The 115,343-nt window shown below is 56.9% G+C and carries 102 protein-coding genes and 1 other annotated feature (1 of these 103 running past the window's edge); of the genes, 81 read left to right on the forward strand and 21 right to left on the reverse strand.

Annotation, left to right across the window (positions count from 1 at the left end):
- Window positions 1-95 precede the first annotated feature (95 nt).
- The 12 genes from mntA (at window position 96) to RBQ93_RS00060 (ending at window position 21,359) form a co-directional block, all read left to right on the forward strand.
- Window positions 96-563 (forward strand): type VII toxin-antitoxin system MntA family adenylyltransferase antitoxin, encoded by a 468-nt coding sequence (mntA, locus tag RBQ93_RS00005; protein WP_320369942.1) that lies wholly within the window; start codon window positions 96-98, stop codon window positions 561-563.
- The gene (locus tag RBQ93_RS00010) at window positions 563-718 is read left to right on the forward strand and encodes a hypothetical protein (RefSeq protein ID WP_320369943.1); all 156 of its coding nucleotides are present in this window, start codon (window positions 563-565) and stop codon (window positions 716-718) included. The genes mntA and RBQ93_RS00010 overlap by 1 nt, the downstream gene beginning before the upstream one ends.
- A gap of 736 nt (window positions 719-1,454) precedes the next feature.
- Window positions 1,455-4,499 carry a glycosyltransferase gene (locus RBQ93_RS00015; RefSeq protein WP_320369944.1) on the forward strand — a complete coding sequence of 1,015 codons (3,045 nt, stop codon included), beginning with the start codon at window positions 1,455-1,457 and terminating at the stop codon, window positions 4,497-4,499.
- Entirely contained in the window at window positions 4,496-4,915 is a 420-nt protein-coding gene (locus RBQ93_RS00020; RefSeq protein WP_320369945.1) for a hypothetical protein, read from the forward strand. Before RBQ93_RS00015 ends, RBQ93_RS00020 begins: the two co-directional genes overlap by 4 nt.
- A gap of 38 nt (window positions 4,916-4,953) precedes the next feature.
- A complete protein-coding gene (locus RBQ93_RS00025) occupies window positions 4,954-6,021 on the forward strand; it encodes a DegT/DnrJ/EryC1/StrS family aminotransferase (RefSeq protein ID WP_320369946.1) in 1,068 nt (355 codons plus the stop codon).
- Window positions 6,018-6,779: a class I SAM-dependent methyltransferase gene (locus RBQ93_RS00030; RefSeq protein WP_320369947.1), complete on the forward strand. Its 762-nt coding sequence runs from the start codon at window positions 6,018-6,020 to the stop codon at window positions 6,777-6,779. Before RBQ93_RS00025 ends, RBQ93_RS00030 begins: the two co-directional genes overlap by 4 nt.
- A 52-nt stretch (window positions 6,780-6,831) precedes the next feature.
- Complete coding sequence (locus RBQ93_RS00035) at window positions 6,832-7,770, forward strand: NAD-dependent epimerase/dehydratase family protein (protein WP_320369948.1); 939 nt, start codon at window positions 6,832-6,834, stop codon at window positions 7,768-7,770.
- The gene (locus tag RBQ93_RS00040; RefSeq protein ID WP_320369949.1) at window positions 7,770-9,617 is read left to right on the forward strand and encodes a methyltransferase domain-containing protein; all 1,848 of its coding nucleotides are present in this window, start codon (window positions 7,770-7,772) and stop codon (window positions 9,615-9,617) included. The genes RBQ93_RS00035 and RBQ93_RS00040 overlap by 1 nt, the downstream gene beginning before the upstream one ends.
- Window positions 9,618-9,662: 45 nt before the next feature.
- On the forward strand, window positions 9,663-15,902 hold the full coding sequence (locus RBQ93_RS00045) for a glycosyltransferase (protein WP_320369950.1): 6,240 nt from the start codon (window positions 9,663-9,665) through the stop codon (window positions 15,900-15,902).
- 23 nt (window positions 15,903-15,925) lie between these two features.
- A complete protein-coding gene (locus RBQ93_RS00050) occupies window positions 15,926-16,486 on the forward strand; it encodes a tetratricopeptide repeat protein (protein WP_320369951.1) in 561 nt (186 codons plus the stop codon).
- A 65-nt stretch (window positions 16,487-16,551) separates the two neighbouring features.
- On the forward strand, window positions 16,552-17,559 hold the full coding sequence (locus RBQ93_RS00055) for a tetratricopeptide repeat protein (protein ID WP_320369952.1): 1,008 nt from the start codon (window positions 16,552-16,554) through the stop codon (window positions 17,557-17,559).
- A 32-nt stretch (window positions 17,560-17,591) separates the two neighbouring features.
- Window positions 17,592-21,359 (forward strand): glycosyltransferase, encoded by a 3,768-nt coding sequence (locus RBQ93_RS00060; protein WP_320369953.1) that lies wholly within the window; start codon window positions 17,592-17,594, stop codon window positions 21,357-21,359.
- Here RBQ93_RS00060 and RBQ93_RS00065 read toward each other — a convergent pair.
- The 4 genes from RBQ93_RS00065 to RBQ93_RS00080 all read right to left on the reverse strand — a co-directional run bounded on the left by RBQ93_RS00065 (window position 21,356) and on the right by RBQ93_RS00080 (window position 26,672).
- Window positions 21,356-21,766, reverse strand: a complete 411-nt coding sequence (locus tag RBQ93_RS00065) for a flagellar biosynthesis repressor FlbT (protein WP_320369954.1) — start codon at window positions 21,764-21,766, stop codon at window positions 21,356-21,358. The genes RBQ93_RS00060 and RBQ93_RS00065 overlap by 4 nt on opposite strands.
- A gap of 2 nt (window positions 21,767-21,768) precedes the next feature.
- A complete protein-coding gene (locus tag RBQ93_RS00070; RefSeq protein WP_320369955.1) occupies window positions 21,769-22,395 on the reverse strand; it encodes a hypothetical protein in 627 nt (208 codons plus the stop codon).
- Between the two features lie 117 nt (window positions 22,396-22,512).
- Entirely contained in the window at window positions 22,513-23,325 is an 813-nt protein-coding gene (locus RBQ93_RS00075) for a flagellin (protein WP_320369956.1), read from the reverse strand.
- A gap of 149 nt (window positions 23,326-23,474) precedes the next feature.
- Window positions 23,475-26,672, reverse strand: coding sequence for a tetratricopeptide repeat protein (locus tag RBQ93_RS00080; protein WP_320369957.1), 3,198 nt, complete (start codon window positions 26,670-26,672; stop codon window positions 23,475-23,477).
- A 231-nt stretch (window positions 26,673-26,903) separates the two neighbouring features.
- On the opposite strand from RBQ93_RS00080, the gene RBQ93_RS00085 reads away from it, so the two are divergent.
- From RBQ93_RS00085 to RBQ93_RS00100, 4 genes are all read left to right on the forward strand, one after another.
- Complete coding sequence (locus tag RBQ93_RS00085) at window positions 26,904-28,097, forward strand: tetratricopeptide repeat protein (protein WP_320369958.1); 1,194 nt, start codon at window positions 26,904-26,906, stop codon at window positions 28,095-28,097.
- 101 nt (window positions 28,098-28,198) lie between these two features.
- Window positions 28,199-28,573 carry a flagellar biosynthesis regulator FlaF gene (flaF, locus tag RBQ93_RS00090; RefSeq protein ID WP_320369959.1) on the forward strand — a complete coding sequence of 125 codons (375 nt, stop codon included), beginning with the start codon at window positions 28,199-28,201 and terminating at the stop codon, window positions 28,571-28,573.
- Window positions 28,574-28,652: 79 nt separating this feature from the next.
- Window positions 28,653-29,627, forward strand: a complete 975-nt coding sequence (gene trxB / locus RBQ93_RS00095) for a thioredoxin-disulfide reductase (RefSeq protein WP_320369960.1) — start codon at window positions 28,653-28,655, stop codon at window positions 29,625-29,627.
- A gap of 113 nt (window positions 29,628-29,740) precedes the next feature.
- Entirely contained in the window at window positions 29,741-29,917 is a 177-nt protein-coding gene (locus RBQ93_RS00100; protein WP_320369961.1) for a hypothetical protein, read from the forward strand.
- Window positions 29,918-30,001: 84 nt separating this feature from the next.
- Here RBQ93_RS00100 and RBQ93_RS00105 read toward each other — a convergent pair whose 3' ends face one another.
- From RBQ93_RS00105 to nrfD, 3 genes are read right to left on the reverse strand one after another with little or no spacing between them, the layout of a single operon-like run.
- Window positions 30,002-30,379, reverse strand: a complete 378-nt coding sequence (locus RBQ93_RS00105; RefSeq protein WP_320369962.1) for a cytochrome c3 family protein — start codon at window positions 30,377-30,379, stop codon at window positions 30,002-30,004.
- A gap of 28 nt (window positions 30,380-30,407) precedes the next feature.
- Entirely contained in the window at window positions 30,408-31,160 is a 753-nt protein-coding gene (locus RBQ93_RS00110; protein ID WP_320369963.1) for a 4Fe-4S dicluster domain-containing protein, read from the reverse strand.
- Window positions 31,161-31,198: 38 nt separating this feature from the next.
- Window positions 31,199-32,404, reverse strand: coding sequence for an NrfD/PsrC family molybdoenzyme membrane anchor subunit (gene nrfD, locus RBQ93_RS00115; RefSeq protein ID WP_320369964.1), 1,206 nt, complete (start codon window positions 32,402-32,404; stop codon window positions 31,199-31,201).
- A 299-nt stretch (window positions 32,405-32,703) separates the two neighbouring features.
- On the opposite strand from nrfD, the gene RBQ93_RS00120 reads away from it, so the two are divergent.
- A complete protein-coding gene (locus RBQ93_RS00120; protein ID WP_320369965.1) occupies window positions 32,704-33,771 on the forward strand; it encodes an alanine--glyoxylate aminotransferase family protein in 1,068 nt (355 codons plus the stop codon).
- Between the two features lie 61 nt (window positions 33,772-33,832).
- Here the strand turns inward: RBQ93_RS00120 and rd are convergent, their stop codons facing one another.
- Together rd and RBQ93_RS00130 are read right to left on the reverse strand one after the other, a co-directional pair.
- Window positions 33,833-33,991, reverse strand: coding sequence for a rubredoxin (rd, locus tag RBQ93_RS00125; protein ID WP_320369966.1), 159 nt, complete (start codon window positions 33,989-33,991; stop codon window positions 33,833-33,835).
- A 32-nt stretch (window positions 33,992-34,023) separates the two neighbouring features.
- Window positions 34,024-34,212 carry a ferredoxin gene (locus RBQ93_RS00130; RefSeq protein ID WP_320369967.1) on the reverse strand — a complete coding sequence of 63 codons (189 nt, stop codon included), beginning with the start codon at window positions 34,210-34,212 and terminating at the stop codon, window positions 34,024-34,026.
- Window positions 34,213-34,307: 95 nt separating this feature from the next.
- On the opposite strand from RBQ93_RS00130, the gene RBQ93_RS00135 reads away from it, so the two are divergent.
- Both RBQ93_RS00135 and coaBC read left to right on the forward strand, forming a co-directional pair.
- Window positions 34,308-34,934, forward strand: a complete 627-nt coding sequence (locus RBQ93_RS00135) for an MBL fold metallo-hydrolase (RefSeq protein WP_320369968.1) — start codon at window positions 34,308-34,310, stop codon at window positions 34,932-34,934.
- Window positions 34,935-34,939: 5 nt separating this feature from the next.
- The gene (coaBC, locus tag RBQ93_RS00140; protein WP_320369969.1) at window positions 34,940-36,142 is read left to right on the forward strand and encodes a bifunctional phosphopantothenoylcysteine decarboxylase/phosphopantothenate--cysteine ligase CoaBC; all 1,203 of its coding nucleotides are present in this window, start codon (window positions 34,940-34,942) and stop codon (window positions 36,140-36,142) included.
- A gap of 1 nt (window position 36,143) precedes the next feature.
- Here coaBC and RBQ93_RS00145 read toward each other — a convergent pair whose 3' ends face one another.
- Window positions 36,144-37,100, reverse strand: coding sequence for a zinc dependent phospholipase C family protein (locus RBQ93_RS00145; protein ID WP_320369970.1), 957 nt, complete (start codon window positions 37,098-37,100; stop codon window positions 36,144-36,146).
- Between the two features lie 51 nt (window positions 37,101-37,151).
- Here RBQ93_RS00145 and RBQ93_RS00150 point away from each other — a divergent pair, with 51 nt between their 5' ends.
- Window positions 37,152-37,889 carry a uracil-DNA glycosylase gene (locus tag RBQ93_RS00150; protein WP_320369971.1) on the forward strand — a complete coding sequence of 246 codons (738 nt, stop codon included), beginning with the start codon at window positions 37,152-37,154 and terminating at the stop codon, window positions 37,887-37,889.
- 2 nt (window positions 37,890-37,891) lie between these two features.
- On the opposite strand, the gene RBQ93_RS00155 is transcribed toward RBQ93_RS00150, so the two are convergent.
- Genes RBQ93_RS00155 through RBQ93_RS00165 form a run of 3 tightly spaced genes read right to left on the reverse strand, consistent with a single transcriptional unit; the run spans window position 37,892 to window position 40,581 of the window.
- Window positions 37,892-38,722 (reverse strand): glycoside hydrolase, encoded by an 831-nt coding sequence (locus RBQ93_RS00155; RefSeq protein ID WP_320369972.1) that lies wholly within the window; start codon window positions 38,720-38,722, stop codon window positions 37,892-37,894.
- Window positions 38,722-39,507 carry a hypothetical protein gene (locus tag RBQ93_RS00160; protein WP_320369973.1) on the reverse strand — a complete coding sequence of 262 codons (786 nt, stop codon included), beginning with the start codon at window positions 39,505-39,507 and terminating at the stop codon, window positions 38,722-38,724. Before RBQ93_RS00160 ends, RBQ93_RS00155 begins: the two co-directional genes overlap by 1 nt.
- 15 nt (window positions 39,508-39,522) lie before the next feature.
- Window positions 39,523-40,581, reverse strand: coding sequence for a low specificity L-threonine aldolase (locus RBQ93_RS00165; protein ID WP_320369974.1), 1,059 nt, complete (start codon window positions 40,579-40,581; stop codon window positions 39,523-39,525).
- A gap of 254 nt (window positions 40,582-40,835) precedes the next feature.
- Here RBQ93_RS00165 and RBQ93_RS00170 point away from each other — a divergent pair, with 254 nt between their 5' ends.
- Window positions 40,836-41,582: a hypothetical protein gene (locus RBQ93_RS00170; RefSeq protein WP_320369975.1), complete on the forward strand. Its 747-nt coding sequence runs from the start codon at window positions 40,836-40,838 to the stop codon at window positions 41,580-41,582.
- An 89-nt stretch (window positions 41,583-41,671) separates the two neighbouring features.
- Here RBQ93_RS00170 and RBQ93_RS00175 read toward each other — a convergent pair whose 3' ends face one another.
- Window positions 41,672-42,838, reverse strand: coding sequence for a cytochrome-c peroxidase (locus RBQ93_RS00175; protein WP_320369976.1), 1,167 nt, complete (start codon window positions 42,836-42,838; stop codon window positions 41,672-41,674).
- Between the two features lie 129 nt (window positions 42,839-42,967).
- Window positions 42,968-43,996 carry a glycosyltransferase gene (locus RBQ93_RS00180; protein WP_320369977.1) on the reverse strand — a complete coding sequence of 343 codons (1,029 nt, stop codon included), beginning with the start codon at window positions 43,994-43,996 and terminating at the stop codon, window positions 42,968-42,970.
- Between the two features lie 95 nt (window positions 43,997-44,091).
- Here RBQ93_RS00180 and RBQ93_RS00185 point away from each other — a divergent pair, with 95 nt between their 5' ends.
- The 3 genes from RBQ93_RS00185 to RBQ93_RS00195 all read left to right on the forward strand — a co-directional run bounded on the left by RBQ93_RS00185 (window position 44,092) and on the right by RBQ93_RS00195 (window position 49,662).
- Window positions 44,092-44,856: a GPMC system MBL fold metallohydrolase gene (locus tag RBQ93_RS00185; RefSeq protein WP_320369978.1), complete on the forward strand. Its 765-nt coding sequence runs from the start codon at window positions 44,092-44,094 to the stop codon at window positions 44,854-44,856.
- Window positions 44,856-46,700, forward strand: coding sequence for a TIGR04442 family protein (locus RBQ93_RS00190; RefSeq protein ID WP_320369979.1), 1,845 nt, complete (start codon window positions 44,856-44,858; stop codon window positions 46,698-46,700). Before RBQ93_RS00185 ends, RBQ93_RS00190 begins: the two co-directional genes overlap by 1 nt.
- Before the next feature lie 145 nt (window positions 46,701-46,845).
- Window positions 46,846-49,662, forward strand: coding sequence for a GPMC system transcriptional regulator (locus RBQ93_RS00195; RefSeq protein ID WP_320369980.1), 2,817 nt, complete (start codon window positions 46,846-46,848; stop codon window positions 49,660-49,662).
- Window positions 49,663-49,720: 58 nt separating this feature from the next.
- Here the strand turns inward: RBQ93_RS00195 and RBQ93_RS00200 are convergent, their stop codons facing one another.
- The 4 genes from RBQ93_RS00200 to RBQ93_RS00215 all read right to left on the reverse strand — a co-directional run bounded on the left by RBQ93_RS00200 (window position 49,721) and on the right by RBQ93_RS00215 (window position 52,988).
- The gene (locus RBQ93_RS00200; RefSeq protein ID WP_320369981.1) at window positions 49,721-51,280 is read right to left on the reverse strand and encodes a 2-isopropylmalate synthase; all 1,560 of its coding nucleotides are present in this window, start codon (window positions 51,278-51,280) and stop codon (window positions 49,721-49,723) included.
- Between the two features lie 50 nt (window positions 51,281-51,330).
- Window positions 51,331-51,554: a binding site (T-box leader), on the reverse strand.
- 77 nt (window positions 51,555-51,631) lie between these two features.
- Window positions 51,632-52,072 (reverse strand): type II toxin-antitoxin system VapC family toxin, encoded by a 441-nt coding sequence (locus RBQ93_RS00205; RefSeq protein ID WP_320369982.1) that lies wholly within the window; start codon window positions 52,070-52,072, stop codon window positions 51,632-51,634.
- Entirely contained in the window at window positions 52,069-52,362 is a 294-nt protein-coding gene (locus RBQ93_RS00210) for a type II toxin-antitoxin system prevent-host-death family antitoxin (RefSeq protein WP_320369983.1), read from the reverse strand. The genes RBQ93_RS00205 and RBQ93_RS00210 overlap by 4 nt, the downstream gene beginning before the upstream one ends.
- A 77-nt stretch (window positions 52,363-52,439) precedes the next feature.
- A complete protein-coding gene (locus RBQ93_RS00215) occupies window positions 52,440-52,988 on the reverse strand; it encodes a gamma carbonic anhydrase family protein (RefSeq protein ID WP_320369984.1) in 549 nt (182 codons plus the stop codon).
- Between the two features lie 141 nt (window positions 52,989-53,129).
- On the opposite strand from RBQ93_RS00215, the gene dapF reads away from it, so the two are divergent.
- The 44 genes from dapF (at window position 53,130) to flgL (ending at window position 94,075) form a co-directional block, all read left to right on the forward strand.
- Window positions 53,130-53,966: a diaminopimelate epimerase gene (gene dapF, locus RBQ93_RS00220; RefSeq protein ID WP_320369985.1), complete on the forward strand. Its 837-nt coding sequence runs from the start codon at window positions 53,130-53,132 to the stop codon at window positions 53,964-53,966.
- A gap of 76 nt (window positions 53,967-54,042) precedes the next feature.
- A complete protein-coding gene (locus RBQ93_RS00225; RefSeq protein ID WP_320369986.1) occupies window positions 54,043-56,607 on the forward strand; it encodes a glycosyltransferase family 1 protein in 2,565 nt (854 codons plus the stop codon).
- A 183-nt stretch (window positions 56,608-56,790) separates the two neighbouring features.
- The gene (locus RBQ93_RS00230) at window positions 56,791-58,944 is read left to right on the forward strand and encodes a flagellar hook-length control protein FliK (RefSeq protein WP_320369987.1); all 2,154 of its coding nucleotides are present in this window, start codon (window positions 56,791-56,793) and stop codon (window positions 58,942-58,944) included.
- Window positions 58,934-59,215: an EscU/YscU/HrcU family type III secretion system export apparatus switch protein gene (locus RBQ93_RS00235; RefSeq protein WP_320369988.1), complete on the forward strand. Its 282-nt coding sequence runs from the start codon at window positions 58,934-58,936 to the stop codon at window positions 59,213-59,215. Before RBQ93_RS00230 ends, RBQ93_RS00235 begins: the two co-directional genes overlap by 11 nt.
- Window positions 59,215-60,621, forward strand: a complete 1,407-nt coding sequence (locus RBQ93_RS00240; protein ID WP_320369989.1) for a phosphoglucomutase/phosphomannomutase family protein — start codon at window positions 59,215-59,217, stop codon at window positions 60,619-60,621. The genes RBQ93_RS00235 and RBQ93_RS00240 overlap by 1 nt, the downstream gene beginning before the upstream one ends.
- A 2-nt stretch (window positions 60,622-60,623) precedes the next feature.
- Entirely contained in the window at window positions 60,624-60,794 is a 171-nt protein-coding gene (locus RBQ93_RS00245) for a hypothetical protein (protein WP_320369990.1), read from the forward strand.
- 182 nt (window positions 60,795-60,976) lie between these two features.
- Window positions 60,977-61,345 carry a response regulator gene (locus RBQ93_RS00250; protein ID WP_320369991.1) on the forward strand — a complete coding sequence of 123 codons (369 nt, stop codon included), beginning with the start codon at window positions 60,977-60,979 and terminating at the stop codon, window positions 61,343-61,345.
- On the forward strand, window positions 61,342-61,857 hold the full coding sequence (locus tag RBQ93_RS00255; protein ID WP_320369992.1) for a chemotaxis protein CheX: 516 nt from the start codon (window positions 61,342-61,344) through the stop codon (window positions 61,855-61,857). The genes RBQ93_RS00250 and RBQ93_RS00255 overlap by 4 nt, the downstream gene beginning before the upstream one ends.
- 76 nt (window positions 61,858-61,933) lie before the next feature.
- The gene (locus RBQ93_RS00260; RefSeq protein WP_320369993.1) at window positions 61,934-63,046 is read left to right on the forward strand and encodes a response regulator; all 1,113 of its coding nucleotides are present in this window, start codon (window positions 61,934-61,936) and stop codon (window positions 63,044-63,046) included.
- Window positions 63,025-65,172, forward strand: coding sequence for a tetratricopeptide repeat protein (locus RBQ93_RS00265; protein WP_320369994.1), 2,148 nt, complete (start codon window positions 63,025-63,027; stop codon window positions 65,170-65,172). The genes RBQ93_RS00260 and RBQ93_RS00265 overlap by 22 nt, the downstream gene beginning before the upstream one ends.
- Before the next feature lie 162 nt (window positions 65,173-65,334).
- Window positions 65,335-65,772 (forward strand): flagellar basal body rod protein FlgB, encoded by a 438-nt coding sequence (gene flgB / locus RBQ93_RS00270; protein ID WP_320369995.1) that lies wholly within the window; start codon window positions 65,335-65,337, stop codon window positions 65,770-65,772.
- Window positions 65,772-66,209: a flagellar basal body rod protein FlgC gene (gene flgC / locus RBQ93_RS00275; protein WP_320369996.1), complete on the forward strand. Its 438-nt coding sequence runs from the start codon at window positions 65,772-65,774 to the stop codon at window positions 66,207-66,209. Before flgB ends, flgC begins: the two co-directional genes overlap by 1 nt.
- A 10-nt stretch (window positions 66,210-66,219) precedes the next feature.
- Window positions 66,220-66,522, forward strand: coding sequence for a flagellar hook-basal body complex protein FliE (gene fliE, locus RBQ93_RS00280; RefSeq protein ID WP_413818341.1), 303 nt, complete (start codon window positions 66,220-66,222; stop codon window positions 66,520-66,522).
- Window positions 66,523-66,567: 45 nt separating this feature from the next.
- Complete coding sequence (fliF, locus tag RBQ93_RS00285; RefSeq protein WP_320369997.1) at window positions 66,568-68,160, forward strand: flagellar basal-body MS-ring/collar protein FliF; 1,593 nt, start codon at window positions 66,568-66,570, stop codon at window positions 68,158-68,160.
- A gap of 58 nt (window positions 68,161-68,218) precedes the next feature.
- Entirely contained in the window at window positions 68,219-69,211 is a 993-nt protein-coding gene (fliG, locus tag RBQ93_RS00290) for a flagellar motor switch protein FliG (RefSeq protein WP_320369998.1), read from the forward strand.
- Window positions 69,198-69,980 (forward strand): FliH/SctL family protein, encoded by a 783-nt coding sequence (locus RBQ93_RS00295; protein WP_320369999.1) that lies wholly within the window; start codon window positions 69,198-69,200, stop codon window positions 69,978-69,980. Before fliG ends, RBQ93_RS00295 begins: the two co-directional genes overlap by 14 nt.
- Window positions 69,977-71,296, forward strand: coding sequence for a FliI/YscN family ATPase (locus tag RBQ93_RS00300; RefSeq protein ID WP_320370000.1), 1,320 nt, complete (start codon window positions 69,977-69,979; stop codon window positions 71,294-71,296). The genes RBQ93_RS00295 and RBQ93_RS00300 overlap by 4 nt, the downstream gene beginning before the upstream one ends.
- A 12-nt stretch (window positions 71,297-71,308) precedes the next feature.
- On the forward strand, window positions 71,309-71,752 hold the full coding sequence (gene fliJ / locus RBQ93_RS00305) for a flagellar export protein FliJ (protein ID WP_320370001.1): 444 nt from the start codon (window positions 71,309-71,311) through the stop codon (window positions 71,750-71,752).
- A 3-nt stretch (window positions 71,753-71,755) separates the two neighbouring features.
- Entirely contained in the window at window positions 71,756-72,301 is a 546-nt protein-coding gene (locus RBQ93_RS00310) for a hypothetical protein (protein ID WP_320370002.1), read from the forward strand.
- Window positions 72,302-72,400: 99 nt separating this feature from the next.
- Window positions 72,401-73,966 carry a flagellar hook-length control protein FliK gene (locus RBQ93_RS00315; RefSeq protein ID WP_320370003.1) on the forward strand — a complete coding sequence of 522 codons (1,566 nt, stop codon included), beginning with the start codon at window positions 72,401-72,403 and terminating at the stop codon, window positions 73,964-73,966.
- 19 nt (window positions 73,967-73,985) lie between these two features.
- Entirely contained in the window at window positions 73,986-74,654 is a 669-nt protein-coding gene (locus tag RBQ93_RS00320; protein ID WP_320370004.1) for a flagellar hook assembly protein FlgD, read from the forward strand.
- The gene (locus RBQ93_RS00325; RefSeq protein ID WP_320370005.1) at window positions 74,651-75,031 is read left to right on the forward strand and encodes a TIGR02530 family flagellar biosynthesis protein; all 381 of its coding nucleotides are present in this window, start codon (window positions 74,651-74,653) and stop codon (window positions 75,029-75,031) included. The genes RBQ93_RS00320 and RBQ93_RS00325 overlap by 4 nt, the downstream gene beginning before the upstream one ends.
- Window positions 75,032-75,117: 86 nt before the next feature.
- Window positions 75,118-75,990, forward strand: a complete 873-nt coding sequence (locus RBQ93_RS00330) for a flagellar hook basal-body protein (RefSeq protein WP_320370006.1) — start codon at window positions 75,118-75,120, stop codon at window positions 75,988-75,990.
- Between the two features lie 190 nt (window positions 75,991-76,180).
- The gene (gene fliL, locus RBQ93_RS00335) at window positions 76,181-76,717 is read left to right on the forward strand and encodes a flagellar basal body-associated protein FliL (protein WP_320370007.1); all 537 of its coding nucleotides are present in this window, start codon (window positions 76,181-76,183) and stop codon (window positions 76,715-76,717) included.
- An 8-nt stretch (window positions 76,718-76,725) separates the two neighbouring features.
- On the forward strand, window positions 76,726-77,721 hold the full coding sequence (fliM, locus tag RBQ93_RS00340; protein ID WP_320370008.1) for a flagellar motor switch protein FliM: 996 nt from the start codon (window positions 76,726-76,728) through the stop codon (window positions 77,719-77,721).
- A complete protein-coding gene (fliN, locus tag RBQ93_RS00345; protein WP_320370009.1) occupies window positions 77,705-78,004 on the forward strand; it encodes a flagellar motor switch protein FliN in 300 nt (99 codons plus the stop codon). Before fliM ends, fliN begins: the two co-directional genes overlap by 17 nt.
- A gap of 104 nt (window positions 78,005-78,108) precedes the next feature.
- Window positions 78,109-78,432 (forward strand): flagellar biosynthetic protein FliO, encoded by a 324-nt coding sequence (gene fliO, locus RBQ93_RS00350; protein ID WP_320370010.1) that lies wholly within the window; start codon window positions 78,109-78,111, stop codon window positions 78,430-78,432.
- Window positions 78,433-78,458: 26 nt separating this feature from the next.
- Window positions 78,459-79,229, forward strand: coding sequence for a flagellar type III secretion system pore protein FliP (gene fliP, locus RBQ93_RS00355; protein ID WP_320370011.1), 771 nt, complete (start codon window positions 78,459-78,461; stop codon window positions 79,227-79,229).
- 12 nt (window positions 79,230-79,241) lie between these two features.
- Window positions 79,242-79,511 (forward strand): flagellar biosynthesis protein FliQ, encoded by a 270-nt coding sequence (fliQ, locus tag RBQ93_RS00360; RefSeq protein ID WP_320370012.1) that lies wholly within the window; start codon window positions 79,242-79,244, stop codon window positions 79,509-79,511.
- Between the two features lie 4 nt (window positions 79,512-79,515).
- A complete protein-coding gene (fliR, locus tag RBQ93_RS00365) occupies window positions 79,516-80,313 on the forward strand; it encodes a flagellar biosynthetic protein FliR (RefSeq protein WP_320370013.1) in 798 nt (265 codons plus the stop codon).
- Window positions 80,314-80,316: 3 nt separating this feature from the next.
- Window positions 80,317-81,387: a flagellar biosynthesis protein FlhB gene (gene flhB / locus RBQ93_RS00370; RefSeq protein ID WP_320370238.1), complete on the forward strand. Its 1,071-nt coding sequence runs from the start codon at window positions 80,317-80,319 to the stop codon at window positions 81,385-81,387.
- A 214-nt stretch (window positions 81,388-81,601) separates the two neighbouring features.
- Window positions 81,602-83,692: a flagellar biosynthesis protein FlhA gene (flhA, locus tag RBQ93_RS00375; RefSeq protein WP_320370014.1), complete on the forward strand. Its 2,091-nt coding sequence runs from the start codon at window positions 81,602-81,604 to the stop codon at window positions 83,690-83,692.
- A complete protein-coding gene (gene flhF / locus RBQ93_RS00380) occupies window positions 83,682-85,019 on the forward strand; it encodes a flagellar biosynthesis protein FlhF (protein WP_320370015.1) in 1,338 nt (445 codons plus the stop codon). The genes flhA and flhF overlap by 11 nt, the downstream gene beginning before the upstream one ends.
- The gene (locus RBQ93_RS00385) at window positions 85,016-85,948 is read left to right on the forward strand and encodes a MinD/ParA family protein (protein WP_320370016.1); all 933 of its coding nucleotides are present in this window, start codon (window positions 85,016-85,018) and stop codon (window positions 85,946-85,948) included. Before flhF ends, RBQ93_RS00385 begins: the two co-directional genes overlap by 4 nt.
- Window positions 85,945-86,697: a FliA/WhiG family RNA polymerase sigma factor gene (locus RBQ93_RS00390; RefSeq protein ID WP_320370017.1), complete on the forward strand. Its 753-nt coding sequence runs from the start codon at window positions 85,945-85,947 to the stop codon at window positions 86,695-86,697. The genes RBQ93_RS00385 and RBQ93_RS00390 overlap by 4 nt, the downstream gene beginning before the upstream one ends.
- Window positions 86,698-86,709: 12 nt before the next feature.
- A complete protein-coding gene (gene flgF, locus RBQ93_RS00395; RefSeq protein WP_320370018.1) occupies window positions 86,710-87,477 on the forward strand; it encodes a flagellar basal-body rod protein FlgF in 768 nt (255 codons plus the stop codon).
- A gap of 42 nt (window positions 87,478-87,519) precedes the next feature.
- Window positions 87,520-88,308 carry a flagellar basal-body rod protein FlgG gene (gene flgG / locus RBQ93_RS00400; protein WP_320370019.1) on the forward strand — a complete coding sequence of 263 codons (789 nt, stop codon included), beginning with the start codon at window positions 87,520-87,522 and terminating at the stop codon, window positions 88,306-88,308.
- 5 nt (window positions 88,309-88,313) lie between these two features.
- Window positions 88,314-89,036, forward strand: a complete 723-nt coding sequence (flgA, locus tag RBQ93_RS00405) for a flagellar basal body P-ring formation chaperone FlgA (protein ID WP_320370020.1) — start codon at window positions 88,314-88,316, stop codon at window positions 89,034-89,036.
- Window positions 89,037-89,053: 17 nt separating this feature from the next.
- On the forward strand, window positions 89,054-89,731 hold the full coding sequence (locus RBQ93_RS00410; protein WP_320370021.1) for a flagellar basal body L-ring protein FlgH: 678 nt from the start codon (window positions 89,054-89,056) through the stop codon (window positions 89,729-89,731).
- Window positions 89,732-89,748: 17 nt separating this feature from the next.
- On the forward strand, window positions 89,749-90,837 hold the full coding sequence (locus tag RBQ93_RS00415) for a flagellar basal body P-ring protein FlgI (protein ID WP_320370022.1): 1,089 nt from the start codon (window positions 89,749-89,751) through the stop codon (window positions 90,835-90,837).
- A gap of 51 nt (window positions 90,838-90,888) precedes the next feature.
- A complete protein-coding gene (locus RBQ93_RS00420) occupies window positions 90,889-91,272 on the forward strand; it encodes a rod-binding protein (protein WP_320370023.1) in 384 nt (127 codons plus the stop codon).
- Entirely contained in the window at window positions 91,265-91,765 is a 501-nt protein-coding gene (locus RBQ93_RS00425) for a flagellar protein FlgN (protein ID WP_320370024.1), read from the forward strand. Before RBQ93_RS00420 ends, RBQ93_RS00425 begins: the two co-directional genes overlap by 8 nt.
- A gap of 1 nt (window position 91,766) precedes the next feature.
- Window positions 91,767-93,161 (forward strand): flagellar hook-associated protein FlgK, encoded by a 1,395-nt coding sequence (gene flgK, locus RBQ93_RS00430; RefSeq protein WP_320370025.1) that lies wholly within the window; start codon window positions 91,767-91,769, stop codon window positions 93,159-93,161.
- Between the two features lie 11 nt (window positions 93,162-93,172).
- Window positions 93,173-94,075 (forward strand): flagellar hook-associated protein FlgL, encoded by a 903-nt coding sequence (flgL, locus tag RBQ93_RS00435; protein WP_320370026.1) that lies wholly within the window; start codon window positions 93,173-93,175, stop codon window positions 94,073-94,075.
- A 69-nt stretch (window positions 94,076-94,144) separates the two neighbouring features.
- Here the strand turns inward: flgL and dnaB are convergent, their stop codons facing one another.
- Window positions 94,145-95,506 carry a replicative DNA helicase gene (dnaB, locus tag RBQ93_RS00440; protein WP_320370027.1) on the reverse strand — a complete coding sequence of 454 codons (1,362 nt, stop codon included), beginning with the start codon at window positions 95,504-95,506 and terminating at the stop codon, window positions 94,145-94,147.
- Window positions 95,499-96,764, reverse strand: a complete 1,266-nt coding sequence (locus RBQ93_RS00445) for a peptidase U32 family protein (protein WP_413818342.1) — start codon at window positions 96,762-96,764, stop codon at window positions 95,499-95,501. Before RBQ93_RS00445 ends, dnaB begins: the two co-directional genes overlap by 8 nt.
- Before the next feature lie 160 nt (window positions 96,765-96,924).
- On the opposite strand from RBQ93_RS00445, the gene ybgF reads away from it, so the two are divergent.
- The 13 genes from ybgF to RBQ93_RS00510 form a co-directional block, all read left to right on the forward strand.
- Entirely contained in the window at window positions 96,925-97,662 is a 738-nt protein-coding gene (gene ybgF / locus RBQ93_RS00450; protein WP_320370029.1) for a tol-pal system protein YbgF, read from the forward strand.
- Between the two features lie 21 nt (window positions 97,663-97,683).
- Window positions 97,684-98,697: a LysM peptidoglycan-binding domain-containing protein gene (locus RBQ93_RS00455; protein WP_320370030.1), complete on the forward strand. Its 1,014-nt coding sequence runs from the start codon at window positions 97,684-97,686 to the stop codon at window positions 98,695-98,697.
- 59 nt (window positions 98,698-98,756) lie between these two features.
- The gene (gene dprA / locus RBQ93_RS00460; RefSeq protein ID WP_320370031.1) at window positions 98,757-99,854 is read left to right on the forward strand and encodes a DNA-processing protein DprA; all 1,098 of its coding nucleotides are present in this window, start codon (window positions 98,757-98,759) and stop codon (window positions 99,852-99,854) included.
- 10 nt (window positions 99,855-99,864) lie between these two features.
- Entirely contained in the window at window positions 99,865-102,135 is a 2,271-nt protein-coding gene (topA, locus tag RBQ93_RS00465; protein ID WP_320370032.1) for a type I DNA topoisomerase, read from the forward strand.
- A 71-nt stretch (window positions 102,136-102,206) separates the two neighbouring features.
- Window positions 102,207-103,577 (forward strand): HD domain-containing protein, encoded by a 1,371-nt coding sequence (locus RBQ93_RS00470; RefSeq protein ID WP_320370033.1) that lies wholly within the window; start codon window positions 102,207-102,209, stop codon window positions 103,575-103,577.
- Window positions 103,574-104,125, forward strand: a complete 552-nt coding sequence (locus RBQ93_RS00475) for a hypothetical protein (protein WP_320370034.1) — start codon at window positions 103,574-103,576, stop codon at window positions 104,123-104,125. Before RBQ93_RS00470 ends, RBQ93_RS00475 begins: the two co-directional genes overlap by 4 nt.
- A gap of 87 nt (window positions 104,126-104,212) precedes the next feature.
- Window positions 104,213-105,865: a site-specific DNA-methyltransferase gene (locus tag RBQ93_RS00480; RefSeq protein WP_320370035.1), complete on the forward strand. Its 1,653-nt coding sequence runs from the start codon at window positions 104,213-104,215 to the stop codon at window positions 105,863-105,865.
- 2 nt (window positions 105,866-105,867) lie between these two features.
- Complete coding sequence (locus RBQ93_RS00485; RefSeq protein ID WP_320370036.1) at window positions 105,868-108,351, forward strand: DEAD/DEAH box helicase; 2,484 nt, start codon at window positions 105,868-105,870, stop codon at window positions 108,349-108,351.
- A complete protein-coding gene (gene trmFO / locus RBQ93_RS00490; RefSeq protein WP_320370037.1) occupies window positions 108,348-109,667 on the forward strand; it encodes a methylenetetrahydrofolate--tRNA-(uracil(54)-C(5))-methyltransferase (FADH(2)-oxidizing) TrmFO in 1,320 nt (439 codons plus the stop codon). The genes RBQ93_RS00485 and trmFO overlap by 4 nt, the downstream gene beginning before the upstream one ends.
- Window positions 109,668-109,892: 225 nt before the next feature.
- A complete protein-coding gene (locus RBQ93_RS00495; RefSeq protein WP_320370038.1) occupies window positions 109,893-111,176 on the forward strand; it encodes a (Fe-S)-binding protein in 1,284 nt (427 codons plus the stop codon).
- 147 nt (window positions 111,177-111,323) lie between these two features.
- The gene (locus RBQ93_RS00500) at window positions 111,324-111,890 is read left to right on the forward strand and encodes an XRE family transcriptional regulator (RefSeq protein ID WP_320370039.1); all 567 of its coding nucleotides are present in this window, start codon (window positions 111,324-111,326) and stop codon (window positions 111,888-111,890) included.
- 90 nt (window positions 111,891-111,980) lie between these two features.
- On the forward strand, window positions 111,981-113,705 hold the full coding sequence (locus RBQ93_RS00505; RefSeq protein ID WP_320370040.1) for a carboxyl transferase domain-containing protein: 1,725 nt from the start codon (window positions 111,981-111,983) through the stop codon (window positions 113,703-113,705).
- 36 nt (window positions 113,706-113,741) lie between these two features.
- A protein-coding gene (locus tag RBQ93_RS00510; RefSeq protein ID WP_320370041.1) for a biotin/lipoyl-containing protein crosses the window boundary here: on the forward strand, window positions 113,742-115,343 show its 5' portion. 1,299 nt of this gene lie beyond the right edge of the window; 1,602 of the gene's 2,901 nt are visible here — the first part of the coding sequence; the start codon lies at window positions 113,742-113,744; its stop codon lies beyond the right edge, outside the window.

Raw genomic sequence — 115,343 nt, forward strand, 5'->3', positions numbered from 1 at the left:
GTCTTCGGGCTTCTTGTAGTCTTTCATCAAGGCATCGAGCAGTTCGTCGGTAGTGGCCATCGGTTCCTCCTGTGAGGTCAGATTTCAACCGATTTTTGCCACTTACACAATCTATTTTACAGGCTCTGGGTAACCAGGCGTCAGGTATAGCCGATCTGCAGCTTCACGATACCATCCGGCTCTATTGTGAGAACAAGCCCGAGATCAGCGCCTGTTACCTGTTCGGGTCCTATGCGTCAGGTAAGAATCGGCCGGGCAGTGATCTGGACCTTGCCTTTCTCGTACACCCGGAACTTGATGAAGGCCAGATTGATCAGCTCCGTTCAGCCGTCATCATTGAGCTTGGGCGGCTTACGCGGCTGGATATCCACCCGCTTATCATGAACACCGCAGGTGAACTGGTGCTCGGGCAGATCTTTGCCAAGGGGGTCTGTCTGTACCAGCGCAGTGATAACGAGCTCAAGCGTTTCCGCCGTCAAAAACTGCCGATGATCGCCGAGTTCGGTTATTATGTTGCCGATATGAGGGCGAAGCTTGCCGGCCGTTATGGAGGACACCGTTAATGGTTGATCGTCAGATTGTGGTTGCAAAGACGGCTCTGATTGAGAAATCAGTGGCCCGTATCCGTGCCAAGCGACCAGCTAACCTGGAGCAGTTCATGGCGGAGCCTGACCTGCAAGACATCGTGATGTTCAATATCATCCAGGCCTTACGGTGACGGATGGGGCAGTATGGTATCGAAAAATATGAAAGAAAAGGACAGTAGGCGTTATGAGTGTTCATGAGGTCATCAAGCAGGTAGTCGCTATCATTCTTGCCTATCCAAGCCTGAATGGATATGGCTTTACGGCTCCTGAGTCACGGGCGAGGCCAGCGAGATGAGAAGCGTGCCACAGTTTACGGATATACCCGTCTGAACAGGTGCATCCAGTTTATCCAGGGTTTAGTTCAGTGGTTCAATTGCCGATATATTTAATAAGTAGACATCGAAAAGAGCGGTGTTTCGTCCGAGCAGATGGCAACGGTCGATGATCCATGGTTAAGAAGGAAAGGCAAAGGCGAGTAATGGCGAGCAGTGCAGAACGAGTCTTTTAAGAGCGTTTGTCACATGCATGCGTCGGGTAGATTCTGACAAGCCCTGGAAGCTACTGGGGTAGCTGGCGTGTACCAAGATGCGGAAAGACCATGTGACGAGGTATTGAAAAAATTACCTGGCAGCTTGATGCTTCATTAAGCAGCCTACAGTCTGGTACGGATAAAACCTGGGCCTTGATTCGCCTGACAGGGCAAAACAGGGGCTGTGGCGCATTGGACACAGGCAAACAAAGTTAAAAGAGCATCAAAGCCGAAAACAGTAGCATCTGAACAACAAAACAAACTCAAGAACCAACCGGCTGGTTGAAATGGACTCAAATCGAGTCGATTTTAAACGGCATGTTAAAACAGGGAAAATGATGGGAAATATAGACATTTATAAAATTGAAACGCATCTAACGTTAGACGAAAAGCATAAGCTGCAAGAGCTTGCTATGGCAACTGCAGGTGATACGTATGTTGAGCTAGGCTCTTACCTCGGATCATCTTCTTGTTTTATAGCATCAGCAATCAGGAGCTCTGGCAAGAAAGCAAAATTATACTGTGTCGACACTTGGTGTAATGAGGGGATGGCGGAAGGGCTTAGGGATACTTTCGAAGAGTTTACTGAGAACACGTGCTCATATGCGGATATAATAGTGCCATTGCGAGGCAAAAGCGGGGATATCGCTGAAAGTTTTAATGAAAAAATAGATTTTCTATTTGTTGATGCTGGACATGACTATGAAAATGTTAAAAATGATGTGTTGGTGTGGTTTCCAAAGCTTAGGCGGAATGCGCGAGTTGTTTTTCATGATATTGGTTGGGCGGAGGGTGTGCAACAGGTCGTTAGGGATTGCGTCCGACAATTTGCCCATGATGAGGGGGCGCTTCCTAATATGTATTGGGCATGTATTTCGCCATGCGCTGATCGCTTGTCTAAGGAAACCTTTTCTGCATTAAAAAATCAGCAAGACCAGTTACGTCTAATTCAAAGATTGGCCTCAGTAAACATTCCTGTTAATGAAATTGACTTAGACGTTGATGTCTTTATCTCGTGGTTGCAGCATTTTCATGAAATCTATGGCCGTTATGCCAAATTGAATGACGTTGCGATTGAAAAGTGCCTGGAACACTATATTGCTTACAGGCTTTCAGGGTTAACGCCTGGACAGTTCTATATAGATGTCGCAGCAGCCGGCAGCAACTGGGCCGATTGTCTTCAGAAGCAAGGGGTAAATGCATATAGCCTCGACCTGTCTTTCCCGAAGGGGATTCATGGGAACAAGATAGGTGCCAACGCTACGGCAAGCTGTTTGCCAAGCGATTCCGTTGATGCAATGTCTCTGCAGTGCGCTTTTGAAGCCTTTCGAGGTGATGACGACAAGCTGTTTGTTAAGGAATCCAAGCGTGTCCTTAAGGATGGGGGCAAAGTAGTCATTTCTCCGTTATACCTTGATGACAGTCATTTTATATTGTCCAGCAAAAACAGTGACCTTTCGGAAGTGCCTCTGGATGAGGGTGCCATAAGGGCCTGGCGAGAAGATGAATATGACGAGGCGTTCAGTCGTCATTATTCACCTGAGGCCTTGGCAGAAAGAATATTTTCAAATCTGGGTGGCCTCTCTGCAAAAGTTGTCTATATCAAGAATCTGGAAGAATTCAGGCGCCGCTTCCCAGGCCAGCGTATCTATTGTGATTTTAATTTGTATATTACGAAGAGTGCAGATTCAAGTGACGTTGTTGAGGTGGATAAATTGGGCAACATTTACAATGAACATTTTTATAACGAACAAAAAGATGCATCTTACCGATCGGCTGAAGCTGTCGTCCCTATTCTCACGGATGTCTTTCAGCCACGGTCAGTAGTCGATATTGGCTGTGGTGTCGGTGGCTGGCTACGAGTGTTTCAAAAAAATGGTGTAACCTTCGTCTGCGGTTATGATGTTAACGAACTCAGCTCAGACAATTATTTTATCGACAAGAGGCATATTAAGACCAATGTGAATCTTGTGGACAGCAATTTCAGGATACTAGAAAAAGTTGATCTGCTGATCTGCCTTGAGGTGGCGGAACACCTGCCTGCTGAGGTTGCGGACCAGTTTGTTGCCAACCTGGTCAACGCCTCACCGGTGGTGATCTTTTCAGCAGCTTTGCCCGGACAAACCGGTGTGAACCACATTAACGAGCAACCACCCTGGTACTGGCGCGAAAAATTCAACCGGTTCGGCTATGTGGAAATTGACTTTATCCGGCCTCAGATTCTGAGAAACGATACTGTTTGCTGGCGGTACCGGCAGAATATTACCTGTTTTGTCCGGTCGGATGCATTGGCGGCCCATCCTCTGCTTATTGCCTTAGCAAAGGAGCACGGTCAGAGAAGTGACGCACATAAGTTGACCATAGTTAACGAGTGGGTGCTCAAGCATATCCTGAACGGTGAGCATATGACCGGAGCCCCGACGGCTTATGCACAGCCTGATCAGCCTTTAGTCTCGGTCATAATTCCTACCTTCAATCGTTCCGCACTACTCTACGACGCACTTGCGTCGCTAACCTCGCAAACCTATCCAGCAGAACGTTTTGAGGTACTTGTTATTGACAACGGGTCGACTGATAGCACTGCCGAGGTCTGTCAGCACTTTGCGCGTAGAATCCGTTGGCTCAAACGGATTTGTGATCCTCGCCCAGGACTGCATAACGGCAGACATACCGGTCTAGAGGCGGCCAGTAGTGATATTCTTGTCTTTGCCGATGATGATATTGAGGCGCTACCAACTTGGCTTGAAGGCGTAGCAGAATCGTTTGCCGACCCAGGCGTTGCGCTTGTTGGCGGAAAGATCCTTCCGAAGTTTGAGATTACACCACCGGACTGGGTGGCTCAATTAAGCCGTAAAACTGGTCGTGGCTGGGCTCTCGGCTGGTACAGTATCCTTGATTTTGGCGATACGGTGCATGAAATTCCGCCGGAATATGTTTGGGGGTGTAATTTTGCAATACGTAAGGATGTCCTGAAAAAAACGGGTGGATTTCATCCTGATTCGCTGCCGCATGAGCTCATAAAGTACAGGGGTGATGGTGAAACCGCGGTGTCGGTTGCTGTCCGGGATTTGGGATACAAAGCAGTTTATAATCCGAAAGCTTCAGTGTACCATGTCGTATCGAGCAGGAGATTGACGGTCGATTATATTTACCAGCGGGCTTTCAACCAGGGCATTTCCAACTCATACACCTCGATTCGCAAAAATAGAGCCCTGTCGTCGCCGATGCAGTATGCGCCGTCGTCGAATACAATTCATGAAACTGTAGATCGCGGTCTTGTGGATGGCTTCAACTATCATCAACAGGTGGTACAAAAAGAAACCAAACTACTGGAGTGGGTTATGCGTGACAACTACTTTGGGGAAATGGGGCAGCCGCAATGATACAGACGAATGCTGCCAAATTGATAGACCACATCACCTGGAACGACCAGCACATCGCCACTATCATCCGTCGTGATTTCATGCCTTCGGAAACGACCTTTATTTCACCGGATAGCTATTACCAGCAGCTTGGCTTCGTCGTCTATCTTAAGGATGGCGTTGTGGCCCGTCACTCACATCTGCCGTTGCAGCGACATCTGGTTGGTACACCGGAGACCCTCTTGATCAGGAAGGGACGGACCGAAGTGGAGCTCTACGCCATGGACAAAAGCCCCCTCGGCAGTTGGGTGCTGGAGGAGGGTGACATGATCCAGTTGGTGGCGGGCGGGCATTGTTTCAAATGCCTGGAAGACACTATTTTTCTTGAGATCAAGCAAGGACCGTATACCGGCCTGGTGGAGAAGGAACGCTTCTGATGATCCCTGTCTGTGAACCATTGGTAACGGCGCGGGATATGGAACTGGTCAATGATGCCCTCGCTTCTGGCTGGATTTCGTCTGCAGGGAAATACCTTGATCTGTTTGAGGAGCGCTGGGCCGCCTACTGCGGCATGCCGTTCGGCATTGCTGTCTCCAACGGATCCACTGCGCTGGATATTGCGGTTAATTTGCTGGGCCTTGAAGCCGGCGATGAAGTCATTATGCCAACTTTCACCATCATCTCGCCAGCACAATCGGTTGTCAGGGGGGGGGGCAAGCCGGTACTGGTGGATAGTGACCCGATTACCTGGCAGATGGACACGAGCCAGATCGAGTCAAAGATAACCTCACGAACACGTGCCATAGTGGTAGTTCATATCTATGGTCATCCGGCTGACATGGACCCTATCATGGCGCTGGCTGAAAAATATTCCCTGACGGTGATTGAGGATGCTGCCGAGGTGCATGGTGCCACATACAAGGGGCGACCATGCGGCAGTATCGGTCATATCAGCACATTCAGCTTCTACGCCAATAAGCTGGTAACAACCGGTGAAGGCGGAATGGTTCTGGTCAAATCCAGGGAGCATGCTGAGCGGGCCCGTTCACTGCGGAATCTCTGCTTTCAGTTGAGCCGGCGTTTTTACCATGAGTCATTAGGGTACAATTACCGGATGACCAATCTTCAGGCAGCAATGGGAGTCGGCCAACTGGAGCGGCTGCATGATACCATAGACCGCAAGCGTGACATTGCCCATGCATACAATGCATCGTTTGCCGAAATACCGGCGGTTCAGCTCCCGGTAGAGATGCCTTGGGCACATGCTGTCTATTGGGTGTACGGCATTGTGTTGACTGATGAACGCTCCGAGGATGCCGTAAGAGTAATGGCGCTTATGCGCGAGCGGGGAGTGGAGACACGGCCCTTTTTTCTGGGTATGCACGAGCAACCGGTGTTCAACCGGATGGGACTGTTCTGCGACGAACGGTATCCTGTGGCAGAGCGGCTGGCACGCAGGGGGGTTTACATCCCTAATGGGTTGACCATGACAGCCGGACAACTGTCCTTGGTTGCAGATGCTGTCAAGGAATGTCTGTCATGAGTGTTTTTGTCGAGTATGCCCGCTACTATGACCTGCTATACCGTGACAAGGACTACGCAGGTGAGGCGGCGTATGTGCATACCATTATTCAATCATGTGCCTCCGGCGCACGCAGTGTCCTTAATCTGGGGTGTGGCTCGGGACGCCATGATCGATGTCTCGCTGAATTGGGTTATGAGGTCACCGGTGTAGACATCTCGGAGGAAATGCTGACAGCTGCCAGGAATGCGGCTGCGGTAAATCCAGGATTGAAATATGTTCATGGTGATGTCCGTACGGTCCAGCTGGAAAAGAAATTCGATGTTGTTATCTCTTTATTTCATGTGATGAGCTACCAGACGACCAATGCTGATCTGATGGCTGCTGTTGCCACTGCAGCCGACCATATGCATTCCAAGAGCATCTTTATCTTTGACTGCTGGTACGGCCCGGGCGTTCTTACGGACAGGCCGACCGTACGTGTTAAGGAGCTTGAAGATGAAGCGCTGGCGGTGACGCGCATAGCCCAGCCCGTCATGCACCCCTCCGAAAACGTAGTTGACGTTAATTATCGGATGTTTATCAAGTCCAAAGTGAACAGCGAGATACATGAGATTTGTGAGACACACAAGATGCGGTACCTGTTTGTCCCGGAAATCCAGCTATTGCTCACCGGTGCTGGTCTTGAACTCAGTCGTTCAGAAGAGTGGCTTACAGGTGCTCGTCTGGGTTGTGCCAGCTGGAATGCCGTCTTTGTCTGCCGAAAGCGCCCTGCTTGATTCGTCTGCCTATATTCCTGCCTCAATCATCCGAAGATCCGGGGGGACATCCTTGAACGTTATTGTTTTTGGCGGCTGCGGATTTATCGGTTCACACCTTGTGGATGCACTACGGTCACAGGGGCATAACGTTTGCGTCTTCGACAGAAACTACGAGCTTTTTCGGTTGCCGCTTCCTGACGTAGAGTATGTGATTGGCGATTTCGGCAACAGGGGTCTGGTCTCGTCAGCAGTCAAAGACATCGATGTCGTCTTTCATCTCATAAGCACCACGGTCCCCAAGACGTCGAATGACGACCCGGCCTTTGACGTGTCATCAAATGTCATAGAGACATTGTGCCTCCTTGATGTATGCGTAAGGGAAAAGGTTAAAAAGGTGGTTTTCGTTTCATCCGGCGGAACAGTGTACGGTATTCCAAATACACTGCCGATCAATGAAGACCACCCTACCAATCCGATCTGTTCATACGGAATATCCAAGCTGGCCATTGAAAAATATCTGTTTCTTTTCCGCAGGCTACATGATCTGGATTTCACGGTAATAAGGCCGTCCAATCCATACGGTCCCCGTCAGAATCCCAAAAATATCCAAGGCTCAGTCTCAGTTTTTTTGGGCAACATACTGGAAGGGCACCCTATAACCATTTGGGGCGATGGATCGGTTTCACGGGATTTTGTCTACATACGCGACCTGATAGATGGGATTGTCAAGGCAGCATTTTTGAAAACTGAACACCGTGTTTTCAATATCGGGAGCGGTGTGGGGACCACGCTTACCAACGTGCTTGAATTAATCCGCGTAGTGACCAAGTCTGATCCTGCGGTTATACATACTGGTAACAGATCGTTCGACGTATCAGAGCTTGTTCTTGATACAAGGCTAGCACAGAGAGAGCTTGGCTGGGCACCACAAACTCCTTTTCTGCAGGGTTTGTATGAGACGTGGAATGCGATGCTTGATCACGAACAGTATAAGAAGGTTGGTGTTTGATGACTGTGGGTAAAAAAAAGGCTGCCGTATTTCTATGCTACTATTCTATCGGCAAATCATCTCCGGTGATCTGCCTGTTAGAGATGCTGTGTGATTATTATTGCGTCGACCTGCACCTTTGCAGTGTGGGTCATCTGAATGCAAGTGTCATGCAGCGAGTGCATCAGGTTGTGCAGTATCCGCCAGATATCGATATAACCATGCTTCAGGAAAACAGGTCGCTTTTTTACGATTATTTTATCGCACTTGATGCCAATGGATTCGTACTCAGCAAGACGCTATTTCCGGCAAGCCGTCCCGTTTACTACAGTCTGGAGCTGTATTTTAGAAATAATGCCTTCAACCTGCATTATCCTGAGCGGATTATGGAGCATGAGAGGCGACAGATAAATTCCATCAAGGGGCTGATCATCCAATCCGAAGAACGGGAGTCCCTGTTCAGAAATGAATATGGCCTTTCTCCTGAAATACCCACCCTGCTGCTCCCCATTACCTATATGCAGCCATCAAGCCGGGAACGCTCTGATTACCTCAGACGCAAATTCAATATCCCGCATAACCAGAAGATCGCCATTCATCTTGGAGGGATCCAGGAACAGCACTGCCTATTGGAGATTGCTGCGGCCTTTCATGATGTTCAGGACTGGGCGTTGGTTATGCACGGCAACGCCTATGGAGATTACAAAAAATATCTCGAACTGTTTGTACGGCGGCACAGCATTTCCAATGTCCATATTTCAGATGATTATGTCGAACAGATCGAAGATCTTGATGTAATCGTCAAGTCTGCCGATGTGGGTATTGCCTGGTACAAAAATGTCTCGCCGAATTTCACTTCCGCTGGAAAGTCGTCCGGCAAGATCTCGGCTTACCTCCGTTTTGGGCTGCCCGTACTGGCAAACCGCTACAGAAGTACTGTTGAGGCGATTGAAGGCAGGGGGTGCGGGGTTTGTGTCGACAATTTTGAGCAGATTCCGACCGCCCTAAGAAACTTGTCTGCAAGTTATCGCTATTATTCTAATAATTCATTCAGGGAATACGATAATGTTTATTGGTTTGAAAATCACCGGACAGCACTGCGCAGCTTTATTGAATTAGAGCAAGCGGCGAGACCAGGACTGCAGGAAAGCAACCCTGATTTTGTGGACCCTGTCTTGTCAGCTGATACAATTGATATCTACTGGATCAGAAAAAGCATCGTTACGGCGCTGAAAGGTTACCTGGAGAGGGCAAGCGGCCTAGTGTTGGATGTCGGTTGTGGCCGGATGCCCTATAAAACTCTGATCTCTAGTTACGATGGTATTACCGGCTATATCGGCCTTGATATTGAAAACCCAGGCTATCAGACCCACAGCAAGCCGGATCTTTTTTGGGACGGTGTCCGGATCCCTCTTGCAGATAATTCCGTTGATTGCGTCATTGCAACGGAACTGTTTGAACATGTTCCGGATCTTGAAGCAATGCTGCGGGAGATAAAAAGGGTCCTCAGGCCCGGCGGGAGCATATTCTTTACTGTGCCGTTCCTCTGGCCGTTGCATGACATGCCACAGGATGAGTGCCGTTACACGCCGTTTTCCTTAAGGAAGATCTTTGAACGGGCTGGCTACTCTGATACTACCATTTCCGCGCTGGGGGGCTGGGATGCCAGCCTTGCCCAGATGCTTGGACTGTGGATCAAGAGAAGGCCCATGGAAGATAATCAACGTAGTAGGTTCATCGAGCTATGGTTTCCATTTTATCAAGAGTTGCTGCGGGCTGAACAGAACATTCCTGTCTTGGATTATGATGGCATGTCCAGGCAAAGCGTCATGATTACAGGGCTGTATGGCGTAGCTGTCAGTGGGTGACATTTCGCAGGCGAGTCGTTTATCTATGATCGGAGTTGCCGGTATATGCATTTAAACCAAGGCATGTCACTTGCTTGCCATCAGCAAAATGATCAGCAGGCGACCGATAAAGCGCGGATAGTCGTTATTGAAGATAGTTTTCCCGTAATATCAGAAACATTTGTTCTGGATCAAATCTCAGGGCTTATTGACCGTGGTCTTGATGTTGAGAACTGGTCATTGCGCCGTTTGGATCAGGGGGTCAGTCACTCTAAAGTTATTCAATATCGTCTCATTGAAAAAACGCGCTATCTGGCGCTACCTACTCCTGAGTTGCGTCATACACCACAAGCATGGGTTAACGAGCTGACTCGCCTGAATGGTCTTGGCGACTTGAGCCGCATTGGCGCATTCCACATACATTTTGGCACCAATTTCATTACCTTCGAACCGCTCTTCCAGGTACTCGACACCTTTCTCATTGTCTCGTTTTACGGTTATGACGCTTCAAAGTATTTAGTGGAACATGGTGACCGTTGTTATGATGCCCTGTTCCGGCGGGCAGACCTGATCACCACACCCACTAAATATATGATGGACGAGTTGGTACGGAAAGGGTGCCCTGCAGACAAAATTACCGTGCATCGTTGTGGTGTAGCGATCCCGGCGCTCCCTCTCAGTCGAGCTGCATGCGGTAATCGGGTGACTATGTTGAGCGTTGCCAGACTAGTGGAAAAAAAGGGGATTGAATATGCCCTAAGGGCATTTGCCCTGATTGCCGTGAGTAATGATGTCAAATACCGCATCATAGGTGACGGGCCGCTTAAATATGAGCTGATGGAGCTTGCCAAGCAACTAGGCCTTGCGGGTGTTGTTGAATTTATCGGTTTTATTCCCATCGAAACACTCCTGCATGAGATGGAGCAGGCTGACATTATCGTACTCCCCAGTGTGACAGCAGACAATGGTGACCAAGAAGGGCTGCCTGTTACATTGGTTACGGCTCAGGCGTTGGGATTGCCGGTGATCAGTACATTCCATGCAGGCATCCCAGAGCTTGTGATAGACGGGGTTACAGGGTTTCTCTCGATAGAGAGGGATGTGCAGCAGATTGCGCAGCATATGGAGCGGCTGACAAATGATCCCGGATTACGGCAGAGCTTTGGTGCAAAAGGGCGTGAACGTGTTCAGGACGAATTCGATATTGAAACACTAAATGATAAACTGGCATCCTACCTGTTAAAGGGTATTCAACAAGGCTGGCAAGGACCTGCGACTGGTGTAGAGTGCCCAATATGTGGTGAATGTTTTGAGTCGTTTCTTCCTTTTGGTGTAGTACAACGGGAAAATGCTCTTTGCCCCGAGTGCAATTCATTGGAGCGCCACCGTCTCCTTTGGCTGTTCTTGCAACAAAAAACGAACTTCTTCACCGCGCCTCACCTGAAAGTGTTGGATGTAGCTCCAGTTCCATTTCTCTCCAAACGATTTATAAAGATGCCGTCTCTTCAGTATCTAAGCATCGATATCCATTCGCCACATGCCATGCTAAACATGGATCTTACCGACATGTCATTACCTGATGATCATTTCGACTGTGTTTTTTGCTACCATGTCCTGGAACATATCCCTGACGACAGGAAGGCGATGAGAGAACTATACCGGGTAATGAAGCCGGGAGGCTGGGGAATCTTGCAGGTGCCCCTTAGGCCGGGTCTGGAGAAAACTATAGAGAATCTTACTATTACTGACCCACAGGAACGCTTACGTCTCTATGGCAATGTAGATCATGTCCGTTATTATGGTCTTGATTATAAAGAACGTCTTGAATCAGCCGGATTTAAGGTTAAAGTAGATTGCTTTTCAAGACGGTTTTCAGGCGCTGCGATGAACCATTATGGGCTTCCGGAAGGTGAAAATATATATTTCTGCATGAAGCCAATCCCGGAGCAGGAAGAACGCCCTCCTTCAGCAAGTCAGTGCTTTGTGCCCCATATATCTATTTTGATCCCCACCTATAATCGCTCCCGCTATATCTCGGATGCAATTGCCAGCGCCATTGCCCAATCATACGAAAATTTCGAAATAGTTGTCGTGGATGACGGTTCTACCGACGATACGGCACAAGATGTTCGATCTTTTAATGACCCTCGGCTCCGTTATGTGCTCAAGGAACACTCCGGCGCACCGGCAACCCGTAACCGCTGTGTCGAAGAAGCGCGGGGTGAGTTCGTTCTGTGGCTTGATTCTGATGATGTCCTGTTGCCGGGTGTTTTGACTCTCTATTCAGAAGTGGTCAGGAAACTCCCTGACGCCGACGTGATCTACGGTGATTTGATAGTTGTCGATGATACCCTGACGCCGTTGAAAGAGGAGACATTTCCTGACTGGTATGGGCGTCGTGATGAGTTGCTAGCCGAAATGTTCCGACACAATGCCGTTCCCAATCCCGGCACCATGGTCAGGCGGTCCCTTTATGAAAGCATTGGCGGCTATAACACGCAGTTTCGTCGTGCTCATGATTACGAGTGGTGGGTGCGGGCAATCCCGCATGCAAAGTTTAAGCACGCAGGCTTGCAGGTTGTTAAATGGCGCTGGCATGACAGCAACATGTCTTCCGGAACGGTGAAAATCGATACAAGTTTTGAGGCTCGTATTGTTCGCGACATGATTGAAAACTATGATTTGAAGGGGCTGTTCCCTCACATTGACTGGGCCAGAGTACCTGAAATGCAGGCTGAGGCATTGGCGTATGCAGAAATAGCAAGTCGGTTTATCACATTGAAAGATGCTGAAGCTGCGAGCCACTATGCTAAAGAGGCGGTACGCCTGTTTCCCCACAAAGATATCGTCAGGTTTGCGGAAGAACTGGAAACTGTAGTCCGTGGTTTTGATCCGCGCAGCACGTTGAATTGTGTTAGTACCAGCGCTGTAACATCAAATAAGGCAGCCGATCCGATAAGAATTCTCCTTGTGGCCCATAACTTCCCACCTCACTGGTTTGCGGGAGTAGAAAACTACACCTATCAATTGGCACAGCACCTCAAGAAAACCGGATGCGAGGTGTCGGTGCTGTACCCGCAGGATGATCCATCTGCTGTACAACCGACTATTGTTGAAGGCGAGTATCAGGGGCTCAGGATATTCACGCTGCGTAGCAACCACAGGTTAGATGAACATAGTGCACTGACCTCGCAAGTGTCTAACAAGGCAGAAGAAAAGGCCTTTATTAATCTTCTGGCGACTAAGAACTTCGACGTTGTTCATTTTCATCATACCTTGAACCTCTCCTTTTCCTATCCGTTGATCGCCAAGCAAATGGGGCTCAAGACATGTATGACGCTCCATGATTACTGGCCGTTATGTCTCAGTATTCATTTGTACGATCAGGAAGCTGATAAGCTGTGCAGTGGCCCAGAAAATACGCTGAAGTGTGTTGACTGCTACTTGCGGCGTACTGGTGTGACGCTTGCTCACGCCAAGGTGATGGAGATGTTTGCACAACAGGTATCCTTCAGGAACGATTATGCCCTGAAGATGCTTAACATGATTGATGTACTGGCAGCACCCTCAAGATACCTGGCTGATCTGTATCATCATTATGGTGTCAAGCGAGAGATTGAGGTTTCGCCTTTAGGGCTTGTGCCCGTAGCACACATACAGCACCAAACGAGCTCTGACGTGGTCTTTGGTTTTTTAGGCAATATCCATGATCTGAAAAATGTTTACCTGCTAGCAGATGCTTTCAAGGGGGTTGAGGGAAGAGCGGTTCTTGAGTATTGGGGGTATGGCGTCAATCAGTACATCGAACGGCTCATGCACGAAATCAGTGATGACTCCCGTATCCGCTACCGTGGGCGTTACACACCGGAGCAGTTGCCTGAAATTTTGAGCACCATAGACATGGTTGTGGTGCCGTCATTGTCTGAAAACTATCCATTGGTAGTCAGGGAGGCATTGAGTGCCGGAGTGCCTGTGATCGCATCCAACGTAGGGGGCATCCCAGAAATTGTTACTGCAAATGTGAACGGTGTGCTGATCGATCCGACTGACAAGGAAGGGTTGCAGCGTTGTTTGCAATCATTTGTAAATAATCCTCAACGAATAGCTCAATTGGCAGCAGGTATCGGCCCAATTAAAGCTATGGGGCAGGACGCACAGGAATGGAAACAACGCTATCAGTCTCTTGTCGGACAGGCTTCAGTCGAAAAAAAATTGAACACGCAGCGTAAGCGGGTTGTTGCGGTATTCTCACTGGATAGGCAGGCATTTGCCTGTCCACAGCTGAGGTTGCTTGGTCCCTTGGAGCGTCTAGCTGATGAATATGACGTTCGATGGGGAGCGCAGGTCGCTGACGCTAATTGCACTACCGACCTGGATGCTATACAAACAGCTGATATCATTCTTGTGCAACGTTTTTACCCGCGTCAGGGGACCCTGCAATTTTTAGAACAGATGCTTGCAACGGGCAAGCCGGTCATTTACGAGCTTGATGATCTGATTACGGATGTACCAAATGACAATCATCTAAAGCCGTGGATTAAGGAAACAGCAGACCTGTTGCCAACCATGCTGCCACGTTTCAGCGCCATCACCGTTTCAACAGCGGCGTTGGCAGATGTTTGCAGGGCGTACAACCCAAATGTGTATCTGCTACCTAACCTGATTAATGAGCAATTGTGGCAGGCTTCAGCTAGATCTGCAGCAGGTAGTCCTGTTATCATCGGTTTTGCCGGTACGGCAACCCATCGTGCCGACCTGCAGGCTATTGAACATGCTCTGTTTAGAGTGGCAGAAAAGTACGGCGATCGCGTAGCTTTTAGGTTTATGGGTGATTATAGCCCGGCTTGCAAGGAGTTGCCCGGTTTCGGGTATATACCTTTTGCTGAATCTTACCGGGAGTACGCTGCCCAGTTGCCCACTGCCGGCTTCGATATTGCCGTTATTCCGTTGCTAGACAATCCATTTAATCGGGCCAAAAGTAACATCAAATGGCTTGAATATTCATCCTGCGGCATTGCTGGCGTCTATGCCGATCTTCCGCCGTATAACAGCAGCGTGAAGCACGGTGAGACCGGACTTTTGACCGGCAGGGACCCGGAACAGTGGTTTCAGGCTATTTGTTTACTGATAGATCAACCTGCTCTCCGTAGAAAGATTGCTGAACAGTCCAGAAACGAGGTGCTGACGAATTACACTCTTGAGAAAAATGCCGGGCTCTGGCTTGAGGCCTATCAGGAAATAATGGAAAAGTTTCATAACAAAAGCCTGGTGCCGCCATCAATGGCCGTTCCGCAACAACAGGACTGCAACGTTCAGGTAGTAAGCATTGTTATCCCTGTCTTTAATCAGCTCCATTTCACGCAACAATGTCTGCAGGCGCTTTTTGAAACGTTATCGTCTGACATCACCTGTGAAATCATTGTTGTCAACAACGCCTCCAGCGACGGGACCGACGCTTACCTGCGCGGCCTTGGCGAACGCGTGCGTGTTATCAGCAATGCAACGAATCTCGGTTTTGCCAAGGCCTGCAACCAGGGTGCGCGGGCTGCCCGCGGCGAATATCTACTGTTCCTGAATAACGATACGGTGGTTCAGCATGGCTGGCTTGAACCTCTGCTTGAGGTGCTTGAACAGGACGCCTCGGTTGCAGCGGTCGGCAGCAAGCTGCTGTATCCGGATGGCACTATTCAGCATGCCGGTGTGTTGCTGGTGGATGATCAACAGCAAGGTGACCCGCTGGTGGCACGGCATCTCTACCAGCGGATGCCGGGGGATCATCCGGCAGCCAATATGTTGCGCAGCATGCAGGCGCTGACAGCCGCCTGTCTGCTGGTACGCCGCACTGATTTCGAAACGGTTGGCGGCTTTGACGAGGGATACTGGAACGGCTATGAGGATGTGGACCTCTGCCTGAAACTGGCAGCAGCCGGCAAGCGACTGGTATACCAGCCAGCCAGCGTGGTGGTGCACCACGAATCGCAGTCCGGGCCTGAGCGCTTCCGCCAGGCGGGCCCCAATATTCAGCGGCTGCATCAGCGTTGGCTGGGCAAGGTGCAGGTGGACGCCATCATCCAGGCCGATGGGACGATCCAGCATGGTCCGGGGATGCTGAGCGGCACCACGGCCATCTACCAGCCTCCTGCTGCGCCAGCGACAGTTCAGGCTAAGCAGCCGACTGCCTCGGCCAGACCACGTCAGTACCAACTGGTGCCGTTGGTGGCCGGTTCCGCCTCTTCGTTGCTGCAACGACTGTCGAGCTCCCGCACGACAAGGGACGTGCTGCAGCGCTACACTACGGATGTCTGAAAACCTTGAAAGGATTAAACGATATGAAGAACCATGAACTGCAGGATTGGCTGAAGGCCGGAGCCTATTACCGCGGCAAGGGTAATTTTGAAAAGGCCCTGGAGGCCTATGCCCAGGCCCGTCTGGCCCTGTTGTGCGAAATGGGAGAGTGCCTGGTGAGCGCCGGTCAGCTGGATGAAGGCAGGGTGTTGTTTGAGGAGGCGCTGGAGGCCAATCCGGCAACCCTGAAGGCAAATGCAGGCATGGGTATCATTCATCTGCTGGCTGGCGACCCACAGAAGGCGGAACAGGCCTTCGGCAATGTTCTGCATTGTGATCCAGATAACAGCAAGGCGTTGTGCGGTCTGGCCTTGGCCCTTAAGGGGCAGGGCCGGTTGGGCCCTGCGTATGAGTTGCTGCAACAGGCTTTGGTCCATGATCCGTATGAAAAAACAGCGGTCCAGACCGTGGCGGAGGTGAGTCTGGCGCTGGGCCGTCCAGCAGAGGCGCTGACCGTTGTGCAGCGCTACCTGAAGCGCTACCCTGATGATGTTGAGCTTTCTGCAGATCTGGCAGTGTTGGAGCAGGCAGCCCGCGCGGTGTAAGGTTGCAATCGGTGGCGACAATCTGGTAGTGTGACGGCACTCTTGGGCAGAGGGGAGCAGCGCGTATGAACGGAATAGGGCAACACCAGGCAGCGCAACAGTATGCACAGGTAACAGCGAGGCTGGCATCGATGTCGGATGCAGAGGCGTTGGCCACTCTTGAATCGTTTGTACGTGAGTTCCCGGAGTATGGTCAGGCCCAGAATGACGTGGGGGTGCTCCAACAACAAGCTGGTAATGCAGTGCAGGCCCTGGGCCGTTATGAGCGAGCGGTACGACTCGAACCTGATAATACGGTCTTCCTGAAGAACCTGGCCGGATTTTATTATGTTGAGCTTGGCTGGGATGACGACGCCATCGCCATCTATACCCGGCTGTTGCAGCAGTACCCGACCGACACGGAGTTGCTCGGCGCGCTGGCCATCATCAGCAAGGACCAGGGGCTGGAGGAACAGGCCCGCATATTCCTGCAGCGAATCGTTGAGCTGGAACCGTGGAACCGCGAGGCCCGTGAAGGTCTGCAGGCGCTCACCGTCGCCCCTGCGGGGGGACCACAACAGCCAGAACTTGATGATCTGTTGTCGGGCCTGCGTCAGGCAGCAGCGCCACCAGTAGCGCCTCCGGTTGTCGAGGCTGCAGCTGCAGGTGACCAACGGATTGTAACTCTGGAGCGGCAGTTGGCTGACGCCCCCACCAACCCTCTGTTGAATAATGACCTGGGGGTGCTGTACGCCCAGGCCGGTAACCTTGAAAAAGCCCTGGCCCACCACGAGCTGGCCTGCCGTTTCGCCCCGGATAATCTCCTGTTTCTCAAAAACTATGCCGGTATCTGCGCCTGTCGCGAGGACAGGATTGATAAGGCAATAGAGCTGCTGACCGGCGCGCTGGTAAAATACCCGCAGGATACTGAACTGCTGGCGGCGCTGGCCACAATCTGCCTGCAGGTTGGCCGGCCAGATGAGGCACTGATCTTCCTGCGGCGCATCCTAGATTTTGAGCCGTGGAATCAGGAAGCGCGCGACCTGGTGCTGCAGCTGCAGAATGCGCCGGCTGATTTTTTTTTGACCCGCTGACCCACGCCCCAGATACAGCTCGGACGGGTGGCATGCCGCCCCCCGAGCTGTCGATTGTCATTCCCGCCTATGGTCAGGCTGAACTGACCTCCCGCTGTATCGACTCACTGCTTAAGCTGCCCCCCGATCTGCCGTTTGAGATTATCGTGGTTGATGATGCCTCAGAGCCTCCCCTGGTTGATCTGCTGCAGTCGAATCCTCACCTGAGAGTGCTGCGCAACAGGCAAAACAGCGGTTTTGCCTGTTCGTGCAATGCCGGTGCTCGGGCTGCTCAAGGCCGGTTGGTGTTGCTGTTGAACAATGATACCGAGGTGTTGCCGGGATGGTGGCAGCCGTTGCAGGCGGCCATCGAACAGCATGCCGACTACGGCATTGTGGTACCCAAGCTGATTTTCCCGGACCGTACCATTCAGCATTGCGGCAAGGTCTGGAAGGATACCGAGGTGCCTAACGGATCGGCACAGCATATCTATTACAATCTCCCGGCTGATGCGCCCTGCGTTAACCGCAGTCGTGTCTATGGCATCGTAACCGGCGCTGCCCTGCTGGTGCGGCGTGATGAGTTTCTGGCGCTGGGCGGCTTTGACGAACAGTACCACAACGGCTGGGAGGACGACGACCTCTGCTATGCCTACCGCGCCCAGGGCCTTGGCTCTTACTACTGTGCCGAAAGTGAAATTGTTCATCATCAGAGCCAGACCCTGAACCGTGAACTGCGCAACCTTGAACACTCTGTTGCCGACAGCGGTGAGCTTACACGGCTGAACGAACGTTTGCAGCAGGGTACGGCTACACCTGAGGAGCGGCAAGTCGCTGGGCGGAAGCTGGCCGCCATGGAACAGCTTGAGGCAACCATGGATCGTTTCAGGCAACAGTACCTGCATAACCGCCAGCATTTTTTTAGCAAGTGGGGCGATCTGGTGCAGCGGGACGACTGGCGCTACTACCAGGCCGACGGCCTCACAACCGATCCGGACATACCCCGTTATCCCGCTCACCTGCAACAGCGGCTGGGACGCCCCTTTGAACAGGACCCGGCCTGTGGTGGTACGGCAGAACTGTGTCGGCAGCAGGGGTTGGTGTCGATCATCATCCTGACCTGGAACCAGCTGGATTACACCCGGCAGTGTCTGCACAGTATTCAGCAGTTCACAGCAGAGCCGCACGAGATCATTTTTGTGGATAACGGCTCCACTGATGGAACGGTAGCCTGGCTCCAGCAGCAGGTGGCGGTGCACGATAACTACCGTTTGATCAGTAACCGTCAGAATCTGGGGTTTGCCAAAGGCTGCAACCAGGGTATCGAGGCAGCAACCGGCGCGTACCTGCTGCTATTGAATAATGACGTGGTGGTCACTGAAGGCTGGCTAGCTGGACTGCTGGAATGTCTTTGTTCGTCGGCAAGCATCGGCATCGTCGGGCCGATGACCAACAACATCAGCGGCCTGCAGCGGGTGGCGCAGGTGGGCTACCAACGGTTGGAAGAACTTCAGGAGTACGCCACTGCCTACCGGCGGCGTTATCGGTACCGGCGGATTCCACAGCGCAGGATCGTCGGATTCTGCATGCTGTTCCGTAGCGAACTGGTGAGCAAGATCGGCCTGCTGGATGAACAGTTCGGCTCCGGCAATTTTGAAGACGATGACTACTGCATCCGCGCAGCCCTGGCAGGTTATCGAAACATGATCGCCGCTGATGTGTTTATCCACCACTACGGCAGTGTCAGTTTTCAGGGCAACCAGTGCAATTATGCGGCGACCATGCAGGGCAACAACGCCCTGTTCCGTACAAAATGGAGCCGGCCATTGCAGGGTGATCAGGCCGTGGCGGCGCAGGTGCTTAAGGTGCTTGAAAAGGCCGAGCTGCTGTACCAGCGTCAAGAGTATGAGCAGCTGATCGAGACGGTGCTACAGGAGGGGATTCGCTATGCTCACGATGAATCCCGCCTCTACTACACCCTGGCAAGTTATCTGCTGGATGCAGGCCGACCTGCGGAGGCAGAGGAGTTGTTGCTAGCCTACAGTCCGGGGCTCTATGATGCCAAAGGCTTGACGCTCTTGGGAAGGTGCAAAATCGATAACGGTGAGCTTGCAGCAGCTGCTGATCTGGCCAGCAGGGCGCTACAGATTGAGCCCGGTTATGCTCCGGCCCTGTGCCTGCGCGGGATGCTTGCCACTGCCAGTGGCGACCAGCAGCAGGGGCTACGGGATGTTCAGGCCGCACTGGCTACCGATCCCGGCTTTGGAGAGGCGGCTACCCACTGGGGGCAATTACTCTGGGAGCAAGGAGACCACGTTCAGGGATTAGAACGGATGGCCCAAGGTTTTATGCTGTGCCCGTTGTCAGCTGTGGCCAGTGGGGCCTATCATCAAGCGGTCTGTGACACTGGCCAGTATGAGCAGGCCGTGGAACTGTTTCGTGAGGCGCTGCACTTTTATCCGCAGGCCAAGGCTGTTGCCTACCTGCTGATTGACCTGCTCTTGAAGATAGGGCAGCTTGAGCAGGCCATGGCCAGGATCGAGGCCGTGCTGGTAGACTTCGGGGCAAGCGATGAGCTGTTGTCGGCCGCCTTGCCGGTACGTCACCAGTTGGGGCCTTACCAGCCCGCAGCCGATACTGGTCCGAGAGTGAGCCTCTGTATGATCGTGAAGGATGAGGAGGCCAATCTGCCCCGTTGCCTGCAGAGCTTAAAGCCGATTGTGGACGAACTGGTGATCGTTGATACCGGTTCGACTGATAGAACCGGCCAGCTTGCAGAGATTTTCGGGGCCAGGTTGTTTGAGCGGCCCTGGGATGGTGACTTTGCTGCTGCCCGCAATGCTGCCCTGGAGCAGGCCAGTGGTGACTGGATCCTGGTGATGGATGCCGATGAGGTGATCGCCCCGCAGGATTATGAACGTTTCAGACACTGCCTGCGTTCGGACAGTACTCCGGCTGGCTACATCATGCAGACCCGTAATTATCGTAACTCGGTAAGTATTGAGGGCTGGCAGGCCAATGACGGTAGCTACCCGCTACAGGAGCAGGGCGGCGGCTGGGTAGCCAGCAGCAAGATCCGCCTGTTTCCCAATCAGGCTACAATCCGGTTTGAAAAGCCGGTGCATGAACTGGTTGACTACAGTATTGACCGCCTGCAGTTGCCGGTGCGGTCGTTCGACATCCCGATTCATCACTACGGCTACCTGGATGCCGACAGGCAGCGTTGTAAGCAGGAACAGTACTACCGATTGGGCTGTGAAAAACTACGCCAGGATGGAGGCACTGACCTGAAGAGCCTGTCGGAGCTGGCGGTGCAGGCTGCGGAGCTTGGCTATTACCAGCAGGCGATCGAGTTGTGGCAACGGGTGCTGACAATTGATGCCAACTTTGTGCTGGCCTGGTTCAACCTGGGCTATTGCCATCTACAGCTTGGAGATATCACCCAGGCCTTTGATCGTTCGCAAAGGGCCCTGGCCCTGGCACCTAACCATCGTGAGGCAGCCCTGAACGCTGCCATCGCTGCCTTTTGCCTCGCTAATGACCAGATAACGGGCGAGTTGCTGCAGGCCTTTGATCACGATACTAACCTTACCGCGGCGCTGCTACGGGCCTGTCTGCTCGTCTGCAGCCAAGAGAAGCGATCATTTGACGAGGGTATGACCGTTTTGAACGACTTGCAGGCCCAAGGTGTGGTGATGGGGCCCTTTATGGAGGGGATGTTGGAGAAGCTGCAACAGGCAGGCAACGGTGCACGGGCGGAGCAGTTGACAGCTGCCCTGCAGCAACTGGGCATACAGACCCAACAGGGCGGGCAGCGTTAGTCGCTTTGCTGTGGCAGTCCTGTGGTCTGGGCCAGCAGGCTTTCTTCGTACTCGATCAGGGAACGGGCCGTTTTTAGCGCCTTGTAATAATCGCCGGCCAGGATCAGGTCGCTGAGTTGGGTGATCAGCAGCGTGGTGCTGGGGGCAGCAGCCACGATCTCCTTGACCAGATTCCAGTAGGCGTGGTGATAGCTGGCCAGATTCGGCTCATCGACATACATTAACTGCACCAGGAAATAGAGACGCCGCACCGGGGTGGTGGCGGCGTCTTCCTTCATGATGTCCTTTTCACGCAGCACCGGTGCCGTGTTTTCGATGTAAAATTCCGACGCCTTGGGGCCGTTGGTGACAACCGCCCGGCCAATCAGGATCTTTTCATCTGGCTTGAGCCGAATCTTGAGCGCCATGATCAGGGAGCGATCAGGGCCTGGGTTACGCCCGAACTGAGTGCACCGAGGTTGTCGGTAGTGGCTGCCAGTTGTGAAGCTGCTGATTGGACCATGCTGTCAGGGCTGCTGGTTTCCAGCGCAGGTACTGCGCTGGCCAGCATTTGGCCATTTTGCCCAACCGTAGTATTCCAGAGGTGTTGCACCTGTTCGTAAATCGGCGGCGGTGGCGGCGGCACCATCATCTTGATCAGTTCTTGCCTGATCGAGGCATAACTCATCAGCAGATCCTGGCGATCTTTACTGTCGAGGTTGAAAGGCGGGTAGTTTTTGATGATCGCGTTCAGGTTGGCCTGCATGGCGCTGACCTGTTCGGCGGCCTTGGCCAACTGCTCGTTGGTTTCCCGTACGCCGCTGATCAGCTGGTTCATCTTGGTGTGCATCTGCTCAATCGCCTTGACCGTGTCCAGATTTTTCAGGGCCACCGACGACGTCTGCACCTGGTCGCTGACCTGCCTGGCGGGCGCTGCCTTAATGGCGGCAGCCGAGGCGGCCTGATCGGCCTGGGCCTGCTGTGCTGCCGGTGTTGGCTGCTGGTAGCTTTGTGCGCCGGCCAGAGCGGCAGTGCTGGTAATAGGGTTAAGTTCCATGGGGTACCTCCACGGATGCTGATGTTAGTGAACAAAGAAGGGGGGCCATGGGCCCCCCTTCCTGGTTACTGCATCTGCATCTCGGGTTGACCTTTGTTTTGCTTGGTCAACTCGTTGTTAGAACAGTCTCAGAACTGCCTGGGCTGCCTGGGATGCCATGGAGAGGGAGGTGATGCCCAGGTTCTGACGGGTCTGCAGCATCAGCATGTTGGCGCCTTCCTCGTTGGTGTCGGCCAAGGTCAGGTTGTCAGCACCAACGGTCAGGGTGTTGATCATGCTGTTGGTGAAGTCCTGACGGGTGGTGACAACGCTCAGGTTAGCGGACAGTTTGGAGGACTCGGAGCGCAGCGTGTCAAGAGCGCCTTCCAGCTGGCTTGAAGCACTTGCGATGTTTGCATTAGTATCAAGAGCGGTAGCCTCAATCCCCAAACCTGTGGCAGTTGCGTCAAAGCCGTTGATGCCCAGAGTGGAGGCGCCGGTGGTCTGGCCGAATTCAACGGTCAGGTCACCTGCGGTCAGCAGGTTGGTGCCACGGTAGCCAGAGTCGCTGGCCAACTGGGAAACCTGGGTCATCAGGGTGTTGAAGGTGGCGGTGTAGTTGGTGCGGTCGGTGGCGTTGGAGGTAGCCAGGGCAGCACCGGCAACACCTTTGGCGGACTCGATCAGGGCAGTGATGCCCTTGATGCCGTTGTCAGCAGCCTTTACCAACTGCACGGCCTCGGCCATACCGTCTTTACGGACCGAAAGGTCGGCAGCACGGGAGGTGTGACCCTGTGCAGCAAAGAAGTTGGTCGGGTTGTCCAGGGCGGTGTTAACCTTTTTGCCGGTTGCCAGACGGTCCTGGGTGCGGTTGATCAGGGAGTTGGTGCTCTGCAGGGAGAGCAGGTTGTTTCTCATGCCGGTGGTGAGGGAGATGTCGTTGATAGCCATGGTGAAGCTCCTTTCTAGGGTTTGTCGCGGCATTCTTGCCGCTGTGGTGGACTGCGTTAGTTTGTTTATCGGTAGTGGTTTGCAAGACTTGAGAAAAAAATAGCAGCTCAAATCATTTTGTCAAATTACTTTGTCAAGACCTATGCAGATCACGGCTCATCTCGCAGTAGCACCTCACTATCCCAGGGTTCAAACGGAATCAGGCGCTGGGTGGGCAGGTGCGGGCGCATGAAGGTTGTGCCAGTCTCGTTGAGCATGCAGGCGGCAAAGGAAAAGGTGCTGTTTGAGATCGCCACCATGTCGCAGATGCTGAGCAGATAGAAATCAATATAGTAACTGGCACAGAAAACCTCAGGCGTGAGTGTCGGATCTAGGTCCAGATAGCTGACGGGATTAAAGTCGGCAAAGTCCGGCAAGATGTTTTCCGGCTCATCGCTGGCAATAAAGAGAACCGGGTTGTCGAGGGTGCCCCATATCTCTTGCAGCCATGTCCGGTACCAGGCCGTTGGCGCCATAAAGAGGAAGCGGTGGTTGACATAGGCGTAATCGCCGCGGCGGATGTGTACACCGATCACTGTTTTGCCTATGCTGCGCAATCGTTCGACAGCCGGCGCGATTCGTTTCGCGATGGCTGGCAGAGGTCTGTACAGTGTTTGGAAGTAAGTCTTGTGAGGAAGATAAAAGCTGGTGTGAAACTGAAAAAAACCCTGCAGGTCGACGTTGCGCAGGGTTGTGTCCAAGCTTGGCAGGTCAGCTTTGTTGTGGGTGTTGGCATCAATGCAGATCTGCGGAAAGTGATGGGTGATCGGTGAGTCGGTGTGGCCGAAAAGGAAGGTGCCCAGCCAGACCGGGGTTTCGGTCTGAATCTGGTGGAGCCTGGCGTATAGTTTGAGAAAGGCGTATTGGAACAGCTGGTTGCCCAGGCCATACTGCCCGAGTGAGGAGATGGTGATGGTTCGTTGACGGTCAGTAGCTGTATCCGCAGGCGTAAGGCAGAATGCTGTAGGTGTTCCAGGTGCTGCCACTGCCTCGAGCTGGTGCGCAACGCTTGCAACCACCGCCTCCCAGTCCCGCGACGCCTCCTGACGAAACAGGCGCATGGATGGATACCAGGGGGAGCTGCTCCCATCGACTCCCCAGCGCCAGTCAGGAGCAAAGGGTAGCAGCAGCCATACAGGCCGGCCAAGTGCCCCAGCCAGGTGGGCGACCGAGGTGTCGACCGTGATCAGCAGGTCGAGATGGGCCAGCAGGGCGGCGGTGTCGTCTAGCTGCTGCAAGTCGCTGGTCAGATCGATGATGCCATGTTGTTGCAGTACTACTGCCTCTGTCTGCGTAGGTTGCCACTGCAGGTTAACAAAGGTGATGTCGGGGCGTTCGACGGTAATCTGAAGCAGCAACTCAAGCGAACAGGAGCGATTGGCATCATTGATGTGGGTTGGATTGCTGCGCCAGACCAGGCCGACCAGCGGCTTGCCGGTGGGTAGCCGTTCCCGCCAGGCCCGGCACTTGTCGTTAGCGGCCAGCAGATAGGGGATATGATCCGGGATGGTGTGCAGCGTGGTGCCCAACAGCCGGGGCAGGTCCAGTAGGGCTGCCTGGAAGTCGACCGCCGCCGGCTGATCTCCCCGCAGGATGACCTGGTGGACTCCTGTCAGTGTGCGGCAGAGCTCAAGGAGGGTGCGATCCTGGACTTCAAGTGTGATGACGATTCCTCGTGCTGCCAGCAAAGGGATGTATCTGGCAAACTGGATGGTGTCGCCGAGCCCCTGCTCTGCCCAGATGAGCAGCCTGCAATGGTCGGTAGCGCCATCCCAGGCGGGAAGATTGGTGTGGCGGCGGGGAATCGGATCGGTTTTACAAAAGCGGGCATCGAAATCAGTAAAGCCACGCTGATAGTCGCCCCGTAGCAGTCTTAGTAAGGCCAGGTTCCAGCGGGCAGTGCCATAGTCTGGTTTCAGGACCAGTGCGCGGACGAAAAGGCGCTCGGCTTCATCAAGACGACCCAGGGCCTGGCAGACGGTTGCGGCATTTTGTGGTGGCCGGGGATCGGCAGGTGACAACGCTTCGGCCCGTCGAAAACAGGCGAGTGCCTCCTCCAGCTGATGCTGGCTATGGAGGGTGATGCCAAGATTTAGCCAGGCGATGCTGTTGGTGGGATCGTTTTTAAGCACGTGGCGCAGCAGTTGCTCAGCTTGCTGATGATCTCCGTTTTTCTGGTGTGCTATGGCCAGGTGGGTAGCATATTCGGCCTTGTCCGGCGAACTGCTGACGGCCCGTTCCAGCCAGGCGATCGCCTCGGGGTACTGGCCAAGCTGGAGGGCAGCGGTGCCACGCAGGTAGCAGAGCTGGGGATCGTTGGGGTGCTGTTGCAGTAGACGTTCATAGATGTGTGCGGCAGTGACACAGTCTCCCTGCTCGTGAAGGGCGATGGCCTGGTCAAGCTCAGTGTGATGATCTGCGGCGTGAGCCGCTTGATGAGGAGCGCTGGTCTGCTTACGGTGGTGATCACGCAACTGCTGTAGGCGGGCGAGTGTGTGCCGGATAACGCCTTGCTCGCTAAAGTACTGTTCCCATACCGCTCTGGCCTGGCGACACATTGCAAAAAGCCGGTCTTGCCCGGTGGCAACGATCCAGTCGGCCAATATCCGGCCAGCTGCTGCTATATCCGGTTCGGCAATCTTGAGACAGCAGCTGCTGTACTCTAGCTGGTCTTCATAGGGCAGGAGACAACAGTCGGAAACCAGTATCGGTATCCGTCCGGCCGCCAGGGTTTCGAAAAATCGGATGCTGTTGGTGCCTTCACCTCGGGGACAAAGCACGGTGAGTGAGTCGGCCAGGGTTGTGAGATAGCGTTTGCGACGTTGTTGCTGCTCGTGCGGAGACTTGATGTGGCAATGGAAGCCGGCGGTCGGATCAACAAACACGGACAGGCGCTGTTCCAGCTGCGCCGCCAGGACCAGCTCGCCACGGACCGGTGCTGAGGCGATGTTGCCGGTAAAAGAGGTCAGGTAGCGCAGGCGGGCAAAGTTGAAATCCGGGGTGATATCCCGAATCCATTGGGCTGGATAGGGTATGGCAAAGGCCCCCGGATCTCGCTTGAAGCGATTGATGCTGACTTGAAAAAAGATCGAGGGCAGGTCGAACGGCGTGTTGTTGTCATGATTGGAGTAAAAGATGTGGCGGTCGGCGTAACCACCGAAAAAAGGCAGGGTCGCCAGGAAATGGCGCGTACCATCAACACCGACGTTATCGAGCAGGCCGTCTAGATACTCGGGAAGCAGGAAAAAGTCGGCTTGCTCGGGGGCGTCAGTCTGTTCAAGTGCAGGTTCATTGTTGCTCAGCGCCATAGCTAAGGGTACCTGCTGCAGGTTCCGATAGCGGTTTGCCTCGGTGAGCAGATAGTCTCTGCCGGGTTGGTAGCAGTATATGCGAACGGTTTTCTCTTTCGTAGCGGACTCCTGGCTTACTCTTGATGCCTGGTGCGGATGGTGATCTGCCTGGCGATCTTTTTCAAGAATTTTTTCAAAAAACCGATATACTATTTACACACGAACCGCAAGCGGTGCGGGGGGTATATCATGGATCTTACGAGCGCTACTGAAAAAATGTTTTCAGCCCTGCTGGGGCAGCAGGATACCCGATCAGGCGTGTCGAATGCAGTGCTGTCAAGCGGTATTGGGCTGCTGGAAAAGGGCAAATATAAAGAGGCTGCAGCGGCCTTCAGGCAGGCATCAGCCTTAAGCCCCGATAACGTCGGCGCCTATAATATGATGGCCCAGGCCCAGATCAAGCTGGGTAACAATAAGGAAGCCATCAAGGCCTATACCCTCTCACTCAAGATAGACAAGAGCCAGTCAGATGTGCACACCAATCTGGCAAATATCTATATCGACGAAAAGAATTACGCCGAAGCCGAAAAGTCGCTGAAGGCAGCCAGTCTCGCCGATCCCACCAGTCCGTTGCCACATTATACCCGTGGCCATCTGTTGCTTCAGCAGCAGCGATTCAGTGAAGCTGAGGCTGCATTTAACCAGACCATCAGGCTTGCCCCCCGTGATGGCAATGCCTATTATGGTTTGGGTGCAGCGCTCAATGCACAGGGGCGCCACAGTGAGGCCATTATTCAGTTGCAGCGGGCTCTGGAGCTTAAGCGTGATTCTGCACCGAGCTTTAAGGAGTTGGGTGTTGCCTATGCTGCACTGGGGGATTCGTACAAGGTGGATGAGCAGATCAGCGCCTTGAAGGCGTTGGAGACAGCGCAGGCAGATAGTTTTGTCGAAGATCTGGAAGAGCTTGTTCGCCAACCGAAGATTATCGGTGTCGATACAGAACGTAGTACGTTCAATACGGTCTTTGGGCCGGCTCCGTTGTTGGTGCTCGATCCTGTTACCTTTAGCCAGCCTGGCGCTGTTAAGGAGTTTTCAATTACCTTCCGTTTTGACAGCGATATGGATATGACTTCGGTGTCCAATATCACCAACTGGAAGATAGGTAAGCCGACCGGCGTCAGCGGTGGCCTGTATGACAACGGCTTGTATAAACCAACGGACCGGTCAAGCTTTACGACCATGCCCAACCGGGTGACCTATGACCCCACCCAGAAATCTGCAACCGTGTATTTCTCTCTCTATCAGAACGATACTCCCTTTAGTGAGGGAGGTACAATTGATACCAAGCACCTGACCTTCACGTTTATGGGCAAGGACGCAACCGGCAAGCAGATCGATAGTTCTGGCGACCAATATAACGGATTTGCGGACAAGGCGTTCTGATGGCTTGGCTAGACGGATGCTTGCTTTAGAGCCATAATCCGATTATGTTCACTGCACGTTGAAAAGCCTTCCTTGTTGAGTACTTTTAAAAGGGGTGAAGAATGAACCAAGTTTCAGCTTACACGAATATGCAGAAGGAGCATCTCACCGGTCGTGAACTTGAGGCCTCGGTGCTGACCCGGGCTGGTCTGATGCTGAAGTCTGTGCAGGAGAACTGGCAGGCGCCTGACCATGAGCAGAAACTGCTGGAGGCGATCAAATTCAACCAGAAGGTTTGGAGTTTCTTTCAGGCCGAACTGTCCGATCCTGATAATCCGCTGCCCAAGAACCTGCGGGAGGATATACTCAACCTGAGCATATTTATCGACAAGCGGTTATTTGAAGTGATGGCCAACCCGGATAAGGACAAACTGCAGATCGTGATTGATATCGATTTTAACATCGCCGCCGGCTTAAGGACCACGCCCCAGCCGTAACAGGGTGATGACATCCGCGGTAACTCCTGCTATCCTCTACAACCACTGTAGAGGATAGTTTCGTTTGAGGAGGTTTTTCATGGCAGCTGCAGTACAGCACCATCGTTTGATTATTCTTGGCTCCGGACCTGCCGGCTATACCGCTGCAGTCTATGCCGCACGGGCCAACCTGAACCCTGTTTTGATTGCCGGTCTGCAGCCGGGTGGCCAGCTGACCACCACCACCGAGGTGGACAACTGGCCCGGCGACCATGCCGGGGTGGAAGGCCCCGACCTGATGGAGCGGATGCGGCAGCATGCCGAACGATTCAACACCCAGATTATCTACGACCAGATCGCAGCAACCGACCTGCAACAGCGTCCTTTTGTCCTGAAAGGTGACAGTGCAACCTATACCTGCGATGCCCTGATCATCGCCACCGGCGCCTCGGCCCGCTATCTGGGGCTGCCGTCGGAAGAGGCCTTCAAGGGCAAGGGCGTCTCAGCCTGCGCCACCTGTGACGGCTTTTTCTACCGCAACAAACCGGTGGCCGTGATCGGCGGCGGCAACACCGCCGTTGAAGAGGCGCTCTACCTGGCTAACATCGCCTCCCATGTTACCGTGGTGCACCGTCGTGACCAGTTCCGCTCCGAGAAGATTCTGGCCGATAAGCTGCAGGCCAGGGCAGCTGAAGGCAAGGTGACTATCGAGTGGCTCCATGTGCTGGATGAGGTGCTGGGGGATACCAGCGGTGTCACCGGCATGCGGATCAAGGATGTGCGCGATGGATCCACCAAAGAGATCGCCCTGGACGGTGTCTTCATCGCCATCGGGCACTCGCCCAATACGGCAATCTTTGAGGGTCAGCTGGAGATGCAGGACGGTTACCTGAAGACCAAGGGTGGCTCAGAGGGCTTTGCCACCCAGACCAGTATCCCCGGTGTCTTTGCCGCTGGTGATGTACAAGACCACATCTATCGCCAGGCGATCACCTCGGCCGGTACCGGCTGTATGGCGGCTTTGGATGCGGAGCGGTTTCTGGATGGAGTAGCGCCGGATTCTTCAGCCGCATAAGTTCGTTGGCTGCGCCGGGTGCTGGTCGACGTAGTGCTGCTACGCCTCCGTGCACCCTCCTTGCCGCCTGCTTCTGCGACTGAAGCTCTGCGGCTTTGTATGGGGAACACACGATGATTATTGATCCGCCCAAGGATGATAGTATTCATAAGCTGCTGCAGGAGGTGGGAAGGACCCTGCAGGAGAACCAGCGCTTTCTGGAGGCGCTGAAACAGGACCAGGCGGTCGAGGATGAAGGTGATGCAGGGCCGGATGACGCGGCTGCTGACGAGGAGTTCGAAGAGTTATAGCGGTTAGTGCCTCGCATGCGTAAAAAAAGGCGTCCCCGGTTTTGGGGACGCCTTTTTTGATCTAAGGCTTTTCTGAAATAAGGCTTAGTGCCCCTTCTTCTCCTGTTTGCCGCCGTTCTTCAGCCGCTCCTCACCTTTGACGCCGATATGGCAGGTGGCGCAGCGGGTGTTGGAGGCAAAGGCCAGCGAGCCGTTGTGGCAAGCGCCGCAGTACTTGCCCTGATAGAGCGACTCCATCACAAAATCGCTGTTTTCCTGGGCCTTCTTGGCCTGCATCTCGAACAGGCGGTTGTGGCACATCTCGCAAGACAGGCCCTTTTCCATGTGGGCCTTGTGGGAGAAGATCACGCCGCGCACCGGCTTATCATAGACGATCGGCGCTTCGGGGTAGGCGTTGGCAAAGGCCAGGCCGGCGGCCAGGGCCAGCAGGGCGATTACAGTGGAGAGCATACGTATGGTCATCGGTGAGTACCTCGTCGCGTAAAGTTAATTAGCCTTTGGTGTAGAACACGTTGGGACGGGTGCCGGATTCGGGGCGCAGAATCCAGACCGGCTTTTCGATCTGATGGACGATCTTGAATACACGGTCTTCCTGGTTGGAAAGGTCGCCGAAGATCCGGACATCAGCCGGGCAGGCATGGGCACAGGCGGTGTCCTTCTCGCCTTTGGAGATGCGGGTGTCCCAGCAGAAGTTACATTTGTCAACAGCATGACGGGTCTCGTCAAAGTAGCGGGCATTGTAGGGGCAGCCCAGCTGGCAGGTTAGACAGCCGATGCACTTCTTGATGTTCATCATCACGATGCCGTTGCTCTTGTCCTTATAGGTGGCCTTGGTGGGGCAGACACGAACGCATTGCGGCAGGTTGCACTGGTTGCAGAGTACCGGGATAAATTCACGCTTGCCGCCAATGGCGTCAGGAGTCTCCTTTTCAAGGATGGTGGTGCGGTAGTTGCCATGGCGTCTGGGCACGTTGTTGGTAACCACGCAGGCCTCCATACAGCGCTCACAGTCGATGCAGCGATCCTGCTGCATGACCATGCTGTAATGGGGCTTGTAGGGGTACTTTTTAGCGAAATCAGAGGCATGGGCGCGGTTGAAGGTGGAGATGGCCGAAAAAAGGGTGCCTCCGGCAAACACGCCGGTGATGGCCAGGCCCATCTTGAAAAAATCCCGTCGCTCCTGGTTCGAAACGTTCTCGAGCCCTTCGTTCTTCAGATTGTTCAGATCTATATGCTTGTTCATGTGTTGGTATCCTCGTTATCGGTTGCTATGTCAGTGGATTAGTGGTGTTCAACCTTGTGGCCGTCGAATACTTTTTCGCCAACCAGAAAGAGTAGTGCGGTCAGACCAAAGCCGCCAGCGGCGATGATCCATTCATAGACCGAGGGGAAATAGCTGAGCATATCCTTGAACTCATTCACGCCCAGGCTGTAATAGACCGGCAGCGATTGGCCGAGGAAGACCAGGTTGTAGCGCATCACGAAGATGCCGATGATCATCGAGAGCGAGGCGACCAACATCATCTTCAGGTTGCGGCCCTTGGAGAGGATAAACAGTACCAGCGGACCAACCATGCCCAGCAGGATTTCAAAGAACCAGAAGATGAAGGCGTGGTGGCCGACAACCTCGGAATGGACGATCGGATAGGCGCCGCCGGGTTGACCGGCTGCACCGGCAATCAACTTCCAGGTGGTGAAGAACAGGATCACGGTGATCAGCAGGATGCCGATCTTGGTGGTGACCTCCAGGGCACGCTCCATGTCGGGGGCCATCTGTTCACGGTTAACCTTGTAGCCCAGGATATGGAACAGGATGATCACCGCGCAACCGGTCATCATGGCTGAGGCGATGAAGTAGATCGGCATGTAGGGGCCTTGCCAGTATTCACGGCCCATCAGCAGACCGAACACGGCGCCCAGGTTGGAGTGGGCGGCGATGCCGGCCACAGAGCCGCTGAAGCCACAGATCACCGCCAGGTTATGCTTGTTGATCAACAGAAAGATATACTCGGCGAACATGAAAGCCAGGTAGACGCCATAGAGGGTGCCCATCCACCAGATGTTGGAGGTCAGGTTGGGGGAGATCACGTTATAGATTGCCATCCGCCAGGGGATCTTGATCTCGAAGGCGATTACGAAGAAACCGGACAGGATGGTGGCAATGGACAGGAAGACCGAACGTTTGGCGATCGGCATGAAATCCTGCACACCAAAGACGTGGCCGATGGAGGAGACCAGGCACAGTCCGGTTGAGGTCACCACGAAAAAGACGTAGGCCGCAATCAGGATGCCCCACGGTACCTCGCGGTAGACATTGTAGTAGGCTTCATGGCCCTTGAACATGGTCATCAGGCCGAGCCCTGTGGCGGCCAGTACCAGGCACAGAGAGATAAAAACCATCAGGTAGAAGCCGGTCCCGGCTGTCTTGAGCCGGTTTGCGACGCCGCTTACCAGCTCGTTCAGTGTTGGTGCGCTGTGATTGGTCATACGTGCTAGGTCCCCTTTACTCTGGTGTGTGATGGCAAATCGATGCATAGAACAATTGTTGCATTTGCAACGCTTTGGTTTCTAAACGCTTTTTTCTAGCATAGGCGATGGTGAAATGCAATCCCATAAAAATACAGCACTAATCAATGAGTCGCGGTGTTGCTTTGTTGCAAAATGGGGTGTTGCAATCTGCCGGGGCGTGCAACGTGATCGGCGCAGGCGGTTGCCTTGACTTCGACGGGGGCATCTGCTAGGCTGCGATTTCTTGTTAACTTATCTAATTGACGGAGATTTTTCTGATGGCTAAGAAGCTGTTCATCCCTGGTCCGGTAAATGTGGCCCCTGAAATTTTCGCTGCCATGTCGCAGCCGATGATTGGCCACCGTATGAAGGAATATGCCGAGCTGCACGCGAGGGTCACCGCCAATCTGAAGCGGATGATGGAGACCGACGATCGCACCTTCCTGGCCACCAGCAGCGCCTTCGGTGTAATGGAGGGGGCAGTGCGCAATCTGGTCAAGGGGCGCTGCGTCAACTTCTGTAATGGTGCCTTTTCAGACAAGTGGCACGAGGTGACCCTGCGTTGCGGCAAGCAAGCCGATGCGGTCAAGGTGCCCTGGGGCCAGCCAATCACCGCCGAGCTGGTGGATCAGGCCCTGGCCACCGGCACGTACGACAGCTTTACGCTGATCAACAACGAGAGCTCTACAGGTGTCTTCTCGCCGCTGGAGGAGATTGCCCAGGTGCTGAAGAAGTACCCCGACGTGGTCAGCATTGTTGATACGGTTTCCTCGATGAGCGCCTCGCGGCTGCCGGTCAAGGAACTGGGGATCGATTGCTGTATCTTTGGGGTGCAGAAGGCGCTGGCCCTGCCGCCGGGACTGGCGATCTTTACCGCTAGCGAGAAGGCGATTCAGCGGGCCAAGACGGTGGAAAACCGTGGTTACTACTTTGATTTCATGGAATTTGTGACCAATGACGACAAGCACAACACGCCGTCCACCCCGTGTATTTCGCTGATCTACGGTCTGGATTGCCAGTTGCAGCGGATCTTTAACGAAGGGCTTGAAGTGCGCTGGGGCCGCCACCTGCAGATGGCGGAGCGGACCCGGGCCTGGGCCGTGGAGCGAGGTTTTGAGCTGTTTGCGCCGCAGGGGGCCCGTTCGGTGACCCTGACCTGTGTGGCCAACAACCGTGGTGTTGATCTGGCCGGGGTCAAGCAGCGGCTGGGTGAGCGTGGCTACGCCTTTGACGACGGTTATGGCAAGATCAAGGGGCAGACCTTCCGGGTGGCGCACATGGGGGATATGCAGCCGGCTGAACTGGAGGAGTTTCTGGGACTGCTGGATGAGGAGTTAGCGAGATAGAAACAAGACGGGGCGACCCTGCGGCCGCCCCGTTTTTGTAGCGCTTGAAATGGAAACGGAACTATTCTTCTTCGAAGACGTCTTTGCCGGCGCCGCACAGCGGGCAGCACCAATCGTCCGGCAGGTCTTCAAAGGCGGTGCCGGGGGCGATGCCGTGGTCCGGATCACCCACAGCAGGGTCGTAGACGTACTGGCAGAGCGAACAGACATACTTTGACATGGCAGTGGTTCCTTTCGTGGAAGATGCTGGCGCTACTGCCAGCTGATGGCCTGCACCGGACAGCCGTCAATGGCGGCCTGGATGGCTGCCTCGTCGGCGCCGGTCGGGTCGTAGCACTCGGATTTGCCGGCGCTGTTGAAACGAAAGACAGCAGGGCAGGAGCTGACGCACAGTCCGCAACTGATGCAGGCGTCCTGGTCAACAACCGGTTGTTTCGTCATGGGTGTCTCCTTACTGGGTGATCATGTGGGCAAACCATACCACCAATCCCTGTGAGGGGCAAGCAGGCTGCCGCAATACTGCCTAAGGAGTTGATATGACATTCGATGTTGTGGTGGTTGGTCCCTTGGGGGTCAATTGTTTCGTGTTGGGCTGCGAGGCCACCGGCCAAGGGGTGGTGGTGGACCCGGGCGGCGATGTTGAGCAGATTCTGGCGACGATACAGAAACGGGGGCTGGCGGTGGTCAGCATCATCAACACCCATGGCCACTTCGACCACGTGGGGGGCAATCGACAACTGAAGTCGGCCACCGGGGCAGAGTTGCTGATCCACCCGGCCGATGAGCCGATGCTGGACAGGGTTGCCAGCGTAGCTGGCATGTACGGCCTGCAGGCGGAAAATTCGCCGTGTCCGGACCGGCTGCTGGAGGATGGCATGCTGCTCTCTTTTGGCAACCAGCAGTTGCGGGTGATCCACACCCCCGGTCACACGCCGGGTGGCTGTTGCCTGTATCTGGAGTCTGAGCAGAAGCTGATCAGCGGTGACACCCTGTTTGCCGACGGTGTCGGCCGTACCGACCTGCCGGGTGGCTCCCACGCTCAACTGGTAGACTCCATTCGCACCCGCCTTTTCGCACTGCCGCCGCAGGTGCAGGTCTGGCCCGGACATGGCCCGGCCACCACCATCGGCCACGAACAGCAGCATAACCCGTATCTGGATTAACGCCTATGAACCTGCAAGGAAAAACCATTGTGTTGGGGGTGACCGGTGGGATTGCCGTCTACAAGGCGGTGGAACTGCTGCGTTTGCTGACCAAGGCCGGCGCCACGGTGCACGTGATCATGACCAGGGCCGCCACCGAATTCGTCACGCCGCTCACCTTTCAGACCCTGTCTGGCAACCCGGTGCACACCGAGTTGTTTAACCTGATCCAGGAACAGGAGATCGGCCATATCTCCCTGGCGGACCGGGCCGATGCTTTGGTGATCGCCCCGGCCACTGCCAACTGCATCGGCAAACTGGCCAACGGCATCGCTGACGACCTGCTGACCACCACCGCCATGGCCACTAAGGCACCACTGCTGGTGGCGCCGGCCATGAACGTCAATATGTATGAGCATCCGGCCTATCAGGAAAATGAACAGAAACTGCGGCGGCTGGGCTGCCGGCTGGTTGATCCGGAGCCGGGTTTCTTGGCCTGTGGCTGGCAGGGCAAGGGACGGCTGGCCCCGCCTGAGCAGATCTTTGCTGAACTCTGCCGCTTGCTAACCCCCCAGGATCTGGCTGGACAGACGGTGCTGGTGACTGCCGGTCCGACCCGCGAAGAGCTGGACCCGATCCGTTTTATCAGTAACCATTCCTCCGGCCGGATGGGCTATGCCTTGGCGCAGGCCGCACGTCAGCGTGGCGCGCGGGTGATCCTGATCAGCGGCCCGGTGGCCCTGCCGGCACCGGTTGGCGTTGAACTTGTTGCGGTGGAGAGTGCCTGTCAAATGCGTCAGGCGGTGATGGAGCGGGTCACTGATAGTACGGTGGTGATCAAGGCTGCTGCCGTGGCCGATTACCGTCCTGTGCTGCGCAACGATCAGAAGATCAAGAAGCAGGGTGAGCGGCTGACGATCGAACTGGAGCGCAACCCGGACATCCTGGCTGAACTGGGCCGGTTGGAAAAACGTCCGCTCTTGGTGGGCTTTGCCGCTGAGACTACGGAGCTGCAGGCCCACGCCGCCACCAAGTTGGCCGCCAAGAATCTGGACATGATTGTGGCCAACGATGTGACCCAGGAAGGGGCCGGCTTCAATGTCAGCACTAACGTCTGTCAGCTGTTGTTCCGTGATGGCCGCGTTGAGCCGCTAGCGCTGATGGACAAGCAGGAACTGGCCCACCTGATTCTGGACAGGGTGTTGACCCTGCTACAGCACAGGGGCTGATTCAACCACCGGTTGGCAGCACAAACGGCGAGCTCTGCTCGTGGCTGGCGGTGCGCAGGATCTCCAGTAATTCCGGCTGGTGCATGGCCCGCCGCAGGGTTGGTTTGATGAATTCGGCCCGCTCAATCCCCCCCGAACGGGAAATAAGTCCTGATTTGTAGAGAAAACGCAGGTGGCGTCGCAGTTCCTGGGCGGCAGTCAGGGCGGTTTCGCCGGTGGGGTCGGTCATCCAGCAGAAACTGTCATCACCATGCTGCAAGAGATCCATCACGGCATCCATGGTGATGGCCAGATATTCCTGATAATCTTCCTCACTCAGCAGGTGGTCCGAGCGTTGCGACAGGGTGCACATCAACAGCTGCCAACGCTCCAGCCTCGAAAGCAGCAAGATCGAGTTGAAGATCCGTTTGCTGTTGCCGAAGGAGAACAGGGTGGGGGCCATCACCCGCCGCAGCAGGCTGTCGTCCAGACTGCGGCCGTTCTGACAGACTGAGCGTGCCCGCTCCCAGGTGGCCGGTTTTACAAAGGCCTCAAAACGCATCTCCCAGTAGGTATGGCGTAGCGCAATGGTGGAGAAGGAACGAATGATCTTGTAGGGCACGAAATAGTTGTGGGCCACCATGTCAGCTGCCAGGTGGCAGAGGTAGCCCCAGGCGCAGGCCCGCTGCGAATCAGTGCTGGACGCCTGCAGCAGCCGGCTACCCACCCGCCAGCGGTGGCAGTTCAGCAGGTAGTGGGTGTATTTTTTGCCCACGATGATGTCGGCTGCCATGCAGCCATAGAGAAAATCGTCGCTGGCGCCGGCCAGCAGGGCGGCCAGGTTGGGCGGCAGCTGCGGGAGTCGTTGCAGCACCTCCAGGCCGATGGTCAGGTGGGTGCCGCCACCCCAGGCCAGGGCCTGATCAGGCAGCAGCAGGCAGCAACAGCACAGTAGTGCGAGACGAATCATCATGATCATGCAGGTAGCTTACTGCGGGTCGTCAGGAAATGCAAACCAGGAGCACGCGCAATGCCACACAGACTCACGCCCGGCGCCATGTATGCCTCAGTACACAGCTATCTGCAGGAGCTTGAGGAGAGCGGCGTGGATGGGGTGCCGCATGACGAACCTGCTGCGACTGAAGCGGCAGTTGGCTCAGGTTCTGGTGCTTCCTTGCAGGTTGAACCGCAGACCCTGGCAGAGGTGCGTCAACTGATGGGCGATTGCCAACGCTGCGGTCTGGCCGCCACCCGTACCAAGCTGGTGTTTGGCGCCGGTAATCCCCAAGCGCGGCTACTGTTTGTGGGTGAGGCGCCCGGCGCCGACGAGGATCGGCGTGGCGAGCCATTCGTGGGTGAGGCCGGTGCTGTCCTGACCAGGATCATCGAGGCCATGGGGCTCAAGCGGGAGCAGGTTTACATCACCAATCTGCTCAAGTGCCGACCGCCGGCCAACCGTCACCCCCACAAGGACGAGATCGAGCAGTGCGCACCGTTTTTGGCCCAGCAGATCCGCGTGATCGGTCCTGAGATGATTGTGGCCCTGGGCACCAGCGCCGCCCAAACACTGCTGCAGAGCAGGGAGCCGATCTCCCAGTTGCGGGGGCAGTTTCACACCTATCACGGCATACCGGTCATGCCGACCTTCCACCCTTCATTTTTACTGCACCACAAAGACAATAAGCAGCATTACTGGGATGTCTGGAACGACATGGTCTTGGTGCTTGGCCGGCTGGGGCTGGCGGTGCCGGAGAAAAAGAAGAAGTAGCATTAATCAGCTAATGGCAACCAGCGTCTGACCACGAACAGTTGCTGCTTGCCGTGTTGTTTTGGCCAGATGTCCAGGCCTTGCCGCGTTGTCATGATCTCCCGCAGTCGCTGGCGCAACGGCGTCAGACGTACCCCTCCATTGCCTGCCTGACCACATACGAGCAGGCTTTCAATGGCCTGTTCTCCATCGGCAACGATGACCACGTGCCCCTTCCAGACAATCAGATCCAACGGTTTCAATCGTTTCAGCAACTGCGCAAGCGTGAGCCCTGCCACCGGCACTGCCCGGCCGTAGCTGACCAGATCGGCGGTGTTGCGTGGTGTGGCGCCATCTGTGGCCTCGTACAGCAGGCCGGAACAGTCCAGGCCGGCAAAATGACGAGTCTGCCCGAACTGCACCCCCTGGCGCAGGTTGCCGCCCCAGACATAGGGCAGGCCGATTGCGGAGTGCAGGCGCTGCAGTAGTTCTTCGGCAGAGCGGGGTGCCGGAATGGGCAGCGGCGGTAGCGAGGCGCGCCGCTCGAGTCTACTGGCAGCGACAAATAAGCGCACACCCGGCGGCGGGCGGTAGGATGGGCTGGTGACCTCAAGCACCGACTGCCGGTTAAGGATCATGTCCGCCACGACCGTGAAAGGGGTGCCCGTAAAGGCGATCCACTCAAGCTGGCGCACTTGGCCACAGCGGTCTGTGGGTGGCGGTGCGCTGCTGGCAGCAGCCTGTGGACTGTTGTAGACCGGGGTTGGTGCGCTGGCCACAGCGTAGGGTAACGGTTGGGCAATGGCTGCCACCGGCAGCACCAGACAGTTCAAAATCAGCAGCAACCGTTTCATCAATGCTCTCCCAGATACTGTTTGATGCAGGCCCGCTGCTGTGTGGTCAGGCGTGGCGAGTGGCCCAGCTCCTTGACGACACCACGTTTAAGGCGTGGCAGCCAGAGGGTGTACCAGATCAGCGGCGTGCGCGGATGCTTGAGGATTGCCAGCCGTAGGTTGGGGCGGTGCTGCCAGTGGGCGTGGCGGGCCACCTGCGAAATGGTTTCGGCACTGGCGGCCCCGGAGCTGAGGAACTGGTGCAGGGCTCCCTCCTTGAGGCGCGGGTTGTCCAGGCAGACGGCCACCACCTGCGGCAGCCCCTCCTTGAGCAGCGCCTCGACAATGGCGGCGGTGCCCTGGCGGGCCAGGGCCAGTTTGTTGCCCAGGGGCTGGGTGGGCAGACGCTGGATGATCAGGCGTTCCGCTGCCATCCGCTGGTCCGGTGTGGCCTGGGGGTGACGGCTGAGCTCGGCCAGATCGAACAGGTACAGGCGGGGCAGAAGACCTAGGGCGATCTGGGGTGGCGTTTCGGGATGCCGCGCCAGCGCCTTGGCAAGTTGATAGCTGTTGCCTGCCTCATCTAAGTAGTGCTGGATGATTTCAAACAGGGCGCTGGTCAAGCCGCGCTGCTTGAGCAGGGTCAGCAGGTGATGTTCGTCCAGGGCCGGGTTGCGTAGCAGCACCCGTAGCAGGTCAGGGGACGGCTGCTCAAGCAGGGAATAGATGGCCTGCTTGTCGGCCGTGAGTGCGTGATGCAGCCGTTTGAGATCAAGCTCCTGAGGGGCTATTTCCAGTGTCTGCATCGCGGTGCCCTGGCGCTAAGCCGTAGCCTGGGTAGCCAATGCGGCTGCGTCTTTTATAAAGGCCTCGATCTCGTCCCTGGTGGTGGCCCAGGAGCACATCAGCCGGGCACCGCCGGCGCCGATAAAGCTGTAAAAACGCCAGCCCAACGCCTGCAGCCCTTGCAGCACCTCGGGCGGCATCCGTACAAAGACCGAATTGGCCTGCCGTGGAAACATCAGTTCGACCCCCGGAAGCTGGCGCAAGCGTTCTTCAAGCAGGGCCGCACTGCGGTTGGCATGACGAGCTCGTTCCAGCCAGCTGCCCGATTGCAGCATGCCGATCCAGGGGGCAGCCAGAAAGCGCATCTTTGAGGCCAGTTGCCCGGCCTGTTTGCAGCGGTAGTCGAACTCCTCCGCCAGCTGCTGATTGAAAAAAACCACCGCCTCACCCAGTGCCATGCCGTTCTTGGCCCCACCCAGGCAGAGCACATCAACACCTGCCCGCCAACTGATATCGGCCGGGTGGCAGCCAAGGCTGGCCACCGCATTGGCAAACCGGGCGCCGTCCACATGCAGCCGCAGGCCGTAGCGGCGGGCCAGGTCACCGGCGGCCTGCAGCTCATCCGGGGTATAGACCGTACCCAGCTCGGTGGCCTGGGTCAGCGACAGCACCCGTGGCTTGGGGTAGTGAATATCGCTGCGTTTGGTAATCAGTTGTTCCACTGCCGTAAGGTCGATCTTGCCGTGGTGACCTCCGGCCAGCAGCAGCTTGGTGCCGTTGGAGAAAAATTCCGGAGCACCGCATTCGTCGGTCTCGATATGGGCGAATTCCTGGCAGATGATGCTGTGGTAGGACTGACAGAGCGAGGCCAGGGCCAATGAGTTGGCGGCGGTACCGTTAAAGACGAAAAAGACCTGGCAGTCGGTTTCGAACAGTTCCCGAATCAGGCTGCAGGCCTGCTCTGTGGAGCGGTCGTCGCCGTAGGAGGCGGCATAGCCGTTGTTTGCCTGTTGCAAAGCCTGCATGGCCTCGGGGCAGATGCCGGCATAGTTGTCGCTGGCAAAGGCCAATCGGTAGGTGCTGTGGATGGTCATGGCAACTCCGTGTGGTGGTGATCAGAAAAGTAGCACTAGCTGGTGGCTATCTAGGCACTGATGGTAACGGCTCGAATGTTTTTTCACCATCATCCAGTCGTGTGTTCAGCCATTTTGTCGGCTAACCACACGGAAATCAAGCTGTTTTTGTTGTCTGCCAGTTTGGTCGGCCTGGTTGGCACGGTTACTGATGAACAGGGAGGCAAGGCTCGTTACCACTCTCGTCGTCAGACCAACCTAAAGGAGGAATCAGTATGAAACTCGTCGCACGTACCCTGTTGGCCGCAGCGTTGACCCTCTCCATGAGCAGTGCCGCCATGGCAACCTATTCGGGGCAGATCTGGATCCCGTCCACCGATGCCAAAGGTTTTGGTGAGGTGAACATCAGCATCGACAATTACCTTCGTTTTTCAAGTGCTGATAATGCAGGTGTCAATACCTTCGACGCCGGCGTTACTGTGGGTGTGCTGCCGTTCGAAAAACTCAAACTGGAGGTGGGGGTCGACTACCTGACCGATGGTCTGCAGAGCGAAGATTCAGCCATGAGTGACCACCCGGCCTATTTCAACGTCAAGGCTGCCATGCCTGAAGATGCCGCCTTCAAAGGTATGCCGGCCCTGGCCGTCGGCATGTTTGGCATGAATACCGCCGACACGGCCCTTTCCGCCAATATCCTCTATGGCCTGGTTGCCAAGACCCTGCCGGTGGTGGGACGGATCTCGGCGGGCGGTTACCACGGGGCTGAGCAGAGTCTTGGCAGCAACAATAATGGCCTGATGCTCTCCTGGGACCGCAGCATGCCCGAGATTTCTGATAAGCTCTGGATGGCGGTGGATTACATGAGCGGCAACAACGCCTTTGGTGCCTTGTCGGCCGGCGCTGCCTGGGCCTTTACCCCCAATGTGTCCCTCCTGGTAGGGGTAAACGTCTACAACCCGTTCCAGGATGAGAAGCCCGGCGGGAAGCCGACCTTTACCACTCAGTTGGATATCAACTTCTGACATTATTCCGAGATGGCTTGTAAGTACATAAGGGGGGCGCAGCTTGGCTGCGCCCCCCTTTGTTGTGGCTGATCGGTCTATGGGCCGGGTCAGGGGAAGGGTGGCAGGGTGATATTGGCCAACGGCTTGCCGTAACCATCGCTCAAGGTTCGCATAAAGGCCACAATGGCCGCCACTTCGCTCTTGGTCAGTTTCAGGTTGCCCATCTCCTCGCGGTTCACGTTCTGAGGCACCTCCGGCTTTGGCCATCTGCCGCGCAGGCCGGCCGTGTTGTAGAAGTCAACAATCTCGGTCAGGGTGGCAAAGTAGCCGTTATGGCCGTAGGGTGCAGTCAAGGCGATGTTACGCAGGGTCGGCACCTTGAATTTCCCCTTCTGTAATCCCTTGGGGTCAAGAGCGGCGATCTCTGGTCGACCGCCCAGGCCGAGGTCGGTGGGCGCCTGGGCAATGGCCGGGTTGCTGCTGCGGGGTATGCCCAGGTTATCGTAGGTGAAATCGGTAAACAGCGGCGGGATCATGCTGCCGTCAGGACCCTTGAGCGGCGCCGAGATGTGGCATTTGTTGCAGAGTCCCTTGCCGTTGAACAGCTGCAGCCCCCGGCGTTCCTGTGCGGTCAGCTTGGCCTTGCCGGCCAGCACGTAATCATATTTCGAGCTGAACTGGTTCAACTCCCGCGATTTTTCGTAGGCAGCGATGGCGTCGGCGGCCATGTCGTACAACATCTCCGCCACCAACGGGTCAGCCAGGTTGACGTTGTGCAACGAGACCTTATAGACCTGCTCAAAAAGTTGGCGGTAGGTGGGCAACAGCGGGTTGTCCGGGTGACGCACCGCCTCTTTTACCGAGCGGGGGCTGATCATCGCCATCTCCACCGGGTTGAGGAATGGTCCCTTGGCCTGGGCCTTCAGCGTCGGTTCTCGTCCATCCCAGAATTGCCCCCCCACGTACAGGCCTTCCTCGCCATTCCAGTGGAAATGGGGGCTGAAGGCGGCGTAGGCGGCGCTGGGTGTGTTGCGGGTGCCCAGCTTGCCCGGCACCGAGCCCTTGGACACGACATTCTGCTTGGGATTGGCAACGTTCTCTGGGTCGGCAAAACCGGGCGGCATATGGCAGGTGGAGCAGGACTGGTTTTTCTGCAGCGAGAGTTGCGGGTCGAAGTAGAGCAGCTTGCCCAGCTCTTCCTTGGGGGTAAGCTGAATTGCTGCTGCCGGCAGGGCCGATAGCAACAGGCAAAGGACAATAAGCACGCTGTGCATGGTGGTTCAACCTCCTGGAATTGCATAGACTGCTTCAGATGGTGGAGTGTTAGTTCATGAGGATTTTATAAGGTAGTCCCCGCTTGTCAAGCCGCAATTGCCACAACCTGCGGTCGTGGTATACTTTGCTCAAACTCGCAGATGCTCTATCGCTTGCATGACTTTTGCGTACAGTGCAGCCAGGCTGGCTGCCTCGTGTTGAGGAGAAAAACGGGTGGTGACAAGCATCTTGGCCGCTGCCCCCGGCTCTTTCAGGAGCTTGGGGTGAGCCAGCAGGTGCTGTAGCAGTTGGCGCAACTGCTGCTGATCCTGGAACAGCCAGCCGGTTTCGCCCTGTTGGATCAGGGAGCGGTTGCCGGCCACATCACGGGCGATGACCGGTCTGGCGGATGCCATCGCTTCCAGCAGGGTGTTGGCCATACCACCCTCGAAGCGGGAGTAGTTTAACACCAGGTCGCAGGCGACGAACAGCTCACCCATCCGTTGGTGGGGAACTTCACCCAACAGTCGTACCCACGGCAATGCGGCTGCCTGCTGCCGCACCTGGGCCGCATAGTCTGCATCAAGGTCACCACCGGCAACCCACAGCTGCAGTTTGGGGTTCTGATCGGCCAGGGGGGCAAGGGCGGTAAAGGCCTCGAGAACACCTTTAACGGGGCGGATGGCGGCCGGCAGCAGGATGATGAAGCTGCCGTGCTGACGTGGGAACGGCTCAGATGCAGCCAGAGGGGTGACTCCCTGCGGGATGACCTGCACCCGTGCCCTCAGTTCGGGATGGCATCTGGTGAGCTCCTCGGCTGCCAGTGGGTCAAAGCAGGTGATGGCTGCGGCATCCTGCAGCGCCAGTAACGTGTCGGGATGGTTGTAAAAGTTGGGGTCGTACAGATCGCTGCCGGTCATGGTGATCAGATAGGGGCGTCTGTTGCGTAGGGCGAGCAGGCGGGCGGCTGGCCCGCTGTGGTAGGCATGGAAGGCATGCAACAGCTCGGGCTGAAAACGGTCGATCAACTGCTGGGCTTGGTCCAGGCTGGTGGTGTCCAGCCCGATAGTCGTGCTTTCGCAGTCAACGGCTGGCAGGTGGTGTGCAATGCGCTGCACGGTGATCATATTACCCCGCAAGGGGCCGTTGGTGAAGGGGCTGAAGAGGACGATACGCATGCGGTTATTATCGGGTGCCGATGGTTTTGATGCAAGGCAAAAGGGGAAATGCACCTTGCCCGTCGGGGTTCGCTTCTGGTATTCTGCGCTTCCCTATGAAGATCATCGTGCTTGGGAGCGGCACCTCAACGGGCGTGCCGATGGTGGGTTGCGACTGCCCGGTCTGTCGCTCGGCAGACCCGCGTGATCAGCGTACGCGTGCATCGTTGCTGATCCAGTCTGGCGGTCGGAATATTCTGGTTGACACTTGCCCCGATCTGCGGCAGCAGATGTTGCGGGAGCAGGTCACCCAGGTCGACGCGGTGCTGTTTACCCATGCCCATGCCGACCATGTCAACGGTATCGACGATCTGCGCGGTTTTCATTTTCGCCATCGTTCCGTAGTGCCCGCTTACGCCAGCCCTGCGGTACTGGAAAAGCTGCTGGGCGGATTTCGCTACATATTTGAACGTGGGGTGCAGGATACGCATCCACCGCTCTTGCAGCCGGTCAGCATTGACGGTCTCTTTGAATTGTTCGGATTGAGCGTGGTGCCGATTAAGCTGGTGCATGGCCCCGGCTTTTCCTGTGGCTACCGGATCGGCAGTTTTGCCTACCTGACCGACTGCAGCGCAATACCGGACAGCTCGTTAGCGCTGCTACAGGGTGTGGAAACCGTGGTGATCGATGGTCTGCGCTGGTCGTCCCATCCGTTCCATTTTAATATTCAGGGTGCAATAGCCGTGGCGCAAACATTGGGCGCAGCCCGCATAATCCTGACACACCTGACCCATGAGGTGGCCTATGCCGAATCGGCACAGCTGCCGGCAGGGGTTGAGTTCGCCTACGATGGCTTGACGCTGCAGTTGGGGGAAGAGTGATGCAGAAGGATATACGCCTCCATGGCCATCTGGGAAACGGTATTGAGTATTTTGTGCTGGTGGCAGGCACCGAGGCCTATCAGCGCTACTTCTTCAATATTGTGCAGGAACATGGCGAGCTGCGCATCTTTTCGCCGGGCAACGAGTTTGTCCTTGGCTCCCACGGTGTTGCCTACGAAGGCAATGGCGGCTACTTCTGTGAATACATGTTCGGTGTTGAGCAGCCGCCCACCGATCTCTCCAAACCGGATATCATCAATCGGCTGGTGATGTACGGCGCCCGCACCGACGCTGAGCGGGGGGCGGTGCGCTTCAGCGAGCGAACCACCGGCAAGGAATCCTACGACACCATCTTTTTTGAAGGCAACGCGGTCTGTAATTACTTCTTTTTCGTCCATTCGCAGAAGCTGCCCCGCCGGCTGAAGGAACAACAGGAAGAACTGGTCCGGCTGCTGGGCAAGACCCTCAAGCGGTCGCCAAACGTCGGTGAAGAGCGCGACGACCAGCTGGTGGCCGAACTGTACCCGTTGTTACAGGACCCGGCGGCCCAGCTGTTTATGGTCAAGCTGATCAATACGCACCATAAGGACTACCGCGATCTGTTCCGCAGCCTCTATTTCCGATCCAAAAAGATCGCCGATGACGATTTTGCGCGGCTGGTGAACCTGGCCACCACCCACCGGATTGACCGCTACCAGCAGGAGCGGATGCGAATCGATGTCATGTACCGTCATCCGTTGAACCGCCGTATTGTTGATGAGTACTGCAGCATTCTGGTGGCTTGTAACGCCCGCAATGAGATCAACCCGCTGGATAACGCACGGCTGAACCGCTTGAAGACCCTGTCGGTGCGCAACAAGATTCCGGGGGCGCTGTTTGCCACCCTTGACGAACTGTTGAAAAAGGGGCGCGGCCTGAAGCAGGCTACGGCTGAAGAGGATTATGTCGCCGAGACCCGCGAGATTCTGCAGGGCTTCTTCCTGCATGGCCGCGAGATCGACAGCTCGGTGGACCGGATTGATATGCTGACCCTGCTGCGCTCAAAGAAACGGGCAGTCACCACCCGGGATCAGCATTTCGATCGTTTGATGCTTGATTTCAGCCGGGATTGTGATGAAAAGATCCGTGACGGCGCCGACCCGGCCTTGATGGAGGGCTTTTCATACATCATTACCTATCTGGACCGTTTGGACAGCACCATGTCCCTGATCGGGCAGCTGGCCTTCATGGAAAACGTGCGGATCAGCGAGGAGTTGCTGCAGGGGCTGGTGGAGCACAAGGCCGCCTTTGATAACCTGGGTGCCGGCTGCTTTGACGAACTGTTCCTGCGCGACCTGTTCAGCAATCCCTATCTGGGGCGGTATGGGCGACTCAAGATGACGACCCTGCTGGAGGGGATTGACCAGGTCCAGCGTGAACAGCAAACGGTCCATCAGCTGTATCTGCGGTTGAACGCCATTGACCAGGAGGAGCGGCTCTACCTGCTGCTGCTGGAACAGGTGCAGCGCCGGGTGCGCAACTTCTACTCGAGTTTCGCCACCAAGGCTGATCAGGATGCCCTACGGCGCGAGGTGGTGGAAGAGCTGAAGTCCAGTAAGCGGATCAAGGGGGATGTGCCGGAAGAGGTCTTCCAGCAGGTGATCCAGACCCTGCAGAAAGAGGCCACCTATCTGCAGACCCTGTTGCCGAAGATCGTTGCCACCAAGGATGCTGCTGCCCGTGAGCAGTTCCTGGCCAGCTCCGGACTTGATCGTTTTTATGTTGAGGAATTGGAGCGCGAATATTACGAAAATAACGGCCTTGATCTGGAAGAGCTGTATCAGATCCGCCAGGGTCTGAGTTAGCAGACGTCTGCACAGCCTGTCGGCAGCCGTTCTGCCCCGCCCGTTTTGCCCCCGCAGCACACCTGCACCGGTTATCGAGTTGACGCCCTGACAAGAGGTGGTTTACACTGCCGTGTATTTTTTTCACACAGTGGGAGCGGCCATCATGGAACAGATAGAGAACGCGCTACAGGAGTTGCGCAGCAAGGTCGCCTCCTATGGCAAGGAGAATCAGACCGAGCTGCTGTATGTGCTGGCTGAAGGGGTGCGCCTGGCCTCGGGTCATGACCGTGTCAGGGTGTACCTTGAAGACCTGGTGGACGGCTCACTGGCCTGTGTTGCGGCGACCGGCGCCGATAGCGCTGCGCTGCGCACGGTGGCCTTCCCGATCATTGCCCAGGACGCCATGGTTTCTCGGGTCTTTGCCAGCCAATATCCGGCCGAGTTGCGGCGTGACGATACTCCCTCCGCCTCGCTGGATCGCGGTTTTTGTGACCGGTTCGACATCCATGCCAGTACCGGACTGCCATTGGTCAGCCGGGGCAAGTCGATTGGGGTGCTTTGTATTGATCGCGGTCCCTCGGAGGCCGAACCTGGCGGTAGAGTCAAGAGTCAGCTGGCCGATTTTATCGCTGCCGTTGCTGATCAGCTGGATGACGCCCGTGGTTACCACCAGCAGTTGCAGCTGGGACGTCGGCTGGAAGAATCAAAAAAACGCGAGGCAGCCGGCCTGATGGTCCGTTCGGCCGTGCGTCTGGTGAGCAAGGTGGCCCTGGCCTCGGTGTTGACCCCGGTAGTGGCCGCCGATGGCAGTGCCGCGCTGGAGGTGCTGGCCAGCTTTTCGGAGGAAGATGCGCTGCGTGAGCAGTACAACCGTTTGGGGGCGATTCAGCTGGAGCCCGGCGCGTCGTTGATCTCGCGTTATGTTGACGAACAGGCCACCATCAGCGACGACCGTCTGTTGAAACCGCTGTTTATCGCCGATCTGGCCCGTCACAGCCTGCAGAAAAAGGCCCTGACCGAGCAGATGTCGCTGCGTTCGCTGTATGTGGTACCCCGTTTTGATCCCCGTACCCGCCGTGTGATCTGCCTGGTTAATTATTTCTGCCGTGATGAATACCGTTTTTCTGAGTTCGAGATGGGACTCCTGCAGGAGCACGCACAGATGGTGGAGAGTGTGCTCAGTGGTGTTGGCGGCGGCGAGCATCTGGAAATTCAGGTGCTGTCGGAAATTACGGACCTGCTCAACGACAGTGGCGGTGCCCTGCAGCCGTTTCTTACCAAGGTGCTGGCCAAGGCCACCGAGTTGATCGGTGCCGACACCGGTAGCATCGCCCTGGTGGAGGAGCGTGAAGGTAGGCGTTGGCTGGTGGTGGAGGATGAGCAGGGCACCATCGTTGGCGCCAAAAACAAGGAATGGCTCAAACGCTACATCCCTCCCTTCCCGGTGGGAGGACATGAGCTGCCGCCCGAGGAACGCAGCCTGACCGGCTACGTGGCCTGGTGCCAGCAGCCCAAGATCATTCGCAGCGTTGAAGAGGAGCGGGGAACAGAGGGTTTTCACCGCTCGATGAGTGAACTGCTCAAGAGCGAGATCGCCGTACCGATCGTCTGCGACGGCGAGGTAATTGCCGTGATCTGCCTCAACTCGCTGCGCTACGGCTACTTCAGCGAGGAACACCGCCGCATCCTGCAGATCATCGGCTCGCTTACCGCCCGCCATATCTCTGACCTGCAGCGGATCGAGCGCCTGCAGGGCGAGGTACAGCGGTTGACCACCGATGTGGGCTACAAGGATCCCCACATCTCCTCCTACCGGCTGGGCAATATCATCGGCTTGGCACCCACCACCCAGGCGGTGGTAGATTTCATCACCACCGTGTCCGGCCCACTCTTTAACCGGATCGTCTTCTGGCACAAGAACGTGATCCAGGAGGCCACCATCGGCCTGCCGTCGATCCTGGTCACCGGTCCCACCGGTTCCGGCAAGGAATTTTTCTTCAACAACTTCTACAACAGCCTCAATTCGCTCTATCGGGAACAGTTTGGTGCTGGTGGAGAGCTGGCGGTCAAAAAGACCAACATCGCCGCCTACAGTGGTGAACTGACCTATTCCGAGCTGTTCGGCCACAAGAAAGGCGCCTTTACCGGTGCCTACAGTGACCGGCGCGGTATTCTGGAAGAATGCATGGGGGGGGTGGTCTTCCTGGACGAGATTGGCGACGCCGACCCCAAGACCCAGGTGCAGTTGCTCCGTTTTCTGGATAACGGCGGATTTGTGCGATTAGGCGAAAATACGGAGCGTTACAGCCGTGTACTGTTGGTGGCGGCCACCAACAAGGATCTGCCGGCAGAGATTGCTGCCGGCCGTTTTCGCGAAGACCTCTACCATCGTCTGGCCGAGCTCTCGATCAGGCTGCCATCGCTCAATGAACGGCGTGAAGATATCCCGGACCTGGCAGTACACTTTCTGGGCAAGCTCTACCGCACCTATCGCGGGGCTAAGGATGCCGATGATCCGCCAATGCTGAGCGAAGAGGCCAAGGCGGCCCTGGTACAGCACCACTACGAAGGTAATATTCGTGAATTGCGGTCGATCCTGTTGCGGGCACTGTTCTTCAGGCGGTCAGGGGTTATTTCCGGCGCCGCAATCAGACAGGCCATTGCCAGCGCCGGCCTGGGGGGCGGGCAGGTGGTCGATGCCAGTCGACGCAGTCTGACGGAACAGCTCTCGGCCGAGATCATGGATCGTATCCGGCAGGGTGGTGATTTCTGGCAGGATGTCTATGAGCCGTTTTCCCGCAACGACATCTCTCGTGACGTGGTACGGATGGTGGTTGAGCAGTCGCGGTCGGTGGCAGGCCGTCCGCTGCCCGCTGTGGCCCGCTATCTGCGGGCCGTTACCGACGGTGCTACGGCCGATGAACAGCGTAAACTGCTTTACAGGTTCAAGAACTTTCTCTACAAGACGGTCAAGATCTGAGGGCGGGAAACCAGACGGGGCGGCTTATGGGCCGCCCCGTCTGGTCGACAGAGGGATGTTAGACTGCGTCAGTCAGGCGTTTCTGTTTGCTGTGCAGCCGGTTTAAAGCGTGAATGTAGGCCTTGGCCGAGGCCACGATGATATCGGTGGATGAGCCTTTGCCCACCACGGTCTGGCCGCCTTCCTCCACCCGCACCGTCACTTCACCCTGGGCGTCGGTGCCGCCGGTGATGGAGCCGACGTTGTACTGGGTCAGCTTGGCCTTGGATTTGGTCAGCTTCTTGATCGCCTTGAAGGCCGAGTCCACCGGGCCGTCCCCCAGCTCGGCGGTGCGTACCGGCGTGCCGTTGATCTCCATCTGCACCGTGGCGGTGGCCACCGCAAAGGAGCCGCAGGTCACGGTGATATGCTCCAGTTTGTATTTGTCCTCACCCCGCGCCTCGTCGGTCACGATGGCGTCCAGATCCTCGTCAAAGACCTCTTTCTTCAGATCAGCCAGCGCCTTGAAGCGGTCAAAGGCTCGGTTGAGCATCTCGTCATTCAGCTCGTGGCCCAGTTCCTCCAGCCGTTTCTTGAAGGCATGGCGGCCTGAGTGCTTGCCCAGCACCAGTGCACTGGCGGTCAGGCCCACCGATTCAGGGGTCATGATCTCGTAGGTCGATTTGTCCATCAGCATGCCGTGTTGGTGAATGCCGGACTCGTGGGCGAAGGCGTTGGCCCCCACCACAGCCTTGTTGGGCTGCACCGGTATGCCGGTGATGCTGGACAACAGACGACTGGCCGGTGTCAACTGCTCGGTCACGATGTTGGTGGAAAACGGCAGGATGTCGCGGCGGGTGCGCAGGATCATCGCGAACTCTTCCAGCGAACAGTTGCCGGCCCGTTCACCGATGCCGTTGATGGTGCACTCCACCTGGCCGGCGCCGGCCTGTACCGCAGCGATCGAGTTGGCCACCGACAGGCCCAGGTCGTTGTGGCAGTGTACCGAGATGATCGCCTTTTCAATGTTGGGTACATTGTCCTTCAGGTATTTGATGATGTTGAAATATTCGAACGGGATGGTGTAGCCGACGGTGTCCGGGATGTTGACCGTGGTGGCGCCGGCGTTGATCACCGCCTCAACCACCTGGGCCAGAAACGGCAGGCGGGTCCGCACCGCATCCTCACAGGAAAATTCGACGTTTGGTGTGTAGCTGGCCGCCCGTTTTACTGCCTTGACGGCGTTTTCAAGCACCCGATCCGGCTCCATCTTCAGCTTGTACTTCATATGGATGTCCGAGGTGGCGATGAAGGTATGGATACGTCCCTTTTCACCGGCGTACTTCAACGCCTCCCAGGCCCGGTCGATATCCTTTTCGCTGGAACGGCAGAGGCCGGCGATCTCGGGCCCCTTGATGCTCTGGGCCACCTTCTTGACCGCCTCGAAATCCCCTTCCGAGGCGATCGGAAAACCTGCCTCGATCACGTCAATGTTCAGTTTTTGCAGCTGCTTGGCCACCCGCAGCTTCTCTTCGATATTCATGCTGTTGCCGGGGGCCTGCTCGCCGTCCCGCAGCGTGGTGTCAAAAATCTTGATAACGCGCGTATCGTCCTTTGGTGCTGCCTTTGCCTTGGCCATGCCGCAACCTCCTGTGTGGTGTCTGAAAATAGAAAACGCCTCCGCCCCGTTGCAGGGACGGAGGCGCTAGAGCTTCCGTGGTACCACCCTACTTTGTTCGCTGATGACAGCGAACCTTCATTGATCCGTTACGTGGACAAGACGTCTCCGACTACTGGTTGGTTCACCGGAGCGGCTCCGAGGCGAGTTCGCAGGCTCAATCCACCGGTTCGCACCACCCACCGGCTCTCTCAAAGGATCTACCTCTGTTACTACTCCTCTTCCCTGCCTTTTTGCAAATGTTGCATCATCATAAAAAGAGCTGATCAGTCCGTCAACTGTTTTGTTTTTCAGGGGTTAGGTTTGTAAATATCAAACATCGGGCAGCTCCTGCGGGAAGAGCGTAAAGCCTTCAATGCGGGCCGCATCTCGTAACCGTTTGTCTAGGCAAACAAAACCAAGGTCATCCGGTTTGTTCTCGGCCCACACCAGAGCAGCAGCCAATTGCATGGAGTCAGCAGCCCGCAACGGGTGGCGAAGCAACAATCGACGGGCTGTTGCGCGGACTTCTTCGGATGGAGAAATCTCAGTGCCGCTCTGGATGAGCTGATCAACGAGATGACGAAGCTGCTGTTCATCATCAACAGATATGCCGCCTTCGCGTCGTAATCGTGCAAACGAGGAACTGCATTCCACAGGGGTGCCCCACCAGAAGGCCAGTTCTCCATCGTCACGCACAAGCTGGCGAGAGGTATCTGAATGAGGTTCTTCAAGGCACAGTGGTATAATTGCCGAGCTATCCCAGAACTTCATCGCTCTTCTTCCCGTTCAGCGAGTAGTGCCGCCAGCGCAGCTCCCCGGCTATCCTGGGGTCGTGGCTCAGTCCAGAAATTATCTGGAATGTTGCCGCTCCCTCTGCGGATCATGCCGGCTCGTTCAAGATGCATCATGCGGGCGGTCAGCGCATCGCCAGTGCGGCGAAGAGGGATGATTTTTGCAATCGGCAGACCTCTGTCGGTTATCAGAATCTCTTCTCCTGATTTAACCTTTGCAAGGTATTCGCTTGTAGATGCCTTTAGTTCTGAAACAGCTGCAGTTTGCATACGATTATCTCCATATGACCAATATGGTCATATTGCAATGATCTGTCAATCTGGTTCTGTTGGGCATGGTCCGATTATTAGGTTAAGTTCTCGCCCAACCCCTCCTCCAGAAACTCCCGTGAATAACGCACATAATTATCGGCCGATTTCTTGAGCCAGGCGATCTCGTCCGGGGTCAGATCACGTTTGTACTTGGCCGGCGCGCCGATCCAGAGCGTGTGGGGCGGGATGACCGTCCCTTCGGTGACCAGGGCCCGGGCACCCACCAGGGCCCCTTCACCCACCACCGCCTTGTCCATCACCATGGCCTGCATGCCGATGAAACAGCCGTTCTGTAGGGTGCAACCGTGCAGGGTCACGCTGTGGCCGATGGTGACGTCGTCGCCGATCACCAGCGGCGCGCCGGGATCATCAGCATGTTTTTTGTGGGTCACGTGCAGCATGGTCATGTCCTGCACGTTGCTGCGGGCACCGATGGTGATGCTGTTGACGTCTCCGCGGGCCACCACGTTGTACCACAGACTGGCTTCAGGGCCGATGGTGACCTCGCCGATCACCACGGCGGTTTCGGCGATGAAGGCGGAAGTGGCGATCTGGGGCTGCATCCCTTTAAAAGGTTTGATCATGGTGTTTTCTCCTGGGGTTGAGCTGGAGAAGGTAGTATACCCGTAATCGTCAGACAGCGTCCATGATTTCGTCTTGTTGGCCTGCCCTGATTCTGATAGTTTTAATAACCTAGATTACGAACCGCGACGGAGGAAGAAGTAATGAAATTCACCAAGATGCACGGTGCCGGCAATGATTATGTCTATGTAAACTGTTTCGAGGAGCAGGTGGCCAATCCGGCCGAGGTGGCCATTAAGGTCAGTAACCGCAATTTCGGCATCGGCTCCGACGGCCTGATTCTGATCATGCCCAGCGACAAGGCCGATGTGCGGATGCGGATGTTCAACAGCGACGGTTCCGAGTCGGAGATGTGCGGTAACGGCATCCGCTGTGTGGCCAAGTACGCCTATGACCACGGCATCGTCACCAAGACCGAGATTAGCGCCGAGACCGGGGCCGGTATCCTGACTCTGCAACTGTTCCCCAACCAGGAAAACAAGGTAGAGCGGGTGCGGGTCAATATGGGGCCGCCGCGTCTCTCCCGTGAAGAGATCCCGATGAACGGCAATCCGGCGCCCCAGGTGGTGGCCGAAGAGTTGACCGTGCTGGACAGGACCTTCAAGATCACCTGCGTCTCCATGGGTAACCCGCACTGCATTATCTATGTTGATGACGTGGACAATTTCCCGGTAGCCACCTACGGTCCGCTGGTCGAGAATCACCAACTGTTCCCTCGCCGTACCAACGTGGAGTTCATCGAGATTATCTCCCGCACGGAAGTCAAACAGCGCACCTGGGAACGGGGGGCGGGCGAGACCCTGGCCTGCGGCACCGGCGCCAGCGCGGTCTGTGTGGCCGGGGTGCTGAATAATGTTACTGATCGCAAGATACTGAACCATCTGGCTGGTGGCGATCTGGAGTTGGAGTGGGTTGAGAATGGCCCGGTGTTTATGACTGGACCGGCTACGGAAGTGTTTTCAGGCGACATCGTTATTTAAGAACAGTCACGAGGAGACCCGGCGTTGAGCGTTTGCCTGACCCGTGTCCCCTGACCCCTACCCCTGAGGTTTTGCCATGGACTTTTCCAAGCTGCTGCACAAATTCACCGTGGTACCTTCCCTGACCGGCGATCTGGCCGCTTTACAACGGATCGCCTACAACCTGTGGTGGTCCTGGGATCCGGACGCCATCGCCCTGTTCCGGCGGCTTGACCCGGATCTCTGGGCGTCGACGCGTCACAATCCGGTGGAGATGCTGGGCATTCTGCAGCAGACCACCCTGGAGTCGCTCAAGCAGGACGAAGGCTTCATGGCCCACCTGGCCATGGTGGATGAGAAGCTGACCGGTTATCTGGCCGAAAAGACCTGGTTCCAGCAGCAGTATAACGGCGACGCGCAGATGAAGATCGCCTACTTCTCCATGGAGTTTGGCCTGCACGAGTCGCTGCCGGTCTATTCCGGCGGCCTCGGGGTGCTGGCCGGCGATCACCTGAAGAGTGCCTCCGATCTTGGCTTGCCGCTGGTGGGCATCGGTCTGTTGTACCGCCAGGGCTACTTCCGTCAGTATCTGAACAACGAGGGCTGGCAGCAGGAGATCTATCCAGAGAACGATTTCTACAACCTGCCGCTTACCCAGGAGCGTGATGCCGAGGGCCGGCCGCTGGAGGTGGAACTGGAGTTCGGTCCTCGCCGCTTCAAGGTCCATATCTGGCGGGTGCAGGTGGGGCGGATACCGCTCTATCTGCTGGATACCAACCTGGAGGAGAACAACCCTGAAGACCGGCTGATTACAGCGCAGCTCTACGGCGGCAATCAGGAGATGCGCATCCTGCAGGAGATCCTGCTGGGGATCGGCGGGGTCAGGGCGCTGCGGGCGCTGCATATTATCCCCAACGTCTGCCACATGAACGAAGGCCATGCCGCCTTCCTGGCCCTGGAACGGATCAGGCTGGTGATGGAAAAGCGCAAGATCAGCTTTGCCGAGGCCAAGGAGATCGTCCAGGCCGGCAACGTCTTTACCACCCATACCCCGGTGGAGGCCGGCATCGATCATTTCCCCAGTGACATGCTGGACAAGTACTTCTCCCGCTACATCCGTCTGCTGGGCCTGTCGCGGGATGAGTTTCTGGGGCTGGGCAGGCAGAATCCGCAGGACCAGTACGAAACCTTCTGCATGGCGGTGCTGGCCCTCAAGCTGGCCAGCCACACCAACGGCGTCAGTCAGCTGCATGGCGAGGTTTCCCGTGCCATGTGGAAAAACACCTGGCCGGAACTGCCTGAAGAACAGTTGCCGCTGACCTCGATCACTAACGGGGTACATACCCGCACCTGGATGTCGGGCCAGATGGCGGCCCTGTTGATCCGCTATCTGGGGACCCGCTGGCTGGAGGATATCACCGACCACAACGTCTGGCGGCGGGTGGCCAAAATTCCCGATGCCGAGTTGTGGCGCACCCGTCAGGCCACCCGTGAACGGCTGGTGGATTTCGCCCGTAGTCGCCTCAAGGCGCAACTGCAAAAGGTGGGGGCCACCGCCAAGGAGATCGCCATCGCCTCAGAGGTGCTGGACCCGGAGGTGTTGACCATCGGTTTCGCCCGCCGCTTTGCCACCTACAAGCGGGGTACGCTGCTGCTGCGGGATCTGGACCGCCTGGCCCGTATCCTGAATAATCCCGAGATGCCGGTGCAGATCATCTTCGCCGGCAAGGCCCATCCCCACGACAACGAAGGCAAGGAGCTGATCCGCCAGATCGTGCAGGTGTCCCATATGGAGCAGTTCCGGCATCGGATTGTCTTCATCGAGGACTACGACATGGAGGTGGCCCGCTATCTGGTGCAGGGGGTGGATGTCTGGCTGAACACCCCCCGCCGGCCGATGGAGGCCAGCGGCACCAGTGGTATGAAGGTGGCCTTCAACGCCGGTCTAAACCTTTCCATCCTGGACGGCTGGTGGTGCGAGGGTTACCAGGGCAACAACGGCTGGGCCATCGGCAAGGGCGAGGTCTACGGCGACCTGGAATATCAGAATCAGGTGGAAAGCCGCGCCCTGTACGACCTGCTGGAGAAGGAAGTGGTGCCGCTGTTCTACGATCAGGGCAACGATGGTGTGCCCCGCGCCTGGGTGGCCACCATGAAGGCCTCGCTGCAATCGCTTTGCCCGGTCTTCTCAACCGACCGGATGGTGGAGGAGTACGCCCAGTTTTCCTATCTGCCTTCCTACCGCCAATGGGCCCGTCTGGAGGCCGACGGGCTGATACTGGCCAAAGAGCTGGCGGCCTGGAAACAGCGGATATTCAAGGCTTGGCCTCAGGTGCGGATTGAGGCGGTTGAGGCGCAATTGAGCGATGCCATCGGTGTCGGCAGTAGTCTGCCGGTGACGGTGCAGGTGGCGCTGGGCGACATTCCGATCGAGCAGGTCGACGTGGGGGTTTATTTCGGCGTGCTTGATAACCAGGGCACGATTCGCGGTGGTGAGACCGTGGCCCTGCAGCATGAATCGGACCTCGGCAACGGCCAACACCGCTTCAGCGGTGTGCTGGAATGCCGTTTCTGCGGCCGTTACGGTTTGATGGCCCGGGTGATGCCCCGGCATCCGCAGGTGGGGGCGGTGTATGAGCCGGGCTACTTGATCTGGGGTTAAAACCTGCTGCGGTGGCCATCTGCTGCGTTACGCGGTGCTCGCTCCCTCGCCTACCTGGGTGGTATGTCTCGGTCGCTGCGCTCCGGGCGCCTTGCATGTGGCCATCCTCGCCAGGTTTTGTGGTTTTGAATTAGACGATACTGGATTCTGTAGCCGGTTATCATCCCTGCCGATAAGAGTTTTATGGCCATAGCGAACGAAGTGCAACAACAGGTCTACGACCTGCTCTCCCGCAGCTCCAACCTGTCCTTTGTCACAGCTGAACCGGCCACCGGCGGGGTGCAGGCCCTGTCGTTGTCGCCCGGCCAGCGGGTGATGGCGGAGGTGATGGGCCAGGCCCAGGCCGGCCGGGTACCGGTGCGGATCGGTGCGCAGCAGGTCAATCTCGAACTGCCGATTCAGGTGCGCCAGGGCCAGAACCTGGAGCTGACCTTTGTCGGCAGCGATCCCCGTCCCACCTTTGCCATGGCCCGGCCCGGTGTGTCGGCGCCGCCGGTCAACCTTACCGATGCCTCTCGTTTGTTGTCGCTGCTGGTTGCCAGTGAGGATCTGCTGGGCGATCCCCGGATGCGTTCATCGTTGCAGAGCATCGGCGATCTGTTACGGCGCTCTTCCGGTGACACCAGTGTGCTGGCCAACTTTCTGGATGATTTTCTGACCTACCGCCCGGATGGGCGGTCAGCGGTGGTCTCCACCGGACAGGTGCCCAACCAGGCGGGGCAGCAGGTGGGAGGCGAGCCGGGCCAGCCGCCGGGTCCCTCGACCGGTCTGACCGGACGCCCGGCCACGCCGTTTGAAGATACCGCCTCCCGATTGTTGCTCAACCTTGCGCAGCGTGCCCGCTTTACATTGGTTGATGTGGCCAATCAGCCGCTGCATCCTTTGCCGCTCAAACCTGGTGATGAAGCCACAGCCTTGGTGCAGGGGCAGCTGCCAGGCGGGCGGGTGCTGGTACAGCTGGCCGGTGAGTCGCTTGAGCTGCAGCTGGCCCGACCGGTACAGCAGGGTGAACTGCTCCGCTTGGCACTGGTGTCGCAACAACCCAGGCTGGTATTCGCGCTACTGGGTCAACCGGCGTCGGATCAGTCGACTGCCGTCAGCGATGCTGCCCGCTGGCTGAGTACGATGGTGCGCAGCGAGGCCGGACAGAACGAGATGCAGCAGGCGGTGCTGGGTCGCTTGCAACAGGTGGTCAGTTCGCTGCCGCCCGGCTCACCGGCCCTGGCGGCAATCATGGATGAGGCGATGATCTATGGCGCCACACCTTTTATGACCTCGCCGGCGCTCCTGGGGCAGGCCGGAGGGCGTACTGCCGCCAAGACCGATGACGAGGTGTTGAAGCTGCTGCAGGCCCTGATGCAGGGTAACCGGATGGCCTTGGTGGAGCCCCAGCTGAATATTGAGCGCACCCTGCCGTTCCAGGTAGGTCAGCAACTGCGTGGTGAAGTGCTGCAGAGTCTGGGTGGCGGCCGTTTTATGATTCAGGTGGCGGGTCAGAATATGGAAGTACTGCTGCCCAAGGGGGTCAAGGCCGGCGATGGCCTGAATCTGTTCTTTGTGGGCAATGACCCGCCAGCCTTTCTCCTGGTACGTCATGGCAAGGGGGGCGACGCCCTGGTCAGCGAGACTGGCCGTTGGGTCAGTACCTTGCTGGGGATGCAGAATCGGTCAGCGCCGCTGCAGGAAGGGCTTGGTATCCTGAAGACCCTGCTGCAGGGGGCTCCTGCCGACCCTGCCCAGCTAGAGCAGCAGCTTGCCAAGGGTCTGCGTGAGAGCGGCCTGTTCTATGAATCACATCTGGCCCGCTGGTTCAGTGGTGATTATCCGTTAGAAGAACTGTTGCGGGAACCGCAGGGGCGGCTGTCTGCCCAGCTGCAGCAGCCTCTGCCGCTGGTGCCGCGTCAGGCCACCGCCGAGCAGCTTGAAGCGGCCCTGAAACAACGGGCCGGCCTGGTGCCAGACGGGGCAGCCGACCCGCGCGCTATGCCGATTATCAAGGAACAGTTGGCCAGTCTGCAGACCGGCCAACTGCTGTTCCAGGGTGAGCTGTTTCCGGGACAACAGATGGAGTGGCGGGTGGCCGAACGGGAGGCCGGCGGCCAACATGATCAGGAGCAGCAGGACACGCCGTGGGAGACCGCTGTGGCGTTGACTTTGCCAGGCTTGGGGAAGGTGGAAGCCAGCCTGACCCTGAACGGCACCCGACTCAGCGTGCAGGTGACCACAGGTCAGCCAACCACAGCGCAGCTGCTGGACGGTGGCCGGGAGGAGCTGGTGGATCAGTTGGCCGCAGCCGGGCTTGACGTGCAATCCATCGTGGTTCGTCATGGCCGCTAATCGGCGCACAACCGATGAACGGGTGGCAGCGGCCCTGTCCTACAAGCAGGGGCATTACGCGCCGGTGGTGATTGCCAAGGGCAAGGGGGTGATGGCCGAGGCGATCATCGCCTGTGCCAAGGATGCCGGTGTGTATGTGCATGAATCACCCGAGTTGGTGACCTTGCTGATGCAGGTGGATATTGACCAGCATATCCCGCCTGATCTCTATCGTGCGGTGGCCGAGTTGCTGGTCTGGCTATATAAAATGGAGGGCAGGAAAGGGACCTGATGCAGATCAAGTTTGGCACCGATGGCTGGCGCGGCGTGATCGCCCGCGAATTTACCTTTGACAATCTTTCGCTGGTTGCGCAGGCCACCATGGACTGGATGACCCGGGAGGGTTTGGCCGAGCAGGGGCTGGTGGTGGGCTACGACCGTCGTTTCCTGTCGCCTGATTTTGCGCGTAGAGTAGCCGAGGTGGCTGCCGGTAACGGTATCAAGACCCTGTTGTGCGACGATGTGGCGCCCACACCGGCGGTTTCCTGGGCGGTTAAGCAGCAAGGCGCCGGGGCTGGGGTGATGATCACCGCCAGTCATAACCCTCCGGTCTACAACGGCTTCAAGGTGAAGGAAGGCTACGGCGGCTCGGCTCGTCCCATCACCACCGGCCTGCTGGAACAGATCGTGGCCTATAATCAGGCAAACAACCGTCTGGTCCTTGCAGTGCCCTTTGATGAGGCCAGCCGTCAGGGACTGATCGTGCCCTTTGACGCCACCAGCGGCTATCTGAGCCAGCTTGGGCTGTATGTGGATGTCGAACGGATCAAACAGGCCGGCATTACGGCCATCGCCGATCCGATGTACGGGGCCGGCAGCGGTTTTTTTGCACGTCTGCTGGGCCTGGAAGAGATTCATAATGAGCCGAACCCCTCCTTTGGAGGGCGGCCGCCTGAACCGATCAGTGAACATCTGCACGAACTGTGCGCTCTGCTGAAGAGCGGTCGTTACCGGGTCGGTCTGGCGTTGGACGGCGACGCCGATCGTATCGGGGCGGTTGATGAGCAGGGTGAGTTTTTTTCATCCCACGGCATCTTTGCACTGTTGCTGAAACATCTGGTGGAACGCAAAGGGCGGACTGGCGGGGTGGTCAAAACCGTCTCCACCACCCGCCTGGTGGATTGTCTGGCTGCAAAATATGACCTGCCGCTGTATGAGACACCGATCGGTTTTAAGCATATCTGCGAGCTGATGCTTGAACAGCAGATTTTGATGGGCGGCGAGGAGTCGGGCGGCCTGGGGGTGGCCGGCCACATCCCCGAGCGGGACGGCATCCTGATGGGGCTGTTGCTGATGGAGACCATCGCTGTTACCGGCAAAGGGCTTCGTGAGCAGTTGGACGAGGTGATGGCCGAATGTGGTCGACTGTATTATCGGCGGATCGACACCCGGATCGGCGCTGATGAGAAGGCTCGTCTGCTGGAACGGCTGCAGCATGAGCCACCCCGTGTGATCGCTGGCCGGACGGTTAGCAGCACCAACTTCAGTGATGGCTTCAAGTTTCTGTTCGATAATGGCGACTGGCTGCTGATCCGGCCCTCCGGTACCGAGCCGGTCTTGCGTCTGTACAGCGAAGCCAGCGAGGCCGAGATGGTTGAAACACTGCTGCGCTCAGCCCGTCAGCTGGCCGGGATCTGACGGTGAAGACACTGCTGACCATCGGTTGTGTCACCGGGTTGAATGGCGCTTTGCTCTACCCATTACTTATGTGGGGTAGTGGTCGGCCGTTGCAGACCCTTGTTGAGGCTGCGCTGCTGGTTGTTGGTGGCGGTTGTCTCTATCTGCTGTACCGCTTCAGGAGATCGTTGTAACGATCTTCGGCTACGCTGTTGGTGATTGTACTGATTGCGTTGATGCCGCAACGGTTTTGTGGTAATGAAAGGCCAACTTCACGGTTTGAAATGCCGTCTAACTGTGGTACACACAGAGGCGGAAACGTTTATACCCGCAGCCCATATAATCAGTCCCTTGAGGACCTAAGGAGGCATAGACTATGGCTAACATCCTGATCGTTGACGACTCATCCACCATGCGAAAGATCATTTCCCGCTCACTGCGTCAGGCCGGCTTGCCGATTGACGACATCCTTGAGGCTGGCGACGGTATCGAAGGGATCAACGTGCTGCAGACCTCAGGCAAGACGATCAACCTGATCCTGTCCGATATCAATATGCCCAACATGGATGGTCTTGAGTTTGTCAAGGCGGTACGGGCCAATGGTTACAGCATGCCGATCGTGATGATCACCACCGAGGGTGGCGAGGACGTGATCGCTGAGGCCATGGCCAGCGGCGCCAAGGACAGCATCAAGAAGCCCTTTACGCCGGAGCAGCTCGGTGAAAAGCTGGGAGGGCTGCTATGAGTTTGAACCCGGATATTGCTGAATCCACGAAGTTCAGTGAACAGCAACTGGCCGAGTACGTCATTAATGCTACCCAGGAAGTTTTTTCCACCATGGTGATGATGGAGCCTTCGGATGACTTTCCGCTTAAGGATCCGATCACTCACTTCAAGTGCAGCATCACCGGTATGGTTGGTTTTGCCGGTACCTATTCCGGCGTCATCTCGATGCACTGCCCGATCGTACTGGCCAAAAAGGTTACTGCAGCCATGCTGGGTATGTCCGAGGACGAGGTGGCTGATGGCGGCGAAGACCTGAACGACGCCATTGGCGAGATCGCCAACATGCTGGGCGGCAGCGTCAAGATGATCCTTTCCAAGGGCGGTCTGGATGTCAAACTTTCCATACCGACCGTGATAGCCGGCGAGGATTATACGGTCAACTCCCTGTCGGACATCGATTGTGTCGTGATCCCCTTTACCGTTGACAATGAACGATTCCTGGTGGGGCTGACGCTCAAGAAGGAAGACTGATCCTCCGATGACTTAACCTATCGGGGCGTCATGGTGACGCCCCGAGCAGCCCTCACTAGCATCCCCGCGAGTCCCGATGGAAGGATATGTAAAGCTTTACGAAATGCTCGAGAGCGCCCTGCGTCAGGCCGGCGAAGAGGCCGGTATGCTCTTGGGGCAGGGGCTCACGGCAACGCTCACCGATTCGCTCACCTTTAGCAAGGCGGCCTATTTCGGTGATCTTGACGACGGCGTGTTCGTCATGACCATCGACTCGCGCGAAGAATACCCCGGGCAGTTTTACCTGGTCTTTAATCTGCGCGATGCCATCCTGATGAGCAGCCTGCTGCTCGGCATCCCCACAGCACGTATACAGGAAAAACGTCGCCTGTCGATCATCGAGGCCGATGACATTGATGCCTTTGGTGAGATCGGCAACATGATCAACGGCGCGATCAACACCACCTTCCAGGCCAGTCTGAGCGGCAAGGCGCAGCTTAAGCAGCAGGAATCAAAGAAGTACGTTCCTGAGATCGATCCGCTTTCCGATGATGAGCCGCTGCCAAACGGGGAGTACCTGATGTTTCGGGCAAAGCTCGAGATGGAAGGGCAGGAGATGCATCACCTGGATGTCCTGATCCCGCTGGAATTGGGCAATCAGTATGATCCTCCCCCGGAAAAGCCCGCCGAGTCCGAGCAGGTTGAGCAGGTTGAGCAGCCTGAGGATGTTGTAGCAAAATCGGCTGAGGGCGCAGCTGGTGATCAGCCAGCACCTACCGCTTCAGCCGAGGCGGTGGCGGAGCGGCCGGTTGCTGCTGCTGCCGGTACTGCTGGTGAAGATATGGTGGTCATCTTTGAGGACAGCGATGAGGACCGTCTCCACCTGCGTGAGGCGCTCGACTTCACCGGGTTCAAGCTGGTAGAAGGTCCCCTTAATGCCGACGTCAAGGATCTGTTCAGCCAGGGCAATGTCAGGATGGTGCTGATCGGCTCCCAGGATGCCGATGACCGCGAGTTGGCGGTCTGTATCAAGATCAATGCCTTGCGTCAGGATCAGCCGGTGCCGATTGTGATGTGCGCCCACCGCTGGACCCGTACGGCGGTGCTCAAGGCGCTGAAATATGGCGCCCGCGATATCGTCATCAAGCCCTGCGACCCGGAGGAGCTTGCTGCCAAGGTGAAACGCCTATGTCGTCTTCCCGCAGCCTGATAACCTGTTTTTGCACACTGGCTCGCACAGGCTGCCGAACCTGGCTGATTGGCAGTCTGCTGGTGTTGCTGGTGCCTGTGCTGTGCTGTGCCTCTCTGCCCCCCAACCATCTGCAGCGGATTGAACTCCACTCCAAACAACAGTTCACCCGGGTAACCTTCAAGCTGTCTGCTGACCCCCGCTTTGAGATCGTACCGCTGGCCGGCAACCGCCTGCGTCTGCAGCTCCATGACACCACCGGCCGCCTGTTCCGTGGGCTGCGACGTTATGCTGACCGGAACATCGGCGGTCTGGTTATTTCGCAACGAGGCAGCGATCTGGTTGTCACCTTTGCCTTGGCCCCGCAGGGTGTCGGCTGGCGGGTGGTACACCTGGCGGGGGTACCTGCGTTGAGTCTGGACGTTGGCCCACTGCTGCAAGCCCGGCCGCCCCAGCCGATGCAGCCCGGTCGTGAACGAATCTGGGGTGGCGCAGAAAAGCTGTTACGTGACTTTGACCCGCCGATCAAGCCGGAGGTGCCCTTTGTGCCCACCGATCGGCTGGTGCTGAAAGACCTATTGAATCAGGATGAACAGAAGCTGTTCCAGGCGGCTGAAGGGGCCCTCTATAAGGGGCAGCTCACCTCCGCCGAGGACCTGCTGCTACCGTTTGCCAACCGCACCGGCGCTGCCATCCGGCCGCTGGCTCTGTATCGTCTGGCCGAGACACGCTATCGGCTGCAGCGCTACAGCCAGTCACTGGAGAACTTTCGTGAGGCCGAGCAGCTCTGGCCTGAGTTTCTGTCCCTGAACCCAGCCAGCATGTTTTTTTACGGCGACAGTATCGCCCGTAACGGCAATCTACCGGCTGGCCGCCAGCTGCTGACCCGTCTGGTGGTTTCCCATGCTGACAAGCCGTACGCTCAGGTTTTGCTGGTGCGAGTGGCCGATGTTCTGGCGCGTCAGGGTAACGAGCTGGGGGCCCAGGCCATCTATCGGACGGCGGCCGAGTCTTTCGCAGACAGCAAAGCCCGCCAGATAGCACTCATGAAGTTGGCTGACCGTGATTTTCTGCGCGCCACGCCACTTGATTACCAGTCGCTGACTGAAACCTATCATGCCATTGCCAAGCAGGTCGGTGATTTTGACCTGCGTGAGGAGGCCTCCTTCAAGGCGATGCTGCTGGCAGCCATCAACGCGCCTGCCAACAGCGCCCTGGATGAGGCGATTGCCTTTCAGAAGCGTTTTCCGCGCGGCGTCTATACCGCCATACTGCGTGAAATGCGCGAAGATCTGGTTGAGCAGGCTTACCGTCAGGGGGCTTGGGATAAAGACCCGGCAGCTTTGCTTGGCCTGGTGACTACGAATCAGGACTATCTGGCCACTGCCTTGGGGGACGATGGCTTTTTGCCTGCGGTAACCAGCGCCTTCGATAAGGCTGGGCGGCCTCTGGATTTGATAGCACTGTATGTTGGTCTGCTGGATCGCCCCTGGGTGGGAGAGCCCAACGCCCCTTATCTATACCTGCAGGTGGCCGAACACGCCGAACTGCTCGGTGATACCCTGCTGGCCAAAAAAATGCTGCGCTCTTTTTTGACGCGCTTCCCTGCAAACCCACAGGCAAAAATAGGCAAAGAAAAACTGGGCGCCCTGCAGTACCTGGACGGCGAACAGGCTGAAGCACGCAGCAGCCTGCTATGGCTGCTCAACAAGGGCGAACAGGCCGAACATCCACTTAGTTACTATTACCTTGGCCGCGCCCTGTGGGACGGCAAGAATTACGCCCAAGCGGCTCAAGCCCTGGAGCGCTATGTATTTATTGTCCAAGCTCTGGGCCAGAAGGCCCCGCTAGTGGGAGACGCCTATTATATAGCTGCTCAGGCGCGACAGTCGCTTGGCCAGTATCAGCAATCTCTGCAGCTGCTTGAGAGCGGCATGAAGAGTGTTCCTGTTGAGCGCCGTGACCAGTTCTTGTTCAAACTCGGCGAGGTGCATCTGCAGGATGGAAAGCAGGAACAGGCGCGTAGCTATTTCGAGCAACTATCAAAAGAAGGTAAGGATGCAGATTGGCGCCGTTTGGCGGCCCAGTCGCTGTACGCCATTGCCACCTCCCCCTCCTCTCCGTCAAAGAATCAAAAAGTCAAATAATTGAATAAGTCAAAATAACGACAAGCCTGTGATGGGTCGCCAAGCCGCTGTAATGCCCAGGAACCCGCTGTGGGGCGCCGTTTGCGGTCGCTTGTTGTTTTAGGGCACATTTATTGCAAAATCGGTCAGGTGCTCATGCCGATTGAGTAAGTGGGGGTAGTTATGCCTGTTGAGGGATTGTTTAGCACAACGGTTGAGGTGCTTGCCAAGAGTGTCGATCTGCGCACGCGGCAGCAGAATCTGATAGCGTCGAATCTCGCGAACGCAGAAACTCCAGGTTTTACGCCACGTGCCCTGGAATTCGAAAAGCAGCTGCAGTCTGCCGTCAAGAAGTCGTCTGTGCGCGGGTCGGTCGCGGATGGGACGCAACCGCACCCGGCACACATCCCGCTGAAGGGTGATGGTCCGGCCCGTGTTCAGCAGGTAAGCGGCACTGTGGTGGAGGTGCCTTCCCAGACGCCTGGCCGTGACAACAACGGCGTTGAGCTTGAAAACGAGATGAGCCGCATGATGCAGAATCAGGTTCTGTTTAATGCCTCGGCACAGCTCTTGGCCAAGAAATTTGAGGGGCTACGCAGCGCCCTGAGGGAGGGTAAATAATGGATCTGTTTACCTCGATGCAAACCAGCTCAACGGCCCTGACCGCTGAGCGCACCCGCATGAATCTGGTTTCGAGTAACCTGGCTAATGCCAACACAACCCGTACGCCTGAAGGTGGGCCGTATAAACGTAAAGACGCGGTGTTTACGGCTACCCCGTTACAGGGGGGGTTCGGCAAGACGCTTGATCGTGCTGCCAATGAACAGATCCGGCAGGTGACAGTCACAGAAATCAAGGAAGACAAAAGTCCGCCCCGTCTGCAGTTCGATCCCAGTCACCCCGATGCGGATCCGCAGGGTTATGTGGCGATGCCGAATGTGAACGTGGTGGAAGAGATGGCTGATATGATCAACGCCACACGAGCCTATGAGGCCAATGTCATGGCAGCCCAAGCTGCCAAAAATATGGCGCTGAAGACGCTGGAGATCGGCCGATAGGAGGTAACGGGTGGAAATCAAGACAATCGGTGGCATAGGTGCGGGGCAGGGGCTCGGGCTGGGATTGGGAAAGAATCAGCCAGTTTCGGCCATTGATGGTGCCGGTAAGTTCTTTAGTGAGCTGGTGAGCAAGGTTAACGATATGTCGGTTCAGTCGGACCAGGCGATACAGAAGCTTGCTACCGGAGAGAACCGCAATTTGCACGAAACCATGATCGCGGTCGAAAAGGCCAGTATCTCGTTCCTGTTTATGTCCCAGGTGCGCAATAAGGCGCTGGAGGCCTATCAGGAAGTGATGCGGATGCAAGTATGACGGTCTTATGGTCTTATTTTAGCCCTGTAGGAGGAAGGTCGTCCCATGCCTGAAGGACTGCAACGAATCCTTGAACCATTCATGGCCATCTCTCCGGGTAAGCGGATGCTGGTTGCAGGTGTGGTGGTGGCAACATTGTTGGCCTTTGCCGCGCTGATCATGCTGGCTAACCGGACCGACTACCGTCCGCTGTTTACTAACCTCAGTACCGAGGACGCCGGGGAGATAGTCAAAAAACTGAAAGATGCCAAAACCCCGTATCAGATCACAGCAGATGGCAAAGGCGTGATGGTGCCCTCTGACAAGGTGTACGAATTGCGCCTGACCTTGGCCTCAGAGGGGCTGCCCCAGGGCGGCGGCGTCGGTTTCGAGATCTTTGACCGTAAAAATTTCGGTATGACCGAATTTGTGCAAAAGCTCAACTATCAGCGGGCGCTGCAGGGTGAGTTGGCGCGTACTATCTCCCAGATCAGCGGCGTCGAGCAAGCCCGGGTGCATCTGGTGATACCGGAAAAATCGCTGTTTAAAGAAGCGGAAAAACCGGCTACTGCATCAATCGTACTGCGGATGAAGGGTAACAAGTCGTTGCGTGACGCCGAGGTGCAGGGTGTTGTGCACCTGGTGGCCTCCTCCATTGAGGGGATGAATGCCGACAACGTCACCGTGCTGGACAGCCGTGGCAAGATTCTCAGCAAGGGTGACGGCGCCGGCGATGCGACCGCCAAGATGACCAGCACCATGCTGGAGACGCAGCGGGCCTATGAGCGCAGTATGGAAGATCGGTTGCAAACACTGCTGGACCGAGTTGTGGGTGGGGGTAAGACCGTTGCAAGGGCCACCGCCACCTTCGACTTCAAGCAGGTTGAGCGTGTTGAGGAGAAGTTTGACCCGGAGACGATCGCTGTGCGTAGTGAACAGCGCAGCGAGGAGAAATCAGGCGGAACGACCATTGCCACCGGTGTGCCCGGCGTACAGACCAACCTGGGCCGGAACGCAGCCGGAGCAGCAGGCAACGCGGCAAGCGGTGGCAGCAGGAATGATGAAACCCTGAACTATGAGGTGAGCCGGTCCACTTCACGCACCATTGAGCCGGTGGGCACCTTGAGCAAGGTCTCGGTTGCCATTCTGGTTGACGGCAAGTATGAGGCTCCAGCCGCAGTCAAGGAAGGCGAGTCTGCGAAGCCGAAGTATATTCCGCGTTCACCGGAGGAGTTGCTGCAGATAGAGGCGTTGGTTAAAGGGGCGATCGGCTTCAACGCTGAGCGCGGTGATCAGCTCAGCATTCAGAATATACCGTTCCAGGACCCGGAGGATGCTGCCGGCCTGGCCGAAGCGCCCAAGTGGTGGAGCAATCCCTTCTTCCTGGCACTGTTTAAAAACCTGTTGATCGGTCTCGGTTTTGTGGCCTTGATGCTGTTTGTGATCAAGCCGTTGATCAACACATTGCGCACCAGTCGGCCGCCGCGATTGGATATCCTAGAAACTATGGCACCCGACGTCCAGGAGAAGCTCTCTGCCAGCGAGCGGGCCCAACTGGCGGCACAGATGCAGGAACAGCAGGATCTGATGGAGAAGGCCAAGACCAACCCCTACCAGGTGGCGCAAATACTGCAAAACTGGCTGACGGAAGAGTCGTAAGAGAACAAAAAGCAACCACGGTTATGCAGACGGAAAACAAAGCAGAGGAGCATGCACCATGACCGGAGCCGATAAGGCTGCCATATTGCTGTTGTACCTGGGCGCTGATGTGACGGCCAAGGTCTACGAGCATATGGAGGATGAGGAAATCAAAAAGATATCCAAGAGCATGGCCCACCTGGGCCATGTGCCACGTCACACCATCGTTCAGGTGGTTGAAAATTTCAATGAGGTGATCTCGCCGGAATCAGGCATCTTTGCCCAGGGTGAAGAGTTTGTGCAGAAGATTCTTGAAAAGGCCCTGGGCCCCGGCAAGGCCAGCATGTTGATGGAGGAGCTACGTGCTTCCAGCTACGGCGATCTGGTTGATATCCTGGCCGCCATGGATTCAAAAAGTATTGCCAACTTTCTGTCACAGGAACATCCGCAGACGATTGCCGTGATACTTGCCAAGCTGAAATCCAAGCAGACCAGCGAGATCATCTCCTACCTGCCCCAGGAGCTGCAGGCCGAGGTGGTACTGCGGATTGCCGATGTTGAGCAGGTATCGCCGGAGATTCTGCAGGAGATCGACGAGGTGATGCGGCGCGAGCTGAAGTCGATGGGTGGCGTCCAGCGCTACAAGGTGGGCGGTATCGAAAAGGTGGTCGATATGTTCAACCACTTCGACCGCAGCAAGGAAAAACAGATTCTGGAGAAGTTGGATGTGCTGTCGCCGCCGCTGGCCGAGGTGATCCGCAAGCACCTGTTCACCTTCGAGGACGTCTTCGCCCTTGATGACCGCTCGATTCAGTCGGTGATGCGTGAGGTTTCCAACGATACCTTGACCCTGGCCATGAAGACCTCCACCGATGACGTCAAGAACAAGATTTTCAAGAATATCTCCAGTCGTGCCGCCGAGATGATCAAGGAAGACCTGGAGGTGATGGGTCCGGTGCGTCTTTCGGACGTGGAAAAGGCACAGTCCGAGATTATCAAGATCGTCCGCAAGATGGAGGAGGAAGGCAAGATCGTGCTGGCGGGACGGGGCAGCGAAGATGCCCTCGTCTAAGATCATCAAGGCTGCAGCGTCTGATCTGCCGATCTGTGATTTCAGTTTCCGGCCGGTCAGCCACAACGTAGCAGCATCAGCTACAGAGCAAGCGGACGAAGGCAGTGCTGCCTTTGTACCGCTTGAAATTTTTGACCCCAGTGAAATGGGCGGCAGGATCGGGCTGCAATCGCACAAACCGGTGACTGAAGCAACGCCAGAGATACCGGGTAAGTTTGTCAGTGATCAGGATCTGGAACGTGAGCTACAGGAGTCCTATCAGCGGGGCCTGCAGGATGGCAAAAACCTCGCTGAACGCGGTTTACTCAACGTATTTAAAAGCATGCGTACCGCCAGTGAAGAGTTGCAGCAGCTGCGCGAAAAGGTGCTGCGGGATTCTGAGGATGACCTGCTGACCTTGGTGATTGCCGTTGCGCGGCGGGTGATTCACCACGAAATCAGCCAGCATCGCCAGCTCGTGATGCAGGTCATCAAGGCTGCCCTGCGTAATCTGAGTGACAAGGATCAATTGATCGTGCATGTACACCCAGATGACCAGGCGCTGCTGACCTCAAGCCAGGATCAGGCCCTGCGTCAGGAACTGGCAGCACTCAACTGCACCCTTAAGGCCGACGGGACGTTGCTGCCGGGAAGTTGTCAGGTGGAGACCATGCTGGGCACGGTAGATGCCAGTTTTGATGGGCAGCTGGAGGAGATTTACCGCCAGATGCAGGAGGAACGGACCAGTATGGCGGAGACTGAACCGGCTGCCTGTATGGATACTGAATGAGCCAGACCCACCTTGATATGGGCCGTTACCTGCAGGCAGTGGAGCGTTGCAACCCGATCAGGTTGCACGGCAAGGTGATTCAGGTGGTGGGGCTGGTGATCGAAGGCTACTGCCCTGAGACCTCAGTGGGGGCGATCTGCGAGATACGTCCCAAGGATGGCGAGCCGATCCCGGCTGAGGTGGTGGGTTTCCGTGACGGTAAGACGCTGTTGATGCCGCTGGGTGAACTGCGCGGTGTCGGGCTGGACAGCCTGATTACGGTCAGAAGAGACAAGGCCACCCTGAAGGTCGGTCCACAGATGTTGGGGCGGGTGATTGACGGTCTGGGTAATCCGATTGATGACCAGGGGCCGCTGCATGCCGAGGTCGAATACCCGATCTATGCCTCGCCGGTCAATCCAATGAAGCGGCCACCGATCAGAAGACCATTGGATCTGGGCATCCGCTCCATCAATGGCTTGTTGACCTGCGGTCAGGGGCAGCGGGTTGGCATCATGGCTGGCTCCGGGGTCGGTAAATCAACCTTGCTGGGGATGATCGCCCGCTACACCGAGGCCGACGTCAACGTGATCGCGCTGATCGGTGAGCGGGGCAGAGAACTGCGTGAGTTCGTAGAAAAGGACCTTCAGCAGCAGGGACTGCACAAGTCGGTGGTGGTGGTGGCCACCTCTGACCAGCCGCCATTGGTACGGATGCGGGGCGCCTACATCGCCACCACGATTGCCGAATACTTCAAAGACCAGGGCAAAAAGGTGCTGCTGATGATGGACTCAGCCACCCGTTTCGCCATGGCCATGCGCGAGGTGGGGCTGGCCATCGGTGAACCACCCACCACCAAGGGCTACACCCCGTCGGTTTTTGCGGCCTTACCCAAGCTGCTGGAACGGACCGGCAACTTTTGCGAAGGCAGCATCACCGGCCTGTACACGGTGCTGGTGGAAGGTGACGACTTTAACGAGCCGATATCCGATGCCATGCGCAGTATTCTGGATGGCCACATTGTCCTGTCACGCGATCTGGCCGCCCGTAACATCTACCCGCCGATCGACGTGCTGGCCAGCGCCAGCCGGGTGATGAGCGATGTGGCTGAGCCGCATCACAAGGAGCTGGCCGGTCGTTTCAAGGAGACCTTGGCCACCTATCGTCAATCAGAAGACCTGATCAACATCGGCGCCTACAAGGGTGGCAGCAACCCGGCCATTGACGAGGCGATCCGCCGTATTGACGCCATGGTGGCGTTTCAGAAACAGGCGGTGGGAGACCCGGCTACCCTGGCTGAATCGGTGGAAGGCATGCGCGTTATCTTTGAGCGGTAAGGGGCTGCCATCATGTCCTCAAAAAAAGGGTTTGAACTACACCAGGTACTCAACTACCGCACCGATCTGGAACGGCTGCGTAAACAGGAGTTTGCCGCTGCGCGCCAGGACCTTGATCAGGCCAGCGACAAGCTGGAGCAGCAGCGTAACGAGGCTGCAGCCTTGGCACGGGATTTTGCCGAGCGCAACGGCCAGCTCAACTCGGTGGTTGAGCTGCAGTTGTATGCCGATTTCTTTGCCCGCAAGCGGGAGGAGATCAAGCAGCAGCAGGAACGGGTGACGGCGCTGGATCGGATCCTGGAGGACCGGCGCGATGACCTGGTGCAGGCCACCAAGGACAAGAAGGTGCTTGAGGCGTTGAAGGAAAAGAAAATGCAGGCATTCCGACAGGAGATGCAGCGCAAGGAGCGGGACTTTCTGGATGAGACCGCTGTCCAGAAGAAAGGTCGAGACTAGCAAATGAAGAAACCGTTGCAGTTTTCTGTGGCCGCGCTCTTTTTTTTGGGAGCGGTCTCTTCGTTGCAGGGCAGCAGTGTGCCAGCCACAACGGCTCAACAGTCCGTGCCGGTTGCGCCGACTGCCAGCGATATGGCAGCAACCCGAGCAGCGCGGGAAGAAAAGGCGCTGCTTGATGCCCGGCGTCAAAAATTGGCGGAGCAGGAGGCAGCCCTGTCGGCCAAGGAGGCTGAGCTCAAGAAGCTTTCAGAGAAGCTTGAGCTGCAGCTGAAGAGTATGGAAGACGCCAAGAAAAAATATGATGAGACCATGCGGTTGCAGGAAGAGGTACTAAAAAAACAGCAGGGTGAAAAAGTTACCAAGATGGTCAAATTGTTTAAGGCGATGAAGGCCGATCAATCAGCCAGGTTGCTGGACGCCTTGCCCGAGCCGGAAGCGATCGTGCTGCTGGAGCGACTGGATACCAAGACGGTTGCCAAACTGGCCCCGTTCGTCAACCAGCCGCGGCTGGTGCGCTGGATCGATGAAAACCTGAATATCAGGCCATAAGAACAAAACAGGTCAACTGGCAGACATGAGTTGCCGATAAGAGAGTTACCGAACAGTCTGTGGTTCGGTACAAATTACCCACAGAAAGGAGGTGAAAACATGGAAACAGCACAGATAATGATGATGCCGGTAACAACCGCTGCAGCGCCAGCTGCTGGTATGTGCGGTATGGGCACCTGCTCGGAAGACGGTTTTGGATCACTGCTGGGGCAGACGCTGGCACTGTTGGAGCAAAGTGGTGTTGGTGGTGCTGCAGTGGATGGAACGTTGGTGACAGCAGGGCTGCAGTCCGCCCAGCAGATGCTGCCGCAGGAAATGCCTGAAGTTGCGCTCGCACTTCCTCAAATTTTAGAAGATGTTATCGACGAGCAGGAGCAACTACCGCTTGCTGAAGACGGTGGTAGCCAGGAGCGGGCTCTGCAGTTGGCTGGATTTCTGCAGGCAGCCATGCTGGCACCCGCGCCGGTGCCTCAGGCAACACAAGCAACACAGGTGGTTCACGTTGATGCGGCAAGCAACATTGCCGGTGTGACACCACTGCAAACAGCACCAGAAGCAGCAATGGCCGATGGTGCCGATCAGTTGCTGGCAGCGGATGAACAGCAGCCTGTGGTAACGGTTGGTCAACCGGAGCAGTCAGTGCGTACCGATCGTCCCGGGATTGTGGTTGAACAACCTGCAGCGGCGGGGCGTGAAGTAGCGTTACAACGCGCTATGGTGCTGCCGCAGCAACCCGCACAAGAGGTGTTCACCCACCAGCCTGCTGGACAGGTCGTTGCTGAACAACAGGCTGGCACAACAGTGGTAGCAGAACCTGTGGTGCGAACAGACACGGCTCGGGCTGCAACGGTTGCGGCAGCAGCCGAAGGCAGGCCGTTGGTGGTGGAGGTCCCGGCAGCACCGAAGGGTAACGCTTCAAACGTTGCCCAGGTTCGCTTTGCACAACCGGCAGAGCAGGTGACTGCAACTGCACAACCTGAGCAACAGCGTCAGCAGGAGCAAGGGCAGCTTGGACAGCAGCAAGCCAGGCTGGTCGACGGTAACCCGCAGGGGCTGAACATAGCCGATCAACCTGAAGAGGCTACCTTGTTTCAACTGCAGACAACGGCTGGTGCAGAAGCCGAAACGCCCCATGGTCACAGTATGGGCGTAACGATCCAGCGTATGGCCGGGGGCCAACTGGAGGTACAGGCCGCCGAGCCGGCCAAGGTTGCAGCAGAGGCGCAGCTGATGCGTCAGGTCACTGATCGCCTGGAGACCCACGATCTGAAGCAGGGCACGGATCGTATCAGTCTGCGGCTTTCCCCGGAACATCTGGGCAACCTGCAGCTGAACCTGCGGATGGAAGACCAGCAGGTGCGGGTTGAGATCGTGGCAGAAAACAGGGCCGTTCGTGAAGCGCTGCTGCAGCAGGTGGATCAGTTGAAAGAAACCCTGTCACGGCAGAATATCAAGATGGAATCGTTTGACGTTACCACCGCTAATAACGGCGGACTTTCACAGCAGCAACAGGGTGACTGGCGCCAGGCCGCCAGTGAGCGGCGTCCGCAGTATGCCCAGCAGTACGGTGCGGTTAGAAATGCTGGTGCAACAGGCAGTGGGAGCGACGTGGCAATGCAGTACTTCGCGCCACAGTATCAATCAACTCTGGACGTACGATTCTAGAGAAAGGAGGACACGACAGATGAGCACAACCATCACCGGCACCACAGCCACTACCTCAACCTATGCTGCCGATGCCATGAAAAAGTCGATCGGCATGAATAAAGACGATTTTTTGGTGTTGTTTATGGAACAGCTGAAGCATCAGGATCCGCTTAATCCCCAGGATCCGACTGAGTTTCTCGGTCAGCTGGCTCAGTTGACACAAGTCGAGCAGGCGTACAACACCTCAGCTACGCTGGAAAAACTGCTGGCTGCCCAGGACAGCAGTATGGCCATGTCGTCGGTGGCGTTGATCGGTAAAGAGGTCACTGCACTGGGAATTCAAGCCGTATTTGACGGCAGCAATCCGGCCACCTTGAGCTACCAGATGCCGGCCAACACCTCTGCAACCACCCTGCGTATCACCAATGCCTCCGGGCAGACCGTGCGGCAGATCGATCTGGGTACGGTTGCCGCCGGCAACGGCAGCTACCAGTGGGACGGCAAGGACGGTCAGGGTAACCTGCTGCCGGCCGGGTCTTATAACTTCGGCATCAGCGGTATTGATGGACTGGGCAACACGCAGATCGCTACCACCTACACCACCGGCGTGGCAGATGGCGTCAGGTTTGAGAACGGCATGGCCTACGTCACCATTGGAGCGGTTTCGGTCCCATTCTCGGATGTGACCACCGTCAAACAGTCATGAGTACCATTGACCAGATCTATTTTCCGAATCCAGTTCAACCGGTCAACAGACCGACTCAGCCAGGCACACAGCCGGTCAAGCCGGTTGGTGATTCCCCCTTTGCCAAGGTTCTTGAGCAGAGCCAGGGGGTCAAGTTTTCGCAGCATGCCCAGGATCGTCTCAAGGCCCGCAACATCAGCTTCAGCAGTGACCAGCTGCAGCAGTTGGAAGGGGCTGTCAACAGCGTGGCCCAAAAAGGTGGCAAGGAGTCGCTGGTCATGATGGGCGATGCCGCCTTGGTGGTAAGCGTCAAGAACCGCACCGTGGTGACCGCCATGGATCGCACCCAGATGAAGGGCAATGTCTTTACCAACATCGATTCAGCAGTGATCATCTAACTACTAACCAAACGGGCTGGTCCTCTTGAGGAAGCCTGGGAGATGCCGACCGACTGACGCATCTCCAACCAACAGGAGGCACGACAATGAGTATCACATCCGCAATGTTTTCCGGCGTATCGGGTCTTTTGGCCAATGCCGAAGGGATCAACGTGATCGGCAACAACCTGGCCAACGTTAACACCGTGGGCTTCAAGTACAACCGGATGCTGTTCGCCGACATGATGTATGTGGACGCTGGCAACGGCTCCCAGCTGGGTCGCGGTACCCAGATTCAAAAGATCGACACCGTGATGGGTCAGGGTGCCTTTGAGAGTACCGAGGTGGTCACCGACCTGGCCATTCAGGGCGAGGGTTTCTTTGCGCTTGGAATGCCGAATACGACGGTAGCATCAGCTGAGATACCACCAAACTCAGCTTACTATACACGTGCTGGTACATTTAGGATTGGACCAGCTGAAGGTACTAACCTGCCTTTGATAACACCGCTGGGATACAAGGTTCTTGATGAAAATGCCAAACCTATTTTTATTCCTGCAACATTAGGGACGGGTACGTTCCAAAAAATAACCAGTATTGAAAACAATGGTATAATATCAATTCTTTATGCTGATCCGACAGGTCTTCCGACGACTGCATATTATGCCGGACCGGGCGTCGTTAATACTGATATAAGTGCTGCAAAAAGAGTCGGCTACGCGACCGTCAATAACCCGCCTGCCCTTTCGAAAGAAGGTGGCAATCTTTTCAAGTCAACAATTGCTTCAGGCACTCCAAGTATTACCAAGGCCAACGGCAACAACAGCAAAATCTTTTCCAACTCGCTGGAGCAGAGTAACGTGGATATGGCGGCCCAGTTTGTGAAGATGATCCTGACCCAGCGGGCCTATTCGGCTAACTCCAAGACCATCACCACCGCCGACGAGATGACCCAGGAGGTCTTGAATCTCAAGCGTTAAGCACCTTTTGGCGTAGCATAACCTGAGCAAGCCCCCGTTTGGTTGCACGTTAGTGTGACCGGGCGGGGGCGGTTGTGTATTGCGCGCCTGGCTTTTTGCGTTGTGGATGTTGCAAAAAACAGCGTTTCGTTTTAAATAGATGCGATAGATGTGTTCGCACGTAGACAACGGGCAGTAGCGGAGGATTCGAATGGCTAAAGACGATCAGGCAGGTACCGAAGCCCCGGAGGGCGGCAACAAGAAGATGCTGTTTATCATCATTGGCGCCGCTGTGGCGGTGCTGCTGGTGCTGGTCGTGGTGTTTATGATGATGGGTAAAGGTGACAAGAAGGAGAGCGGTGAGGGCGAAGGGGCCAAGACCGAGGCAGCCGCCGGAGGTGGACATGGCGGAGCGCCTGCTGCCGGCGGTGAAGGAGCGGCTGGCGCTGCCACCGTCTTTGCGCTGGAGCCGTTCATCGTCAATATCTACGATGGCCAGGAACTGCGTTACCTGAAGGTCAAGGTCGAGATGGAGATGGCCAACCCCGCCATCAAGCCGGAGCTGGACGGGCGGCTGGCAGCGATGCGTGATGCGATCCTGGTGGTGCTGACCAGCAAGACGCTGCAGGACATTCAGGATATCCAGGGTAAAAATCAGCTGCGCGAGGAGATTCTGACAGCAGTCAGCAAGATCGTTGCCCAAGGGAAGGTTACCAGGATCTACTTTACCGACTTCGTGATCCAGTAGCGGTGGCTATGGAGAAGATCCTTACCAAAGCCGAGATTGAGGCGCTGTTGAATGCGGTCTTTGATGGCCGCATCGAGCCTGAGAAGGAACTCTCCAAGACCGAGGGGACCGCGGTCAGCTATGACCTCTTCAACACCGAGGCCTACCGCGGCTTTGTCCCTAACCTGGACATCGTCTACGACAGCTTTATCCGCTATGGTCGTATCACACTTTCCAACCGACTGCGTAAAGTAGTCGAGATCAAGAAGCAGGGCGCCAAGTCGTACAAGTTTGACGACTTTCTCCAAACCCTGCCCTCACCGGTTGCCATGGCCCTGTTCAAGCTGGAGCCGCTGAAGGGCGTCGCCCTGCTGGCCATGGATAGTGCCTTGGCCTATGCCTTTGTAGACAGCGTACTGGGTGGCACCAGCCGCAATGCCATCAACCCGAACCGTCTGTTCACCACCCTCGAGTTGAAACTGATCGAGAAGGTGTGCGCCGACATCATGGCCGACCTTGAAAAGGCCTGGGCGCCGCTCTACCCGGTCAAGATGAACCTGCTGCGGATGGAGATGAACCCGCGGCTGGTGACGATCGTCCCACCTGAATACCAGGTGGTCACCATGACTCTCAAGGTGCAGATCGAGGAAACCGTCGGCAGCATGGTCTTTACCGTGCCGTTCATGACCATCGAACCGTTACGCGATAAGCTGCGCGAGGGGATGCAGTTCGATCTGATGGCGATCGACCCGCAGTGGTCCTACCGCCTGTCAGCTGAACTGGTCGAGGCGCCGATGGAGCTGTCGGTTGAGTTGGGCAACTCGGTCATATCGTTGCGCGAACTGCTGGATCTGGCAGTGGGGGACACACTGATGCTGGACAAGCCGTGCACCAGCGAACTCACGGTCAAGGTGGAGGGAGTGCCGAAGTACTGTGGTATCCCCGGTATCCGGCATGGCAACAAGGCGATCCAGTTAAGCAGCATCCTAGATCAGAAGGGGAGTCACAGTGAGCGAAAAACCTGAATCCACGGAAAACGGCCAGGAACGCCAGAACCTCGAATTCATTCTGGATATACCGCTTCAGGTCACGGTTGAACTGGGCCGAACCAAGCTCTTGGTTAAGGATATCCTGCAGTTGAACCAGGGGGCCGTGGTTGAGCTGACCAAGCTGGCTGGCGAGCCGCTGGATATCTTCGTCAACTCAAAGCTGGTGGCGCGCGGTGAGGCTGTGGTAGTCAACGAGAAGTTCGGCGTGCGACTGGTGGATATCGTTAGCCCCAATGAGCGGGTTGAGAAGATTCTGTGACCCTGCGGGCAGCCCTATGCTCGGCTTTAGTGGCCACTGCGCAGCTTGCAAACGCTAGTGAGGGGTTGCCTTCCAGCGGCGGCATGTCGCTGTTCAGCAGTTTTATGCAAATGGCACTGGCCCTGCTGGTGGTGGTTGGGCTGATCCTGCTGGTCTACTACGGTACGACACGCCTGATGAAATCGGTGCCTGCCTTCGGCCAGGTCGGCCGCCTGATACGGGTGCTTGAGGTGCGGGCCCTGGGGCCGCGTAAGTCATTGGTGCTGGTGGAGGTCGGGGGTGAATACCTGCTGTTGGCTTCAACCGACAATCAACTGCGCCTGGTCAAAAAAATCGATATGCTGGAAGAGATCGAGGTGCTGGATGAGACGGCGCCACGCAGTCCCTTCCTTGCTTTTTTAAACAAATCATCTTCCACACCGACGTAGTCTGTCCATGTTTTACGGAACTGCCCATGACCCCTGATCGCCCACTTTTGCGTTACTGGCCTTGTGCTGTAACACTGCTGCTGGTATGTGCTGCAGCAACTACGGCCTGGGCAGCACCGGTACCGTTGCCGTCGCTCAACATCGGCGTCGGCACTGCCACCCGTCCTGGCGAGGTGGCCACCACGGTCCAGATATTCCTGCTGCTGACGGTACTGTCACTGGCGCCGAGTCTGCTGATCATGACCACCTCCTTTACCCGGATCGTGGTGGTACTCTCGTTTTTGCGGACCGCCATGGGTACGCAGCAGGCGCCGTCCAACCAGATCATCCTTGCGCTGTCGCTCTTTCTGACCTTTTTCATCATGACGCCGGTCTGGCAGCAGATCAATCAAGAGGCCTACCAGCCGTTCAAGTCAGGTGTCATCTCGCAGGAACAGGCCTTCGACAAGGCGGTTGCACCGATCAGAAAGTTCATGTTGACCCAGACCCGTGAAAAGGACCTGGCGTTGTTTGTGAGTCTGTCCAAACAGGAACGGCCGAGAAACGCCAGCGAAATACCAACCTTAACCATCATACCGGCCTTTATGATCTCTGAGTTGCGTACCGCCTTCCAGATCGGCTTTCTGATTTATATACCGTTTATTGTGATCGATATGGTGGTGGCATCGGTACTGATGTCGATGGGTATGATGATGCTGCCGCCGGTCATGATCTCGATGCCGTTTAAAATTCTGCTGTTTGTGCTGGTTGACGGCTGGGGCCTCGTTATCGGCTCGCTGGTGAAGAGCTTTGGTTAGGAGGATACGTTCATGACACCTGAGCTGGTGGTGCAACTGGCTCGCCGCAGTTTCGAGGCGACCCTGCTGCTGGCAGCGCCGCTTTTGATCTTCAGTCTGGTAGTCGGCCTGGCGATCAGTATCTTTCAGGCGGTTACCTCAATCAATGAGGCCACCCTGGCCTTTGCCCCCAAGATCGTAGCCGTGATGATTGCCATGGTGATCTTTTTCCCCTGGATGATGAGCTATATGAGTGACTTCACCCGTGAGATATACGCCCTGATCGCCGTTATGCGGCGCTAGTCTGATGTTTCCGTTCGTCTCGCCGCTACCCGGCCCTGCCGACGTCTTCCTGTTTGCCCTGATTTTGTGCCGCATAGCCGGACTGTTTGCTGCATTGCCGCTGTTTGGCGGCAAGCGGCTACCGACCCGCATCAAGATTGTGGCGGTGGTGGCCATCACCCTGGTCTGTGCGCCGGTCCTGCAGCTTACCCCGCCCCCTGTGCCGCAGGATGCCTTTGGTGTCGCTCTGATGGTCATGCGCGAGATTCTGATCGGCTTGACCCTGGCCTTCATCACCCAGGTCATCTTTGCTGCGGTAGAATTCAGCGGTCAGATCATCGGCATGCAGATGGGATTCTCGATCGCCTCGGTGATTGATCCAGCCATGGGCACCCAGACCCAGATCATGTCGGTTATGCAGACCCTGTTGGCCACCCTGTTTTTTTTATCCCTCAACATTCATCACATCTTCATCCGTGCCATTGTTGACAGCTTCAGCATCATCCCCCTGGGGGGCTGGCAGATGAGCGAAGCGCTCATGGCTACCTTGATCACCGTGAGTGCCGATGTATTCATACTGGGTATACGGCTGGCTGCGCCGGTCATGGTTACCCTGCTGCTGACCAGTGTGGTGCTGGGGGTGATGGCCCGATCCTTCCCGCAGATGAACGTCTTTATGGTTAGCTTCCCACTCAATATCGGGCTTGGCTTCCTGGTGCTGGGCGCAACCCTGTTGCTCTTTTTCCATGTGCTGGAGCTGGCCTTCGGCACGCTGGGTAGCCAGGTGCAACTGCTCTTCAGGCTGATGGCAAAGGGGGGATGATAGCTGGCCGACGAGGACAAACACTCCAAAACAGAACAACCTACCGGTAAGAAACTCGAACAGGCCCGGGAGAAAGGCTCACCACCCACCTCCCAGATGCTGACCCTTGGCTTCACGCTGTTAGCTGGCATGATAACCCTCAACCTGTTGGGCGGCTATATGCTGACTGGACTCAGGCGGCTGACGGTGCAGACCTATCAGCAGATTGGCAGCTTCGAGCTGGCGCCTGAAAATGTCTATACATTGATGCTGCGCCTGTTTGCTACCATCATTATGCTGATTGGCCCGGTTATTGTGGCCGTGCTGGCCACCGGGGTGCTCAGCCATGTGGTGCAGGACAACGGACGGCTTGACTTCCAGTGGGGCCGCATCACCTTTGATCTGAACAAGCTGAATCCGGCCAAGGGGATCAGTAAGTTGTTCAATAAAGACGCCCTGGTGGAGATCGTCAAGTCATTGCTCAAGTTGCTGGTGATCGGCTGGATCGCCTACCGGGTGATGCAGGACGAGATGCAGAACATTACGTTGCTGGCCGAGTCGGATATCAGCGGCATTCTGAGTTACGCCGGGCATGTTGCCTTCAAGATTGTAACCCACACCTGCGGCATCATGCTGCTGATCGCTGTGCTTGACCTGGGCTATGTCAAGTGGCGCTACATCGAGAACCTCAAGATGACCAAGCAGGAGGTCAAAGATGAGCACAAGGAGATGGAGGGTAATCCGGAGGTCAAGGGTAAGATCAAGAGAATGCAGTTTCAGGCTGCCAAGCGCCGCCTGGTAACGATCATCCCCACGGCCGATGTGGTCATCACCAACCCGACCCACTATGCGGTGGCGATCAAGTACGATCGTAGCCGGATGATGGCGCCGCTGGTGATAGCCAAAGGAGTCGATGAAATGGCGCTGGCGATTCGTGAGTTGGCCAAGGAGCATAAGGTTACCCTGGTTGAGAACCGTCCCCTGGCACGGGAACTGTTTGAGAAAGTGAAGGAAAATCAGGAGATCCCCGAAGGGCTCTATGCTGCTGTTGCCGAGGTGCTGGCCTATGTCTACCGGATGAAAGGTGTCATGTAATATAAAGTCGTATTTTTGACTAAGTCAAAAATACGACAGGCCGTTGGGCCTCTGGCCATACAGGTGAGCAGGAACAACTGTAGTGGTTATGGTGGTGTAGGGCAGCACCGCGGCTGGTGGTGTGATGTCCGTGAGGCGGCATGAAAAGTGCATCTCTACCGTGTTCTTTTCAATGCTGACGCCTGCGGGCGGCAAATGACAAAGGCATGACACCATGGCCAACGGCAGCACAGTTCAGGCACTTGAACTGAAAAATTTCCGCAAAAATTCTGACATCTATGTTGCAATAGGATTGATCGGCATACTGGCGCTGATGATCATTCCGTTGCCGGCCATGGTGTTGGACCTGTTTCTGGCGGCCAATATCACCATCGCCCTGGCCATCCTGCTGGTCTGTCTTTATACCCGTCATCCCCTCGATTTTTCGGTGTTCCCCTCGGTGTTGCTGGTTACCACCCTCTTCAGGCTTTCGTTGAACGTTGCCGGTACCAGGCTGATCCTGATGCACGGCGGTGAAGGCGCAGAAGCCGCAGGCGCTGTGATCAAGGCCTTTGGTACCTTCGTGGTGGGGGGCAACTACGTGGTGGGCGCGGTGATGTTCCTGATCCTAGTGGTGATCAACTTTGTGGTTATCACCAAGGGTGCTGGCCGCGTGGCCGAGGTCTCGGCCCGCTTTACCCTGGATGCCATGCCGGGTAAGCAGATGGCGATCGACGCCGACCTGTCGGCCGGTTTCATTACTGACAAAGAGGCCCGCAACCGGCGCGAAAAGGTGCGTCGCGAGGCCGACTTCTACGGTGCCATGGACGGTGCCAGCAAGTTCGTGCGTGGCGACGCCATCGCCGGCATCCTGATCATGCTGATCAACATCTTTGGCGGACTGATCATCGGTGTCTGGCAGCAAGGGCTGGCCTTGGACGTGGCCCTGACCAACTACACCCTGTTGACCATCGGCGAGGGGTTGGTGGCCCAGATCCCGGCCCTGATCATCTCCACGGCCGCCGGCATCATCGTCACCCGTACCGCCGATGAAAACAATTTCGGGCAGGAGTTGACCGGTCAGTTCCTCAACTACCCCAAGGCCTTTTACGTGGTTTCCGGGGTCATGTTCCTGTTTGCAATGATTCCAGGACTGCCCCACTTTGCGTTTCTGCTGCTGTCCGGCATTTCCTGGCTGGTGGGGCGTATGTCCCGTGAGATGGCCCAGGTGGTGGAGGAAGAGACAGCGGCGGCTGAGGCGGCCGTCTCGGAAGAGGCCCAGGATCAGGCCGCAGCCATACGTCCGCTGGATACCCTTGAGCTTGAGGTGGGCTACGGCCTGGTGCCGATGGTGGATGCGGCCCAGGACGGCGAACTGTTGGAACGTATCCGTTCAATTCGTCGCCAGTTCGCCCAGAAGATGGGCTTTGTGGTGCCGCCGATTCATATCCACGACAACCTGCAGCTGAAGCCCTACGAGTACAACCTGCTGATCCGGGGCGCCCGGGTGGGCGGCAGCGAGCTGACCGGCCAATACCTGGCCATGGACGCCGGCGCAGTTACGGCCCAGTTGCCCGGGGGCAGCACCAAGGAACCGGTATTCGGACTGCCGGCGGTATGGATTCGCAGTGAGGATCGCGATCAGGCCCAGGTTAACGGCTACACCGTGGTGGACAGCACCACGGTCATCGCGACCCATATCAGCGAAACCATTCGTCGCTATGCCCACGAGCTGGTGGGGCGCCAGGAACTGCAGCAACTGCTGGATAACGTGGCTGTCACCGCGCCCAAGGTGGTGGACGAACTGATACCGGGGCAGCTCGGGTTGGGCGTCGTGTTGCGGGTGGTCAAGGCGTTACTCAAGGAAGGGGTTTCAATCCGTGATCTGCGGACCATTCTGGAGACCCTGGCCGATTATGCTGCCTTGACCAAAGATCCAGATGTGTTGACCGAGTTTGTGCGCCAGTCGTTGGGCCGGTTCATTGTCGACCAGTTCAAGATGGACGAGGACACCCTCTACCTGGTGACCATCGACCGCGAGGTGGAGGATCTGGTGGCCGAAGGGATTCAGCCATCGGATCAGGGCAGCTACCTGGCCATTGAGCCCGCCTCGGCACAACAGATCATCGCGTCGATCCGTACGCTGGTGGATCGTTTCGGTATGTACGGTGCGCAACCGGTGGTGTTGGCCTCGCCCTCGATCCGGCGCCATGTCAAAAAATTGATTGAACGGTTCGTGCCCCATGTGGCGGTGCTGTCCCACAATGAGATACCGCAGAATGTCAAAATTCAGTCATTAGGAGTGGTGAGCGTCAATGCTGGTTAAAACGTTTCAGGCGGCCACCATGGCCGAAGCACTGCGTCAGGTAAAGGCTGAGCTCGGACCTGATGCCATGATCCTGTCCACCAAAAAGGAAAAACAGGGCGGTATCCTGGGGTTTTTCAGCAAGCAGGTGGTCAAGGTGACCGCTGCCATCGATCCCCATCGGCCGGCTCCGCCACCGCCAGCAGTGGTGCGCGAGCGCCCCGAGCGGGAACGCACTGCCAAGGAAGAGTTTGAGAACTCGATGCTGGCCCCCTTGGCCCGTGAGCTGAGGGAGTTGCGTGAGCGGGTTGAACAGCTTTCCAGGCGGGAGGAAGAACAACGCCAGCGCCAGCCGGAAGCGCCAGCAGCAGAGGAAGAGAGCGTTAAGCCGGGTGAAGTGGCCGGGATCAATCTGAACAACATTCCCCGGCAGGACCTGGAAGAGATCAAGAAGCTGCTGCTGAACACGTTGACCCGCAATCAGGGAGGCGATGTTGTCCAGACGGTGCAGTGGCCAGATTCCGGTAGCGGCCAGCCATCTCAGGAAAGCCCGGCTATGGCAGTCGATGGCGAGGAAGTGACGCCCCTGGCCAGGGAGCTGGAGCGACAGGGGATTGACCACGAGGTGATGGATAAGATCATCGCCACCATCAATACCCTGCCGGCTGAACAGGAAGAACAATCGATCTCAGGCAGGCTGGGGGCGGCTTTTGGGCGGCTGATCAAGTTTACCGGCATGCTGCGGCTCAAGAAAAACGCACCGCGCATCATCGCGTTGGTGGGACCCACCGGCGTCGGCAAGACCACCACCACCGCCAAGCTTGCCGCCATGTACGCCCTGAACCGCGGCAGCAAGGTGGCCCTGGTGACCATGGACATTTTTCGGGTTGGGGCGGTGGAGCAGCTCAAGACCTATACCAAGATCATGGGCATTCCGCTGGAGGTGGCTTCAACGCCTAAAGAGCTGGAGCGGGCGGTTGAGCGTCATGCCGATTGCGACCTGATCCTGGTGGACACTGCCGGCAGGAGCCACAAGGATACCGAGAAACTGGACGAGATGAAGGTCTTTCTGGAAGGAATCCAGTCCGACATCTATCTCTGTCTGTCGGCAACCACCAAAGATCGCGAGCTTGAAGAAATACTTAAACGTTTCAGTGTCTTTGAGGTCAGCAAGGTTGTTTTTACCAAGCTGGATGAGTGCGAAAGCTTCGGTTGCATCGTCAATCTGTTGTTAAAGGCGAATCTGCAGATCGCCTACTTCACCACTGGCCAGCGGGTGCCTGAGGATATCGAGGTTGCCACGTCGGACAAATTGGCAGAGTTGATCTTGAAGGGGGCGGAGGCATGAGTAGCGTACGTGGCACCGGCGATCAGGCAGACACCTTGCGGCAGATGGCCCGCAGTGCCAAACGACCCCCGCAGGGCAACGCTGCGTCGGGAACAACCGGCGAGGGACAGCAGGGTATTCGTGTGTTGTCGGTCACCAGCGGTAAGGGTGGGGTGGGTAAAAGCAACGTGGTGGCCAACCTGGCCATGGCACTGGCCAACCAGGGCAAAAAGGTGCTGATTGTCGATGCCGACCTGGGAGTCGGCAACCTTGATGTGCTGCTGGGACTTTCACCTCAGTACAATCTGAATAACGTGCTGTCGGGCGAATGTAGCCTGCCGGAGATCATCGTTGAGGTCAACTCGCACATCAAGCTGATTCCAGCCGGTTCGGGAGTGCAGGAATATACCAGTCTGGGCCAGCATGAAAAATTGAGGCTGCTGGACGAACTGGATATGCTGGAAGAGACTTTCGATGTGATGATCATCGATACCGAGGCCGGCATTTCCGACAACGTTACCTATTTTACGGTGGCCGCCCAGGAGATCATCGTGGTGGTCTCGCCAGAGCCGACCTCGATCACCGACGCCTACGCGCTGATCAAGTTGCTGGCAACGCGTTATTCCGAACATCATTTTAAGGTTTTGGTCAACATGGCGCGGGATAGCGAGGATGCCCTGGAGGTGTTCCGCAAACTGGCCAATGTGGCTGGCCGCTTCCTGGATATCTCGCTTGATTATCTGGGTTGCGTGGTGCGGGACGAGCGGCTGGTGGAGGCCGTAAAGAAGCAGAAGGCGGTTTTTGAGCTGTTCCCGGAGTCAGAGGCTGCCACCTGCTTCACGACCCTGGCTAAAAGAATCATGGAAAACAGCCGACAAACTAGACTGAAGGGTAATATTCAGTTCTTTTTCCGACGTTACCTCGATCTGTCCGACGGAGAGCAGCCGTGAGCCGCCTGCGGGTGTATGAGGAGCAGAGCGGCGGCCGGGCCCAGGTGACCCGTGAGACGATCATCGTCCAGCACCTGCCGCTGGTCAAATATCTGGTGAGCCGTTTTGTGGCCCAGGTGCCGGCCCATCTTGATCCGCAGGACCTGACCAGCGCCGCCATCGTCGGGTTGATCCATGCCGCCGACCGCTTTGACCCGGGCCGTGGCGTACAGTTCAAAACCTTTGCCGAACAGCATATCCGTGGCGCCATTATCGATGAACTGCGGGCCTGCGATCCCTTGAGCCGCACCGTGCGTGACAAATGCAAGTTGGTGGAACGGGAAATGCATAAACTGGAGCACAGCCTGGGGCGCAACCCCAGCAGTGAGGAGATGGCCGAGGCGCTGCAACTCAGCCTGAATGATTACCATCAATTGCTGGACGAAGTGCATGAGTTCTCGTTTATCAGTATTGACGACAGTTGGAATGATGACGAAGGGCACCCGTTGAGCCTGGCCGATGTACTGGGGGATGACGAGCAGAAAGGTCCCCATCAGCAGGCAGTGGCTGCACAGCTCAGTGAGACGTTGGGAACAGCCATCGACGGGTTGCCGGAAAAAGAACGGCTGGCAGTGACGCTTTACTACTACGAAGAGCTGAACCTGAAGGAAATTGGAGCGATCTTGGGTTTAACCGAGTCCAGGATCTGCCAGATACTCAGCCAGGCCATGGCCCGGTTGAAGGGCAAGCTGAAGCAGTTTCGTCCCTGAAAGGAGTTTCGTATGAACGGTGGCATGTACTCGGCCCTATCGGGTAATCTGTCCGCCATGAAACGGCTGGATGTGATTGCATCGAACCTGGCCAATGTCAATACCAGCGGCTTCAAGAAAGACCGCCTCGCTTTTGAGAGCGTGCTGGCCGGCACTCAAAACCCTCCGGCCGTTCCACCGTCCCAGACTGCCGATCCGGTGCTGTTGCAGGAGCGGATGCTCACCGATTACAGCAGTGGAGCCCTGCTGCAGACCGGCAATACCCTCGACATGGCGCTGCAGGGCGATGGATTTTTCGTGGTTGCCACCCCTGACGGTGTGGCCTACACCCGTCAAGGGCATTTCAGGCTGGCGGCCGACGGCACACTGGTCACTGCTAACGGCTATCCGGTTCTGTCCAGCGGCGGCCAACAGCCGATCAGGATTGACGCGGCAGGACAACAAGGGGGCGGTAAGCCGGTGGTCAGCCATGAGGGTGTCATCACGCTGAACGGTGAAGAGGTCGGACAGCTGGCGATTGTTGATTTTCCGAAACCGTATCAGCTGACCAAGACAGCCGGCACCCTGTTTGTGCCTGCCGAGGGCAGCGACGCAACGCCGCAGGCGGCCAATCCCACCACCACGGTAGCCCAGGGAACACTGGAACAGTCAAACGTAGATGCTATTTCCGAGATGGTACAGATGGTTGAGGCCAGCCGTTTTTTTGAATCCTGCCAACGGGTGGTGCGTAACTACGACGACATGGCGGCCAAGGCGATCAACGACCTGGCCCGTGTGTAAACAGTAACCGATGCAACTGATCAGACAAAGGAGTAACCAGCCATGATGAGATCTCTCTGGACCGCAGCGTCCGGCATGAATGCCCAGACGCAGAATATCGATGTGATTGCCAATAACCTGGCCAACGTCAATACCACCGGCTTCAAGAAGAGCCGCCCAGATTTTCAGGATCTGATCTACCAGACCGTGCAGAATCCTGGCGCTCCCTCCACCAATGCCACCCAGGTGCCTAACGGTATCCAGTTCGGTCTGGGGGTGCGGCTGGCCGCAGTCTCCAAGCAGTTCACCCCGGGCGATTTCCAAAACACCGGTGGACAACTGGACGTGGCCATTGAGGGTGAGGGCTTCTATCAGATTCAGATGCCGGATGGCAGCACCGGCTACACCAGGGCCGGCGCCTTCAAGATGGATAGCAACGGTCGCATTGTGACGCCGGAAGGCTATCCGATGCTGCCGGAGATCGTGATCCCCAACAACTCCACCAAGATCACCATCGGCACCGATGGTACGGTCTCGGCGGTCCAGGCCGGGCAGACCGCCCCGACCACGGTCGGCAACATCCAGTTGGCCAACTTCACCAACCCGGCTGGCCTGTCATCCATGGGCAGGAACTTCTACCAGGAAACCGACGCCTCGGGTAACGCCACCACCGGCACACCGGGTCAGAATGGCCTGGGAACCATGGTGCAGGGCTTCCTGGAGATGAGTAACGTTGATGTGGCCACCGAGATGGTCAACATGATCATCGGCCAGCGGGCCTATGAGGCCAACTCGAAGGCGATCACCACCTCCGATGAGATGCTGCAGCTGGCCAATAACCTCAAGCGGTAATGGGTGTGCTGCGTAGTCTGTGGATAGGATTGCTGCTGTCGTTTGTATTGAGTCTGTCTGCCGGCGCAGCCGGGAAGCCTGAACAACCCCAGTTTTTGACAGAGGGCGAGGTCAGGACGGCGGTGGAGCGTTACCTGACAGAGAAGTTGCGGGGACGTGGCTGGCAGACCACCATCAGTCAGCTGGCTATTCCGCAACGGGTCAGTCTGCCCAAAGGGGTGCGTGACCTTGAGATCGTGGCTCCCTCTTCCTGGGATGGCTGGGGAGCGGTCAGTATGGCCTTGCTGGTGCGGGTGAACGGCGTGATGGAGAAAAATCTGCCGCTACGCCTGACCGTTGATGCCCGAACCGAGATGGTGGTGGCCAATCGACAGCTGCTGGCCGGTACCGTGTTGACTGAAGAGGATCTGTCGCTGCAGCAGCGGGAGGTAGCCCAGGCCGCTGGTCTGCATGTCAGTGCCATCGAGGATGTGGTCGGCATGAAGCTCAGGTCGATGGTCCGCAGCGGCGCGCCGGTTAAAAGCAACCAGCTGCAAAAAGTGCCGGTAATAAACAATGGACAGCTGGTGACGATCGTGGCCGAGAGCGCCGGTTTCCGGATGACGGTGACCGGACGCGCCAAAGGTTCCGGCGGGGTGGGCGATATCATCAAAGTGGAAAATCTCAATTCACGCAAGCAGTTTCCGGCCCGCATCGTGGACAGCACCACCGTAGAGGCCGGCTTTTGAAAGCGGGAGCAGCGTCTATGAAACAGTATCTGGTGATCGCAGTGGCAGCACTTTTGGCGGGCGGTTGCGTGGTGCAGCAGACCGAAGTGGTCAGCCCGTCGTTTGATCAGCAATTGAAGCCAAACGCGCCAAGTTACAGTAACGGCTCAATCTGGCAGAACGCCAGTATCCCGCTCACCGAGGACGGCAAGGCGCGTCGCCTGGGCGATATTGTGACGATTGTGATTACTGAGAACGCCACTGCCAGCAAACAGGCCACCACCGCCACCGGTCGTTCCTCGGAGATCAGCGCCGGTATTCCCAATATGCTCGGGTTGGAAGGTTCGAGTATTCTTACCAAAAATTTTGCTGACCTGTCCAACCTGATCAACGCCAGTGCCAGTTCAAGCTTCGACGGCAGCGGTTCGACGACTCGCAAGGAAAGCCTGTCCGCCACCATCACCGCCAAAGTGGTGGATGTGTTGCCCAACAGCAATCTGCTGATCGAAGGTCGGCGTAACGTCAAGGTGAACAATGAGGATCAGATTGTCACGGTGAAGGGGACCATCCGTCAGCGTGATATAACGGCAGAAAACACGATTAACTCGATTTACGTGGCCGATGCCCAGATCACCTATAGCGGTGAAGGCATCATCTCGGACCGGCAGAAGCCGGGCTGGCTGATGAACGTGATTGATAAGCTGTGGCCCTTTTAACGGGTGAGGACATAACCATGAAAACAATCGTAACTATTGGTTTAGTGCTGGCCTGCCTTGTCGCGCCGGCCCAGGCGACCAGAATCAAGGATGTGGCCGCCTTTGATGGCGTGCGCGATAACCAACTGGTGGGCTACGGTCTGGTTGTCGGCCTGAACGGCTCGGGGGACAGCGACCAGACCAAGTTTCCGGTGCAGTCACTGGTTAACGTACTGGAACGGATGGGGATAACCGTCAACCGTAATGACATCAAGGTCAAGAACGTGGCTGCGGTGATGGTGACGGCCAACCTGCCGCCCTTTGCCAAACAGGGTACCCGTTTGGATGTGACTGTTTCCTCGGTGGGTGATGCCAAGACCATCGCCGGTGGAACGCTGGTTATGACGCCGCTGCGTGGTGCTGATAATCAGGTATACGCTGTGGCCCAGGGGTCGGTGCTGACCAACTCCTTCGCCTTTGGCGGCCAGGGGGCCAGCGCCACCAAGAACCACCCAACAGCCGGCAGAATCGCCGCTGGCGGACTAGTGGAGCGGGAACTGCCCAATGTGCTGGCAGGGCGCTCTGCCCTGCGGCTGAACCTGTCTCAGGCCGATTTTACCACCGCATCGCGCATAGCTGCGGCCATCAACAAGCAGTTCAACGGCAGTGCCACCACCGGCGACGGCGGTTCGGTGATGGTGCAGCTGCCCCAGGATTACACCAATCGACCGGTAGATTTTATCGCCCAGGTTGAAAACCTGGAGGTTGTGCAGGATATGCCGGCCCGGGTGGTGGTCAATGAACGGACTGGCACCATCGTGATGGGTGAGGCGGTCAAGATCGCAGCGGTGGCTGTCTCCCACGGCAACCTGGCGCTGACCATCAAGGAAACCCCGAAAGTGTCGCAACCTGCACCGCTTTCGCAGGGCGAAACCACGGTGGTCCCCCGCACGGAACTGAAGGTGAAAGAGGAGCAGAAACGGCTTTCGCTTGTGCCGGCCGGCAATACCATCGGTGATGTGGTTCGTGGGCTGAACCTGTTGGGTGTAACCCCGCGTGACCTGATATCCATCCTGCAGGCCATCAGGGCCGCCGGAGCGCTGCAGGCCGAACTGGTGATTATTTAAGTCCGCGCAGCGGTCAAGAAAAGCTGCCAACCAGCCGATAGGATAACCATGATGAACAGCGAACTGACCATAGCGCCGACGACCCTGTTGCAGCAACAGCAGGTTGAGCAGCTGGGGGCCAAGTCCCGGGGCGGCTCAGAGCAGTTGAGTGATGCCAAGCGCAAAGAGCTGAAAAAGATTTCCCAGGATTTCGAGTCGTTGTTTGTCGGCATGATGCTGAAATCGATGCGGGCCACGGTGCCGGAAAACAAGCTGACCGGCGGTGGCAGGGCGGAAGAGACGTTTCGCTCGATGCTTGATCAGGAGTATTCGACTGCAGCGGCACAGCGTGGGGGCATCGGCATCGCAACCATGGTCGAAAAAGAACTGCTGAAACGATATGAAGGTGTACCTCAGGCCGTGCGACCTACAGCAACAGGTGAAGACAATGAGTAGCGGTATGACCCTGCTGGTGGCAGCCCTCCAGGAACAGTTGGCCGTATTCAAGGAGTTGAACGGACTGCTGCTGGAAGAGCAAGAGGCCATTGTCAGCCTGGATACCACGCGCATGGAACAGCTGAACAGCCTGAAAGAGCCGGTGGTGGCCCGTCAGTTCAGGGCAGCCGACGGGCTGAGAGATGCGTTAGCTGGTTTGTCGCGCCAGGCTGGCGGCGCGTCGGCCAAGACCGTCAGCGACCTGCTGCAGAAGCTGCCGAAGGAGGCCGCTAAGGAGATTTTGCCACTGCAGCAGGCGGTGCAGCAAGCCGGTAACGAGGTCCATCGGCAGGCACAGCACAACCGTGAACTGCTGGAGCGTTTCCTCGGCACGGTCAACGACTCGCTGGGCTTCTTGCTGCGGGTGTTGAATACCTCCAACCAATACGGTGCGTCTGGAACGTACATCCAGCGGGCGCAGGCCGGTGCGGTGATGGTCAACAGGGAGGCCTAAGATGGGCATCAGTGCAGCCTTTGAAATAGGGAAGTCGGGCCTGAAGCTGTTTCAGGTGGCGGCCGAGGTTACCAGCGAGAACATCGCCAACGTCAACACCCCTGGTTATTCTCGTCAACGGGTGCTGTTCGAGACCGCTCCGCCAACCACCCATAACGGTTTTCCGCTGGGCACCGGTGTCCGGGTGCAGGTGGTGGAGCGCTATTATGACAGCCTGCTGCAGAAGCAGTTGGTCAATGCCGGTACGACTTCGGGTTATGATAGCCATAAGCTCGGTGTCTTGCAGCAGGTTGAGCCGGTCTTTAATGAGATCGCACAAGATGGCCTCGGCGCAGCAATGAACGATTTCTTCAGCGCCTGGCAGGACCTGTCCATCAATCCGTCCGGTACGGCTGAACGCCAATCAGTGCTGGCCAAGGCGCAGATCATGGTTGATCAGTTCCACTATGTCAGCCGGAGTATCACTGACGCCATCACGATTCAAAACGAGTCACTGTCTCCGCTGGTGGGGGATATTAACAAAACCTTGTCCGACATTGCCCAACTGAACGGTTATATCAAAAATACCGAACTGGTCAGTGGCAATGCCAACGAGATGCGTGATCAACGGGATTATCTGATTCGTCAGCTGGCTGAAAATATGCAGGTTAGTTTTGTGGAAAATGATGACGGCACGACCGACATCAGCTACACCGATGGAAGCGGCACCTATGCCCTGGTCACCGGTACCCAGGCCGGCAGTCTTTCTCTGGCGGCAAATCCGGTTGCGCTTCCTGACGGCAGTACCCGCTACGACGTCCAGCTGACCGACGCCGGCGGTGCTGGGCCGACGACACTGGCACCGACCACCGGCAAGCTGGGGGCGACGGTGGTCATGCGGGATACCGTGCTGCAGGGGTACCTGGACGACATTGATGCCTTGGCAGCGCAGGTGGCAACGGATGCCAACGGGTTACATGCTACCGGTATTGCCCTGGACGGAACCACGACCGGACTGAATTTTTTTGATCCAGCCACGACCTCGGCGGCAAACATCAGCCTTTCGGGCGACGTGCTCGGCAAGCCTGAGAATATCGCTGCGGCCCAGGATAATTTTTCCGGTGATAACCAGAATGCCCTGGCCATCGCTCGGCTGAACAGCGTTAATGGCTACAGTCTGACCTATGATGCGATGGTTGCCCAGGTAGGGCTTGATGTGCAGACATCTCAGACGGTGGTCAAGCAGGGCGAGGCTTTCATGAAACAACTGACTACCCTGCGGGACTCGCAGTCCGGGGTGTCGCTGGATGAAGAACTGGCCAACCTGATCCAGTACCAGCGTTCCTACCAGGCCTCGGCCAAGCTGATTACCACTGCCACCGAGATGATGGACGTCGTGCTGGCCATGATACGGTAGGAGGAGCAGTCATGCGGATAACCCCCAATATAACCATGCAAAATTCACTGTATAACATCCAGCGTTCAAGAAGTCAGCTGGACAGTATTCAGGAAAAGATAGCTTCGGGCAGGAACTATAACCGTCCCAGCGATGATCCGGTATCGGCGCGTCTGCTGGTTGGTTTTGGCGACCGGCTTCGCACCACCGAACAGTACCAGAGTAATATCAACAAGGCCAATGTATGGCTGAAGATGACCGATACCGCGCTGACTGGCCTGGCAAACACCATGTACGAGATCAAGCGGTTGACGGCAACCATCACCAGCGGCACCGATGACCTGACATTCCGCCAGAACACCGTGACCCAGTTGACCAACCTGCGTCAGCAGCTGGCTGACATCGGTAATACCCAGTTGGAAGATCGTTATATATTTGCAGGAACCGCAACCGATACCAAACCGTATGACCGGAATGTCCAAGTCCCTCCTGTAGCCGCTACCTACCTTGGAAATGACACAACCAGCTCAATCGAGATAGACACCAACTCGATCGAGTCGCTGAACATACCAGGCGACCAAGTGCTTGGATCCGACACAAATGGGGTTAACATTCTCTATGAACTGGACCGCTTGATTGCGGCGATAGAAGCAAACGACGTGCCGGCCATCAGGGCGCAGGCCAATCAGATGGAGTCGGGAGCCCAGCAGCTTCAGCGTGCTCAGGTTATTAATGCCACCCGTATCAGCCGCTTGGATACCACCAGCAAGATGCTGGCAAACACCAAGAACACACTGGAAACCGTGATCGGTAATATTCAGACTGCTGATTATGCCAAACTTGCAGTGGAGATGACCCAGCAGCAGACCGCCTTTGAGGCAACACTATCTTCAACCGCCAGGATCAGTCAGGTGTCGTTGTTGGATTATTTGTAGGCGAGGAGACAGTATCCACAAAAAAACGGGGCCTGCATCAAAGGATGCAGGCCCCGTTTCTGTTGCAAGCTATTGGTTGCGGGCCAAGTTTTCGAAGCGGGTATGCTCACCCATGAAGGTCAGTTCAACGGTGCCGATCGGTCCGTTACGCTGCTTGCCGATGATGATCTCTGCATTGCGCTCGTGGTCGGCGGTGCAGGAGCCGTCTTTTTTGCGACAGTGTTCACAGTAGACCGCTTCGCGGTAGACAAACATGATCACGTCGGCATCCTGCTCGATGGCGCCCGATTCCCGCAGATCACTCATCATCGGGCGTTTGTCGCTGCGGTTTTCCAGGCTTCGGTTGAGCTGCGACAGCGCCACCACTGGCACGTTTAATTCCTTGGCCAACGCCTTTAAAGAACGTGAAATCTCGGAGATCTCCTGCTGGCGAGATTCGGGGTTGGCGCCGCCCCGCATCAACTGCAGGTAGTCGATAATGATCAGGCCCAGGTCGTGCTCGCTCTTCAGGCGGCGGGCCTTGGCACGCAGCTCCAGTACGCTGATGGCGGGGGTGTCGTCAATGAAGATGTTGGCCTTGAACAGCGTGTCTGCGGCCCGCTGCAGGCGGGGCCAGTCGGTGTCGTGGAAATGGCCGGTCCGCATCCGGCCGGCATCGACCCGCGCCAGGGATGACAACAGGCGCATCACCAACTGCTCCTTGCCCATCTCCAGCGAGAAGACGGCAGAAGGCACCTTGTTTTTTGCCTCAGCGCTGGCGTAGCTGGCGATGTTCAGGGCCAGGGTAGTCTTGCCCATCGAGGGGCGGGCCGCAATGATGATCAGGTCGCCGGGCTGAAAGCCGGCAGTCATGTGATCGAGGTCGATGTAGCCGGTGGGGATGCCGGTGATCTGCTCCTTCTTTTCGTAGAGCGTCTGTAGCATCTTGAAGGTGTCTTTGATGATCGCCTTGACCGGAAAGTACTGGGGACGCAGCTTGTTTTCGGCCAGATCGAACAGGGCCTTCTGTGCGCCGTCCAACATCTCGTTGACATCGGATTTTTCGTCGTAACCCATGGTGACGATATCGGTCGCCACGGTTATCAGACGGCGATTAAGCGCTTTTTCCTTAACAATCTTGCAGTAATAGGTGATGTTGGCCGCCGTGGGGACGTAGTCCACCAAGGTGGCCAGATAGGCTGCGCCACCGGAGGCATCCAGCTCGCCACGCCGCTTGAGGGTGTCGGTCAGGGTGATCAGGTCACAGGGTTCCCGCCGGTCTGACAGTTCCAGCATGGCGTCAAAGATCTTGCGATGGGCCTCGCGGTAGAAATCGGTCGGCTCCAGGATCTCCAGCACCCGGTTGATGGCATCGTTATCGATCAGGATGCCACCCAGAATGGACATTTCTGCCTCAAGGCTCTGGGGTGGCAATTTGTGAATGTCAGCCATGGCTAGGGCGTACCTCCGGGGGTAGTGTGCAATCTGTCTGGGGCAGACGCAGCAGGTCATCAGGGGCTGCACCGGCGGGCAACGGCATGATCAGCCGCTGGTTGGGGTGAACAACCTCGGTTGCGCTGAGGGTGTCATCACCGGGGTGCTGCAGCTGAAGCTCGCCAACAGTGAACGTCAGCTGTTTCATGGCCGGGCCGATCAACTCCAGCTGGTCGCCAGCTCTGAATCGGTTTCTAACTGCCACCAGCCCCGTGCCGTTATTCGGATCAACTGACTCGACAACGCCCACCAACTGATGGCTGCGCTGGTAGCCGGCCTGATACGACTGCCCGACATCACGCGGGTCGCCGAACAGAAAGCCGGTGGTGTAGCCGCGGTTGCTGACGGTTGCCAATTCCTCCAGCCATGCAGGGTCGGTGCTGTAGTGTAACGGGTCTCGGGCGTAGGCGTCCAGCGCGGTGCGGTAGACCCGCAGCACGCCGGCCAGGTAGTGCACACCCTTCATCCGGCCTTCGATCTTGAGGGCGCCGACACCGGCAGAGATCAGTTCAGGCAGCTGCTCCAGCAGGCAGAGGTCCTTTGAATTAAAGATAAAGGTGCCGTGATGGTCCTCTTCGATCGGCAGATAGACGCCGGGGCGGCTCTCCTCTTGCAAGGTGTAACGCCAACGGCAGGGTTGGGTGCAGGCGCCCTGGTTGGCGCTGCGACCAGTCAGGGCGCTGGACAGCAGGCAGCGGCCGGAATAGGCGATGCAGAGCGCCCCATGCACAAACACTTCGCAGGGGATGGTGAGTGCCTTGGCCGTGGTGCGGATGCCATCCAGGGTCATCTCCCGGGCCAGGTTGATCCGGCTGACCCCTTGGTCCTGCCAGAATAGTGCCGCTTCGCGGTTGATGGTGTTGGCCTGGGTGGAGAGATGGAGCTCGCGATGCGGCGAGATGCGTCGTACCATCCGTAACACACCGGGGTCAGCCACGATGTAGGCGTCAAACGGCAACGGCGCCATCCGCTGCAGATAGCGTTCAAGCTGGTCCAGCTGGTGATCGTCGGGATAACTGTTGACCGTCAGGTAGGCCTTGACCCCGTGACGGTGGCACAGATCAAGGGCAGCCGGGAATTCGTCGCTGCTGAAGTTGCCGGCCATGGCCCGCAGGCCGAACTGCTCACCACCCAGGTAGACCGCATCTGCACCGTAGTGAATGGCTATCTTCAGTTTTTCCATGGTGCCTGCTGGCGCCAGCAGTTCGGGTAGCATCAAAGGGTGGTGACCTGCGCTTTCAGAAAGTGAAAAGGAAAAAATGCTACCACACCGAGCTTGCGGCATGCAAACGCAATCAGGAAAACCCTGACTTTCACTTGACAAACCGGGGATTATCGCTTTAATTGCGTGAGAACATGTGGGAAACGGGGTAATTATGCGCTGGATGCAAGGGGTGATCGGCCTGGGAGGCCTGCTGGTGCTGCTGAATGGCTGCGCAGCTAACGATCTGCTGGTCAAGCGTCAGACCGAAACCGAGACGCGGGTTGAGCACCTGTTTCAGGTGGCCGGTGGCGTTGAGGCGCGCCTGAATGAACTGACTGCTCGGCTGGCAACGCTCGAGGAACAGGATGAACAGCGCGCAAAACTGTTCCGGGAGTTGGCAGAAGGTGTCCGCGAACTGAAAGAGGTCAATCAGGCCCTGCAGTCCAAGGTGCAAACAGGAGCTGTAACGGGCACGCCCAAGGTGGAAGTGGTAAATCCTGAGACACCGCTACGGGGCAAGGATGCTGGTCCGCCTGCCGCCTACCTCAAGGCCTTTGGTCTCTACAGCGCCAATAACTTTGCCGCAGCAATCACGGCTTTTGAACAGTTCCTGAAGGAATCTCCGGCCGGAGAATATACCCCCAACGCACACTATTGGATTGGCGAGTGCCATTACAGTATTTCAGATCTACCCAGGGCGCTGGCCTCCTTCCAGAAGGTGGTGGATGGCTGGCCGCAGCACCCCAAGGCGGCTGACGCCCTGCTGAAGATCGGCTACAGTCAGGCTGCGCTCAAGCAGCCGGCAAAGGCGCGTGCTGCCTTTGAGCGACTGATTCGCCAGTATCCCGGCAGCCCTGCAACCGTTAAGGCTCGCGAACGGTTGATGATCCTAGACAACCCGGCCCTGTAGCCGGGAACCATCGAGGTGCCCATGAATACACGTCTTTGTACCGGTCTGTGTCTGTTGCTGTTTGCCGTCATGCTGCCCTGCCTGGTGGTGGCGGCAGAGGAGCCGCCGACGGTCTATGTGATCAAAAAAGGGGATACCCTGTGGGGGCTGTCACAGCGCTTCCTGAATGATCCCAAACACTGGCCCAATCTGTGGTCCAAAAATCAGGAACATACCAACCCGCACCTGATCTATCCTGGTCAGACCGTGCGTTTTGTCGATGGCCGGCTGCAGATAGTTCCGGCTGTTGAAGCTGGCGGACAAAAGGCAGCTGCGGCACCTGTAGAGGTGCTGCCTGCGGAGGTTGTCGAAGAGAAGACCTTTACGGTCCGCGGCAATGAAGGCCGACTGGCGGAGGGCGAACCGAAGCCTGTGGGCCGGATTATCGCCGGTCAGCACAGTCGCCTTATTCTTGGCGAAGATGACATTGCCTTCACCGACATCGGTGCCAACGTGGGTGCTGTTGACGGCCAGAAGTTTTCCATCATGCGCAAATCGGCAACCATCAGTCATCCCCGCAGCAGCGAGATATTGGGTACCAAGCTGTATCCCCTGGGAACCCTGCAGTTGACCCAGATATCTCCTGAGGGCTCCCGGGCGATCATTACCAGCTCCTTCAAAGAGGTGGAACCTGGCGATTGGTTGTTCCCTTATCAGGAGATCAAGCGTCGCGAGATATCCCTCAAGCTTGCTGAACGTCCCCTGAAGGGGATGATCGTCGAGTCCTACTCGGGTCATGATGCTGTAGCCAGCGGTGATGTGGTCTACCTTGACCTGGGCGAACAGCAAGGGGTTGAGGTGGGCAACATGTTTTATGTGGTTCGCGAGGTGGCCATCGAGAAGATGCTGGTGGACAAGGTCATCACGCAGCTGCCCTACGAGGTGATCGGCGCCTTGGTGGTAGTGGAGACCGGCAAGCGTACCTCGACCGCCCTGGTGGTCAAGAGTATCGATGCCATCTTCAAGAATGATCTGGTGATGACAGCTCCGCGCTAGAGCAGAGACGTTTGGCGGCATCAGGCCGGCCTCTGGCCGGCCTTTGTTTTTGGAGTCTTGTGGACGATCAACGGGATTGGATAGCGCTGTCGGCGGTGGAAGGGGTCGGTCCGGTACTGTTCCGGCGCCTGCTGGAGCAGTTTGAGACGCCAGGTCGGGTGCTTGCTGCTTCGCGGGCTGCATTGGTCGCGGTACGTGGTATGACCGAGCCGGTGATTGAGGCGTTGCAGAGCGGTGGTGGTCAACGTTTTGCCGAGGCTGAACTGCGCAGGCTCGACAAACTACCGGGTGTGCGTTTGCTCACTTTTCTGGACGCCGACTACCCACGGCGCCTGTTCGAGATCGGTGGGCCGCCACCCCTGCTGTACCTGCGTGGTCAGCTGCCGGTGTGGGACCCGGCCCTGGCGGTGGTGGGGTCGCGCCGGGCCACCCGCAACGGTCTGAAGGCGGCGGAAGAACTTTCGGCTGCTGCGGCCAATGCCGGACTGCTGGTGGTCTCCGGGCTGGCCCGGGGGATCGATACCGCTGCCCACCGGGGAGCTCTGATGGGTGGTGGTGCCACGGTGGCAGTGCTGGGCTGTGGTGTTGATTGTCCCTATCCTCCTGAGAACCGTGAACTGTCCGAGCGGATTGCCGCCAGCGGCTGTCTGCTGTCGGAATTTCCGCTGGGCACCCAGCCGTTGGCCGATCACTTTCCTCGCCGCAACCGGATCATCAGTGGACTCAGCCGCGGTGTGCTGGTAGTGGAGGCGGCCGATAAGAGCGGTTCGCTGATCACTGCCCGCTATGCTCTAGACCAGGGTCGTGACGTGATGGCGGTGCCCGGTCCGATCAGCATTGCCTCCTGCCGGGGCAGCAACGGCCTGATCAAGCAGGGGGCGGTCCTGGTGGATTCACTGGGTGATATTCTGGCTGCGCTGGGTCTGGAGACCACCCTGGCAGCTGCTGGACAGGGCCATGGCCCCACGGCACCGCTGTGCCCGTTGACGCCCCGTGAGGCGCAGGTCTACGAACTGTTGGCCCAGGGGCCACGCCAACTGGACGATATCACCACGGCTCTTGAATTGACGGCTGCAGAGGTTTCGGCTATGGTGCTGGGCCTTGAACTCAAAGGGCTGCTGGTGCAACTGCCCGGTTCTCATTACTCTATTTCGTAAGGATTCCCCTATGGCGCAGCATCTTGTGATTGTCGAATCGCCGGCCAAGGCCAAGACCATTGAAAAGTTCCTCGGTCCCGAGTACCGGGTGCTGGCCTCCTTTGGCCATGTCCGCGCCCTGCCCAGCAAGCAGGGCTCGGTCGACGTGGCCAACGACTTTGAGCCCAAATACCACGTGTTGCCGGAGAGCAAGAAGCAGATCGACGCCATCAAGAAGGCCCTCAAAGATGCTGATCGTCTGCTGCTGGCAACCGACCCCGACCGTGAGGGGGAGGCCATCTCCTGGCACCTGCTGGCTGCCCTGGGGCTGGATAAGAAACCGAAGATCGAGATTCAGCGGGTGGTGTTCCATGAGATCACCAAGGATGCGATTATTCATGCGGTCAAGCACCCCCGGGCGATTGCCGTAGATCTGGTGGATGCCCAGCAGGCCCGGGCGATCCTCGATTATCTGGTCGGTTTTAACCTCTCGCCCTTTCTCTGGAAAAAGATCCGCTACGGCCTCTCGGCCGGACGGGTACAGTCGGTGGCGTTGCGGCTGGTCTGTGAGCGAGAGAAGGAGATCAAGGCATTTGTGGACCAGGAATACTGGACCATTGGCGCCAAGCTGGAAAAGGCAGGCGGCCAGCCGGTCAAGGCCGGACTGGTGGCGGTGGATGGCAAGAAGCTGGGCAAGTTTGATATCCCCGATGCCGCCGCTGCTGAATCACTCAAACAGCTGATCGCCCAGGGACAGGCCCAGGTGGCGCAGGTTACCCGTAAGGAGATGAAGCGCAACCCGGCGCCGCCCTTCACCACCTCCACCCTGCAGCAAGAGGCCTCTCGCAAACTTGGCTTCTCGGCCAAGAAGACCATGTCCACCGCCCAGCGGCTCTACGAAGGGATCGATCTGGGGGCCGACGGGACCGTTGGTCTGATCACCTACATGCGTACTGACAGCGTCAACCTCTCCAGTCAGGCACTGAAAGAGGCCCACGAGGTGATCACGGCGGCCTATGGTCCTGAATACGCCTTGGCCAAGCCCCGCCACTACAAGAACAAATCCAAAAACGCCCAGGAGGCCCACGAGGCGATCCGGCCCACCTATCTGGACAAGACACCGGCAGCCCTCAAGAAGTTCCTGCCGCCCGATCAGTTCAAGCTCTACGAGCTGATCTGGAAGCGGACCATCGCCTGTCAGATGGCCGAGGCGCTCTTGGATCAGACCTCGGTGGATATCGCCGTCACCAGCCAGCAGCGTGAACTAACCCTGCGGGCCAGCGGCTCGGTGATCCGTTTTGCCGGCTTCATGAAGCTGTATATCGAAGGGGTGGACGACGAGGACGAGGAAAAGGAAGGCACCCTGCCGCCGCTTAACGAGGGTGAACCGCTCAAGCTGCTGGACATCACGCCGGAGCAGCATTTTACCCAGCCGCCGCCCCGTTACACCGAAGCGACTCTGGTCAAGACCCTTGAAGAATACGGTATCGGCCGACCTTCAACCTATGCCAGCACCCTTAACACCCTGGTGGAGCGCAAATACTGCCGCCTCGACAAGAAACGTTTCTTTCCCGAGGATGTGGGTATGGTGGTCAACGATCTGCTGACCGCCCACTTTCCCCGCTACGTGGATTATAACTTCACCGCCGGCCTGGAAGAGGAACTGGATCAGGTCTCCCGTGGCGAAAAACAGTGGAAGCCGCTGCTGCGAGAGTTCTGGGAGCCGTTTATCTCCCTGCTCAAGCAGAAGGAGTCGGAGGTCAAGAAGGACGACCTGACCACCGAGACCATTGACGAGGCCTGCCCGGAGTGCGGCAAGCCGTTGGCCATCAAGCTGGGCAAGCGGGGTAAGTTCATCGCCTGCACCGGCTTCAAGGAAGGCTGTAAATACACGCGCAATCTTGAGGCTGATACAGCAGAGGCTGCTGAGCCGGAAGTTTCTGAAGAAAAGTGTGAAAAGTGCGGTCTGCCGATGCTGATCAAGGATGGTCGTTATGGCAAATACCTGGCCTGCTCCGGCTACCCGGCCTGCAAGAATATCCAGCCGCTCAACAAGCCGAAAGGGACCGGCGTCACCTGCCCAGAGTGCAAACAGGGTGAGCTGACCGAGAAGAAGTCCCGCTACGGCAAACTGTTCTACTCCTGCAACCGTTACCCGGACTGCAAGTTCGCCCTCTGGGATCAGCCGGTGCAACAGCCCTGCCCGAAATGCGGCTTTCCGCTCGTGGTCAAGAAGGTCTACAAGAAGAAGGGTGAATTCCTGAAGTGTCCGAAAGAGGGTTGCGATTGGACCTCGGCATGATGTTGGTTACTTTTATGTATTAAGCGTGTAAACGTGTTTGGGAAATTGTAACTGGGCAAAGGTGATGGAGCATGGCAAAAGAATTTCACGAGCTGCGTGATCCTATTCATGTATTTATTCGTATGGATTCAGATGAGCGAAATGTTCTTAATTCTAGGCCATTTCAGCGTCTTAGGCATGTTCATCAATTAGCTCTGACGAGTCTTGTTTATCCAGGTGCAACTCATAAGAGGTTTGAGCATTGCCTCGGCGTAATGGAACTGGCAGGCCGAGTTTATGATGTCATAACAAGTGCAGGTAATCTGCATAAAGACGTCAGGGAAATTATTCCTGAAAATGATGACAAAAAGCGATACTGGCGAAAAGCGTTGAGAATGGCAGCTTTATGTCATGATCTCGGACACCTGCCGTTCTCTCATGCAGCAGAGAAAGAATTGTTGCCACCAGATTGGAATCATGAACGCTTGACGGTGGAAATTATCCGTAGCGCAGAGATGAGAAAAATTTGGGATGCTATGACACCGCCTTTGAAGGCTGAGGACATTGTTAAGCTAGCAGTAGGTGAAAAAGAACTCTCTAAATTTGAACAGATCAGCTATACGCCGTGGGAATCAATTCTTGCCGAAATAATTACGGGTGATTCATTTGGCGTGGACAGGATCGATTACCTGCTTCGTGATTCCTATCATGCCGGGGTTGCATACGGAAAGTTTGATCATTATCGTCTCATCGATACGCTGCGAATTTTACCTAAAAAGAGTGAATCTGCTCAGTTGCTTGATGTGGAACAACGTAGCGACTTTACGGACTGTGAGACTGTAACGTTGCTGGGTATTGATGAAGGTGGGATTCATTCTGCTGAAGCATTGCTGTTGGCACGCTATTTTATGTATACCCAACTTTACTTTCATCATGTCCGGCGAATTTATGATATACACCTGAAAGAATTTCTGAAAGCATGGCTGCCGGAAGGCGGATTTCCCGTCACAGTTGAAAATCACCTTGAAATTACCGATAACGAAGTAACATCGGCATTTCTTGCAGCATCCAGAAATATATCTGCTGCTGGACACATACCAGCAAAACGGCTGGTACAGCGTGACCATTTGCGCTTGCTGTACCAACGTAACCCGGATGATATAAGACGCAATCCAGATGCGGCCAGAGTTATTTACGAAGCGGCGTGCAAAGAATTTGGGCCTGACTCAGTTCAGATTGATGTGTATAGGCAGAAATCGTCAGAATCTCCACACTTTCCAGTTCTTAAAGGGGATGGCCGCATTGTCTGGTCTGATGAGGAGTCAGAGATACTCAGCAGCAAGCTGCCAATTTTGGTGATTGAGAGCGTTTACGTTGCGCAAGAAAAGCTGGCTAATGCTCAGAAATGGTTGGCAAAGAAGAGAGAGTCTTTGCTGGAAGTAAGCTTGGAGGAAGAGATATGAAAAGACTGCAGCGGGCTGCCATGTTGGTCACATTGGCCGAAAAACTACGAGACCACGGAAGTTGGTGTGGCGAAACACATATCCAGAAAGGAGCATACCTGCTCCAAGAATTGTTGGGGATCCCCCTTGAGCTTGACTATTGCCTTTACAAGCATGGTCCTTTCTCTTTTGATCTCAGTGATGAGCTAACGTCACTGCGTGCGGATAAGATTTTTGATCAAGAGAAGCAGCCGTATCCTTATGGTCCTAAACTCAAGCCAGGTGAAATGGCACAGAAGGTAAGAGATCTTTCGCCCAAGACCCTTGCCAAGTATGAGCAACATATTAATTTTATTGCTGATAATCTGGGTGATAACGACGTTAAAGCTCTTGAGCGCTTGGCAACGGCGCTTTATGTGACCAAAGAGGGCGTAAGCGGTGGTGATGTAAATGCTCGTGCAACTCGGCTTCATGAGTTTAAGCCGCATGTTCCGATGGACGAAGCGCGACAGGCGGTAGAGCGGATTGACAGGTTATGGCAAGAGTCTGCAATGTTACGTGCCGCCTAGTCTTGACAGATTATAACTGGGGCGAAGATGGTAGTACACATCTTCGCCCTTATTTTATATGCAGTCCATAAAATACCGAGAGTTTTGATGCCCTCCTTCGATCATCTGACAAAAGAGCAATTGATAGCTCTGCTTCAGCGCCGGGAGCGCGAGGCGTCCTACGGCCTTGTGTGGGAGCGGGACGAGATTGAGCCGGACAGGCATATCAACGACGATTTCGTGGCGCTGGATTTGGATCGTGCGCACTCCTGCGGTGACGGACCGTGGCGTGACTTGATCATTGAAGGTGATAACTTCGACGCCCTGCGCTATCTCCGGATGACCCACGCCGGCAAGGTCAAATGTATCTACATTGACCCCCCTTACAATACCGGCAACCGGGATTTCGTCTACAATGACCGTTTTTTCGACAAGACCCACCGCTTCCGTCACTCGGTCTGGCTGGAGTTCATGTACCGACGCCTGCTGCTGGCCCGTGATCTTCTCCACCCGGACGGAGCCATATTCGTCTCCATCGACGACAACGAGCTGTTTCCCTTGGGGATGCTGATGAACCGGGTGTTCGGGGAGAAGAACTTTGTGGCTAACTGCATCTGGCAGAAACGATATTCACGGGAGAATCGGGAGACCATCGGCGATGCCCACGAATACCTGCTGGTGTATGCCGCCAATGCGGAGCGATTCAAGGATGTCCGGAACAAATTACCTCTCGATGCAAAGCAGCTAAAAGTTTACAAGAACCCCAATAAAGATCCAAAAGGTCTATGGAGATCGGTTTCGTTTTCAGCCCAAGGCTATCGGCCAAATCAAATGTACGAAATTGTCTCTCCTACCACGGGTCGTAAGCATGTTCCTCCAGAGGGTTCTTGCTGGAAGGTTATAGAATCAGAATATCAACGGCTCCTGTTAGAAGGGCGGATGTATTTCGGTAAGGATGGTAATGCAATTCCTTCACGGATTCAGTATTTGAAAGATATTGAAGGCGTTGTTCCCTGGACATGGTGGCCCCACGAAGAGGTAGGCCATACCGACGAGGCCCGCAAGGAGATTCAGGATATCCTTGAAACCCAGACCGCCTTTACCACACCAAAGCCGGTACGATTGATCGAGCGCATTTTGCGCATCGCCACCAAGCCGGGCGACCTGATACTGGATTTCTTTGCTGGTTCCGGCACCACGGCTCATGCGGTGCAAAAGCTGAACGCCGAAGAGCCGGACAAGGCGCCGCGGCGCTTCATCTTGGTTTCTAACAGCGAGGCCACCGAAGACGAACCTGACAAAAACCTTTGCCGTGATGTCTGCGCCGAGCGGCTGCGGCGGGTGATGACCGGCTACCGCAACAAAAAGCGAGACAATGTGCCCGGCCTAGGCGGTTCGTTCGCCTATCTGACCACTCGGCTTCACCCGCGTCACCGCCTGGATACGCGCCTTGATCACGGCCAGGTTTGGCGTGCCCTGCAGATGTTACACGACCACCCGCTGGCAGGCGATGCAGGGAACGGGCTGAACTGGAGTTGTGACGGTAGCCATGGGCTGGCTTACCTGGGCAATCTACGGGGTGAAACCATGACGCGTCTGAAGGAGAGACTTGCCGGGCATGAGGGTGAGACGATTGTCTACTCGTGGGCTGTTGAACGGCTGACAACACTGTTGCCGGGTGTCACCATCCGTCCAATTCCGCAGACCCTGGCTGAAAGATTCGGGAAACGCAAACAACCCCTTCGGAGCGCGGGAGCATAAGCATGCCGGTTCTTGAATTGTTGCCATTTCAGCAGGAAACCCACGATGCCCTTGCGGAACGTTTTCGCGAGGTGCGAAACCAGTACGACCGGCTTGGTGCGAATCTCGAAGAGGTGGATGTTGTCCGCAAACGTTCCGGCGCTGTGTTGCTTCAGGCCCCTACCGGTTCCGGTAAAACCCTGTTGGCATGCCGTCTGCTGGCTACCCTTTCCGATGAAGAACGGGTTGCCTGGTTCTGGTTTGCCCCGTTTAGCGGGGTTGTCGACCAGACTAGGGGGACGATCCAAGCCCAGTCGCCTACGCTGCCGATGCTGAATCTGGAGATCGACCGCCGTCTGGACGGTCTGCGGCCCGGTGGGGTGTTCGTAACCACCTGGCAGAGCGTGGCAACCAGCAACAAGGAAGGGCGCAAGGCCCGCATATCGGGTGATGCCGGGTTGGCTGTGGATGATCTGATCGTTGCAGCACGTGAGGACGGCTACCGGATCGGCTGTGTGGTGGACGAAGCGCACCATGGATTTAAGAAAGCGGCCGAGGCTAAGCGTTTTTTTACCGAGGTACTGCGGCCCGACTATACCCTGATGATGACCGCTACCCCCAAGGACAGCGATGCAAAGGCCTTTGCACGCGAGACCAGTTACCAGGTAGGGGATGAAGACGAGTGGGCCTCCATCTGTCGCCATGATGGGGTGAAGTGGGGACTCCTGAAGCATGGCGTGAAGATGGCCCGTTTCATTGCCCGCAACGATGACGACGCCAAGCTGGTGGATTTTGAGCGGACCGCGCTGCGGGAGTGCTGTGCCATGCACCGGCGGATTAAGGATAGTCTGTGTGACCAGGGTGTTTCCTTGACACCGCTGATGTTGGTGCAGGTCCCGAACGGCGGGCAGCATATTGAGATGGCCCGTCAATATCTGGTTGAAACGCTCGGGTTCTCTGAAGATGCAGTGCGAGTGCATACCGCCACGGAACCGGACAAGGATCTGCTTTCCCTGGCGAACGATCCTACTGTCGAGGTGCTTATTTTCAAGATGGCGGTGGCGCTCGGCTTCGACGCCCCCCGCGCCTGGACTCTTGCGGCATTGCGCGGGGCTCGTGACGCCTCGTTCGGGGTGCAGGTGGTGGGCCGTCTGATGCGCAGGCACCGTTTGTTGCATGCTAAACGTGATCTGCCGCGTGAACTTGAATACGGCTATGTATTTTTGGCGAACAGCGAGGCTCAGGAAGGGCTGATGAACGCCGGTGACCTGATCAATCGGATGCCGAGTCAACTGAACGAGCTTGGCAGTCAGACGGTGGTGACAGTCATTGCCGGCAGGCCGGAGGTTCAGCTTGCCAGATACGGGGAACCGCTTCGGCTGTTTCCTGCAAACCCCGAAGAAAACTCTGGACAGCATCCATCGCCCGAAGAGTTCCGCTTGTCTCCGCCTCCAGTGGGGAAGCAGGAATCGTTGCTGGATCGTATCGACTGGGCTCCGCTTGCCCGAAGGTATGCAGGCGATAATAGTGAGGGGTGCAGTGGACAGGAATCGTTATTGTCTGCAACATTGGCCGCTGACGCGCGTCATGAATATTTGTATCGGTTGCGTGACGGTATGCCGCGGCAACTCATAACGGAAGTCATGCCCCCCGCACCTGACGATTTTGAAGAACAGGTCGCCGCACAGATCGACTTTAGCGTTGTACTGGCCGACCGTGACCGTGTTAGGGCAAAAGTAGTACAGCGGACGCAGGATCTTTTCGAGCATGCGGAAATCGTCGATGAGGAAAAGTGGGCCTCGCTTTCGGTTGAGGCCATTGCTGAAAAGGCTTCGCAGTTGGTGTTTCAGTTCGATGTTGATCACTACAGCTTTCCGCGCCTGCTGGAGCAGCGTTTCAGAAACTCCCTGATCAATCAGGGCATGGAGCCGCCGCAGGATGACGAACTCCTCCTTCAGCAGCTTGATTTGGTGCTGGTGCGGAACCCTAAGCTGATTGCCGATGCAGTTAAACGCTGCCGTGCTGCGCAGCTTGCTACTGAAGAGGTAGAACAACCCCAGGAGATATACTCGGAGATACGGCTTGATCCGGCCAAAAGGAATATCTACGGGGTGTTCCCGCTGGACCTGAATGTTGATGAACGCCGTTTTGCAGAACTGTTGGACATCGATGAAAATGTCCTCTGGTGGCACAGAAATCCATCGCAGCAGCCGACGTCGGTCGGGTTGTACGGATGGTCACTCGGCAAAGGGTTCTTCCCGGACTTTGTGATTGGAATTAAGGACCGGAAAGTCGGCAACGGTATTGCGCTTGTGGAGATAAAAGGGCCTCAGATCCAGCATTATGACCGGGCTAAGGCTTCGGCTCGCCACAAGGAATACGGCCAGGCGTTCATGGTGGGCTACGATAAGGTAAAGAAGGACTTCATCATGCTTCGAGAAGAGGATAACCGGTTGTTCGAGAATGGCCGTTTCGAGACGATCCGGCTTAAGTGGGACAGCCTGTGACTACTATTGTAACCATCATTGGTGCCGGTCTGGCTGGCTGCGAGGCAGCCTGGCAAGCGGCTGAACGTGGTATTCGGGTGCGGCTGTACGAGATGAAGCCGCAGCGTTATTCACCGGCCCATCAACTGCCGGGCCTGGCGGAGCTGGTCTGCTCAAACTCCCTGCGCGGTGCCGATCTGAGCAATGCGGTCGGCCTGCTCAAAGAAGAGTTGCGTCGCTGCGGCTCCTTGATCATGCAGGGGGCTGACGCCACCCGGGTCCCGGCCGGCGGTGCCCTGGCCGTCGACCGCGAGCAGTTCTCAGTCTGGATCACCGAACGTATTGCCGCTCATCCCAACATCGAACTGATCAGGGAAGAGGTGGTTGATCTGCCAACCGAAGGGCTGGTGGTGATCGCCTCTGGCCCCCTGACCAGTGACACTCTTGCTGACCAGCTCTCGCGCCTGACCGGCGACCGGCTCTATTTTTACGATGCCATTGCGCCGATCGTCTCGGCCGAATCCCTTGACCTGTCCAAAATCTACGCAGCCTCTCGTTATGGCAAGGGTGATGGTGACGACTATCTGAACTGCCCCCTGGATCAGCACCAGTACGCCACCTTTTTAGGGGTCCTGCGTGGGGCCGAAAAGGTTGAACCCCGTAGTTTTGAAAAGCTGGTCCATTTCGATGGGTGCATGCCGATCGAGGAATTGGCGGCGCTGGGTGACGACACCCTGCGTTTCGGACCGATGAAGCCGGTGGGGCTTCCAGAGCCGGTCAGCGGCGAAGAGCCGTGGGCCGTGGTACAGCTACGGGCTGAGAATCGCGAGAAGACCCTCTACAACCTGGTGGGCTTCCAGACCAAGATGACCTGGCCGGAACAGCGGCGGGTGTTGCGGATGATACCGGGTCTGGAACAGGCCGAATTCGTCCGTCTGGGAGCCATGCACCGCAACACCTTTATCAATGCACCGTCATTACTGTCTGAAGCGCAGCAGCTGAAGAGTGATCCACGTTTCCTGTTCGCCGGCCAGATCACCGGGGTGGAGGGCTACGTGGAATCGGCCGGCTCCGGGTTTTTGGCCGGGCTGACGGTGGTGGCCCTGGCCCAGGGGCGTGAACCGCTGTTGCCGCCGCGGGGAACCGCTCTGGGGGCGCTGGTCCACCACATCACCAACGCCGACCCCAAGCAGTTCCAGCCGATGAACGTCAACTACGGCCTGTTCCCGCCGCTGGAAGGACGGATCAAGAAAAAGGATCGCAAGCCGCTGATGGCAGAGCGCGCCCTGGTTGCGCTGGATGGTTGGAAAAAAGGCCTTATTAACGCAGAGGTTTAAAGAAAGACGCAGAGACGCAGAGAGAAGCTTTTAACAGCCTGAAAAGAGAGATGCATCCACTTATAAGTCTTGCTTTTCCCCTTTTGTTGTCTTTGGGTGTCTCTGCGCCTTTGCGTCTCGCCTTCAACCTTTGCGTTAAAAGGTTTGTGTTTGCTGACGTTCTTTGTTTACTATGTCACTTGTCCTTAGCGTCTGACATAATCTTGATCATAAATGGGGCTTTATATGGCTGAACAGACCACCGATCCCCTGCAGCGGGTCGAAGAACAACTCAAAAAATGCGTCAAGTGCGGCGCCTGTCGGGCCAACTGCCCGGCCTTCACCGCCTTTCAGCGGGAGCCGGCCGTGGCCCGGGGCAAGATTGCCCTGGCCCAGCACCTGCTTAAGGACGATATCGACCTGGACGACCAGACCTACCTGGCCATGTCCAAATGTCTGCTGTGTGGCAGCTGCGTTGAAAAGTGCCCCAACGAGGTGCCCACCGACGAGATCGTGATCGCTGCCCGCGAGGCGTTGGCCCAACGACGCGGCCTGACCACCTTCCACAAGGCGGTCGGCCAGGTGATCCAGAGCCGGACCCGCATGAAGCTGGGGGCCAAGGCCGCTGCCCTGCTGGGACCGCTGTTCTTTAAAAAGGTGCCGGAGACGTCGGGACTGCGGTTACGCTTCCCGCTGCCGTTTGTTGGCAGCAAGCGCTACATCCCGGCCATTGCCAAAACCCCTCTGCTGGACCGTTACCCCGAGGTGATTGAGGGGCAGTCTGGCAAACCCCGCATTGTCTTTTTTGTGGGCTGTATGACCAATTTCGTCTATCCGCGGGTTGGCGTGGCCGCTATCAAACTGTTCCAGCACCTGGGCTGCACCGTGATCATACCGAAAGATCAGCAGTGCTGTGGCCTGCCCGGCATGTCCGGCGGCGATCTGGATACGGTGCGTCAGCTGGCCGAGCAGAATCTGGCGGCCCTGGAGCGTTACGAGGCCGACTACGTGATGAGCGCCTGTGCCACCTGCGGCGGCGCCCTGCACAGGCTGTATCCCCTGGTGATCGGCAAGCGTAATCCCGGGTTGAAGGAACGCCTTGAGCGGCTGGCCAGGAAGACGGTGGACGCAGCCCAGCTGCTGCACCAGCTGGGGCTGCAACCGGCCGAGACCGGCGCCGGTGCCAGCGGCAGCGTCACCTACCACGACCCCTGCCATCTGCGTACCCGTAAGCTGACCAGCCAACCCCGTGAGCTGATCCGGGCCACCCCAGGCCTGGAACTGGTGGAGATGGAAGGGGCCGACCGCTGCTGCGGTCTGGGCGGCACCTTCAACGTCTATCACTATGGCTCGTCCATGACCATCAACGATGTCAAGAGCGAGGCGATCATCGCCACTGGTGCCGATGCCGTGGCCACCGGTTGTCCCGGCTGCATGATGCAGCTGGATGATGGTCTGAAGCAACACGGTTCTACTGTTGAGGTGGTGCACACCGTTGAACTGCTGGCGCGGCAGCTGTTGGGAGAATAATGAACGGCCCCGTTCACTTTTAATAAAAATGCGCTAGTATTGCTAAAACTCATTTGTTACGGTTAAAACAATTTTATTGACAATAGAAGCTCGGTTCGTATACAAACTCCGGACCAAAACGGGATTCTATTTTCGGCGGACTGTGAGATGAGTAGCGAGTACAACATCGGCGTCAAAATCAAAAAGCTCCGTCTCGCCAAGAAACTGACCCTTCAGGCAGTTGCCCGGGAGACCGGGTTTTCGCCTGCCCTGATTTCCCAGATTGAAAACAACAACGTTTCCCCCCCCATTGCCACCCTGTCCAAGATCGCCCGCTTCTTTGACGTCAAGATCGGCCACTTCTTTGCTGAAGATGAGGAAGAGTGCCGCTACGAGATCGTCAGGGCCGACGAGCGCAAGATGATGCCGCGCGTCATCTCCCGGGCCGGCACTAGCCAGGGCTATTCCTATGAGTCGCTGGCCTATCGCAAACAAAATAAGAAGATGGAGCCGTTTCTGCTGACGGTGTCCCAGAAGCCGCCCGAAGAGAACACCTACAGTCACGACGGTGAGGAGTTCCTGTTCGTGATGAAGGGCAATGCGGAGCTATTGCTGGACGACCAACGGATCGAACTGGGTGAGGGTGACTGCGTCTATTTCGATTCAGCCCTGCGGCATCGACTGCTTTCCCGTGACGGCGACGAGGTGTTGGTGCTGGCAGTGGTAACCCGCTGACCGGCTGTCCCTTTCGCTGTTCTGTCTGTTACACGATCATTACTCATCATAGATTCAGGACCTTACACCACACTGGAAGGATGGCGTCAGATGTCTAAAAAAGCGATACAACCATCACTGAAGAACCCCTTTGCCCCGGAGAAGGTCATTGACTTCACCATCCCCGGCGAGATTCCCGGCAAGAAGGGCGGCTACGAAGAGGCCATGAAGGAAGGCCACGATCTGATCGAACGGCCGATCAAATCGGTCAAGATCGAGCAGATCGAGAAGCAGCACTTCAAGAAGCGGATGACCGTCTGGGAGCGGATCAAGGTGCTGACCGAGAAGGAGCCCAACATCCTGTTCCAGAACTGGGGCAAGAACCTGGACGGCGCCTCACTGGTGACCGGCATCCTGAACATCGGCGGCCGCGATGTGGCCCTGTATGGTCACGATTTCACGGTGCGGGCCGGTTCCATCGACGCCACCAACGGCCGAAAGTTGGCACTGCTTTTCCAGATGGCCGGTGAAAAAGGTATCCCGGTGATCGGCATGAATGACTCGGCAGGCGCCTTTGTGCCGGCCGGCGTAGGCGGCCTGGACGGCTATGCCGAGGCCTTCACCGCCCTGCGCAAGATCAGCGGCGTGGTCCCCTCCATCATGTGCATGTTCGGCTTCAACGCCGGCGGCGGTTCCTATCTGCCCCGTCAGGGCAGTTTCCTGATTCAGCCCAACGACACCTTCTTCGGTCTGACCGGTCCGGGGGTGGTCAAGTCAGTGCTGGGTGAGGACGTTACCCCCGAAGAGCTGGGCGGACCCAAGGTGCACGGCGCCTCCGGCGTGGCCGACCTGACGGTGGAGGACGAGGTGGGGGCCCTGCGGGCAGCCATTCAGCTTTTGGGCTATGTGCCGGATAACAACAGCGTGATGGCCCCCTTCCAGAAGACCAGCGACCCGCTGGACCGCAAGACCTGGGAGATCAACACCCTGCTGAAAAAGGCCTTCAACTCGCCCACCGGCTTTAATACGCCGTTCGACGTCTCGATCATGATCCAGCAGATCTGCGACCATGGCGATTACTTTGAGATCCAGCCCGACCGGGCCCGCGAGGCGGTCACCGCCTTTGGCCGTCTGGGCGGCCATGTGGTCGGCTTTGTGGCCAACAACTCGGCGGTCTCCTCCGGCCAGATCTCGGTGGATTCAGCCTATAAGATCGCCCGCTTCAACCGCTTCTGCAATATCTACAACATCCCGATGATCTTCATGGAAGACACCACCGGCTTCCTGCCGGGCCGCGAGCAGGAGTCCCGCGGCATCGTGCAGGCCGGTCGCGCCATGCTGGATTCGATCGTCGATATCCGCACCCCGCGGATCCTGCTGATCATCCGCAACGCCTACGGCGGGGCCTATGCCTCCTACAACAACTACCCCACCGGCGCCGACCTGGTACTGGCACTGCCCACCACCCGTCTGGCGGTGATGGGGCCGGCCGGTAAAGAGTTTGTCTACAAGGACGAACTGCGCAAGGTGCGTGCCGCTGCAGCCGAGCGGATCAAGTCCGGTACCCAGGAGAGGGTGGCCGCCGGCATGGCCGCCGGCGAGGCCAAGGTGGATGCGGAAAAGGATGCAGCCGACTGGCTCAAGATCGAAGAGGCCGCTCTTAACCTGCGCTATGAAAAAGAGCTGATGAACCCCAAGGAAGGCCTGGCACTGGGTTCCATCTCATCGCTGGTGATGCCCACCGACCTGCGCAAGGTGCTGGGCGAGAATATGCACTTCCTGCTGCGGCACTACAAGCCGGGTCCGATGCAGGCTGTCCAGCGTGAATTCCATTAATTTTATATACTTATTATACATTGGAGATATAAGCCCATGCCACACGCCTCAGATTACTACCTGCACAATCCCCTGATCCACCGGGACCGCCGTCTGGGAAAGTCCAGCTCCGAGTGGGTTCGTTCCTTCTCCTGTGAAGACTTGAAGCCGCTGATCGTCTGCCGCGGCCCGATCCGCAAAGAGGCCATGGACGTCTATCATGAGATGGGGATCAGCCACTACGGCATCCTGCTGTCTGAAAAAGACTCCATCGTCTATCCCAACGCCCTGGCCCCCGAACTGCGCCAGCTGACCGACTCCCGCCGTGTACACCGGGTGCCGGACTACAGCGGCGCCAGCAAGGAAGAGCGGGTCGAGCGGATCAATCAGATCATCCAGATCGCCAAGGACAACGGCTACGACTCGATCTTCGCCGGCTACGGCTTCATGGCCGAGGACGAGGAGTTCGTGGCCGCCATCGAAAAGGCGGGCGTAAGCTTCATCGGTCCCTGCGCCGCCACCCAGGCCCGGGCTGGCAAGAAGGACGAGGCCAAGCGGACCGCCCTGCAGGTTGGGGTGTCGGTGACCCCCGGCATCGACAACGTCACCGCCCGTACCCTGATCAAGAAGCATCCCAGCCGCGAGAAGCTGCTGGCCCTGGTCAAGTCCGAGGGGCTTGTCTGCGACGAGAAGGTGCTGAAAGACACTAAGCTGCCGTTGGAGGCCCTGGCCGACCATATCCTGATGGCCTCCTATGCCAAGGGGATCGACCTTTACTCTATCGAGGAGCTGTGTGCCCAGGTGGAGACCGAGGTGGCCGAACTGTTCCGCAAGCACCCCCAGAGCCGATTCCGCATCAAGGCGATTGGCGGTGGCGGCGGCAAGGGGCAGCGGATCCTGGGCGCCTCTCTGTTGGCCGTCAAGAAGGCCGACGAGAAGCAGATCGCCAAGGCCGCCGCCGAGGCGCCGGCCTTGGTGCGAGAGGTGCTGCAGGAGGTCAAGGCCAACGGCGTGGGCGACAACAAGAACGTCCTGATCGAACTCAATATTGAGCAGACCCGCCACAACGAGATTCAGCTGCTGGGCAACGGCGAGTGGTGCGTCTCCCTGGGCGGCCGCGATTGCTCCCTGCAGATGCACGAGCAGAAGCTGCTGGAGGTTTCGGTTACCCAGGAAGGCCTGCAGGCCGCCATTGCCAAGGCCAAGGCCGCCGGTAAAAAGGCCGAAGTCAAGGCGCTGGAGAGCGATCTGAAGGTGCTGCAGCGTATGGAAGAGGAGTCGGCCCGCTTCGGTCAGGCCGTCGGTCTGGATTCCGCCTCTACCTTCGAGTGCATCGTGGACCGCGACCGCCACTACTTCATGGAGGTCAACACCCGCATCCAGGTGGAGCACCGGGTGACCGAGCTCTGCTATTCGCTCAAGTTCACCAACCCCAAGGACAAAAACGATTTCTTCATCGTTGAGTCGCTGGTGGAGGCCATGGCCCTGCTGGCCCGCCACAAAAAGCGCCTGCCCAAGCCGGAGCGGGTCGTGCGTTTCAACGCCTCGGTGGAGGCCCGTTTGAACGCCACCGATGCCTCCCTCTCGCCCCACGCCGGCGGTATGATCCGCTACTGGTCCAAGCCGATCAAGGGTGAGGTGCGGGACGACCAGGGGATC

Origin of the sequence: Trichlorobacter sp. (assembly GCF_034008105.1) — a bacterium.
Taxonomy (GTDB): domain Bacteria; phylum Desulfobacterota; class Desulfuromonadia; order Geobacterales; family Pseudopelobacteraceae; genus Trichlorobacter.

Coding starts and splice junctions, on each gene's coding strand:
- RBQ93_RS00010 (WP_320369943.1), top strand. CDS start 563: ATGGTTGATCGTCAGATTGTGGTTGCAAAGACGGCTCTGATTGAGAAA.
- RBQ93_RS00015 (WP_320369944.1), top strand. CDS start 1,455: ATGGGAAATATAGACATTTATAAAATTGAAACGCATCTAACGTTAGAC.
- RBQ93_RS00020 (WP_320369945.1), top strand. CDS start 4,496: ATGATACAGACGAATGCTGCCAAATTGATAGACCACATCACCTGGAAC.
- RBQ93_RS00025 (WP_320369946.1), top strand. CDS start 4,954: ATGGAACTGGTCAATGATGCCCTCGCTTCTGGCTGGATTTCGTCTGCA.
- RBQ93_RS00030 (WP_320369947.1), top strand. CDS start 6,018: ATGAGTGTTTTTGTCGAGTATGCCCGCTACTATGACCTGCTATACCGT.
- RBQ93_RS00040 (WP_320369949.1), top strand. CDS start 7,770: ATGACTGTGGGTAAAAAAAAGGCTGCCGTATTTCTATGCTACTATTCT.
- RBQ93_RS00045 (WP_320369950.1), top strand. CDS start 9,663: ATGCATTTAAACCAAGGCATGTCACTTGCTTGCCATCAGCAAAATGAT.
- RBQ93_RS00050 (WP_320369951.1), top strand. CDS start 15,926: ATGAAGAACCATGAACTGCAGGATTGGCTGAAGGCCGGAGCCTATTAC.
- RBQ93_RS00055 (WP_320369952.1), top strand. CDS start 16,552: ATGAACGGAATAGGGCAACACCAGGCAGCGCAACAGTATGCACAGGTA.
- RBQ93_RS00060 (WP_320369953.1), top strand. CDS start 17,592: ATGCCGCCCCCCGAGCTGTCGATTGTCATTCCCGCCTATGGTCAGGCT.
- RBQ93_RS00065 (WP_320369954.1), bottom strand. CDS start 21,766: ATGGCGCTCAAGATTCGGCTCAAGCCAGATGAAAAGATCCTGATTGGC.
- RBQ93_RS00070 (WP_320369955.1), bottom strand. CDS start 22,395: ATGGAACTTAACCCTATTACCAGCACTGCCGCTCTGGCCGGCGCACAA.
- RBQ93_RS00075 (WP_320369956.1), bottom strand. CDS start 23,325: ATGGCTATCAACGACATCTCCCTCACCACCGGCATGAGAAACAACCTG.
- RBQ93_RS00080 (WP_320369957.1), bottom strand. CDS start 26,672: ATGGCGCTGAGCAACAATGAACCTGCACTTGAACAGACTGACGCCCCC.
- RBQ93_RS00085 (WP_320369958.1), top strand. CDS start 26,904: ATGGATCTTACGAGCGCTACTGAAAAAATGTTTTCAGCCCTGCTGGGG.
- flaF (WP_320369959.1), top strand. CDS start 28,199: ATGAACCAAGTTTCAGCTTACACGAATATGCAGAAGGAGCATCTCACC.
- trxB (WP_320369960.1), top strand. CDS start 28,653: ATGGCAGCTGCAGTACAGCACCATCGTTTGATTATTCTTGGCTCCGGA.
- RBQ93_RS00100 (WP_320369961.1), top strand. CDS start 29,741: ATGATTATTGATCCGCCCAAGGATGATAGTATTCATAAGCTGCTGCAG.
- RBQ93_RS00105 (WP_320369962.1), bottom strand. CDS start 30,379: ATGACCATACGTATGCTCTCCACTGTAATCGCCCTGCTGGCCCTGGCC.
- RBQ93_RS00110 (WP_320369963.1), bottom strand. CDS start 31,160: ATGAACAAGCATATAGATCTGAACAATCTGAAGAACGAAGGGCTCGAG.
- nrfD (WP_320369964.1), bottom strand. CDS start 32,404: ATGACCAATCACAGCGCACCAACACTGAACGAGCTGGTAAGCGGCGTC.
- RBQ93_RS00120 (WP_320369965.1), top strand. CDS start 32,704: ATGGCTAAGAAGCTGTTCATCCCTGGTCCGGTAAATGTGGCCCCTGAA.
- rd (WP_320369966.1), bottom strand. CDS start 33,991: ATGTCAAAGTATGTCTGTTCGCTCTGCCAGTACGTCTACGACCCTGCT.
- RBQ93_RS00130 (WP_320369967.1), bottom strand. CDS start 34,212: ATGACGAAACAACCGGTTGTTGACCAGGACGCCTGCATCAGTTGCGGA.
- RBQ93_RS00135 (WP_320369968.1), top strand. CDS start 34,308: ATGACATTCGATGTTGTGGTGGTTGGTCCCTTGGGGGTCAATTGTTTC.
- coaBC (WP_320369969.1), top strand. CDS start 34,940: ATGAACCTGCAAGGAAAAACCATTGTGTTGGGGGTGACCGGTGGGATT.
- RBQ93_RS00145 (WP_320369970.1), bottom strand. CDS start 37,100: ATGATCATGATGATTCGTCTCGCACTACTGTGCTGTTGCTGCCTGCTG.
- RBQ93_RS00150 (WP_320369971.1), top strand. CDS start 37,152: ATGCCACACAGACTCACGCCCGGCGCCATGTATGCCTCAGTACACAGC.
- RBQ93_RS00155 (WP_320369972.1), bottom strand. CDS start 38,722: ATGAAACGGTTGCTGCTGATTTTGAACTGTCTGGTGCTGCCGGTGGCA.
- RBQ93_RS00160 (WP_320369973.1), bottom strand. CDS start 39,507: ATGCAGACACTGGAAATAGCCCCTCAGGAGCTTGATCTCAAACGGCTG.
- RBQ93_RS00165 (WP_320369974.1), bottom strand. CDS start 40,581: ATGACCATCCACAGCACCTACCGATTGGCCTTTGCCAGCGACAACTAT.
- RBQ93_RS00170 (WP_320369975.1), top strand. CDS start 40,836: ATGAAACTCGTCGCACGTACCCTGTTGGCCGCAGCGTTGACCCTCTCC.
- RBQ93_RS00175 (WP_320369976.1), bottom strand. CDS start 42,838: ATGCACAGCGTGCTTATTGTCCTTTGCCTGTTGCTATCGGCCCTGCCG.
- RBQ93_RS00180 (WP_320369977.1), bottom strand. CDS start 43,996: ATGCGTATCGTCCTCTTCAGCCCCTTCACCAACGGCCCCTTGCGGGGT.
- RBQ93_RS00185 (WP_320369978.1), top strand. CDS start 44,092: ATGAAGATCATCGTGCTTGGGAGCGGCACCTCAACGGGCGTGCCGATG.
- RBQ93_RS00190 (WP_320369979.1), top strand. CDS start 44,856: ATGCAGAAGGATATACGCCTCCATGGCCATCTGGGAAACGGTATTGAG.
- RBQ93_RS00195 (WP_320369980.1), top strand. CDS start 46,846: ATGGAACAGATAGAGAACGCGCTACAGGAGTTGCGCAGCAAGGTCGCC.
- RBQ93_RS00200 (WP_320369981.1), bottom strand. CDS start 51,280: ATGGCCAAGGCAAAGGCAGCACCAAAGGACGATACGCGCGTTATCAAG.
- RBQ93_RS00205 (WP_320369982.1), bottom strand. CDS start 52,072: ATGAAGTTCTGGGATAGCTCGGCAATTATACCACTGTGCCTTGAAGAA.
- RBQ93_RS00210 (WP_320369983.1), bottom strand. CDS start 52,362: ATGCAAACTGCAGCTGTTTCAGAACTAAAGGCATCTACAAGCGAATAC.
- RBQ93_RS00215 (WP_320369984.1), bottom strand. CDS start 52,988: ATGATCAAACCTTTTAAAGGGATGCAGCCCCAGATCGCCACTTCCGCC.
- dapF (WP_320369985.1), top strand. CDS start 53,130: ATGAAATTCACCAAGATGCACGGTGCCGGCAATGATTATGTCTATGTA.
- RBQ93_RS00225 (WP_320369986.1), top strand. CDS start 54,043: ATGGACTTTTCCAAGCTGCTGCACAAATTCACCGTGGTACCTTCCCTG.
- RBQ93_RS00230 (WP_320369987.1), top strand. CDS start 56,791: ATGGCCATAGCGAACGAAGTGCAACAACAGGTCTACGACCTGCTCTCC.
- RBQ93_RS00235 (WP_320369988.1), top strand. CDS start 58,934: ATGGCCGCTAATCGGCGCACAACCGATGAACGGGTGGCAGCGGCCCTG.
- RBQ93_RS00240 (WP_320369989.1), top strand. CDS start 59,215: ATGCAGATCAAGTTTGGCACCGATGGCTGGCGCGGCGTGATCGCCCGC.
- RBQ93_RS00250 (WP_320369991.1), top strand. CDS start 60,977: ATGGCTAACATCCTGATCGTTGACGACTCATCCACCATGCGAAAGATC.
- RBQ93_RS00255 (WP_320369992.1), top strand. CDS start 61,342: ATGAGTTTGAACCCGGATATTGCTGAATCCACGAAGTTCAGTGAACAG.
- RBQ93_RS00260 (WP_320369993.1), top strand. CDS start 61,934: ATGGAAGGATATGTAAAGCTTTACGAAATGCTCGAGAGCGCCCTGCGT.
- RBQ93_RS00265 (WP_320369994.1), top strand. CDS start 63,025: ATGTCGTCTTCCCGCAGCCTGATAACCTGTTTTTGCACACTGGCTCGC.
- flgB (WP_320369995.1), top strand. CDS start 65,335: ATGCCTGTTGAGGGATTGTTTAGCACAACGGTTGAGGTGCTTGCCAAG.
- flgC (WP_320369996.1), top strand. CDS start 65,772: ATGGATCTGTTTACCTCGATGCAAACCAGCTCAACGGCCCTGACCGCT.
- fliF (WP_320369997.1), top strand. CDS start 66,568: ATGCCTGAAGGACTGCAACGAATCCTTGAACCATTCATGGCCATCTCT.
- fliG (WP_320369998.1), top strand. CDS start 68,219: ATGACCGGAGCCGATAAGGCTGCCATATTGCTGTTGTACCTGGGCGCT.
- RBQ93_RS00295 (WP_320369999.1), top strand. CDS start 69,198: ATGCCCTCGTCTAAGATCATCAAGGCTGCAGCGTCTGATCTGCCGATC.
- RBQ93_RS00300 (WP_320370000.1), top strand. CDS start 69,977: ATGAGCCAGACCCACCTTGATATGGGCCGTTACCTGCAGGCAGTGGAG.
- fliJ (WP_320370001.1), top strand. CDS start 71,309: ATGTCCTCAAAAAAAGGGTTTGAACTACACCAGGTACTCAACTACCGC.
- RBQ93_RS00310 (WP_320370002.1), top strand. CDS start 71,756: ATGAAGAAACCGTTGCAGTTTTCTGTGGCCGCGCTCTTTTTTTTGGGA.
- RBQ93_RS00315 (WP_320370003.1), top strand. CDS start 72,401: ATGGAAACAGCACAGATAATGATGATGCCGGTAACAACCGCTGCAGCG.
- RBQ93_RS00320 (WP_320370004.1), top strand. CDS start 73,986: ATGAGCACAACCATCACCGGCACCACAGCCACTACCTCAACCTATGCT.
- RBQ93_RS00325 (WP_320370005.1), top strand. CDS start 74,651: ATGAGTACCATTGACCAGATCTATTTTCCGAATCCAGTTCAACCGGTC.
- RBQ93_RS00330 (WP_320370006.1), top strand. CDS start 75,118: ATGAGTATCACATCCGCAATGTTTTCCGGCGTATCGGGTCTTTTGGCC.
- fliL (WP_320370007.1), top strand. CDS start 76,181: ATGGCTAAAGACGATCAGGCAGGTACCGAAGCCCCGGAGGGCGGCAAC.
- fliM (WP_320370008.1), top strand. CDS start 76,726: ATGGAGAAGATCCTTACCAAAGCCGAGATTGAGGCGCTGTTGAATGCG.
- fliO (WP_320370010.1), top strand. CDS start 78,109: ATGCAAATGGCACTGGCCCTGCTGGTGGTGGTTGGGCTGATCCTGCTG.
- fliP (WP_320370011.1), top strand. CDS start 78,459: ATGACCCCTGATCGCCCACTTTTGCGTTACTGGCCTTGTGCTGTAACA.
- fliQ (WP_320370012.1), top strand. CDS start 79,242: ATGACACCTGAGCTGGTGGTGCAACTGGCTCGCCGCAGTTTCGAGGCG.
- fliR (WP_320370013.1), top strand. CDS start 79,516: ATGTTTCCGTTCGTCTCGCCGCTACCCGGCCCTGCCGACGTCTTCCTG.
- flhA (WP_320370014.1), top strand. CDS start 81,602: ATGGCCAACGGCAGCACAGTTCAGGCACTTGAACTGAAAAATTTCCGC.
- flhF (WP_320370015.1), top strand. CDS start 83,682: ATGCTGGTTAAAACGTTTCAGGCGGCCACCATGGCCGAAGCACTGCGT.
- RBQ93_RS00385 (WP_320370016.1), top strand. CDS start 85,016: ATGAGTAGCGTACGTGGCACCGGCGATCAGGCAGACACCTTGCGGCAG.
- flgF (WP_320370018.1), top strand. CDS start 86,710: ATGAACGGTGGCATGTACTCGGCCCTATCGGGTAATCTGTCCGCCATG.
- flgG (WP_320370019.1), top strand. CDS start 87,520: ATGATGAGATCTCTCTGGACCGCAGCGTCCGGCATGAATGCCCAGACG.
- RBQ93_RS00410 (WP_320370021.1), top strand. CDS start 89,054: ATGAAACAGTATCTGGTGATCGCAGTGGCAGCACTTTTGGCGGGCGGT.
- RBQ93_RS00415 (WP_320370022.1), top strand. CDS start 89,749: ATGAAAACAATCGTAACTATTGGTTTAGTGCTGGCCTGCCTTGTCGCG.
- RBQ93_RS00420 (WP_320370023.1), top strand. CDS start 90,889: ATGAACAGCGAACTGACCATAGCGCCGACGACCCTGTTGCAGCAACAG.
- RBQ93_RS00425 (WP_320370024.1), top strand. CDS start 91,265: ATGAGTAGCGGTATGACCCTGCTGGTGGCAGCCCTCCAGGAACAGTTG.
- flgK (WP_320370025.1), top strand. CDS start 91,767: ATGGGCATCAGTGCAGCCTTTGAAATAGGGAAGTCGGGCCTGAAGCTG.
- flgL (WP_320370026.1), top strand. CDS start 93,173: ATGCGGATAACCCCCAATATAACCATGCAAAATTCACTGTATAACATC.
- dnaB (WP_320370027.1), bottom strand. CDS start 95,506: ATGGCTGACATTCACAAATTGCCACCCCAGAGCCTTGAGGCAGAAATG.
- RBQ93_RS00445 (WP_413818342.1), bottom strand. CDS start 96,764: ATGCTACCCGAACTGCTGGCGCCAGCAGGCACCATGGAAAAACTGAAG.
- ybgF (WP_320370029.1), top strand. CDS start 96,925: ATGCGCTGGATGCAAGGGGTGATCGGCCTGGGAGGCCTGCTGGTGCTG.
- RBQ93_RS00455 (WP_320370030.1), top strand. CDS start 97,684: ATGAATACACGTCTTTGTACCGGTCTGTGTCTGTTGCTGTTTGCCGTC.
- topA (WP_320370032.1), top strand. CDS start 99,865: ATGGCGCAGCATCTTGTGATTGTCGAATCGCCGGCCAAGGCCAAGACC.
- RBQ93_RS00470 (WP_320370033.1), top strand. CDS start 102,207: ATGGCAAAAGAATTTCACGAGCTGCGTGATCCTATTCATGTATTTATT.
- RBQ93_RS00475 (WP_320370034.1), top strand. CDS start 103,574: ATGAAAAGACTGCAGCGGGCTGCCATGTTGGTCACATTGGCCGAAAAA.
- RBQ93_RS00480 (WP_320370035.1), top strand. CDS start 104,213: ATGCCCTCCTTCGATCATCTGACAAAAGAGCAATTGATAGCTCTGCTT.
- RBQ93_RS00485 (WP_320370036.1), top strand. CDS start 105,868: ATGCCGGTTCTTGAATTGTTGCCATTTCAGCAGGAAACCCACGATGCC.
- RBQ93_RS00495 (WP_320370038.1), top strand. CDS start 109,893: ATGGCTGAACAGACCACCGATCCCCTGCAGCGGGTCGAAGAACAACTC.
- RBQ93_RS00500 (WP_320370039.1), top strand. CDS start 111,324: ATGAGTAGCGAGTACAACATCGGCGTCAAAATCAAAAAGCTCCGTCTC.
- RBQ93_RS00505 (WP_320370040.1), top strand. CDS start 111,981: ATGTCTAAAAAAGCGATACAACCATCACTGAAGAACCCCTTTGCCCCG.